At 69.5% G+C, this 115,343-nt stretch carries 98 protein-coding genes and 3 tRNA genes (2 of these 101 running past the window's edge); 31 read left to right on the plus strand and 70 right to left on the minus strand.

Translation table 11 applies throughout. The annotated features are described in order from the left end of the window. Window positions 1-17, plus strand: partial view of a EutP/PduV family microcompartment system protein gene (locus tag PROPJV5_RS02290; protein WP_220474303.1) — the end only. Its footprint begins 394 nt before the window's first position; only the last 17 of its 411 coding nucleotides appear in the window; the start codon falls outside the window, past its left edge; it ends in the stop codon at window positions 15-17. A 109-nt stretch (window positions 18-126) separates the two neighbouring features. Here PROPJV5_RS02290 and PROPJV5_RS02295 read toward each other — a convergent pair whose 3' ends face one another. The 3 genes from PROPJV5_RS02295 to recO form a co-directional block, all read right to left on the minus strand. Next, complete coding sequence (locus PROPJV5_RS02295) at window positions 127-1,254, minus strand: 1-propanol dehydrogenase PduQ (RefSeq protein ID WP_119714729.1); 1,128 nt, start codon at window positions 1,252-1,254, stop codon at window positions 127-129. Continuing rightward, window positions 1,211-2,542: a PocR ligand-binding domain-containing protein gene (locus PROPJV5_RS02300; protein ID WP_119714730.1), complete on the minus strand. Its 1,332-nt coding sequence runs from the start codon at window positions 2,540-2,542 to the stop codon at window positions 1,211-1,213. Before PROPJV5_RS02300 ends, PROPJV5_RS02295 begins: the two co-directional genes overlap by 44 nt. Window positions 2,543-2,643: 101 nt before the next feature. Further along, on the minus strand, window positions 2,644-3,387 hold the full coding sequence (gene recO, locus PROPJV5_RS02305) for a DNA repair protein RecO (RefSeq protein WP_119714731.1): 744 nt from the start codon (window positions 3,385-3,387) through the stop codon (window positions 2,644-2,646). A gap of 96 nt (window positions 3,388-3,483) precedes the next feature. On the opposite strand from recO, the gene PROPJV5_RS02310 reads away from it, so the two are divergent. The 6 genes from PROPJV5_RS02310 to PROPJV5_RS02335 all read left to right on the plus strand — a co-directional run bounded on the left by PROPJV5_RS02310 (window position 3,484) and on the right by PROPJV5_RS02335 (window position 9,652). Beyond that, window positions 3,484-4,266 carry an isoprenyl transferase gene (locus tag PROPJV5_RS02310; RefSeq protein ID WP_119714732.1) on the plus strand — a complete coding sequence of 261 codons (783 nt, stop codon included), beginning with the start codon at window positions 3,484-3,486 and terminating at the stop codon, window positions 4,264-4,266. A 14-nt stretch (window positions 4,267-4,280) separates the two neighbouring features. Beyond that, a complete protein-coding gene (locus PROPJV5_RS02315) occupies window positions 4,281-5,309 on the plus strand; it encodes a LacI family DNA-binding transcriptional regulator (protein ID WP_119714733.1) in 1,029 nt (342 codons plus the stop codon). Between the two features lie 150 nt (window positions 5,310-5,459). Continuing rightward, a complete protein-coding gene (locus PROPJV5_RS02320) occupies window positions 5,460-6,848 on the plus strand; it encodes a class-II fumarase/aspartase family protein (protein WP_182858540.1) in 1,389 nt (462 codons plus the stop codon). 5 nt (window positions 6,849-6,853) lie between these two features. Continuing rightward, a complete protein-coding gene (locus PROPJV5_RS02325) occupies window positions 6,854-8,344 on the plus strand; it encodes an anion permease (RefSeq protein WP_220474304.1) in 1,491 nt (496 codons plus the stop codon). A gap of 10 nt (window positions 8,345-8,354) precedes the next feature. Next, entirely contained in the window at window positions 8,355-9,254 is a 900-nt protein-coding gene (locus PROPJV5_RS02330; protein ID WP_119714734.1) for a dihydrodipicolinate synthase family protein, read from the plus strand. A 47-nt stretch (window positions 9,255-9,301) separates the two neighbouring features. Then, a complete protein-coding gene (locus PROPJV5_RS02335) occupies window positions 9,302-9,652 on the plus strand; it encodes a DUF488 domain-containing protein (RefSeq protein WP_119714735.1) in 351 nt (116 codons plus the stop codon). A 23-nt stretch (window positions 9,653-9,675) separates the two neighbouring features. Here PROPJV5_RS02335 and leuA read toward each other — a convergent pair whose 3' ends face one another. Further along, window positions 9,676-11,421 carry a 2-isopropylmalate synthase gene (leuA, locus tag PROPJV5_RS02340; RefSeq protein WP_119714736.1) on the minus strand — a complete coding sequence of 582 codons (1,746 nt, stop codon included), beginning with the start codon at window positions 11,419-11,421 and terminating at the stop codon, window positions 9,676-9,678. 247 nt (window positions 11,422-11,668) lie between these two features. Between leuA and PROPJV5_RS02345 the strand changes: the two genes are divergently transcribed. Further along, window positions 11,669-13,162: an amidohydrolase gene (locus tag PROPJV5_RS02345; protein WP_182858541.1), complete on the plus strand. Its 1,494-nt coding sequence runs from the start codon at window positions 11,669-11,671 to the stop codon at window positions 13,160-13,162. A gap of 189 nt (window positions 13,163-13,351) precedes the next feature. Here PROPJV5_RS02345 and PROPJV5_RS02350 read toward each other — a convergent pair whose 3' ends face one another. The 9 genes from PROPJV5_RS02350 to tgt form a co-directional block, all read right to left on the minus strand. Next, the gene (locus PROPJV5_RS02350; RefSeq protein WP_119714738.1) at window positions 13,352-13,549 is read right to left on the minus strand and encodes a hypothetical protein; all 198 of its coding nucleotides are present in this window, start codon (window positions 13,547-13,549) and stop codon (window positions 13,352-13,354) included. Window positions 13,550-13,652: 103 nt separating this feature from the next. Then, on the minus strand, window positions 13,653-14,258 hold the full coding sequence (locus PROPJV5_RS02355) for a hypothetical protein (RefSeq protein WP_147385322.1): 606 nt from the start codon (window positions 14,256-14,258) through the stop codon (window positions 13,653-13,655). A 10-nt stretch (window positions 14,259-14,268) separates the two neighbouring features. After that, a complete protein-coding gene (gene era / locus PROPJV5_RS02360; protein ID WP_119714740.1) occupies window positions 14,269-15,213 on the minus strand; it encodes a GTPase Era in 945 nt (314 codons plus the stop codon). Continuing rightward, window positions 15,203-16,507, minus strand: coding sequence for a hemolysin family protein (locus PROPJV5_RS02365; protein ID WP_119714976.1), 1,305 nt, complete (start codon window positions 16,505-16,507; stop codon window positions 15,203-15,205). Before PROPJV5_RS02365 ends, era begins: the two co-directional genes overlap by 11 nt. Next, window positions 16,504-16,953, minus strand: a complete 450-nt coding sequence (gene ybeY / locus PROPJV5_RS02370) for an rRNA maturation RNase YbeY (protein WP_119714741.1) — start codon at window positions 16,951-16,953, stop codon at window positions 16,504-16,506. The genes PROPJV5_RS02365 and ybeY overlap by 4 nt, the downstream gene beginning before the upstream one ends. After that, a complete protein-coding gene (locus tag PROPJV5_RS02375; RefSeq protein ID WP_119714742.1) occupies window positions 16,950-17,975 on the minus strand; it encodes a PhoH family protein in 1,026 nt (341 codons plus the stop codon). The genes ybeY and PROPJV5_RS02375 overlap by 4 nt, the downstream gene beginning before the upstream one ends. Before the next feature lie 147 nt (window positions 17,976-18,122). Continuing rightward, complete coding sequence (locus tag PROPJV5_RS02380) at window positions 18,123-19,544, minus strand: MFS transporter (RefSeq protein ID WP_119714743.1); 1,422 nt, start codon at window positions 19,542-19,544, stop codon at window positions 18,123-18,125. 148 nt (window positions 19,545-19,692) lie between these two features. Further along, the gene (locus PROPJV5_RS02385) at window positions 19,693-20,184 is read right to left on the minus strand and encodes a DUF5709 domain-containing protein (RefSeq protein WP_119714744.1); all 492 of its coding nucleotides are present in this window, start codon (window positions 20,182-20,184) and stop codon (window positions 19,693-19,695) included. Window positions 20,185-20,283: 99 nt separating this feature from the next. Next, entirely contained in the window at window positions 20,284-21,531 is a 1,248-nt protein-coding gene (gene tgt / locus PROPJV5_RS02390) for a tRNA guanosine(34) transglycosylase Tgt (protein WP_119714745.1), read from the minus strand. Window positions 21,532-21,815: 284 nt separating this feature from the next. Between tgt and PROPJV5_RS02395 the strand changes: the two genes are divergently transcribed. After that, window positions 21,816-23,348 (plus strand): hypothetical protein, encoded by a 1,533-nt coding sequence (locus PROPJV5_RS02395; protein WP_220474305.1) that lies wholly within the window; start codon window positions 21,816-21,818, stop codon window positions 23,346-23,348. A 510-nt stretch (window positions 23,349-23,858) separates the two neighbouring features. On the opposite strand, the gene PROPJV5_RS02400 is transcribed toward PROPJV5_RS02395, so the two are convergent. The 4 genes from PROPJV5_RS02400 to PROPJV5_RS02415 form a co-directional block, all read right to left on the minus strand. Then, a complete protein-coding gene (locus tag PROPJV5_RS02400) occupies window positions 23,859-24,368 on the minus strand; it encodes a hypothetical protein (protein ID WP_119714747.1) in 510 nt (169 codons plus the stop codon). A 29-nt stretch (window positions 24,369-24,397) separates the two neighbouring features. After that, window positions 24,398-24,661 carry a hypothetical protein gene (locus PROPJV5_RS02405; RefSeq protein WP_119714748.1) on the minus strand — a complete coding sequence of 88 codons (264 nt, stop codon included), beginning with the start codon at window positions 24,659-24,661 and terminating at the stop codon, window positions 24,398-24,400. Between the two features lie 69 nt (window positions 24,662-24,730). Next, window positions 24,731-25,309, minus strand: coding sequence for a DUF6301 family protein (locus PROPJV5_RS02410; RefSeq protein WP_220474306.1), 579 nt, complete (start codon window positions 25,307-25,309; stop codon window positions 24,731-24,733). A gap of 54 nt (window positions 25,310-25,363) precedes the next feature. Then, complete coding sequence (locus PROPJV5_RS02415; RefSeq protein WP_119714749.1) at window positions 25,364-25,957, minus strand: DUF6301 family protein; 594 nt, start codon at window positions 25,955-25,957, stop codon at window positions 25,364-25,366. A 323-nt stretch (window positions 25,958-26,280) separates the two neighbouring features. On the opposite strand from PROPJV5_RS02415, the gene PROPJV5_RS02420 reads away from it, so the two are divergent. Further along, complete coding sequence (locus PROPJV5_RS02420; RefSeq protein WP_119714750.1) at window positions 26,281-27,588, plus strand: purple acid phosphatase family protein; 1,308 nt, start codon at window positions 26,281-26,283, stop codon at window positions 27,586-27,588. A 56-nt stretch (window positions 27,589-27,644) separates the two neighbouring features. On the opposite strand, the gene PROPJV5_RS02425 is transcribed toward PROPJV5_RS02420, so the two are convergent. The 8 genes from PROPJV5_RS02425 to lepA all read right to left on the minus strand — a co-directional run bounded on the left by PROPJV5_RS02425 (window position 27,645) and on the right by lepA (window position 37,109). After that, window positions 27,645-28,949, minus strand: coding sequence for a haloacid dehalogenase-like hydrolase (locus tag PROPJV5_RS02425; protein WP_119714751.1), 1,305 nt, complete (start codon window positions 28,947-28,949; stop codon window positions 27,645-27,647). A gap of 185 nt (window positions 28,950-29,134) precedes the next feature. After that, complete coding sequence (locus PROPJV5_RS02430; RefSeq protein ID WP_119714752.1) at window positions 29,135-29,869, minus strand: 16S rRNA (uracil(1498)-N(3))-methyltransferase; 735 nt, start codon at window positions 29,867-29,869, stop codon at window positions 29,135-29,137. Continuing rightward, window positions 29,866-31,077, minus strand: a complete 1,212-nt coding sequence (gene dnaJ, locus PROPJV5_RS02435; RefSeq protein WP_119714753.1) for a molecular chaperone DnaJ — start codon at window positions 31,075-31,077, stop codon at window positions 29,866-29,868. Before dnaJ ends, PROPJV5_RS02430 begins: the two co-directional genes overlap by 4 nt. 12 nt (window positions 31,078-31,089) lie before the next feature. Beyond that, window positions 31,090-32,100 (minus strand): heat-inducible transcriptional repressor HrcA, encoded by a 1,011-nt coding sequence (gene hrcA / locus PROPJV5_RS02440; protein ID WP_119714754.1) that lies wholly within the window; start codon window positions 32,098-32,100, stop codon window positions 31,090-31,092. A 202-nt stretch (window positions 32,101-32,302) separates the two neighbouring features. Beyond that, window positions 32,303-33,121: an inositol monophosphatase family protein gene (locus tag PROPJV5_RS02445; protein ID WP_119714755.1), complete on the minus strand. Its 819-nt coding sequence runs from the start codon at window positions 33,119-33,121 to the stop codon at window positions 32,303-32,305. Further along, on the minus strand, window positions 33,108-33,983 hold the full coding sequence (locus tag PROPJV5_RS02450; RefSeq protein WP_119714756.1) for a DUF3097 family protein: 876 nt from the start codon (window positions 33,981-33,983) through the stop codon (window positions 33,108-33,110). The genes PROPJV5_RS02445 and PROPJV5_RS02450 overlap by 14 nt, the downstream gene beginning before the upstream one ends. Window positions 33,984-34,035: 52 nt before the next feature. Then, window positions 34,036-35,190: a radical SAM family heme chaperone HemW gene (gene hemW / locus PROPJV5_RS02455; RefSeq protein ID WP_119714978.1), complete on the minus strand. Its 1,155-nt coding sequence runs from the start codon at window positions 35,188-35,190 to the stop codon at window positions 34,036-34,038. A 41-nt stretch (window positions 35,191-35,231) separates the two neighbouring features. Next, entirely contained in the window at window positions 35,232-37,109 is a 1,878-nt protein-coding gene (gene lepA, locus PROPJV5_RS02460; RefSeq protein ID WP_119714979.1) for a translation elongation factor 4, read from the minus strand. A 208-nt stretch (window positions 37,110-37,317) separates the two neighbouring features. On the opposite strand from lepA, the gene rpsT reads away from it, so the two are divergent. After that, complete coding sequence (gene rpsT, locus PROPJV5_RS02465) at window positions 37,318-37,578, plus strand: 30S ribosomal protein S20 (RefSeq protein ID WP_119714757.1); 261 nt, start codon at window positions 37,318-37,320, stop codon at window positions 37,576-37,578. A 179-nt stretch (window positions 37,579-37,757) separates the two neighbouring features. Here rpsT and holA read toward each other — a convergent pair whose 3' ends face one another. The 7 genes from holA to PROPJV5_RS02500 all read right to left on the minus strand — a co-directional run bounded on the left by holA (window position 37,758) and on the right by PROPJV5_RS02500 (window position 49,176). Further along, the gene (holA, locus tag PROPJV5_RS02470; RefSeq protein WP_182858542.1) at window positions 37,758-38,750 is read right to left on the minus strand and encodes a DNA polymerase III subunit delta; all 993 of its coding nucleotides are present in this window, start codon (window positions 38,748-38,750) and stop codon (window positions 37,758-37,760) included. Between the two features lie 49 nt (window positions 38,751-38,799). Beyond that, entirely contained in the window at window positions 38,800-41,226 is a 2,427-nt protein-coding gene (locus PROPJV5_RS02475) for a ComEC/Rec2 family competence protein (RefSeq protein WP_119714759.1), read from the minus strand. Continuing rightward, window positions 41,213-42,163: a ComEA family DNA-binding protein gene (locus PROPJV5_RS02480; protein WP_119714760.1), complete on the minus strand. Its 951-nt coding sequence runs from the start codon at window positions 42,161-42,163 to the stop codon at window positions 41,213-41,215. Before PROPJV5_RS02480 ends, PROPJV5_RS02475 begins: the two co-directional genes overlap by 14 nt. A gap of 68 nt (window positions 42,164-42,231) precedes the next feature. After that, complete coding sequence (locus PROPJV5_RS02485; RefSeq protein ID WP_119714761.1) at window positions 42,232-43,944, minus strand: NAD-dependent malic enzyme; 1,713 nt, start codon at window positions 43,942-43,944, stop codon at window positions 42,232-42,234. 37 nt (window positions 43,945-43,981) lie between these two features. Continuing rightward, window positions 43,982-45,271: a dihydroorotase gene (locus PROPJV5_RS02490; RefSeq protein ID WP_119714762.1), complete on the minus strand. Its 1,290-nt coding sequence runs from the start codon at window positions 45,269-45,271 to the stop codon at window positions 43,982-43,984. A gap of 126 nt (window positions 45,272-45,397) precedes the next feature. Next, a complete protein-coding gene (leuS, locus tag PROPJV5_RS02495; protein WP_119714980.1) occupies window positions 45,398-47,896 on the minus strand; it encodes a leucine--tRNA ligase in 2,499 nt (832 codons plus the stop codon). Window positions 47,897-48,243: 347 nt separating this feature from the next. Then, on the minus strand, window positions 48,244-49,176 hold the full coding sequence (locus PROPJV5_RS02500; protein WP_119714763.1) for a DUF4192 domain-containing protein: 933 nt from the start codon (window positions 49,174-49,176) through the stop codon (window positions 48,244-48,246). Window positions 49,177-49,324: 148 nt separating this feature from the next. Here PROPJV5_RS02500 and PROPJV5_RS12360 point away from each other — a divergent pair, with 148 nt between their 5' ends. The 3 genes from PROPJV5_RS12360 (at window position 49,325) to PROPJV5_RS02515 (ending at window position 51,318) form a co-directional block, all read left to right on the plus strand. Further along, a complete protein-coding gene (locus PROPJV5_RS12360; protein WP_147385324.1) occupies window positions 49,325-50,125 on the plus strand; it encodes a hypothetical protein in 801 nt (266 codons plus the stop codon). Window positions 50,126-50,224: 99 nt separating this feature from the next. Beyond that, window positions 50,225-50,300, plus strand: a tRNA-Ala gene (locus PROPJV5_RS02510). A 310-nt stretch (window positions 50,301-50,610) separates the two neighbouring features. Continuing rightward, complete coding sequence (locus PROPJV5_RS02515; protein ID WP_119714765.1) at window positions 50,611-51,318, plus strand: AAA family ATPase; 708 nt, start codon at window positions 50,611-50,613, stop codon at window positions 51,316-51,318. Between the two features lie 207 nt (window positions 51,319-51,525). On the opposite strand, the gene PROPJV5_RS02520 is transcribed toward PROPJV5_RS02515, so the two are convergent. After that, on the minus strand, window positions 51,526-52,032 hold the full coding sequence (locus tag PROPJV5_RS02520; protein ID WP_119714766.1) for a hypothetical protein: 507 nt from the start codon (window positions 52,030-52,032) through the stop codon (window positions 51,526-51,528). 408 nt (window positions 52,033-52,440) lie between these two features. Here PROPJV5_RS02520 and PROPJV5_RS02525 point away from each other — a divergent pair, with 408 nt between their 5' ends. From PROPJV5_RS02525 to PROPJV5_RS02535, 3 genes are all read left to right on the plus strand, one after another. Then, on the plus strand, window positions 52,441-53,286 hold the full coding sequence (locus PROPJV5_RS02525) for a DUF817 domain-containing protein (protein ID WP_239018365.1): 846 nt from the start codon (window positions 52,441-52,443) through the stop codon (window positions 53,284-53,286). A gap of 330 nt (window positions 53,287-53,616) precedes the next feature. Continuing rightward, window positions 53,617-54,498 (plus strand): hypothetical protein, encoded by an 882-nt coding sequence (locus PROPJV5_RS02530; protein WP_119714768.1) that lies wholly within the window; start codon window positions 53,617-53,619, stop codon window positions 54,496-54,498. Further along, the gene (locus tag PROPJV5_RS02535) at window positions 54,495-55,178 is read left to right on the plus strand and encodes a class I SAM-dependent methyltransferase (protein WP_119714769.1); all 684 of its coding nucleotides are present in this window, start codon (window positions 54,495-54,497) and stop codon (window positions 55,176-55,178) included. The genes PROPJV5_RS02530 and PROPJV5_RS02535 overlap by 4 nt, the downstream gene beginning before the upstream one ends. A gap of 9 nt (window positions 55,179-55,187) precedes the next feature. Here the strand turns inward: PROPJV5_RS02535 and PROPJV5_RS02540 are convergent, their stop codons facing one another. From PROPJV5_RS02540 to rplU, 8 genes are all read right to left on the minus strand, one after another. Further along, window positions 55,188-55,802: a histidine phosphatase family protein gene (locus PROPJV5_RS02540; RefSeq protein ID WP_182858543.1), complete on the minus strand. Its 615-nt coding sequence runs from the start codon at window positions 55,800-55,802 to the stop codon at window positions 55,188-55,190. Further along, a complete protein-coding gene (rsfS, locus tag PROPJV5_RS02545) occupies window positions 55,799-56,197 on the minus strand; it encodes a ribosome silencing factor (protein ID WP_119714771.1) in 399 nt (132 codons plus the stop codon). The genes PROPJV5_RS02540 and rsfS overlap by 4 nt, the downstream gene beginning before the upstream one ends. Beyond that, complete coding sequence (gene nadD / locus PROPJV5_RS02550; protein ID WP_420812711.1) at window positions 56,194-56,949, minus strand: nicotinate-nucleotide adenylyltransferase; 756 nt, start codon at window positions 56,947-56,949, stop codon at window positions 56,194-56,196. The genes rsfS and nadD overlap by 4 nt, the downstream gene beginning before the upstream one ends. Window positions 56,950-57,018: 69 nt before the next feature. Then, entirely contained in the window at window positions 57,019-58,260 is a 1,242-nt protein-coding gene (locus PROPJV5_RS02555) for a glutamate-5-semialdehyde dehydrogenase (protein ID WP_182858544.1), read from the minus strand. A gap of 48 nt (window positions 58,261-58,308) precedes the next feature. Continuing rightward, entirely contained in the window at window positions 58,309-59,478 is a 1,170-nt protein-coding gene (gene proB, locus PROPJV5_RS02560; protein WP_119714983.1) for a glutamate 5-kinase, read from the minus strand. Further along, on the minus strand, window positions 59,471-61,072 hold the full coding sequence (obgE, locus tag PROPJV5_RS02565) for a GTPase ObgE (RefSeq protein ID WP_119714772.1): 1,602 nt from the start codon (window positions 61,070-61,072) through the stop codon (window positions 59,471-59,473). Before obgE ends, proB begins: the two co-directional genes overlap by 8 nt. 146 nt (window positions 61,073-61,218) lie before the next feature. Next, window positions 61,219-61,482 carry a 50S ribosomal protein L27 gene (rpmA, locus tag PROPJV5_RS02570; RefSeq protein WP_119714773.1) on the minus strand — a complete coding sequence of 88 codons (264 nt, stop codon included), beginning with the start codon at window positions 61,480-61,482 and terminating at the stop codon, window positions 61,219-61,221. Window positions 61,483-61,492: 10 nt separating this feature from the next. After that, on the minus strand, window positions 61,493-61,801 hold the full coding sequence (rplU, locus tag PROPJV5_RS02575) for a 50S ribosomal protein L21 (protein WP_119714774.1): 309 nt from the start codon (window positions 61,799-61,801) through the stop codon (window positions 61,493-61,495). A gap of 737 nt (window positions 61,802-62,538) precedes the next feature. Between rplU and PROPJV5_RS02580 the strand changes: the two genes are divergently transcribed. From PROPJV5_RS02580 to PROPJV5_RS02590, 3 genes are read left to right on the plus strand one after another with little or no spacing between them, the layout of a single operon-like run. Continuing rightward, entirely contained in the window at window positions 62,539-63,255 is a 717-nt protein-coding gene (locus PROPJV5_RS02580) for a phosphoadenylyl-sulfate reductase (RefSeq protein WP_220474307.1), read from the plus strand. After that, complete coding sequence (gene cysD / locus PROPJV5_RS02585; protein ID WP_239018366.1) at window positions 63,252-64,208, plus strand: sulfate adenylyltransferase subunit CysD; 957 nt, start codon at window positions 63,252-63,254, stop codon at window positions 64,206-64,208. Before PROPJV5_RS02580 ends, cysD begins: the two co-directional genes overlap by 4 nt. Then, on the plus strand, window positions 64,208-65,458 hold the full coding sequence (locus PROPJV5_RS02590; RefSeq protein ID WP_119714777.1) for a sulfate adenylyltransferase subunit 1: 1,251 nt from the start codon (window positions 64,208-64,210) through the stop codon (window positions 65,456-65,458). The genes cysD and PROPJV5_RS02590 overlap by 1 nt, the downstream gene beginning before the upstream one ends. Before the next feature lie 85 nt (window positions 65,459-65,543). On the opposite strand, the gene PROPJV5_RS02595 is transcribed toward PROPJV5_RS02590, so the two are convergent. Both PROPJV5_RS02595 and PROPJV5_RS02600 read right to left on the minus strand, forming a co-directional pair. After that, entirely contained in the window at window positions 65,544-68,180 is a 2,637-nt protein-coding gene (locus tag PROPJV5_RS02595) for an Rne/Rng family ribonuclease (protein ID WP_119714778.1), read from the minus strand. 243 nt (window positions 68,181-68,423) lie between these two features. Continuing rightward, window positions 68,424-69,176 (minus strand): TIGR03936 family radical SAM-associated protein, encoded by a 753-nt coding sequence (locus PROPJV5_RS02600; RefSeq protein ID WP_119714779.1) that lies wholly within the window; start codon window positions 69,174-69,176, stop codon window positions 68,424-68,426. Window positions 69,177-69,324: 148 nt separating this feature from the next. On the opposite strand from PROPJV5_RS02600, the gene PROPJV5_RS02605 reads away from it, so the two are divergent. After that, window positions 69,325-70,404, plus strand: a complete 1,080-nt coding sequence (locus PROPJV5_RS02605) for a TerC family protein (RefSeq protein WP_239018367.1) — start codon at window positions 69,325-69,327, stop codon at window positions 70,402-70,404. Between the two features lie 29 nt (window positions 70,405-70,433). Here PROPJV5_RS02605 and PROPJV5_RS02610 read toward each other — a convergent pair whose 3' ends face one another. The 3 genes from PROPJV5_RS02610 to PROPJV5_RS02620 form a co-directional block, all read right to left on the minus strand. Next, window positions 70,434-72,410: a TIGR03960 family B12-binding radical SAM protein gene (locus tag PROPJV5_RS02610; protein WP_119714781.1), complete on the minus strand. Its 1,977-nt coding sequence runs from the start codon at window positions 72,408-72,410 to the stop codon at window positions 70,434-70,436. Further along, window positions 72,411-73,982, minus strand: a complete 1,572-nt coding sequence (locus PROPJV5_RS02615; RefSeq protein ID WP_119714782.1) for a type II CAAX endopeptidase family protein — start codon at window positions 73,980-73,982, stop codon at window positions 72,411-72,413. A 79-nt stretch (window positions 73,983-74,061) separates the two neighbouring features. Beyond that, window positions 74,062-75,477, minus strand: a complete 1,416-nt coding sequence (locus PROPJV5_RS02620) for a bifunctional folylpolyglutamate synthase/dihydrofolate synthase (RefSeq protein WP_119714783.1) — start codon at window positions 75,475-75,477, stop codon at window positions 74,062-74,064. Window positions 75,478-75,611: 134 nt separating this feature from the next. Here PROPJV5_RS02620 and PROPJV5_RS02625 point away from each other — a divergent pair, with 134 nt between their 5' ends. Both PROPJV5_RS02625 and valS read left to right on the plus strand, forming a co-directional pair. After that, window positions 75,612-76,457, plus strand: a complete 846-nt coding sequence (locus tag PROPJV5_RS02625) for a DsbA family protein (RefSeq protein WP_119714784.1) — start codon at window positions 75,612-75,614, stop codon at window positions 76,455-76,457. 122 nt (window positions 76,458-76,579) lie between these two features. Then, window positions 76,580-79,180: a valine--tRNA ligase gene (gene valS, locus PROPJV5_RS02630; RefSeq protein WP_119714785.1), complete on the plus strand. Its 2,601-nt coding sequence runs from the start codon at window positions 76,580-76,582 to the stop codon at window positions 79,178-79,180. Between the two features lie 91 nt (window positions 79,181-79,271). Here valS and PROPJV5_RS02635 read toward each other — a convergent pair whose 3' ends face one another. Next, window positions 79,272-80,702 (minus strand): four-carbon acid sugar kinase family protein, encoded by a 1,431-nt coding sequence (locus PROPJV5_RS02635; protein WP_119714984.1) that lies wholly within the window; start codon window positions 80,700-80,702, stop codon window positions 79,272-79,274. A gap of 120 nt (window positions 80,703-80,822) precedes the next feature. Beyond that, on the minus strand, window positions 80,823-81,557 hold the full coding sequence (locus PROPJV5_RS02640) for an HAD family hydrolase (protein ID WP_119714786.1): 735 nt from the start codon (window positions 81,555-81,557) through the stop codon (window positions 80,823-80,825). A gap of 121 nt (window positions 81,558-81,678) precedes the next feature. On the opposite strand from PROPJV5_RS02640, the gene PROPJV5_RS02645 reads away from it, so the two are divergent. Further along, entirely contained in the window at window positions 81,679-82,767 is a 1,089-nt protein-coding gene (locus PROPJV5_RS02645) for an S-(hydroxymethyl)mycothiol dehydrogenase (protein WP_119714787.1), read from the plus strand. A 37-nt stretch (window positions 82,768-82,804) separates the two neighbouring features. Here PROPJV5_RS02645 and PROPJV5_RS02650 read toward each other — a convergent pair whose 3' ends face one another. The 7 genes from PROPJV5_RS02650 to thrC all read right to left on the minus strand — a co-directional run bounded on the left by PROPJV5_RS02650 (window position 82,805) and on the right by thrC (window position 90,351). Then, window positions 82,805-83,092 carry a biotin/lipoyl-containing protein gene (locus PROPJV5_RS02650; RefSeq protein ID WP_119714788.1) on the minus strand — a complete coding sequence of 96 codons (288 nt, stop codon included), beginning with the start codon at window positions 83,090-83,092 and terminating at the stop codon, window positions 82,805-82,807. Between the two features lie 11 nt (window positions 83,093-83,103). Beyond that, window positions 83,104-84,117 (minus strand): alpha-ketoacid dehydrogenase subunit beta, encoded by a 1,014-nt coding sequence (locus PROPJV5_RS02655; RefSeq protein WP_119714789.1) that lies wholly within the window; start codon window positions 84,115-84,117, stop codon window positions 83,104-83,106. 17 nt (window positions 84,118-84,134) lie between these two features. After that, window positions 84,135-85,115, minus strand: a complete 981-nt coding sequence (locus PROPJV5_RS02660; RefSeq protein ID WP_119714985.1) for a thiamine pyrophosphate-dependent dehydrogenase E1 component subunit alpha — start codon at window positions 85,113-85,115, stop codon at window positions 84,135-84,137. A 33-nt stretch (window positions 85,116-85,148) separates the two neighbouring features. Further along, window positions 85,149-86,141, minus strand: coding sequence for an NAD(+)/NADH kinase (locus tag PROPJV5_RS02665; protein ID WP_119714790.1), 993 nt, complete (start codon window positions 86,139-86,141; stop codon window positions 85,149-85,151). 118 nt (window positions 86,142-86,259) lie between these two features. Continuing rightward, window positions 86,260-87,642 carry a helix-turn-helix domain-containing protein gene (locus PROPJV5_RS02670; protein ID WP_147385325.1) on the minus strand — a complete coding sequence of 461 codons (1,383 nt, stop codon included), beginning with the start codon at window positions 87,640-87,642 and terminating at the stop codon, window positions 86,260-86,262. Between the two features lie 101 nt (window positions 87,643-87,743). Continuing rightward, the gene (locus tag PROPJV5_RS02675; RefSeq protein WP_119714792.1) at window positions 87,744-88,865 is read right to left on the minus strand and encodes a 6-phosphofructokinase; all 1,122 of its coding nucleotides are present in this window, start codon (window positions 88,863-88,865) and stop codon (window positions 87,744-87,746) included. 34 nt (window positions 88,866-88,899) lie between these two features. Next, window positions 88,900-90,351 carry a threonine synthase gene (thrC, locus tag PROPJV5_RS02680; protein ID WP_119714793.1) on the minus strand — a complete coding sequence of 484 codons (1,452 nt, stop codon included), beginning with the start codon at window positions 90,349-90,351 and terminating at the stop codon, window positions 88,900-88,902. Between the two features lie 113 nt (window positions 90,352-90,464). Between thrC and PROPJV5_RS02685 the strand changes: the two genes are divergently transcribed. Continuing rightward, window positions 90,465-90,776 carry a hypothetical protein gene (locus PROPJV5_RS02685; protein ID WP_119714794.1) on the plus strand — a complete coding sequence of 104 codons (312 nt, stop codon included), beginning with the start codon at window positions 90,465-90,467 and terminating at the stop codon, window positions 90,774-90,776. Window positions 90,777-90,790: 14 nt separating this feature from the next. Here PROPJV5_RS02685 and clpX read toward each other — a convergent pair whose 3' ends face one another. From clpX to PROPJV5_RS02725, 8 genes are all read right to left on the minus strand, one after another. Continuing rightward, window positions 90,791-92,059: an ATP-dependent Clp protease ATP-binding subunit ClpX gene (gene clpX / locus PROPJV5_RS02690; RefSeq protein WP_119714795.1), complete on the minus strand. Its 1,269-nt coding sequence runs from the start codon at window positions 92,057-92,059 to the stop codon at window positions 90,791-90,793. A gap of 217 nt (window positions 92,060-92,276) precedes the next feature. Continuing rightward, complete coding sequence (locus PROPJV5_RS02695; protein ID WP_182858545.1) at window positions 92,277-92,939, minus strand: ATP-dependent Clp protease proteolytic subunit; 663 nt, start codon at window positions 92,937-92,939, stop codon at window positions 92,277-92,279. 8 nt (window positions 92,940-92,947) lie between these two features. Next, a complete protein-coding gene (locus tag PROPJV5_RS02700) occupies window positions 92,948-93,553 on the minus strand; it encodes an ATP-dependent Clp protease proteolytic subunit (protein WP_269471263.1) in 606 nt (201 codons plus the stop codon). A gap of 170 nt (window positions 93,554-93,723) precedes the next feature. After that, window positions 93,724-94,821: an AI-2E family transporter gene (locus PROPJV5_RS02705; RefSeq protein WP_119714797.1), complete on the minus strand. Its 1,098-nt coding sequence runs from the start codon at window positions 94,819-94,821 to the stop codon at window positions 93,724-93,726. Between the two features lie 171 nt (window positions 94,822-94,992). After that, window positions 94,993-96,426 carry a trigger factor gene (gene tig, locus PROPJV5_RS02710; protein ID WP_119714798.1) on the minus strand — a complete coding sequence of 478 codons (1,434 nt, stop codon included), beginning with the start codon at window positions 96,424-96,426 and terminating at the stop codon, window positions 94,993-94,995. Between the two features lie 178 nt (window positions 96,427-96,604). After that, window positions 96,605-96,678 (minus strand) — tRNA-Gly (locus PROPJV5_RS02715). 80 nt (window positions 96,679-96,758) lie between these two features. Beyond that, a tRNA-Pro gene (locus PROPJV5_RS02720) sits at window positions 96,759-96,834 on the minus strand. An 83-nt stretch (window positions 96,835-96,917) separates the two neighbouring features. Next, entirely contained in the window at window positions 96,918-97,145 is a 228-nt protein-coding gene (locus PROPJV5_RS02725; protein WP_119714799.1) for a hypothetical protein, read from the minus strand. Between the two features lie 61 nt (window positions 97,146-97,206). Between PROPJV5_RS02725 and PROPJV5_RS02730 the strand changes: the two genes are divergently transcribed. Together PROPJV5_RS02730 and PROPJV5_RS02735 are read left to right on the plus strand one after the other, a co-directional pair. Beyond that, complete coding sequence (locus PROPJV5_RS02730) at window positions 97,207-98,598, plus strand: hypothetical protein (protein ID WP_147385326.1); 1,392 nt, start codon at window positions 97,207-97,209, stop codon at window positions 98,596-98,598. Window positions 98,599-98,647: 49 nt separating this feature from the next. Next, the gene (locus PROPJV5_RS02735; RefSeq protein ID WP_119714801.1) at window positions 98,648-99,922 is read left to right on the plus strand and encodes a GNAT family N-acetyltransferase; all 1,275 of its coding nucleotides are present in this window, start codon (window positions 98,648-98,650) and stop codon (window positions 99,920-99,922) included. A gap of 28 nt (window positions 99,923-99,950) precedes the next feature. On the opposite strand, the gene ligA is transcribed toward PROPJV5_RS02735, so the two are convergent. The 3 genes from ligA to PROPJV5_RS02750 all read right to left on the minus strand — a co-directional run bounded on the left by ligA (window position 99,951) and on the right by PROPJV5_RS02750 (window position 103,790). Next, window positions 99,951-102,128, minus strand: coding sequence for an NAD-dependent DNA ligase LigA (gene ligA / locus PROPJV5_RS02740; RefSeq protein WP_119714802.1), 2,178 nt, complete (start codon window positions 102,126-102,128; stop codon window positions 99,951-99,953). Window positions 102,129-102,164: 36 nt separating this feature from the next. Then, window positions 102,165-102,917, minus strand: a complete 753-nt coding sequence (locus tag PROPJV5_RS02745) for a nuclease-related domain-containing protein (RefSeq protein WP_147385327.1) — start codon at window positions 102,915-102,917, stop codon at window positions 102,165-102,167. 243 nt (window positions 102,918-103,160) lie between these two features. Beyond that, window positions 103,161-103,790, minus strand: coding sequence for a mycothiol-dependent nitroreductase Rv2466c family protein (locus PROPJV5_RS02750; protein ID WP_182858546.1), 630 nt, complete (start codon window positions 103,788-103,790; stop codon window positions 103,161-103,163). Window positions 103,791-103,932: 142 nt separating this feature from the next. Between PROPJV5_RS02750 and pepN the strand changes: the two genes are divergently transcribed. Continuing rightward, window positions 103,933-106,551, plus strand: a complete 2,619-nt coding sequence (pepN, locus tag PROPJV5_RS02755) for an aminopeptidase N (RefSeq protein WP_119714804.1) — start codon at window positions 103,933-103,935, stop codon at window positions 106,549-106,551. Between the two features lie 33 nt (window positions 106,552-106,584). Here the strand turns inward: pepN and uxaC are convergent, their stop codons facing one another. Further along, entirely contained in the window at window positions 106,585-108,012 is a 1,428-nt protein-coding gene (uxaC, locus tag PROPJV5_RS02760) for a glucuronate isomerase (RefSeq protein ID WP_119714805.1), read from the minus strand. Window positions 108,013-108,236: 224 nt separating this feature from the next. On the opposite strand from uxaC, the gene PROPJV5_RS02765 reads away from it, so the two are divergent. After that, window positions 108,237-109,556: a lactate racemase domain-containing protein gene (locus PROPJV5_RS02765; RefSeq protein ID WP_119714806.1), complete on the plus strand. Its 1,320-nt coding sequence runs from the start codon at window positions 108,237-108,239 to the stop codon at window positions 109,554-109,556. A 25-nt stretch (window positions 109,557-109,581) separates the two neighbouring features. Here the strand turns inward: PROPJV5_RS02765 and PROPJV5_RS02770 are convergent, their stop codons facing one another. After that, a complete protein-coding gene (locus PROPJV5_RS02770) occupies window positions 109,582-110,622 on the minus strand; it encodes a LacI family DNA-binding transcriptional regulator (RefSeq protein ID WP_239018368.1) in 1,041 nt (346 codons plus the stop codon). Between the two features lie 146 nt (window positions 110,623-110,768). Here PROPJV5_RS02770 and gndA point away from each other — a divergent pair, with 146 nt between their 5' ends. Both gndA and PROPJV5_RS02780 read left to right on the plus strand, forming a co-directional pair. Then, a complete protein-coding gene (gene gndA / locus PROPJV5_RS02775; protein WP_119714807.1) occupies window positions 110,769-112,214 on the plus strand; it encodes an NADP-dependent phosphogluconate dehydrogenase in 1,446 nt (481 codons plus the stop codon). A gap of 166 nt (window positions 112,215-112,380) precedes the next feature. Then, window positions 112,381-113,184 (plus strand): hydroxymethylpyrimidine/phosphomethylpyrimidine kinase, encoded by an 804-nt coding sequence (locus PROPJV5_RS02780; RefSeq protein ID WP_119714808.1) that lies wholly within the window; start codon window positions 112,381-112,383, stop codon window positions 113,182-113,184. 93 nt (window positions 113,185-113,277) lie between these two features. Here the strand turns inward: PROPJV5_RS02780 and PROPJV5_RS02785 are convergent, their stop codons facing one another. After that, on the minus strand, window positions 113,278-114,150 hold the full coding sequence (locus PROPJV5_RS02785; protein WP_119714809.1) for an acyl-CoA thioesterase: 873 nt from the start codon (window positions 114,148-114,150) through the stop codon (window positions 113,278-113,280). A 4-nt stretch (window positions 114,151-114,154) separates the two neighbouring features. Beyond that, a protein-coding gene (locus PROPJV5_RS02790; protein WP_119714989.1) for an AMP-dependent synthetase/ligase crosses the window boundary here: on the minus strand, window positions 114,155-115,343 show its 3' portion. Its footprint extends 692 nt past the window's final position; the window shows 1,189 of its 1,881 coding nt (coding positions 693-1,881); its start codon lies off the right edge, out of view; the stop codon is at window positions 114,155-114,157.

Genomic DNA, 115,343 nt, shown 5'->3' on the forward strand with positions numbered 1-115,343 from the left:
AGGCACGGCTGGACTGAGGTCCTCTCGACCGGGACCACGACTCCGCCACGGTGCCCGGCCGTGAACGCGTCGGGGCCCGCCCCCGCATCGTGCAGGGCGGGCCCCGACAGTGTCCTTGTCAGGATGTCATACCAGCTTGTGCAGGATCGTCACGATGTCCTCGTGAGTGGGTTCGACGGGGTTCCCGCTGCTGCAGAAGTCGACCAGGGCGGCGCTGGCCAGGTCGGGGATCGCCTCGCAGAACTCGCGCTTGTCCACTCCAGCCTCGGTGATCGTGGCGGGCATCTCGATCGCGTCCCGCAGCCTCTCGACGCGGCGGATCAGTTTGATGACGTAGTTGCGCTCGTTCGTGGCCTGCATGCCGGCGTGGAAGGCCAGCTTGTAGTACCGCTGGGCCACCCCGGACAGCGGCGCACCGATCGACAGGTCACCGGCGTTGAAGGCCATGACGTGCGGCATGATCATCGCATTGAGCCGGCCATGGGCCACGTGGAAACTGCCGCCGATCGAGTGCGAGATGCCGTGGACGATGCCCAGGCCCGCGTTCTCGAAGGCGACACCGGCCATGGTGGCGGCATTCTGCATGTGGTCGCGCGCCTCGAGGTCCTCGCCGTCGCGGTAGCTGCGGGGCAGGTAGCGGAAGATGATGCGCACGGCCTTCTCCGCCAAGGCGTCGGACAGGTCGTTGTGGCCTCTCGCAACGACCGCCTCGATGGCGTGGCTGAGGGCATCCATACCCGAGTCGGCGGTGAGCCTCGGCGGGCAGGTGCGCACCGCCTCGGGATCGAGGATCGCCACGTCGGCGATCATGCCCGGATCGGTGAGGGGGACCTTCGTGTGGGTCACGGGGTCGGTGACGACGGAGAAGGACGTCACCTCCGAGCCCGTGCCACTGGTCGTCGGGATCACGATGAAACCTGCCGGCAGTTCCCTACCCTGTTGGCCGGCCATGTGACGCACGGCCTTGGCCGTGTCAATGGGTGAGCCCCCGCCCAGGCCGATGAGGGCCTCCGGCTCGAACTCGAGGTAGGCCTTGAAACCGGCCGCGACGGCATGGGTGTCGGGGTTCGGCTGCACGTCGGAGAAGACGCTCACCTGAGCATCGCCGAGACGCGCACGCACCTGATCCATGAGCGGCGCGGTGGCCATGAAACCATCGGTGATGATGAGGACACGACGGCCGCTCAGAGCACCCAGTGCGCTGAGCGCATCAGGCCCTGAGACGACCCTTGTTGGAACCTGGAACTGCAGCACCGGTGTGCCTTTCCTCGCGCGACAGACAATGACGCCGGTACTCGCTCGGAGACATTCCGGTACTCGCCCGGAAAACCCTGGAGAAATAATTCACCTGGCTGAAGTCGAGCTCAGCGGAAATCTTCTGAACCGGCATCTGCGTTGATGCTAACATCAGTTTCGCCCGCTCAACCCGGCGGCCGGTGACATACGACACAAAAGTGCACCCGGTGACGGATTTGAACAATTTCGACAGGTGCCCCGGCGACCAGTGCAGCGAATTGGCGGCCTCCGTGAGTGAGATGGCCTGCTCGGGATGCCGGGCGATGTCGTTGAGCAGATCACCGATCTCGCGGTGCCGACGCGGGTGCTGGCGCTGGTACTCGTCGAGAACCATGCAGATGAAACGCTCGGCGGCCAGCTGCGCCTCGTAACGGTCGACGTCTCCGCGCTGACGCTCCTGGACCATGAGCTGGCGCAGGTGGATGACGATGCGCGGTGAGCAGACCTTGGCGGCGGCGAGGATCATCTCGTCCAGGCGGGCTCGTCCCTCGCGGGTCTGGTCGAGGACACCGGGCGCGTACGCCGCGTCGAGGACCGTCACGGCCTCGAGGAAGGCAGACTGCAGGTCCTCGCGGCGGATGGCGGCGGTGATCACCTCGGTGGGGTTGTGCCGCTGCACCTCGGGAGCTCGTTCATCGGCTGCTGCGCTGCGGGCCTGCGGCACGAGGGACAGCGTCCGCTTGGCCGACTCATCGCCACGGTCGCTCTCCTCGATCGGGTCCTTGCGCGCGGCTGCAGTGTTGTGAAGAGCCAGGTCGACGATGTTGTGCAGACCGAGGAGAGTCGCGGCGGCCGCCTCGAGCCGGCGACGGCTCACCACCGGGACCTGCTCGTAGAGCTCCTCGAGATGGGGGTCCCCGTGCCAGTCGGACTGGGCGAGAAGTGGCTCGGGCATCTCGCGCTCGGACATCCTGACCTGCCCGCAGAGGATGGCACCGACGTAGGCGTCGCCATCGGTGAGCGGGATCGAGAAGTCGACCAGGCCCGCGTGACAGCGGTAGATCTGAGGGGTGCCCTCGAGGAGGGCCTGCAGCCCGCCATGGGCGTCGCAGCCGTGACAGGCCTTGGAGCGGAGGGGGTCGGAGCGCATTGCCCGGCAGAACTCCGTGAAGGCGCACAGCTGCGTCACCGGGACACCCTGGGTGTCCACCGCGACCGTTGCCAACCCGGTGGCTCCGGAGAATCCCTCGAGGACTCTCTGCAGCTCTTCAGGATTGGGGCGTCTCGGCATCCGTGGCTGGGACATCTGCGACCTCCGTGCCTCAGAGTAGCCCAAGTGAGAAGGTCAGAAAACACTGAAGGGGCCGTGCGAATGATCCCATCGCCGCCTCACCCGGACCCAAGCTCTCAGCCATGCGGGACCATCTGAAGTGCCCGCAGGCCGTGATCCATGTGCCATGTGGTGAAGGCCGAGACCAGACCGGCGGTCCGGTACTCCACGTGGGCGTCGACCCCCCTGGTCGCCGGCCAGTCGCCGGCGCTGAGCGCGCTCATCAGTTCCCAGCAGGCCCGGTCGGGGCGGGCCGACCCGGGCGGACGGCAGGAGCTGCACACCATGCCGCCCGCCGCAGGGGCGAACCACTCGTGCGGGCCGCCCAACCCGCATCGTGCGCAGGAGTCCAGCACCGGCGCATAACCGGCGGCCGCCAGTGAGCGCAGCAGGTAGGAGCTGAGGACCATGGAGGCGGGCCGGGGCCCGTCGCTCGTCCCCTGGCCCAGGACGCGCAGAGCACCCTGGAGCAGCAGGTACTGGCGCTGTGAGGGCTCGTTCTCGACGGCCATGAGCCGGTCGGCGACCTCGAGCATCGTCTCACCGCTGGTGTACAGGGCGAAGTCCGCGACGAGGGCGTCACCGTAGTGGTGCAGCGACTCGACCTGGGTGACCACGTCGAGGCTGCGCCCGACCGCCAGCTGGACGTCGACGTGGCTGAAGGGTTCGAGTCGCCCGCCGAACTTGCTGGAGGTGCGCCTCACCCCCCTGGCCACGGCACGCACCTTGCCGTGTCGTCTGCACAACAACGTGATGATGCGGTCGGCCTCACCCAGCTTGTGGGTTCTCAGCACGATGGCTTCATCACGATACGTGGGCACTGCCCCATTGTGCCGCTGCCCCCGCCCCGGTTCCGGCAACCGGGCCGGCCCGCATGTTCAGGCAGCAGCGAACGCCCCCGCCGCTAGTGTGGTGCCGTGAACGCATCGTCCCATCGTCCGGCGCGCCGGCCCGATCCGCATCCGAGCGGCGCCGAGCCGCCGCAGATTCCCGCCGAACTGGTCCCACGCCACGTGGCGATCGTCATGGACGGCAACGGACGCTGGGCGAAGGCCCGCGGCATGGCCCGGACGAAGGGCCACGAGGTGGGCGAGAAGGTGCTCATCGAGGTGTTGCAGGGCGCCATCGAGATGGGGATCGGCACGCTGTCGGTGTACGCCTTCAGCACCGAGAACTGGCGGCGCTCCCCCGAGGAGGTCCGCTTCCTCATGGGTTTCAGCCGCCGCATGATCCACACCCACCGCGACTTCATGGACGAGCTGGGCGTGCAGGTGCTCTGGGCGGGGCGCAAACCCAAGTTGTGGACGAGCGTGCTGCACGAGCTGCAGGCCGCCGAGGACCAGACCCGGGGCAACACCGTGATCAACCTCCAGCTGTGCCTCAACTATGGCGGACGCGCCGAGATCGCCGACGCCATGGCGGCCATGGGCCGCGATGTTCGCGACGGCAGGCTCAACCCGGACCGGATCAATGAGCGGACGGTGCAGCGATACCTGTACCGCCCCGAGGTGGGCGACGTGGACCTGTTCATCCGCACCTCAGGGGAGCAGCGGACGAGCAACTTCCTGCTGTGGCAGAGCGCCTACGCCGAGCTGTTTTTCAGCGACAAGCTCTGGCCCGACTGGGACCGCCGTGACCTGTGGGCCGCCGTCGAGCAGTACGCCCGTCGCGACCGCCGATTCGGCGGAGCCCAGGTCTGAGGCGCGGCCCCACGATGGCTGCGAACCTGCGCCAGATCGCCCTCGAGTGCGGTGTGGCGGTATCCACGGTCTCACGTGCCCTCAACGGGCACCCGCACATCAACGAGGAGACGCGCCAGCGGATCAGGGAGACCGCCGATCGCCTTGGATATCGCCCTTCGGTGGCCGCCAGGGCCCTGAGAGGTTCGGGCACTCGGGCCGTCGGCGTCGTACTGCCCGACATGATGAACGTCTTCTACGCCCGGACGATCTCCATGGTGCAGGATCAGCTCGAGGAGCGGGGATACAGCGTCGTCATGGCAGTGACGAATAACGAGGGCAGGCGCGAGCGGACCGGCATCGAACGCCTCGTCGCCGGCGGGGTCGACGGCATCATCATCGTCCCGACCCTGACCCGCACGCCTCCGATGCCCGAGGGAGTGCCGCTCGTCGAGGTGAACCGGCGATCGAGCAGACGTGTTGACTGGGTGGGCTACGACGAGAAAGAAGGCGCCCGCACACTGGTCTCGCACCTGATCGAGGCAGGACACCGAAGCATCGCCTTCATCGGTGGCCAGCCCTCCTTCAGCACGACCCGTCGCCGGGTGGAGGGCTATCGACAGGCCCTCGCAGCAGTCGGCGTGGAGCCCCTGCCCGAATGGTTGCAGTTGTCCACGTACTCGCCGAGCTGGGGCGCCGAGGCACTCGATCGCCTTCTGGCGCTGCCCGAACCGCCCACAGCGGTCTGCGCGTCGTCAAGCGAGCTGGTCCTGGGGCTGCTGACCGAGGCCAGACGGCGGGGACTCCGGCTACCACGGGACATGTCGTTCGTCGCCTTCGGGAACACGGACTGGTTCGCTGTGACGAGCCCCAGCGTGACCGCGTATGAACAGCCGATCGAGCAGGTGACGCACATCGCAGTGCAGCTGCTGGCCGACCGCATGGCGGGCTCGACGGCCGACCCGACCAGGGTACTGGTCGAAGGCCGAGTGATCGGACGCGACAGCGTCATGACCACGCCGACACACTCATCACGCCAGGGCTCGAACCGGTCCAGCGGCTGATCCGGGTTCCTCCCGAGACCGGGACGCCGTCCTTGTGCGCAACACATCTGCAAACGATTCCATATTTTGGTTCCCTATCCCCTTGATTCGAGCAGAAATACGCTGCTTTCATCATGCAAGCGTTTCCAATCAATGAGGAAAGGTACGCAAATGTCCCAGCTTGTTCCCTTCTCCCTCCTCTGGCAGAACGCGGCGGACCGTGTTCAAACCGACATCTTCAGCGAGGACTCCTGCATCGAGTCATGGCTGTGCGTCGAACGGGCACTGGCCACGGCACAGGCCTCGCTGGGCGTCATCGAACAGTCCGACGCCGAGGCCATCGTCCGAGCGGCCCGGATCGAGAACATTGACCGCGATCAGTTGTGGGAGGACGCCAAGAACGTCGGGTATCCCATCCTCGGGCTGGTCCGTCAGATCTCGGCCCACTGCCCCGCGGGCCCCGACGGGCGGGTGCACTACGGCGCGACAACACAGGACATCATGGACACCGGCCTGGCGCTCCAGATGTCCCGCTCTCTGGTGGCCCTGGACGCCCAGCTCCAGCGGCTGGGGGATGCTCTCGCCCGACACGTCGCTGAGCACGCCCGCACCGTCATGCCCGGCCGCACTCATGCCCAGCAGGCCGTACCGACGACCTTCGGTGCGACACTGGCCACCCTGCTCGGTCAGGTCCAGCGGCAGCGTGTCCGGCTGCAGCAGGCTCAGGAACGGATCGCTGTCGTGTCACTCTTCGGTGCGGGCGGAACCAATGCAGCCGAGGGGCCGCGGTCCGTCGAGATCCGCACCCGGATGGCCGCCGAGCTCGGCCTGGCTGACACGGCCGTGCCCTGGCACGTCGATCGCGACGTGCTCAGCGAGTACGGCTGGGTCTGCGCCGCCATCTGCGGTAGCTGCGCCAAGTTCGGACGGAACATCGTTGATCTGTCGCGCACCGAGGTCGGCGAGGTCTTCGAACCCTTCAACAGCCATCGCGGCGCCTCGTCCACCATGCCGCAGAAGGTCAACCCGATCAGCTCGGAACTCATGATCGGCATCGGCGCGGTCGCCGGATCGCTGACCTCGGGCCTGGTCAGGATCCAGGAGGCCGGTCATGAACGGGCAGCCGGTGAGTGGCAGGCCGAGTGGTTCCTCGTCCCCACCCTGGGTTGCCTGGCGGGGGCCGCTCTCGGTGAGGCCATCGTCGTTGCCGAAGGCCTGCGGGTGGACCCGCAGCGGATGTTAGACAATCTGGATCTTGATGGCGGGCTGATCATGGCCGAGGCGATGATGATCCAGCTGGCGCCCGCGATGGGCCGTGAGCACGCCCATGACTTGGTGTACGAGGCGGCCGAGCGGGCACGGGCACAAAAGCGGACGCTGCACGAGATCATGCCGGTCGTTGCGGCCGAGCAGGGCAAGTCCGAACTTCTGCCCGAGCATCTGATCAGACCGGCCGAGTACGTCGGCGAGGCCGAGCACACCGTCGCGACCGCCATCAGTCAGTGGGAGTCCACGCGTCCCCTGCCCGAACCCCCGGCGATCACGGATCTGAGCAGGTGAATGCCATGACCGCATCAGTCTCACCGCAGGCGGACCAACAACAGCAGGCCGTCGAGCAGATGGGCGGTCTGCACCCCGTGTCCCTCCTGCGCATCCTGGTCCCGCTCGTCGTCGGTGCCGTGATCTGGTTCATCCCGCCGCCCGGCGGGGTCACGGCCCAGGCCTGGCACATGCTCGCGATCTTCCTGGCCACCATCGTGGGGATCATCGCAAAACCCCTGCCCATGGGCGCGGTGACCATCATCGGCACCGTCGTGTGCGTCCTCACCGGCGTCGTTCCGCTGACTGCCGAGAACGCCGGGGACCCAACGGCCCTGATGGGCTTCGCCAACTCCACCATCTGGCTCATCGTGATGGCGTTCCTCATCTCGAGGGGCTTCATCAAGACCGGGCTCGGGCGGCGGATCGCGCTCTTCTTCGTCTCGAAGATCGGCGGCCGGATGCTGGGGGTCAGCTACGGTCTGGCCCTGGCCGACCTGGTCCTGGCCCCCGCGATCCCCTCGGCAACGGCCCGCGGTGGCGGCATCATGGCGCCGATCATGCGCTCGGTGGCGCTCACCTACGACTCCACTCCGGGGCCGACAGCCCGCCGCGCTGGAGCCTTCCTCGCGATCAACGTCGGTCAGGTGAATGCGATCACCTGTGCCATGTTCATGACGGCGATGGCCGGCAATCCCCTCATCGCCTCCCTCGCATCGTCACAGGATGTGACGCTCAGCTGGACGTCTTGGGCCCTGGGCGCCATCGTGCCCGGCTTGTGCGCGCTGCTCGTGGTGCCGTTCGTCGTCTACAAGGTCTACCCGCCCGAACTCAAGGAAACCCCTGAGGTCGTCGCCATGGCCAAACGCGAACTGGCCGGGTTGGGCCCGACCAGTGCCGCGGAGAAGGTCATGGGCGGCACCTTCGTCTTGCTCCTGCTGCTGTGGACGGTCGGCGACATCGTGCTCGGCATCAACGCCACCACGACGGGGTTCATCGGCCTGGTCGTTCTGCTGCTGAGCGGCGTCCTGACCTGGGAGGACGTCGCCCGGGAGAAGGCCGCCTGGGACACCATGGTGTGGTTCGCGGTCCTCTATATGATGGCCACGGCGCTTGGCAAGTACGGGCTCATCGGCTGGCTGGCCGACATGATCGCCGGCTCGCTCGGCGGCATGAGCTGGCAGCTCGCATTCATCACCCTGACCCTGGTCTACTTCTTCAGCCATTACCTGTTCGCCTCGGCGACGGCGCACATCTCGGCCATGTACGTCGCCTTCCTCGCGGCCGCCATCGCCGTCGGGACGCCACCACTCATGGCCGCCCTCGTGCTGGGCTACATATCCAATCTGTTCACCTCGATCACCCAGTACGCGGGAGGCGCGAGCCCGGCCCTGTTCGGCACCGGCTACAACAGTGTCGGCGCCTGGTGGCGAGTCAGCTTCATCGCGGCTCTTGCCTCGATCGCCGTCTGGATGATCATAGGCGGCGGCTGGATGAAACTGATCGGATACTGGTGAGGAACGAACGATGAGCACCCGGGACGAGGATTTCCACGGCATCTACCCCTATCTCGTGTCCCCTATGGACGAACGGGGGCGAGTGGACGAACTGGCCCTGCGCCGCCTCGTCCGGCACCTGCTGGACGAGGGGGTGCACGGGCTGTCCCCGCTGGGTTCGACCGGCGAGGTGATGTACCTGACGCCAGGACAGCAAGAAACCATCGTCAGGACAACCATCGAGGAGGCCGCCGGACGGGTGCCTGTCGTGGCCGGGGTGGCCGCCTACGCCAGTGCGGCGGCGGCCACCCAGGCTGCCGCCATGACCTCGTGGGGGGTCGACGGGGTCATCGGCATTCAACTGGTCTACGGCCCGCCCCCGCTTGACGGTGTCGTCGACTACTTCCACGCACTGGCCACGGCAACAGACCTTCCGGTCGTGCTGTACACGAATCCGCGACTGGGAGCGGACATCCCTCTGACGGCCCTGGAACGGATCGTCGCCGACGACAATGTGCGCTACCTGAAGGATGCCTCCGGGGTGACTGGCAAGTTGCTGTCCATCCAGTCCGTGCTGGGCGAGAGGCTGAAATTCTTCGCCGCTTCCGCCCATCTGCCCACCGCCGTCCTCGACCTCGGCGGGGTGGGCTGGATGGCCGGGCCGGCCTGCGTCGTGCCGGCCGCCGCAACCGCCCTGTGGGACGCGCACCTGCGCGGCGACCTTGCCCGCCGGGCAAGACTCCAGGCTGAGATCTGGCCGTTGAACGCGCTGTTCACCCGTCATGGTCTGGCCCCGCTCATCAAGCTCGCGCTGGACGAGATCGGGTACCCCTGCGGTGATCCGGTGCGTCCCCAGCTACCGGCTCCGGACGAGGTGAGGCCAGAACTCCGAAAGGTCTTGGCTGGAATCGCGGAAGCAGTGGCGAGCTGACAGTCTGGGCCCGACGGCACATCACTGTTCCGTGCTACACCGGATGCATGGAAATCGCCATCAAGCGCGTGTACGAACGCCCTGACGCCGGTGACGGCTATCGGGTGCTCGTCGACCGGCTGTGGCCGCGTGGCGTGTCGAGGGCCCGGGCCGAACTCGACGAGTGGTGCAAGGACGTCGCCCCCAGCAGCGAGCTGCGGACCTGGTTCGGGCACCGGCCGGAACTCTTCGAGGAGTTCGGGCAGCGCTACACCACCGAGCTGGAGTCCTCGAGTGCCCCGCAGGCCCTGATCGAGCGCGCCGCCGGCGCAGACCGGCTCACGCTCGTCTACGCGGCGAAGGACCCCCAGGTCAACCATGCGCTCGTCCTCGCGGACTATCTGCGACGGTTGACCTGAGGGTCCTGCGGCGTGCTCTGCGGTCAGACGCGGTTCACGGCGCTGACAGCGGCCTTGAGGGTGGCGGTGGTGATGTCGGGGTCGATGCCGACCCCCCACAGGACGACCGTGTCCGTGCCCCGTTCGATCTCGGCCTCGACGTAGGCGGCGGCATAGGCGTCACCGCCCTCGGTGAGGGCGTGCTCGGTGTAGTCGAGCACCTTGACCGACAGGCCGACCTGACCGAGCGCGTCGATGAAGGCGGACAGCGGGCCGTTGCCCTCACCGCTGATGCGCTGTTCCTTGCCGTTGAACCCGATGGTCGCGTCGATGCTCGTCCGGCCCTTCCTGGCGCCAACGGTGAAGTCGAGGGCCTCGATCGGGCTGGTGCGCTCGAGGTACTCGTCGCTGAAGATCTGCCACAGCTCGTCGGAGCTGACCTCGCGGCCGCTGGAGTCGGCGTGGTCCTGCACGGCCCGGCTGAACTCCATCTGGAGGCGCCGCGGCAGGTCCAGGTGCCGGTCATTCTTCATGAGATAGGCCATGCCGCCCTTGCCGGACTGGCTGTTGACACGGATGACCGCCTCGTAGGTGCGACCGACGTCATGCGGATCGATGGGCAGGTACGGGGCGAGCCAGTCGATCTCGTGGATGGTCTTGCCCTGCTCCTTGCCCCTGGCCTCCAAGTCCTCCAGGCCCTTCTTGATGGCGTCCTGGTGGGAGCCCGAGAAGGCGGTGTAGACGAGATCGCCGGCGTAGGGCTGACGGGCCGGGACGGGCATACCGGTGCAGTACTCGACCGTGCGGCGGATGGTGTCCATGTCGGAGAAGTCGATCATCGGGTCGATGCCCTGGCTGTAGAGGTTCATGCCGAGGGTGACCAGGTCGACGTTGCCGGTGCGCTCGCCGTGACCGAACAGGCAGCCCTCCACGCGCTGACCGCCGGCCATCATGCCCAGTTCCGTGGCCGCGACGGCGGTGCCCCGGTCGTTGTGGCAGTGCATCGAGACGCAGACGTGCTCGCGGTGGGAGATGTTGCGGCTGAAGTACTCGATGCGATCGGCGTAGACGTTGGGCGTGGAGACCTCGACGGTGGCCGGCAGGTTGAGGATGATCTCGCGTTCGGCGTCGGGCTGCCAGACATCCATGACGGCGTCGCAGACCTCGATGGCGAAGTCGATCGGCGACTGGGTGAAGATCTCGGGGCTGTACTCGTAGCCGATGGGCGTGTCCGGCAGGTACTTCTCAATCGAGTTGACCACCCAGCCGGTGCCGCGCTGGGCCAAGTCGACCGTCTCGGCCTCCGTGTTGTGGAAGACGACGCGTCGGAACAGTTCCGAGATGGCGTTGTACATGTGGATGACGCCGTGATGCACGCCGACGAGGGACTGGGCGGTGCGCTCGATGAGGTCCTCGCGGGCCTGCGTGAGCACCGAGACGGTGACGTCCTCGGGGATGGCGTCGTCCTCGATGAGTGAGCGGACGAAATCCCATTCGGTCTGGGAGGCCGAGGGGAAACCGATCTCGATCTCCTTGTACCCCATCTGAACGAGCAGATCGAACATCTTGCGCTTACGGCTGGGAGTCATCGGATCGATGAGGGCCTGGTTGCCGTCACGCAGGTCGGTGGACAACCAGCGCGGGGCCTTGGTGATCTGCTTGTCGGGCCAGGTGCGGTCCGGCAGCGAGAGTGTCTCCGCCGCGCGGTAGCGGCTGACGTTCATTCCGCTGGGCTGCTGGATCGGTGCCGTCAGCGGGCATACGTGAGGTGTGGGGAAATCAGTGGTCATGAAGGATCCTTGTCCTGAGAGGATTCCGAGACTGGGCTCGGCGCCGGCACACGACAACACACCGCAGTGGGACTGGCCGACTACTTCGAGCGGATCCCACTGCGGCACAGAAGTAGCAGCCCATAGCGGGCGACACTGTCATCAGCCACGGCCACATGGTATCCCACGGTGCGCAACGGCGCGACAAGGTGTCCGAGAAGTCCGGACATCGCGGGCCCCGTCCGTCCTGAGGGGTTTGATGGTCATCATGAGACTTCGCAATGCGAGGATGGTCGATCTGGTGACCGGTACGGCCGGCCGGCCCCATGACATCGTGGTCAGCGGCCCCCGCATCTACCGCTCCGATGTGGCCGCGACGGGTGCCGATGACGACGGATCCGAGATCGATCTGCAGGGCAGGTGGGTCATGCCCGGTCTGTGGGACGCGCACGTTCACTTCGACCTGTGGGCCATGGCCTGCCGATGGCCCGATGCGGGCAGGGCGGACAGTGCGGCCGAGCTGTGCGCACGGCTGGGCGGCATCACCGAGCAGAGGACCGACGACGAACCGATCATCGCAATGGGCGCCCAGCCCTGGACCTGGCCCGACACACTGGCCGGTGCGATGCTCGATGCGATCAGTGCCACCCGCCCCATCGTCGTTGTGGCCGCGAACCTGCACACCGCATGGACGAATGGTGCCGCCCGGCGCCACTGGGGCATGGACCGGGAGGACCTTGCCGACGGCGTCCTCCACGAGAAGGACGCCTTCAGGCTGGAGGACAGGTTCAGCGTAGTCGACGAGACCATGCTCGACGAGTGGGTGGCCCGGGCGCAGGAACTGGCGGCCTCGCGGGGCATTGTGGGCGTGACCGACATGCAACACGGTCCCGGGCGGATCCGCACGTGGCGCCGCCGCGCCGCCCGCCCCGACCAGCTGCTGCGGGTCGTCATCGCCTGCTGGGGCGACAACCTCGACGAGGCCATCGCATCGGGGATGCGCACCGATCATCCCCTCGACGAGGCGGGGTGGCTGCGGGGAGGGCCACTCAAGATCATCAGCGATGGTTCGTTCACCGCCCAGACGGCCTGGTGCTCCCGCCCCTACGGCGATCCCGGCGACGGGCTCGATCCGCACGGCGCGCCGAGCATCACCCGCGAGAAGCTCGCCACCTTGATGGGCCGCGCGGAGTTGCACGGTCTGCAGACCGCCGTGCACGCCATCGGTGACAGGGCGATCACCATGGCGCTGGACTGTTTCACCGAGACCGGCGCCACCGGAAGCATCGAACACGCCGCCGTACCGAGCCCATCGGACATCTCCCGCATGGCCGAACTCGGTTTGCGCGCCAGCGTGCAGCCCGTGCACATGCTCGCCGATCGCGGACTCGTCGAGGAGCGCTGGCCGGCGGAGACCGACCGCTTCTTCCCCCTGCGCTCGATGCTCGAGGCAGGGGTGCCGCTCAGCTTCGGCACGGACGCCCCGGTCGCACCGGTCGATCCCTGGCTGACGATTCAGACCGCCGTGCTGCGCGCCCTGCCGGGCCAGGAGGCGTGGCACTCCCGCGAGGCGCTGAGCATCGCTCAGGCGCTGCGCGCCTCGACAGGACGTATCGGTGCGCTGGTGCCGGGCGGGTACGCCGATCTCATCGCCCTCGACGAGAACCCGTTCGCGACCGAGCCCGACCGCCTCGGACGGACCGAGGTCTTCCTGACCATGGCGAACGGAAGGATCACCTGGTGGGCGGACGCCGCTGACTAGACCGCGGCCGGGCACCATCTGGTCAACGCGAGCGGATGCGGCGGCCGGCCAGGAGTCGACGGGGTCGAGTCACCCGCTCGGGTTCGCGGACCACCGGACGAGGTTGAGGGGCCGGCCCAGGTGGGCCGGCCCCTCACCGATTTCGTCGTGTCCACGGTCAGGCGGTCCGGCCGCCCCCGGAACGGGTCCTCAGACGTCTTCGCCGTCGCCCGTGCCGGGGCGTCCGAGATAGGCCAGGGCCCCGACGACACCGCCGACGAGAACGGTGCAGACCAGCAGCTTGCGCAGGCAACGGCCGAGGAATGAACCCTTCTTGGCCTGCTTCTTCGCAGCCTTGGCGGCCTTCTTCTCGGCCTTCTTGGCAGCGCGCTTCTTACAGATCGCCATGATCGCCTCCTAGTGCATTGTGCTTTTCCATCGTCTCATGACCGGCCCGTGTCCCGCTGACTGGCCCGTTGTCCCGCCCGATTGGGGCGTCGAGGAATCGGGATCAGCGCTCGTTGGCGTCCCTCATGAAGTCGGTGACACGGTAGCGGATCCCCTGGTCTATGCCCGACAGCAGGGCATCCTCACCCGGAACGCGAACCGCCGTCAGGGCGCCTTGTTCGCTGGAGGCGATCTGCTCGTCGGCGATCGTGTACCTGCGGCGCAGTACCCCGTCGAGCGTCCAGGTGATGGTCGTGGGCTCCGTCCAGGCGAAAACCGCCTCGTGCTGCTCGCCGGTGATCTCGTCGATCATCGTGCACTCGATCGGGGCGTGCTCGGGCTTGTCTGCCAGGTAGTGCGCAATGCCGTACTCGGCCCAGACGGGCACGCAGGGGCTGGGCATGTCGGTGGTGCGTTGCAGGTCGTGGAGCCTGTCGTCGATCCGGGTCAGGGCGTGCGTCCAGGTGAAGGGGTTGGCGTTCTTGCACTCGATGCGTGAACTCACCTCGACGAGCTTCCCGTCGGCGGGCATCACCGCGAACGTCAGGATGTTCGTGGCGCCGAGGTCGTGCACGACCGCGCCCACTGTCGCCCCCTGCGCATTGGTGAGACGCTCGAAGATCCGCCGGACACCGAATGCGGTACGGCGGTCGCCTCCAGAAAGTGCCATGACGGTCCTCTCAGAATCCCAGTCGGTTCAGCTGTTTCGCGTCGCGCTGCCAGTCCTTGACCACCTTGACCCTGAGGTCAAGGTGCACGGGAGTGCCGAGCAGCGAGGAGATCTGGCGGCGCGCGCGGGTGCCGATGCGTTTGATGCGTTCACCACCCCTGCCCACCATGATGCCCTTCTGCGAGTCGCGTTCGACGATGAGGCTGGCGTAGATGTCGAGCAGCGGGTGACGCTCGTCGCGGCCATCGCGCAGGCCCATCTCGTCGATCGACACCGTGATCGAGTGCGGCAATTCGTCGCGAACCTCCTCGAGCGCTGCTTCGCGGATGAGTTCGGCGGCCAGGGTCTCGTCCGGCTCATCGGTGATCTCGCCGTCGGGGTAGAACGGCGGGCCCGGTTCCATGAGGTCGAACAGCACGTCGGCGACCTCGTTGACCTGGTCGCCGTTGAGCGCCGAGCAGGGCACGATCTGCTCGAAGGAGACACCGACCTCGGCCTGCAGGGCGTCGATGCGACTCAGGTGCTGCGCGAGTCGCTCGGGTCTCACCAGATCGGTCTTGGTGGCGATGGCCATGATCCTGGGGCCGTTGCGCAGACCGGCCAGTTGCCTGGCCAGGAAGACGTCGCCGGGGCCGATGCGTTCATTGCTGGGCAGCACCAGGGCGACGACGTCGACCTCGGACCAGGTGTCGCGGACGAGGTCGTTGAGACGGGTCTGCAGCAGCGAGCGGGGTTTGCTGACGCCGGGCGTGTCGATGATGACCAGCTGACCGTCGGGGCGGTGGACGATGCCGCGCACCGTGTGACGAGTGGTCTGCGGCTTCGAGCTGGTGATGGCGACCTTGCTCCCGACGAGGGCATTCGTCAGTGTCGACTTGCCGGCGTTGGGGCGGCCCACGAAGCACACGAAGCCACTGCGGAAGTCCTCGGGGATGCTCATGATCTCACTGCTCATCGGTGGGCTCCTGTTCGTCGCCGGCCGGTTCAGGCAGCGACGAGACGACGATGGTGTCGATCTGGTGACGTCGGCCGGTGGCTCGTTCCGCGGTGAACTCCAAACCCTGCCACTGCACGTGCGCCCCCGGGATCGGGACACGGTTGAGGAGCTTGGCCATGAGGCCGCCCGCCGTGTCGACGTCCTCGTCCGCGAGGTCGAGGCCGAACAGGTCGCCGACCTCGCCGAGGGACATGCGGGCCGAGACGCGCCAGCGGTCGGGTTCGATCCGCTCGGCCAGGTCGGGTTCGGCGTCGTACTCGTCGGTGATCTCACCGACGATCTCCTCGACGAGGTCCTCGATGGTGGCCAGACCGGCCGAGCCGCCGAACTCGTCGACGACGACGACCATGTGATTGCGGCTGGCCTGCATCTCGGTGAGCAGTTCGTCGACCGGCTTGGAGTCGGGGCAGAAGGCCACCGGGCGCATGTGCTGGTCGACCGTCTCGGCGCGCTCGGCGTCCGGGTCGTCGAAGATGCGTTGGGTGATGTCCTTGATGTACATGACGCCGCGGACGTCGTCGAGGTTCTCCCCGATGACGGGGATCCGGCTGAACCCCGACCGCAGGGCCAGGCTCATGCCCTGGCGCAGCGTCTTGCCGGACTCGATGAAGACCACGTCGGTGCGGGGCACCATGACCTCGCGGACGAGGGTGTCCCCCAGCTCGAAGACGGAGTGGATCATCTCGCGTTCGCCGTGTTCGATCGCATCGGCCTGCTCGGCGATGTCGACGAGCTGGCGCAGTTCCTCCTCGGAGGCGAAGGGCCCGTCGGCGTAACCGCGGCCGGGGGTCACGGCGTTGCCGACGAGGATGAGTGCGCTGGTCAGCCAGCCGAACAGTGCGGTGCACAGGCGCAGCGGACCGGAGGCGCGGACGGCGACGGTCTCGGCCCGCTGCCGGCCGAGGGTGCGGGGCATGACGCCCCAGAGGATGAAGGCGATGACGGTGAGGACGAGCACGGGGACGGCGAACCGCACCCAGGTACCGTCCAGGTGCTCGAAGAGCACCCAGAAGACGACGCAGGCGGTGACCATCTCGCACGCGGTACGCAGGAGCATCGCCGTGTTGATGGCCGGCGCGGGGTCCGCCTCGATCTCGGCGACACGCGCGGCGCCGCGCACGCCGTCATCGACCATGTGCTGGGCACGGGAGGGGGTGATCACCTGCAGCGCGGTCTCCCCGGCGGCGAGCAGACTGGCGAGAATCGTTGCGACGAGCGCGACGGCCAGCGCGATCCATTGGCCGCTGGTCACCTGGCCGCCCGCCACCCGGCGATGATCCGGTCGTTGAGACCGAACATGACGGCCTTCTCCTCGGGTTCGGCGTGGTCGTGGCCGAGCAGGTGGAGCAGCCCGTGAATGAGCAGGTACTCCATCTCCTCCTGGTTGGTGCGGCCATTGCCCGGGGCCTGGGCACCGGTGAAGGCCGGGCAGATGACGATGTCACCGAGCAGGCCCTGCGGCGGCTCCTCGTCGGCGGCGGGCGCACGCAGTTCATCCATGGGGAAGCTCATGACGTCGGTCGGACCCTCCAGGTCCATGAACCGCTTGTGGTAGACGGCCATGGTGTCCTCGTCGACCAGCAGGATCGACAGGTCCGACTGGGGGTGAATGCGCAGCTCCTGGAGGGCGTAGCGCGCCAGACGGACGAGCGCCTGGGTGTCCACCTGTTCACCGGATTCGTTGTTGATGTCGATCACTGCTGCTCCTGACGGCGCCCGGTCCGGGGCGGGTGCGTGATGTCGTAGCGGTCGTAGGCTGCGACGATGCGTCCCACGAGTCTGTGCCGGACGACGTCGTGGCTGGTCAGCCGGCAGAAGGCGATGTCGTCGATGCCGTCGAGGATGTCCCCGACCTGACGCAGGCCGCTGGGGATCCCACCCGGCAGGTCGACCTGGGTGATGTCGCCGGTGACGACGATCTTCGAGTTGAAGCCCAGGCGGGTCAGGAACATCTTCATCTGTTCCGAACTCGTGTTCTGGGCCTCGTCGAGGACGATGAAGGCGTCGTTGAGCGTGCGTCCCCTCATGTACGCCAGCGGAGCCACCTCGATGACGCCACTGGTGATGAGCTTCGGCACGCGGTCCGGGTCGAGCATGTCGTGCAGGGCGTCGTACAGCGGGCGCAGGTACGGGTCGATCTTGTCCGAGAGGGTGCCGGGCAGGAAACCGAGCCTCTCCCCCGCCTCGATGGCGGGACGGGTCAGGATGAGGCGGTTGACCTGCTTGGACTGCAGGGCCTGGACGGCCTTCGCCATGGCCAGGTAGGTCTTGCCGGTGCCCGCCGGGCCCACGCCGAAGGTGAGAGTGTGGCTGTCGATCGCATCGACGTAGCGCTTCTGGTTGAGGGTCTTGGGGCGGATCGTGCGGCCGCGATTCGACAGGATGTCCTGGGTGAGGATCTTCGAGGGCGGAACGTCGGAGTCGTCGGACTCCATGACGACGATGCGTTCGACGGCCTCGCTCGTCAGGCCCTGTCCGGTGCGAGCGATCGTGATCATCTCGGTGAACACCTGCCAGGCCAACTCGACCGCATCGGCCCGGCCCGTCAGGGTGATGCGGTTCCCCCTGACCATGATGCCGGCCTCAAGACGTCTCTCGAGCAGGCGCAGGAACTCATCACGGGGACCGAGCAGGTTCACCATGTCGAGTGAGACCGGCACCGTGATGGTGCGCACGCCCTGGTTGTCCACGTCGTCGGCGCTGTCGCGCCAGATATTCATGCTGCTCAGAACAAGGCCTTTCGCGGGATCGTTTCGTCTTCGACCGATGGTGTTGACTCCGATCCTACGCGCACGCCCCAGAACCCCTCCACGACTGGCACGCCCACGCCCGGACCGGTCCGGCGTGGGCGTGCCGATGATCGGGTCCTAGACCCTCACTGCCTCGACGGCCGGGGCCTCGTGGGCGCTCATGGTGTCCAGGTCGATGCCCTTGGTCTCCTTCATGGTGACCAGGGAGGCGAGCGTGCACAGAGCCATGGCGATCAGGTAGAGGCCGACCGATCCGGGGCCGAAACGGCTGGCGAGCCAGGCCGCGATGAAGGGGGCCACCGAGGCGCCGAGGATCGAGGCCACGTTGTAGCTGATGGCCGAGCCCGTGTAGCGCACGTTGGTCGGGAACAGTTCGGGCAGCAGAGCCGACTGGATCCCGAAGGTCAGCCCCATGAGGGCCATGCCGATGAGCATGAAGACAGTCATGCGCACCAGGTTGGCGTCCGTGCCGGTGCCGATCTTGTCGGGGGCGAGGAAGAAGCCGAAGCTCGCGCCGAAGACCACGATGGCGCAGGTCACGATGGTCAGGAAGCGTTTGCGGCCCCACCGGTCGCCGAGGATGCCCGAGACGGGAATGGTGAGGGCGAAGGCGCAGATCGTGATGAGCTGGACGATCAGGAAGTCGTGGTAGGGGATGCCCAGGAAGCCGGAGCTGACCTTCCCAATCGAGTAGGACAGGATCCAGGTCGTCATGAGGTAGAAGAGCGTGTAGGTGGCGACCATGAGGAAGGTGCCGCGGACCAGGGGGCCCCACGATGTCCTGAAGACCTCGATGACCGGCGCCTTCACCACATCCCCCTGCTTCTGCGCCTTCTTGAAGCTCGGGGTCTCGTCCAGCTTGAAGCGCACCCACAGGCCGAGGACGACGATGACCGCGGAGAACAGGAAGGGCAGACGCCAGCCCCACGTCAGGAAGGTGTGGTTGGTGGTGGCCGTGGTCGAGTCGTAGGCCATCACCGCGGTGAGGAGGAGGAAGAATCCGTTGGCCATGAGGAAGCCGATCGGGGCGCCCAGCTGGGGCCACATCGAGTCGAAGCCGCGTTTGCCAGGGCGGGAGTTCTCACCGGCCAGCAGCGAGGCGCCGGACCATTCGCCGCCCAGGCCCAGGCCCTGGCAGAAACGCATCAGGGCGAGGAAGGCCGGCGCGGCGATGCCGACGGCCTCGTAGGTGGGCAGCAGGCCGATGATCACGGTGGCGACGCCCATGGTGAGCAGTGAGGCGACAAGGGTGGCCTTGCGGCCGGCACGGTCGCCGAAGTGCCCGAAGAGCACGGACCCGATGGGCCGGGCGACGAACGCGACGCCGAAGGTGGCCAGTGAGGCCAGGAGCGCGCCGGTGTCGGTCGCGGTCGTGAAGAACAGCAACGGGAAGACCGAGATGGCGGCCGTCGCGTACGCGTAGAAGTCGTAGAACTCGATGGTCGTCCCGACCAGCGAGGAGACGATGATGCGCCACTTCGGGTTGGCGGCGCTGGTGCCGCCGGTGGCGGTTCGAGTGATATCGGATGAAGTTGTCACGCAGTCAGGCTAGGTTTTTCTCATGAAGCAAGACAGTCGTCTTTGGATTTGAGACGCCATGGTGCGCGAGGCTTGGAGCAGCCGGTCGCGGCCCATCTGCCGCGCGGCACTGCCGCTCCGGCCGGGACACCGGCCTCGGGTCCCGGTGTCAGCCGGGGGCCTGGCCCGCGGTGCCCGCGGGTTCGTTGTCCTCGTCGCCGTGGCGGGCGAGGTCCTCCTCGTTGATGATGTGCATCGCGGCCTCCTCGGCGCTCGCCGCGCCCCCGGAGATGCCCACGTCTGAGGCGACGGCCTGGGACTCGGTGTCGGCGCTCATGGCGTCGCCGGGTGCCACGAGGCGTCCGGCTCGCGTCGACCCGACCTGGCGCTGCTCGCCGTTGGGGTTCCAGTCCGGCTCCGGGTCACTGCTCGGTTCTGGCTCCTCCTGCGTCACGCGCTGGTCGATGGTCTCGCCCTGGGCCATCTCGGCGGGCGTGTTGCCGAAGCGCTGGGCCGCCGACCAGTGGTCGGGGGCGACGAAGCCCTCGTCCAGGGGATCGGCGACACCGCGGTCGATGAGCGAATCCGCCTGGGAGAGCTGGGCCAGGTCGCTGTTCTCCACGCCCTCATCGAGGGGCAGATCCTCGTTGATCTCACTCATGTCTCGATCCTGCCATGACTGGGGCGCCCATGGGAGGATTGCGCGGCGGAACCAGGGGGATCTGTTCTGGGCGCCGGACCGATGGGGGCCCGGGGCGGTTCACCTCGTGCTCGCGGCGGAGCGATAGCGTCCCAGCCACTCGGCGCGGAAGTCCTCGAAGCTGCCGTCCTCCATGGACCGGCGGATCTGGTCGACGAGACGAACGGTGAAGCGTTCGTTGTGGATCGTGGCGAGCACCTTGCCGTCGATCTCGCGGGCCTTGAACAGGTGGTGCAGGTAGGCGCGTGTGCAATGCGTGCAGGTGTAGCAGTCACAGCCTTCCTCCAGGGGGACGAAGGCACGGCGGTTGGCGGCCGTGGTGACGTTGTAGCGGCCGTCGGCCGTGTAGATCGCCGCGTTCCTGGCCACTCGGCTCGGGTTGACGCAGTCGAAGGTGTCGGCCCCCGCGGCGCAGGCCGCGAACAGGTCCTCCGGCTCGCTGATGCCGAGCAGGTGCCGGGGCCGGTCCTCGGGCAGTTCGTCGGCGCACCAGCCGACGATCTCCCCCAGCCTGGCCTTCTCGATGGCGCCGCCGATGCCGTAGCCGTCGAAGGGGCGGTCCCCGTCGGCCGAGCGCATCGCCGACAGGTCGCGGCAGGCCCTGCGGCGCAGGTCCTCGTACTGGGCCCCCTGGATGACGCCGAAGAGAGCCTGGTAGGGCCGGTGCCGGCGCGAGCCGGTCAGGCGCACGTGCTCGTCGAGGCAGCGCTGGGCCCAGCGCCGGGTGCGTTCGAGGGCCTCGACCTGGTACTCCCGGGTGTTGAACAGTGTCGTCAGCTCGTCGAAGGCGAACATGATGTCGGCACCCAGGCCGTGCTGGACCCGCATGCTCACCTCGGGTGTGAAACGGTGCCTCGAGCCGTCCAGGGGGCTCTTGAAGTTCACGCCGTCCTCGTCGACGTGGGCCTGCCGTTCGTGGCCCTCGGCGATGACGTCATCGTTCTGCAGCCCGGTGACGTCCATGGCGAGGGTCTTCTTGAACCCCGAGCCGAGGCTCATCACCTGGAAGCCGCCCGAGTCGGTGAAGGTGGGCCCGGTCCAGCCCATGAAGGAGCCGAGACCGCCTGCCTCGTCGACGATGTCCGCACCCGGCTGGAGATACAGGTGGAAGGCGTTGGCGAGCACGGCCTGACCGCCGACCGCGGCGACCTGGTCGGGCAGCATGGCCTTGACGGCGGCCTTCGTGCCGACGACGACGAACGCCGGGGTCCTGATCGTCCCGTGGGGCGTGGTGATCACGCCCGTCCTGCCCCGCCCGTTGGGCAGTCTCGTGCGCACGGTGAACCCGAAGTCATCGGAAAAGGCCATGGGGACGATTGTGGCAGGGGCCGGCGCCCCCAGTGCGGTCCTCAGCCTTGGGATGGAACACCAACACCGGCTCTCCACCCGGCGCAGGATCAAAGAACTGGGGCGTTCCTCGCACGGAGGGAGAGAAATGGTGGCGAAACTCCCCGTCTCGCACGATGTTTGTCGAGTCATTTGAAACGTAATCTTTCTCGACGTGAACGCAGAACCCGGTTCTCGTCCACCAGCCAATGCACTGCCGTCGTCCCTCTGCGGACGCCGCGAACTCTGAAAGGGAGCCTGCCCGCATGATGAGAACGTCCACCCCAGCACCTTCACTCACGCGCCGTTCCGTCTTGGCGGCCATGATGGGCACGGCTCTTCTGTCCCCGCTGGTCGCTTGCACCCGCGGCGGAGGTGACGGCACGAGCGGCGCCCAGAATCCCGGAGACGGCTCTGCGGGCGGTTTGCAGGATCAGCTCGGCGGGCTGGGCGGGAACGCACCCTCGCTGTCGCCCGAGGAGTACGAGGCCATTGTCGACGGTCTTGCCGAATGGGTGTCCCGCGTCTGGCCTCTCATGGGTTCGGTGTGGCCTGACGCCGACTACAACCAGCACCGGATCGTCGCCATGCAGGTGGGTGATGATTTCAAGGCGACGCGGGCCTGGGTGGTCTCCACCGACGGGCACCGAGAGCTCAGGAACGACGAATACGCCGACATCACCCCGCCCTCCTCCTATGACAAGATCACCTTCGAGGGCTATCCGTCCATCACCTTGAACCTCGGCTCGGCCGTCACCCTCAGCAAGGGGCAGGGGCAGGATGAGCAGAATGCCTCGTCCGGCACGTCCCCCGCCTCGGCCGGGGCAGCCGGCGATGCGGCCGACCTGACCGACCCGGCCACCTTCGCCTTCGCCCTCATGACCCATGAGCTGGTGCACTTCTACTACCAGGGCGAGATCAACGTGACCGCCGAGAGCAGCCGCGACACCCCGTACCCGTTCGAGGTGCGCCCGCGCACCCTGCGCCGGATGCTGCTGCACAGCCTCTACCTGGCGGCGACCGAGCAGAACAAGCAGCAGGATCACCTGGGGCATGCCCGCTACTGGCTCGACACCTGGAAGAAGGAGGCCGAGCAGGAGGCGCAGGACATCCACCACTACGACATCGCCGAGGGCGTGGCGCGGTACGTCGAGTACATGGCGTTGTCGATCGAGTCCGACCAGTCCGCCGAGCAGCTGCGCAGTCGCCAGGCGCCTCTGCTCAAGGAGGGCCTGACCGTCGACCTGTCGGTGGACGCCGAGTCCTACGCCCTGGGTTTCACCACCGGTGTCCTGCTCGACTCCCGCAAGCCGGGCTGGAAGGACGGCTTCTACGCCGGCGGCACGACCTTGACCGAACTGCTCCTGGAGGACGTGGCTCCCATTCCCGAAGACGTCGACGAGCAGGTGCAGGCGGAGGTCGACAAGCAGGCCGCGGAGTCCGAGGAGAACACGGGGCCGCAGATCAAGAAGATCGACTCCGCCGAGGCCGACACCGGCACCGCCTACCTGCGCTTCCTCACATTCGGCGAGATCGCCTACGCCGGCTCGTTCGCGTACAAGGACAAGGTGGTACTCACCACCACCATCCTGAACGTGAACAACGAGGGTCAGAGTCTTCAAATCTTCGGCACCCCGAGCTTCACCGGCACCGACCGCGAGATCCTCAACGTCCCGCTGATCGACGCGACCCACCGCTACGACAACGGGGTGCTGACGGTCACCGGCGACGCCATCAACGGGACCGTCAAGGCCGAACGCACCACCGAGAACGGAAGGGAGGTCTTCATCGTCGAGTAATCGGATGTGATGAGGTGGGCTCACACCCATGGTCCCGCCGATCACGAGTGGTCGGCGGGGCCATGCCGTCCTCGGGAGTGGGAGAACCCGGTTGGCCCGCCCGCGCGTCGACGCGGGCCGCGCATCGCTCCGACGCTGCCTCGTGGCGGCGAGCACTGGGGCATGTCGGCCAGGATGATGATCCCACTGCCAGTCCGGGGACCTGCACGATGGCGTTCGGCGCGTTCACTGCCTCCTTCGAACCCGGAACGATTCAGCCGGGCTGACATCTTCCGGGGCTCGGGGTGTCATGACTCAAGGTGCATGCTGTACGGCTACCCCGCATGCACCCCTTCACGACACGCACATCCCCTCGCCATCTCGCCGATCCCCCGGGCTTTTTCGCCCTCAATCCCCGGGAAAGATTCACTGTGTGCATCGCATTCGGCAACGGATAATTCAGATGCAGATCCACCGTGGAAACGACCCCAGGGGCACCTGCACTGACGCTGAGCCGAGGACCAGCACGGCTCAGTCGCCGTGCTCCTGCTCGCGCTTGCGCCGGTAGTTCTCACAACGACGGGCATTGCGCTCCTGCCGCTTCAACTCCGCCTCATAACCCGTGCGCAGCCAGTCCGGGATGAACTCATCATCACGCGGATAGCGCTTCAACTCATTCCAGCAATCCCCAGGGCCGGGGCGTATGTCGCCGGAAGCCTGAGTGAATACAGGCTCGCGCATCCAGTCGCACTCCTGGCGCAGCACCCCGTCAGCGGCAGCCATCCACAAACGACACCACGTCCACGCACCACGATCAGGCAACGCCTGCGCAGTGCGAAGATCCCCCTGCGGGGAACCCAGCTCCCACGGGATCCTCGACCACTCTTTGACCCCGTCGCGCATGAGCCAAGCGACATTATCCTGTACGCGTCCAATGCCGTTGACCTCTATGTGAGCGCTGTCCGCACCGGTCTCGTCCAACCACACCCGAAACTCACGTTCCACGCGCTCCAGTAGTTCGTCTGGGTCTAACTGCCTCATCGCTCACGCTCCTCACTACGACTATATTGCTACGGATTGATGTTATTGAAGTTTCGAGACCGCCCTACGCCGTTCTCATCCACCCACTTGGCTTCGAGCTGAGTTGGTACTCGATCACTCGGGTTGACGTCACTGAGGCGGTTGACGGAGCCGGCGCTGGCTGGTGGGCCGTCGTACTCGATGCGGATGTCGATGTTCCTGTAGTTGTCAGGGTTAGCGGCGATCTGGTCCTCGAACTTCTCATAGCTATCCGAGTGGGCGTCGTTCGTTCCACGGTTGAGGTCCTTGTGCATGGGGACCTCGTTGGGGTCCTCGGGCCCAGCCGTTGTTGGTGCGGGTTGTGGCGGGGGCTGAGTGGCGAACTACGCCTCCTCCTCTTCTTCCTCGAAGTAGCGGCGTTCGGCCTCGGCCGCACGGTTGGCGGCAGGCGAGTCCACGGTGGCGCTGAGGACTCGCCCGACGGCGCCGAGTTGAAGTGAGGCTCCGCTCGGCAGGGTCCACGTGGTGGACTCCTGGGGGCCGTTGCGCCCCTGGGAGTGCTTGGTGGTGCCGGCGCCGTACAAGTCAGTCAGCACTTGGACGTACTGGGTGTATGCCTGGCGCACCAGATCAGGCGCTTCCGGCGGCGTACTGGCCTTAGGAATACGCGAAGCCAATTCCATGTGAAAGGAATTTGCCTGACCTTTGAGATCTATGAAGTATGCGTCTTTTCCACCCAGATCGTGACCGGTAGTAAACATCATCTCGTCTGTTGGTGACGGCTGCCAGCCGAGACGGTCACGCAACTCCAGACCCTCCTGGACACTCATAGGCCAATCATGCTCCAACCACAGCCGGATCACCGGCACACCCACCTCGGGCGGAACCACCCGAAAGGTAGTGCCGCCCGGAAGTCCAAGCTCGTATGAAATACCGTCATTCTCCTGCTTGTCATCACTCACACGATCACTCCAGACCACTAACATCCTCCTACGAGACCGGATCGCCAGGAGCACCTACTCGTCCCCGTCCTCTTCTGCAGCCTCCCACTCCAGCAACTCCGCCTCAGCCGCAGCCGCATAATTCGCATCAGGAGAATCGATGTCGCAGCTCAGCACACTTCCGATCGTACCGACTTGAACTGATGCGTGATTCGGTAGTGTCCAAGTGGTCGAATCTACATAACCACTCCGGGTTTTACTTCGCGACACCTCACCTTCACCGTACAAGCCGGACAACCTGCTGGTGTAAGCAACGTATGCCGCATGCGTCAGCGGTGTGGTGTATACATCAAGCTCTATTGGCGCATACGACGCCAAGCTGATACGAAATGAGTTCACTCTATTCTTGATGATGGTGATTGACGCGTCCTTGGGCATACCCGAGCCGAGGTTGGTGGTGACCAGTGTTTCCTTCCTCGGCGAAGGCGTCCAGCCGAGTTCGTCGCGCAGCGCAAGCGCCTGCTGGGCGGTCATGGGCCAGTCGTGTTCAAGCCACTTGCGGATGACGGGTACCCCGACCTCTGGTGGGACCACCCGGTAGACGGTGCCATCGGGAAGCTCGCGCTCGTAGGTGGGGTCCGTGTGTTGGCTCCTGGTGCCGTCGGTCATCGCGTGCTCCTGGCCGGTGCCCGGTCGTTGGCCTGTTCACGTACATGGTAGGCGAGGTGTGTGACATCAATCTGCGCGCCGTGGGGAGTCGTCGTTCGCTCTACGGCGTGGGGCTGCGGACTCTGGGCGCGGATCTCACCGACTCTCATCACGTCCCTGAAGCATCGGCCGCGGACCCCAACCGTGGGTCCTGGGGAGTCAACACCGCTGCTCATCCAAGCATGGTCGCTCGGCCTTCGCGCACGAGAACAGCCAGACGGCTCGGCCCGTTCACCCCGGCATGGGACGCGGCATGCTCGCCCGCTCTGAGGTACTCTCGGCCCGTGCCGAAGCGCTTTCTGGCGACCGATCTCGAGGTCCTCACCGTCACCCCCACCAGCGCGGTGATCAGCTGGATCACGCGCCGCATACGCCACGGCCGGCTCGTCCCCGAGCCCTACCCCACCGACGCCCGGGTCTGGCTGGGCGCCGCAGGCAGCCATCTGAGGCTGGTCCACGAGAGCAGCAGGCAGACCGCCTTCCACAAGGTGACGATCACCGGCCTGGAGCCCGGGCGCGAGTACCACTTCCGCGCCATGTCGGGCGATCAGCAACCGACCCCGGGTATGGCGATCACGAATCGGCGCCACAGCCCGGAGCGCACTCACCGCTTCATGACGCTCACCCCTCCGCCGGGACGCTACGTGGAGACGATCGTGCTGGCGAACGACTCGCACCTGGGAGAGAAACGCCAGGGCATCGTCCTCGGCCCGCTGCCCACCTCGGTCAAACCGGGGCCGGGACAGAAGGACTACGCTCAGGCGATGTTCACGACCATGCTCGACGAACTCGCCGTGCGCCATGGGCGCCCGTTCCTGGTGCTCGGCGGCGACGTGACATCCACGGGCACGGCAGAACAGGCCGCCTGCGCACGGGCCCTGCTGGACGGTTACGGCGTCCGGCACGAGTCGTGGCTGGCCGTGCGAGGCAACCATGACAGGCCGCAGCGGGACGGCACCGATCCGTTCGCAGAGCACTTCACGGACTACCAGGCGATGTGTTCGGCCACGACCGCCTCGGGTCTTCGCATCGTCGGCCTGGACACCACGCGCGGCAGCGGCGGAGGCTGGATCACCCCCGAGCAGATGAGTGACTTCCGGGCCCTGCTCGCCGAGAACCACGACCACCCCACCATCGTCACCGCCCACCACCCCGCGACCAACGACGCCGCCATGACCTACCCGTCGGGCCCGCAGTTCATGCTGCGGCTGCGCGACCGCATCGAGTTGCAGCATGCCGAGCGGAAGGCTCACGGGCTGTTCCTGCACCATGCCGGCCACACCCACCGCATGCGCCGCGACCGGGCCGACGTGCAGGGAGCCGGAGCCGAGTACCTCGAGGTGGCTGCCTGCTCGTCCTATCCGGCCGGCTACGCGCTGCTGCACCTGTACGAGGGCGGCTACCTGGTGAACTTCTGGCGCATCGGCGGCGACGACGCCGCCGCCTGGCAGATGCGCAGCCGCTGGCAGGCCATGGGCCTGGGCCCCCTGTTCACCGTCGGCTCCACGAACGACCGCAACCACGTCGTCCTGAAGGACCTGTCCGGCCTGCGCCCCTCCGGCATGCCAGTGCCGCCCGAGCTACGGGTGTGAGCAAACACCCGGCCCGGGCGGCACTGGACTGATTCGTTCGCGGTACCGTCGCCGACTCACTCGCCGTACACGGTGTCCTCCTGGTCCGGCACCACCTGACCGTCATCGTCGGTGAGCGGCCCGCTGCCGCCGTCGGGCAGGATCAAGCCCTCCGTGGAGCACGGGTAAGGCTCGGCCTGCTGACCCTTCGGGTCGATGAACATCGGGTTGACGATCCACTTGCCGTCGGCGTTGAAGTAGGCCTGGCACATCAGCTCGGTCTTGTTCCGGTTGATCGCCAGGCGCAGCCCGGTGGCGTCCGACATGAAGGAGACGTCTGTGTCGGAGTCGCCCGCGGCGAACGCGGCACGCGCCGGCTCATCGGCCACCTCGAAGGCGTCCGACGAGTCGATCCCGAAGACCTCCTCGTTGACCCGGCAGCGTTTGCCCTCGATGTAGGGCATCGACGCCTCGTCCCCTCCGCAGGAGGAGAGCGTGGTGGTCAGCGTCCCGCCGTCACCGGGTGAGGTGACGACGCCCATCACCTTGTCTGCTCCGAAGTCGAGAGCCTCACCCCAGACCTCGGCGACCGGCTCGGCCGAGGCAGAGATGATCCTGACGTCGAAGCCGTTGGCCCGCAGTGTCTCGATGAGGTCGACGACCTGGTCGTAGTAGCGGACCCATCCGGTGACCTCGGTGGTGCCGACCACCTGGGTGGCGCTCTCGGCGGCGTTGAGGTTCTGCTCCCTGGCCGATGCGGCGAACTCCTTGACCTCCTCGGCGGTCCAGCCGGCCAGCAGCTGCGCGGCGAAGGCGTACTGGGGTTCGATGCGGCGTGCGTTGAACCCGGTGAAGGCCTCCTCGCCGGTCGTTGTGGTGCCCTCGGAGTAGACCGACAGGATCTCGTCGGCGCATGCCGCACCGTCCTGGGACGCGGTGTCCATGGGCTCGCCAGGCTCGGCGAGTGCGTCGCAGGTCCCGGACAGGGCGCGGGCGGCCTCGTCGGTGATCCACGGCGACACCGTGCGCCAGTCCCGGCCGGCGGGCTGACGAACCTTGCCGTTCGCGAGCATCCAGAACGTCTGGGCGTCGCCGATGTCGTTCTTGACCACGGTGTTGTCCCAGTCGAAGAGAGCCACCGGGGCGCCCTCGGCGTACTCGCCGGAACCGCCGCACTCCCCCACCTCGGCGATCAACTCGTCGATCGCGGTGAGGTTGTCGCCGAACCAGTCGAGCGAGGAGTCCATCGTCCGGCACGACTGTGTGACGGAGGACTGTTGGGTGGACGATTCCGATGCGGTCGACTGGCCGGCGGAACACGCACTGAGAGTGAGAGCGCCCAGGACGAGGGGCGCCGCCAGAACGAGACTCGACTTCTTCATGGAAACTCCTTCAGGAGACGAGAGACGGTGAAGGCAAGGACACTAGCGGCACCGCTCGTCGAGGTCGCCGGTTCGGGCGCACCACCAGAAGAAAAGATCACTATCCGAAAAAAGGATCAGCGCAGGACTCCTCCGCCGGGCCTCACCGCAACGGCCAACCAGGACGTACCCGCCGGAGCGGTGGTTCAGCGGCCGGCCAGGGCCCGCAGCTGGGCGAGCGCCACGACGCCGGCGGTCGAGGTGCGCAGCACCGCGTCACTGACCAGGACGGTCGCGGCGCCGGCGCGGGTGAACGCCTCGAGTTCGGCCGGGGCGATGCCGCCCTCGGGGCCGATGACCATGACGACCCGCCCCGAGGCGGGGACCGGGAGGGCCCGCAGCGGCTGCGCGGCCTCCTCGTGCAGGACGAGCGCCAGGTCCGCGCCGGCCAGCAGCCCGGCGACCTGTCCGGTGTCGGCCAGTTCGATCCGCGGCACGCGCAGGCGGCGTGACTGCTTGGCGGCGTTGGTGGCGCTCGTCCGCCACTTGGCGAGTCCCCTTGCGGCCTTGGCGTCCCAGCGCACGATGCTCCGCGCCGCCTGCCAGGCGACGATGCGGCCCACACCCATCTCGGTCATGGCCTCGATCGCTATGTCGGAGCGGGCGCCCTTGGCGAGGGCCTGGACGGCGACGATCTCCAGGGGGTCGGCCGGGGCCCGGAGCAGCTCGGCGGTCCGCACCTCGATCGTGGACTTGCCGACCGCGGTCACGGTCCCGCGCACGCCGCAGCCGGCGCCGTCGGCGAGCATGACGGACTCCCCCACGCGCAGGCGCCGGACGGTGGCCGCGTGACGTCCCTCGTCACCACCAACGGTGATGGTGCTTCCCGGGCGTGCCGCGGCGATGTCGCCCGGGTCGGCGAGGAAGAGCGGGTCGGTCATCCGTTGAAGGCGTCGCGCAGCCGGTTGAAGAAGCCCTTGTCGGCGCCCGATCTGACACCGACGTTCTCGCCGTCCTCGCCACGCAGCTGCGCCAGCCGGTTCAGCAGTTCGCGCTGCTCGTCGGTCAGCCTGGTGGGGGTCTCGACGACGACGGTCACGCCCAGGTCACCGCGCCGGCCCTTGTCGCGTCCGCGGAGGGCGGGAACGCCCCTTCCCTTGACGACGAGCCGGGTGGCGGCCTGGGTACCGGGCGGGATCGTGAGTTCGACCCTCGCGTCCTCGTCGGAGGTGCCGTCGAGCTCGGCCTCGAGGGTGGTGATCGGCACGGTGCAGCCCAGGGCGGCGGCCGTCATCGGGATGGTCAGGACCATCTCGAGATTGTCGCCGTCGCGGCGGAAGACCTCGTGCTCGGCGACCAGGACCTCGACGTACAGGTCTCCCGCGGGCCCGCCTCCGGTGCCGACCTCGCCCTGGCCGTGCAGCTGGATGCGGTTCCCGCTGCTGACACCGGCGGGCACCTTCACCGAGATCTCGCGGCGGGTGCGCACCCGGCCCTGCCCGGAGCACTCGGGGCAGGGGTTGGGGATCGTCGAGCCGTAGCCGTCGCAGGTGGGGCAGACGGTCGTGGAGCGGATGTCCCCGAGGAAGGAGCGCTGCACCTGCGTCACCGAACCGGAGCCATGGCACTGGACGCAGGTGACCGGTTCGGAGCCGGCGGCCGTGCCCTTGCCCGAGCAGGTCGGGCAGACGACGTAGGTGTCGAGGTTGAGCTTGGTCGTGGTGCCGAACGCGGCCTCGGCCAGGCTCAGCCGCAGGCGCAGCAGCTGGTCCGAGCCCTGGTGGACGCGCGAGCGCGGTCCCCGGCTGGCGGCGCCGCCACCACCGAACATGGCGCCGAGCAGGTCACCGACGTCGAAGCCGCCGGCGCTGGAGAACCCGCCGAAACCACCCATACCGGCGAAGGGGTCGGCGTAGCCCGCGCCGCCGCCGTTGTGCATTGGGTCGCCGCCGCGGTCGAAGACCGCCTTCTTCTGCGGGTCGGAGAGCACCTCGTAGGCCTCGTTGACGGCCTTGAACTTCTCCTCGGCATCCGGATCGTCGGTGACGTCCGGGTGCACGCGCATGGCCTGCTTGCGGTAGGCGCGTTTGATCTGCTCGGGGGTGGCGTCGCGCGGGACGCCGAGGACCTCGTAATAGTCAGTACTCATCGGTGACGTTGATCAACCTTCTGTCAGGAACTGTCCGACGTAACGGGCGACGGCTCGCACGGTGGCCATCGTGGATGGGTAATCCATGCGAGTGGGACCGACGATACCCAGATGGGCCGGTGAATCGGAGGGGCCGTAGCTGCTTGCCACGACCGATGCCGTCCGGAGCGGTTCGTAGGGGTTCTCCTGGCCGATGCGCACGGCGACGTCACCGGGCGGTTCGGTGGCCGCTGCGCCGAGGAGCTTGAGCAGGACGACCTGTTCCTCGAGCGCCTCGAGCATCGGTTTGACCGTGGTCTCGAACTCGGCGCCGAAACGCGACAGGTTCGGCACGCCGCCGACCGCGATGCGGGGGGCGGCGTCGGCGACGAGCATCTCGCCGATGACGGTGATGATGTCCTCGGTGAGGTCCGGCAGGCCCTGACGGTCCAGATCGCGGAGCGCCTCCGCGGCGGCCGGCGTGGGCTGGGCGTCGACCGCGGCGTTGATGCGCTCCCGGAGCACGGTCAGGTCCTCCGCCGAGTGATCCGGCACCTGCAGGCTGCGCTGGTAGATGGCGCCGACCGAGGTGATGAGGATCACCATGATGGTCTGCGGCGCCAGGGAGACGAGTTCGACGTGCCGGACGCGGGTGGAGCTGACGGCCGGGTACTGCACGAGGGCGACCTGGTGGGTGACCATGGCGAGCAGCCGCACCGTGCGCGAGACGATGTCGTCGAGGTCGACAGCCCCGTCCAGGAACGTCGAGATGGCCCGGCGTTCGGCCGCCGACAGCGGCTTGACCTGCGCGATGCGGTCCACGAAGAGACGGTAGCCCTTGTCAGTGGGGATCCGCCCGGCACTGGTGTGCGGCTGGGTGAGATAGCCCTCCTCCTCCAGGGCCGCCATGTCGTTGCGCACGGTGGCCGGGGAGACCTTCATGTGGTGGCGTTCGACGAGGGCCTTGGAGCCGACGGGTTCGCGGCTCGAGACGTAGTCGGTGACGATGGCCTTGAGCACGTCCAGCTTGCGATCGTCGATCATCGTGACCTCCTGTCCTGCTGGCCGTCCAGGCTGGATCCGAAGCCGGCGGCGACTCGGGCGTGTCCGCCTCACGCCACCGTGGCGACGCGGCGTCGCAGGACCGTTCGGGCACTGCACCGGCCTGGCACTCCCAGGTGCCGAGTGCCAGCATAGCGCGTCGTCGGGAGGCGCCGGCCCGTCCCCGCGGCGGCCATGACGGGGGTCATGGCCGGGCGGGCCACAGGGCGCCGACCCGTCTGGCGGTGTCCAGGTCACGGCTGCTGATGATCGGGGCGTCCTCGTCACCGGGGGCCCAGAGGCTGCCGTCGGGGTGGACGATGCCGCCGCCCAGCTCGGCGAGCATGAGGCCACCGGCCAGGTGATCCCAGGGCTTGGGGTGGCGGTAGGCGATGAAGTCGAACCGGCCTGTCATGACGTGGGGGTAGTCGATGCCGGCGCAGTGCGCGGACTCGCGGACCGGGGAGATGCGCCCGGCTGCGTCGAAGTCCCGCCACGCCCGCTGACCTGCCGCGCCGGTCGGCCGCGGATGGGTCGGGGTCGGTGCGATGGGCTCCCCGTTGCAGGTGACTCCCCCGCCGACGCTGGCCTGGTAGGCGCGGCCGTGGCGGGGCTGCCAGATCCATCCGGCCACGGTCCGGGGGCCGCGCATCTCTGCGACCATCACGGCGAAGTCGTCCTTGCCGCGGACGAAGTTGCCGGTGCCGTCGACCGGGTCGACGACGAAGCAGTGCTCTGCGACACCGATCGCCCCCAGCAGCGACGGGTCGGCGTAGCAGCTCTCCTCGCCGATGACGACGGCATCGGGGAAGGCCTGCCCGAGCCTTGCGATGAACTCGGCCTCGGCCTCGCGGTCTGCGATGGTGACGAGGTCGCCCAGCCCCTTGGAATGCACGTCGGACCGGCCGAGTGCGCGAAAGCGCGGCTCGATGATGCGTGCGCTGACGTCCTTGATCAGACTCATCACGTCGTCGGGATTCATGGCGTCTCCTGTCGGATTCGTGACCTGTTCAGTCCAGCTCATCCAGGTGGTCCTGGGTGACGAAGTCGATGAGCTTCTCCACCTCGCGGACGAAATCGATGTCGAGGTCCTTGTAGGTGCGCACGCGGGCGAGCATGGCCTGCCAGGCCCTGCCCACGTCGTCCTGGTCGATCTGCTCGTAACGCTTGCCCCTGGGGATGCCCAGGCGTGCCAGGGTGCCCTTCTTCCAGTCCTGGTCGAGCGGCACCTCGGGCCAGGTCTCGAATCCGAGCAGGCGCGGGTTGATGGTCTGCCAGATGTCGATGAACCGGTGTCCGGTGATCATGACGTGGTCGCCGTACCCGGCGTGACGCACCTGCGCGGCGATGCGCGACTCCTTGGTGTTGGCGACCATGTGGTCGATGAGCACGCCGAGCCGGCGCCCCCTCTCGGGCCGGAACTCGGCGACGATGCCGAGCAGGTCGTCCATGCCGCCCATGTACTCGACGACGACGCCGACGTGGCGCAGGTCGGCGCCCCAGATCTTCTCGACGAGTTCCGCGTCGTGGCGGCCCTCGACGTAGATACGGCTGCCGAGGGCCTTCTTGGCGTCCTCACGCGGCCCGGCCAGCGAGCCGGACGCGGTGTACCGTGTCGATCCCTGGCGGGGAGGGATGCGCAGCGCGACGGGCCTGCCCTCGACGAGGTAGCCGTTCTCGCCGACGGGAAAGGCCCGTCGACGGCCCGTACGGTCCTCGAGGATGACCAGGCCGTTCTCCCAGCCCATGACCTCGCCGCAGTAGCCGTCGGACCCCACCTCGACGATGAGCCCGAGTTGGAGGGGCATGTCGACCGTCCTCGGCCTGCCTCCGCGCCTCCAGTCCCCTGAGAGCACGTCCGTGCCGTAGCGATCCCGACCAGCCATGTCCCCAGCCTAGTGTCCCGCCATTCGGTGACCGGCCCGGCGCCCCTGCGGTTCAGCCGAGAATCTCGAGCGTGACGGCGTCGCCGAGCAGGCGTCCGGCCAGTGTCAGCCGCACCGCGCCCTCACGCACCTCGACCAGCCCGCGCCCGGCCAGGCCGGGCAGTGCGGAGCGTTCGGCGCGGGTCAGTTCGGTCATCCTCACACCGTCACGCAGCCTCAGCCCCAGCATGACGACCTCCTCATGGCTGGTCGCCTCGTCGAGGATCTCATGACCGGCCCGCGGGCCGGTGCCGGCGGCGAGCATGGCCGCGTAGCGGCGCGGGTGCCTCACGTTCCACCACCGGGCCGCTCCGACATGGCTGTAGGCCCCCGGGCCGATCCCCCACCAGTCGTCGCTTCGCCAGTAGGCCATGTTGTGGGCTGCCTCGCGCCCTGGCCTGGACCAGTTGCTGATCTCGTAGTTGGCCAGGCCGGCCGCCCCCAGACGTTCCTCGGCGAGCAGGTACTTGTCGGCCTCGAGGTCCTCGTCGGGCTCGGGCAGCCGGCCGTGCGCGATGTGCCTGGCCATTGCGGTGCCGTCCTCGACGATGAGGCTGTAGGCGCTGACGTGCTCGGGGTCCGCCTCCAGCGCGGTCTCGAGCGAGACACGCCACTGGTCCATCGTCTCCCCCGGCGCGCCGTAGATGAGGTCGAGCGAGACGTTGTCGAACCCGGCCCGGTGCGCCCAGCGCGCCACCTGGACGGCGCGGCCGGGCGTGTGGTGGCGTTCAAGGGTGGCGAGCACCTGCTCATCGCCGGACTGCATGCCCAGGCTGAGGCGGTTGAACCCGGCGTCGAGCAGCCGGTCCAGGCGCTGCTCGTCGAGGGTCTCCGGGTTCGCCTCAGTGGTGATCTCGGCGCCGGGCGCCAGGCCGAAGGCCTGACGCAGGTGGTCCAGCAGCCCGGCGAGCTCGTCGTCCGCGGCCATCGTCGGGGTGCCGCCGCCGAAGAAGACCGTGGCCAGGGGCCTGCCGTCGTCCAGTTCGTGTCGGGCCCGTTCGATCTCGCGGTGGGCCGCCTGCACGTAGTCGCGGGTCGTCATGCCCGTCAGCTGGCTCGGCGTGTAGGTGTTGAAGTCGCAGTAACCGCAGCGGGTCGCGCAGAAGGGCACGTGCACGTAGCACGACAGCGTCCGGCCGGGCACGGTGACGAGGGCCCCGGGTTCGATGGGCGTGTCGGCCGCGTCGGCGCGGAGCGTCAGCGGCACCGCTACCTCTTCTTCTCGGCCGTGTCGGCACTGGTGAGGGCGGCGACGAAGGCCTCCTGGGGCACCTCGACGTGCCCGACAGTCTTCATGCGTTTCTTGCCCTGCTTCTGCTTCTCGAGCAGCTTGCGTTTGCGGGTGATGTCGCCGCCGTAGCACTTGGCCAGGACGTCCTTGCGGACGGCGCGGATGGTCTCGCGGGCGATGACGCGGGCGCCGATGGCGGCCTGGACGGGCACCTCGAACTGCTGGCGCGGGATGAGCTTGCGCAGCTTGTTCGTCATCTCGACGCCGTAGCTGAAGGCCTTGTCGCGGTGGACGATCGCGCTGAAGGCGTCGACGGGTTCGCCGCTCAGCAGGATGTCGACCTTGACCATGTCGGCGCGCTGCTCACCGCCCGGCTCGTAGTCGAGGCTGGCGTAGCCCCTGGTGCGGGACTTGAGGGCGTCGAAGAAGTCGAAGACGATCTCGCCGAGCGGCAGCTCGTAACGCATCTCGACGCGGTCCTCGGACAGGTAGTCCATGCCGAGCTGGGTACCGCGCCGGCTCTGACACAGCTCCATGACGGGGCCGATGAACTCGGCCGGGCACAGGATCGTGGCGCGCACGACCGGCTCGTAGACCGCCTCGATCCTGCCGTCGGGGAACTCCGACGGGTTCTGCACCCAGTGCTCGGAGCCGTCCTCCATGACGACGCGGTAGTTCACGCTCGGCGCCGTGCTGATCAGGTCGAGGCCGAATTCGCGTTCGAGGCGTTCCTGGATGATCTCCATGTGGAGCAGGCCGAGGAAGCCGGCGCGGAAGCCGAGCCCGAGGGCGCCGGAGGTCTCGGGCTCGAAGGTCAGGGAGGCGTCGTTGAGCTGGAGTTTCTCGAGTGCCTCGCGCAGTTCCGGGAAGTCACCGGCCTCGATCGGGTACAGGCCGGCGAAGACCATCGGCTTGGGGTCCTTGTATCCTGCCAGCGGCTCCCCGGCCGGGCTGGTGGCCAGGGTCACGGTGTCACCGACGCGCGACTGGCGCACGTCCTTCACCCCGGTGATGAGGTAGCCGACCTCGCCCACCGACAGGGCCTGGCAGGTGGCCGGTTCGGGTGAGTGGACACCGATCTCCAGCACCTCGTGGGTGGCGCCCGTGGACATCATGCGAATGCGGTCCCGGTGGCTCAGACGCCCGTCGACGACGCGCACATAGGTGACGACACCGCGGTAGATGTCGTAGACGGAGTCGAAGATGAGGGCGCGGGCCCTGCCGTCGGCGTCCCCGGTTGGCGCGGGCACCTGCTCGACGATCGCGGTGAGCAGTTCGGGGACTCCCTCGCCGGTCTTCGCCGAAACGCGCAGGACGTCCGAGGGATCGCAGCCGATGATGCCGGCGATCTCGTCGGCGAACTTGTCGGGCTGCGCGCCGGGCAGGTCGATCTTGTTGAGCACCGGGATGATCGTCAGGTCGGCCTCGAGCGCCAGGTAGAGGTTCGCCAGGGTCTGGGCCTCGATGCCCTGGGCCGCGTCGACGAGCAGGACCGCCCCCTCGCAGGCCTCCAGGGAACGGCTCACCTCGTAGGTGAAGTCGACGTGGCCAGGGGTGTCGATCATGTTGAGGACGAATTCCTGGTCGCCGACGGTCCAGGGCATCCGCACCGCCTGGGACTTGATGGTGATGCCGCGCTCACGTTCGATGTCCATCTTGTCGAGGTACTGGGCACGCATCTCGCGTTCCTCGACGATGCCGGTCAGCTGCAGCATCCGGTCGGCCAGCGTCGACTTGCCGTGGTCGATGTGTGCGATGATGCTGAAGTTGCGGATGACTGCCGGGTCGGTGGCTCCGGGCTGGACGGTCAAGCTCGTTGACTCCTCGATCGATCGTGCGTCTGCTCGTGGCGCCATGACGCCGGATCGCTGGAGCGCCGGTGCATCGGTGGGGCCGCAGGCGAGTCCCATTGTCGCACGCCGCTGAAACAGGCTGGATCCGGCGCGACGCAGCGGATGGTTTGGGACCGTCGGGCTCGAATGGTAAGATCATTCGCTGTGTTTGCGCGGCACCGCTGGTTCCGCCGGACACGAAATCACCCAGGAACGGACCAGAGGTTTTCACGTGGCAAACATCAAGTCGCAGAAGAAGCGCATCAAGACGAACGAGAAGGCTCGCCGCCGCAACAGGGCCGTGAAGTCGGCGCTGCGCACGCATGTGCGTCACTTCCGCGAGGCCGCTGCCGCCGGTGACAAGGAGAAGGCGCTCGAGCTGGCGAAAGTCGCCAACCGCGCCCTCGACAAGGCCGCCTCCGCAGGGGTCATCCACGCCAACCAGGCCGCCAACCGCAAGTCCGCCATCTCCCTCAAGGCCAACTCGCTCTGACCCCGCGGCCGCCACAGCGGCGGCCGGATCAGATTCGGAGACCTCACGCGCCCCGATCCCCCTGGGTGGTCGGGGCGCTTGTTCGCGTCCTGGCAGGGACGCGGGACGGTTCGCGCCGGTGGTTCACGACAGCCCCGGCACGCGCGCGGCCCGGTCTGCCACGGCACGGTCGCGGCGGGTCACCGGCGGCGGACACCGCGACCGGCCGAGCGGGCCCCGTCGATGGCCAGGAGCATCTGTTCGAGGACGAAGTGCGGGTCGGTGGCGGCGCCCTTGACGGCGGCGTCCGCCGTGGCGACCGAGACCAGGGCCCGGGCGACACCGCCGGGCTGCCAGCCCCGCGCCTGGGCTCGCAGTGTCTTGACCTTCCACGGGCCGACACCGCAGATCCGTGCCATCTCGTTGTCGCGGAGGCGCTCGCCCTGCGCGCCGAGGTAGAGACCCAGGGCGCGCAGGTCGGCGGCGAATGCCGCCGTGATGGCGGCCGGGTGCACCCCGCAGGACAGTGCCCACCGCAGTTTCTCCAGGGCCTGGCCGGGCTGCCCGGCGAGCGCGTCGGCGCTCACCGCGTAGCCGGTGATGTCGACACGGCCGGCGAAGTAGCGGTTGACGACCTCGGCGGTGAGGCGCTCGCCCTGCCAGTCGGAGGAGAGCTGGCTCACGGCACCCGCCAGGGCGCGCAGGTCCTTGCCGACGGCCTCGACGAGACCCTGGGCGGCCCGGCCCTCAATGCTCATACCCTGGTCGCGGGCCTCGTTGATGACGAAGTCGGTGAGTTCCCAGGCCTTGAGCGGCTCGGCGGCGATCTGCGTGACCTTGGCCTTGCGGAGCTTGGTGAGCAGCCCCCGGCCCTTGGTGCCGCCGCCGTGCACCGCGATGACGCTGACCGTCCGGGTGGGAGCCTCGGCGAACTCGAGCAGCCGGGCGGCAAGCCCCTCGTCGGCGCTGCCCACGTCGCGGAGGACGACCACGCTGCAGGTGGCGAAGAGGGACTCGCCGGTGGCTTCGAGGAAGTCGGCGGCCGACGCCGAGGAGGCGTCGAGCTCGTTGATCTGCGCATCGGGCTGCTCCGCACGCGCCTGGTCGAGGATGCGGGCGATGGCCCGCTCGGCCAGCAGCGACTCGGAGCCGTGGACGAGTGTCGTCGTGCCGAAGACGGATTCTGGACTCACCCCGCCATCGTGCCACCGGGCGCCGGCTTTTTCCTCCCACCGGCGCATCTCATCTCCTGCTCACCGCCGTCACCGCACCGCCGGCTGCGGGTGTCACGGCGATCGCACCGTTGAGATCGGTGCGCAGCACCGTCATGCCGAGCCGGTTCAGCTCGGCCACCGTTGCGTCGGCGGGATGCCCATAGGAGTTGGCGGCCCCGACACTGATGAGGGCGAGCCGCGCCCCGGTGGCCGCCAGGAACTCGGGACTCTGGCGCGCCGACCCGTGGTGGGCCACCTTGAGGACGTCGGCGTGCAGGTCGAGGCCGGCCGCGACGGCGTGGTCCTGGCCGGCCGTCTCGAGGTCACCGGTGACCAGGACGCTGATGCCCTGCACGGTGATCCGGCCCAGGATGCTCGCATCGTTCTCGGTCGAACTCTCCAGCGCCTGCGCGCCGGCGGTGGTGGATGGCGCGTGGGCCTGCAGTGTCTGCCAGTCGACCTGCCCGACGCTGATGCGTTCTCCGGCCCGCGCCGTCCGGGTCGGGACGCCCCCGGCGGCCAACAGGGCACGCACCCGGCGGGCCCCACTGGCCGGGGACTCCAGCGGGCTGAGCAGGGCGAGATCGATGCGCGCGTGCCGGGTGATCTCCTCCAGTCCGCCGATGTGGTCATCGTGGAAGTGACTGAGGACGAGCAGGCTCACGTGATCGACGTGCTGTTCGCTCAGGCAGCGAGCCGCGGCGTCGCCGGGCGGTCCGACGTCGATGAGGACGGCTGCGCGGCGGCCGGTGCGCACCAGGGTCGCATCGCCCTGGCCCACGTCGCAGCTGAGGACAGCCCAGTCGGACGGCCACCCCGGGGCGGCGGGCCGCCACAGGCAGCCGGTGACGAGGAGCACGGCCAGGGCGCAACAACCCAGTGGCCGGTGGGCGACCCGACCGGTGACCCGGGCCAGGGCCAGGCACACGCAACTCAGGACGGCGAGCGACCAGCCGGAAGCCGGCCAGGTGAGTGTGGCCGTCGGCAGCCTCCCGCACGCCCGCGCAATGAGGATGATCGGTTCGGCGCACCAGCCCGCGCACCATCCGAGAACCACCCCGAGCGGCGGGCACAGCACCCCGGCCAGGGCCGCCAGGAGACCGAGGACGGTGACCGGCGCGACGAACGGCCCGGCCGCCATGTTGGCGGCGACCCCGGCCAGCGAGATGCTTCCGGACAGGGCGGTGATGATCGGCTGCGTCGCGAGCTGAGCGGCCGCCGGCACGCAGACGGATTCGGCCAGCCATTCCGGCGCCCACGTGCTCATGGCGCGGCGCCAGCTGCCGGACCACCAGAGGATCCCGCCGGTGGCCGCGACGGACAGCGCGAATCCCCAGCTGCGGGCCAGCCACGGGTCGACGAGGATGAGCAGCCACACGGCGCAGGACAGGTGACGCAGTGCGGCCGGGCCAAGGCCCCGGCGTCCCGTGGCCGCCAGCGCCACGACCCCCATGGCCGCCGCGCGCAGGACGCTCGGCTCGGCCCGGCACAGACCGATGAACGCCACCACGACGAGCACGGCCAGCCCCCTCAGCCACCAGCCGCGGACGCCCACCGTCCTGGCGACCACGAGGACGAAGGCGAGCATGAGGGTCAGATTGGTGCCGGAGACAGCCGTCAGGTGGGTGAGGCTGGAGGCCTTGAAGTCCTCCTTGAGCGAGCCGTCGAGGGCGCTGACATCGCCCTCGACGAGCGAGGGCACCAGCCCGGCTTGATCGTCCGGGTTGTGCCGCAGCGACTCGTGCAGGCGTGAGCGCACCGCGTTGACCACCCGGTCGAGGGGGCCGGGAGCCGCCGTGCTGGTGATGTCGCCCTGCGGTTTCAGGGCCGCGGTGAGGCCGTCGCCCCGGCTGCGGGGCGGGGCCGCCCGGGCGACCAGGCGCACCCGCTCCCCCACGTGGAGCCCGGCGAGCCGGTCTCCCGTCTCGCCGGATGCGCTGATCTCGACCCTGCCCCGCACGTGCCAGCTGGCGCCGCGAGCCGTGACGGTCTCGACGACGGCGGCGACGCGGGCCCCGGCCGGGAAGGAGCCCTTCTGCTCGAACCGCACCGGGTCGCCGGCGACGCGCGCGCTGACCTCGACGACGGCCCGGTCCGAGGCCGCGTCGGCCAGCGGACCGTGCTCGCACCCGTGGATGTGTCCCGCGCTGCAGGCAATGGCACTGGCCGTCACGAGCGCGGCACCCGCGACCGCCCACCGGCGGCGGGCTCCGGCGCCGGCCAGCACGACCAGGCAGCCCACGAGGGCCGGCAGGCGGACCTGGGCGGGGGCGCTGAGCGCCAGCAGCGCACCGGCCCAGGCGCACAGTGCGGGCGCGACGAGTCTGAGGTCGGGAACGGGCTCGGCCGGCGCGACCTGCCGGACGCCGTGGGCCGGCCCCGCCCTGCCCGTGGCCGGGCCGTTGCGAACCGGCCCGGACGCCGGTGCGGCCCGTGGACGCTCAGACCCGGACATGGTCCTTGATCCGCGCGTAGAGCTTCTCGCCGATGCCGCTGACCTCCTGCAGCTCCTCCACCCGTGAGAAGCGGCCGTGCTCGGTGCGCCACTCGATGATGCGTTCGGCGAGCACCGGTCCGATCCCGGACAGCTCCTCGAGCTGGGCGGCGGTGGCGGAGTTCAGGTCGATCAGGTCGTCCCCGCCGCCCTCCGGCCCGCTGCCCGCGGGTGCCTCCCCGGCGCCGGGCCCCGGGGAGGCACCCGGCTGGTTCAGTTCACCGCGCGGGGCCCCAGAGGTGCCGATGATGATCTGGCAGCCGTCGCTGACCGGCTGGGCGAGGTTGAGCTCGCCCGGGTCGGCGTCGTCGCTGAAGCCGCCCGCCGCGTCAATGGCGTCCTGGACGCGCGCATCGACCGGCACCTGCACGACGCCCGGGGCGTGCACCGCGCCGGTGACGTGCACGCGGATGATCGCCGGGGACGACTGGGGCTGCGATGGCGGGGTCGATTCCGGGCTCCCGGCCTGGGGAGTGTCAGTTCCCTCGGCACCGATGCTGGGGGCCGGCGCGTCGACCGTCGTCGCCCGGGCGCGCAGCACCTGGGTGACGCTGAACACGAGGACGACGACGCAGACGATGGTGATGACCGCGACGTGGGCCCGGCCGAACTCGTACAGCCGCTGGACTGGGCGACCGGCACCACCGGGAGCCCCGGCCGGCCCCGGCCTGAGAGCTGGGACCGTGCCCGGGTGGTCCGCCTCGGCGTCGGGGTCCTCGGCGGGCTCGTCGATCTGGTCCGGCGGCTGATCCGCGTCACCGTCCCACCGGTCGTCGGATCCCGCCCCTGCCAGGATCCGACGAGGGGCGCCGGGCAGCGGGCCGGCGCTCGCCGCGATCTCGCGCAGGCGAAGGGCCGGCCCGTCAGGTTGTGAACCGTGTCTGAACCCGCGTGTCATGCCCGCAGTGTGCGCGGGTCAGGGCCGGTTCGATCAGGCGGACAACACCTTGTGGGCCGGCCCCGCGGTCACAGCGCGTCGACGATCTCCAGGTCGGGGTACTCGGCGTGCCACATGCGGTCGGCGATCGCCTGCACCGGGTCCTCTGGAACGACACGGGCCAGTCCCTCGTCGATCGCCTGCTGTGCGACGGCCAGGCCGACCCTGGCGCTGATGGCCCGCAGCCGGTGAATGGCGGGCAGCAGTGACGCGCCCTGCTCGTCGCTGGAGCCGGCGTGGGCGAGGCACTTGGCCGCGGCGAGGATCATGCCGTCGCTGACGCGTGCGGCCTCGACGGTGATGACGCCGAGCCCGATGCCGGGGAACACCAGCGCATTGTTGGCCTGGGCGATCTGGTACCGGGTGCCCTTGTAGGTGATCGGTTCGAAGGGCGAACCGGTGGCGATGAGGGCCCGGCCCCCGGTCCACTCCAGCAGGTCTTCGGGCAGGGCCTCGGCCTTGGAGGTCGGATTGGACAGCGGCAGGATGATCGGTGATGCCTGGTACGAGGCCATCTCGCGGATGATCTCCTCGGTGAAGGCGCCGGGCTGGGCCGAGCATCCGATGAGCATCGTGGGACGCACCCTCCGGACGACCTCGGCCAGGTCGTGGCCGTGCGGGGAGGTCGGCCAGCCGGCGACGTCGCTCGTGGACCGTGCGTAGGGTTCCTGGAAGTCGCGCATGTGGCCGCCGTCGACGATGAGGCCACGGCTGCCCAGCGCCCAGAATCGGCGGCGGGCCTCCTGCGCGTCCAGCCCCCGTTCGATCATGAACTGCACGAGCAGGTCCGAGATGCCGACGCCGGCGGTGCCCGCCCCGTGGACGACGATCCGCTGCTCCTCGATCGGCACCCCGGAGCGCCTGGCCCCGGCCAGGGCCGCCGCCGCCACGACGGCCGCCGTGCCCTGGATGTCGTCGTTGAAGGTGCACAGTTCGTTGCGGTAGCGGTTGAGGATCCGGTGGGCGTTGGACGCACCGAAGTCCTCCCAGTGGAGCATCGCATGGGGGAAGAGCTCGGTGACGGTCCTGGTGAACTGGTCGACGAAGTCGTCGTAACGCTCGCCGCGGACGCGCGAGTGACGCACGCCCAGGTACGTCTCGTCGTTGAGCAGGTCGAGGTTGTTGGTGCCGGTGTCGAGGACGACCGGCAGGACGCGGTCGGGGCGGATGCCGGCCGCCGCCGTGTACACGGCGAGCTTGCCGATCGCGATGGAGATGCCGCCGACCCCCTGGTCGCCGATACCGAGGATGCCCTCGGAGTCGGTGACGACGATGAGGTCGACGTCGTCGGCGCCGTAGCCGTAGGCCAGGAGGGCGTCGGTCATGTCCTCGGGATGGTCGATGTCGATGAAGACGCCGCGCGGCCGGTGGAACCAGTGGCTGTATTCCTCGATGGCGCGTCCGATGGTGGGCGTGTAGATGATCGGCAGCATCTGCTCGACGTGCTCGGAGACGAGCCGGTAGAACAGGATCTCGTTGCGTTCCTTGAGCGTGTTGAGGAAGATGTACCGCGCCATGTCGTTGGGCTCGGTCTTGTACTGGGCGTAGATGCGTTTGAGCTGGTCGTTGAGGTCGACGACCCCGGGCGGCAGCAGACCGACGAGGCCGAGCCGCTCGCGCTGCTCCCTCGTGAACGCGGTACCGAAGTTGGTCAGCGGGTGGGTGAGCACCTCGCGCCCTCGTGAGGCGATGCGCACGACGTCGCGGCCGTTCCTGCGGATGTACTCGAAATCCCTGCTCACTGTTCCTCCTCTGCGTGTTGGAGCGGGACGGCCCGGCTCATGCCGGGGCGAAGACGTTGTCCAGGTCGAAGGTCGGGCGGCCGTGCAGGACGGTGGCCACGACCCGGCTGTGGTAGGTGCGTTTCTTGTACGGGGTGTTGCGGGCTATCGACGACAGTGCGGCGGGGTCGACCTGCCAGGGCCGCTGCGGGTCGACCAGGCACAGGGCCGCCGGCCGGCCGGCCGACAGGTCGCCGCCGTACAGGTGGTCGAGGCCGAGCAGGCGGGCCGGCCGGGTGGACATCACCTCGGCGAGCCCGGCCCAGCTCATGCGTCCGGTACGGACGAACAGGTCGGCCACGACGGACAACGCCGTCTCGAGGCCGAGCATGCCGTTGGCCGCCCGGTCCCAGTCGCACTGCTTGGCCGTCTCGGGGTGGGGGGCGTGGTCGGTGCCGACCATGTCGATGGTGCCGTCGAGGAGCGCCTCGCGCACCGCCGCGACGTCGGCGGTGCTGCGCAGCGGCGGGTTGACCTTGAAGTCGGGGTCACCGGATGCGGTGGCGCCCGAGTCGAGGGACAGGTGGTGGGGGGTGGCCTCGGCGGTCACCTGGAAGCCCTGCTGCTTGGCCCAGCGCACGACCTCGACGCCCGAGGCCGTGGAGACGTGGCACACGTGCAGGCGGGCGCCGAGGTAGCCGGCCATGATCGCGTCGCGGGCGATGATCGTCGACTCGGCCATCGCCGGCCAGCCGGTCTTGCCGAGGGCGCGGGACAGCTCGCCCTCGTCGAGCTGGGCGCCGACCGTCAGGGCGGGGTCCTGGCTGTGCTGGGCGAGCACTCCCCCGACGGCGCTGATCCGTTCGAGTGCCTCGCGCATGAGATCGGAGCGCCACACGCACATGCCGTCGTCGCTGAACATGCGCACCGCGGCGCGGCTGGCGGCCATCTCCTCGATGGCGGCGAGTTCCTGTCCGGCCAGGTTCTTCGTGACCGCGCCGATCGGGTACAGGTCGCACAGGCCGAGGCCGTCGGCCGTGTCGCGCTCGTACTCGACGACCGCGGCCGTGTCGGCGACGGGGTCGGTGTTGGCCATGACGAAGACGGCGCCGAAACCACCGGCCGCGGCGGCCGTCAGGCCCGTGGCGATCGTCTCGGCGTCCCCCTTGCCCGGGTCGCGCAGGTGCGTGTGGGGGTCGACGAGAGCCGGCAGCGCGACCAGGCCGGCGCAGTCGATGGACCGCGCCCCGGGCCCCAGGGCATCGGGATCGGCGATGGTGTCGCCGTCGATGCCCAGGTCGCGTGGCCCGCGTCCGAGGACGTCGACGTCGCGCAGAATCAGCTGCATGGGTCTCTCCTGTTCGTCGGCTCGCAGGCGGGAAGGTCCGGCCGTTCCGGGCGATTGTGCGCGCAGGCGCGCCGAACCGGTCCGGTGCGGCGCGCCTGCGGCATGTCGATCACTGCTCCCTCGTCGTCATGTTCCGGGGACGATGCTCACCATGCGCGGCAGTTTGGTGATCGTCTTGCGGATCGGGCGTCCGTTCAGCGCCCGCTGGACGTTGGGATCGGCCAGGGCCATCTCGAGGGCGGCGTCCTCGGTGATGTCGGGGCTGACCTGCAGCTTGGCGCGGACCTTGCCCTGCACCTGGACGACCATCGTCGTCTCGTCGGCGACGAGCAGGGCGTCCTCGGCCGTCGGCCAGGTGGAGTTGGCGATGGACGGGGCGCCGCCGAGCAGTTCCCACATCTCCTCTGCGACGTACGGGGCGAACAGGCTCAGGGCCTGGGCGGTGAACTCGACCGCCTCGCGCACGGCCGGGTCGGCTGCGCCGACGGTGGTGTCGATGGCCTTGCGGGTCGCGTTGACCAGTTCCATGACGCGGGCGACCGCAACGTTGAACCGGCCGCCGGCGACCAGCTCGGTGATCTCGGCGATGGCCCTGTGGGTGACCTTGCGCAGCTGCTTGTCGCCGGCCGACGGGTCGGCACCGTGTGGCGCCCTGACGTCCTGGGCGAGCCGGTGGGCGCGCTGCAGGAAGCGCAGCGAGCTGGCCGGGGAGAGGTCGGCCCAGTCGATGTCGTCGGCGGGCGGGCCGGCGAAGACGACGGTGAGGCGCACCGCGTCGACGCCGTACTCGTCGAGCTGGGCGCCGAGGTCGACGCCGTTGCCGAGCGACTTGCTCATGGCCTTGCCCTTGTTGATGACCTGCCCCTGGTTGAGCAGGCGGGTGAAGGGCTCGTCGAAGTCGAGCAGGCCCAGGTCGCGCAGCACCTTGGTGAAGAAGCGGGCGTACAGCAGGTGCATCGTGGCGTGCTCGACACCCCCGACGTACTGGTCGACCGGCGACCAGAGCCTCACCTGCTCGGGACGGAAGGCGCCCTCGGCGTACTGGGGCGAGCAGTAGCGGAAGAAGTACCAGGACGAGTCGACGAAGGTGTCCATGGTGTCGGTGTCGCGTTCGGCGTCACCGCCGCACCGGGGGCAGGGCACCTGCTTCCACTCGGTGGCGGCGGCCAGGGGCGAGACGCCCTTGGGGGCCAGGGCCTCACCGCGCAGATCGGGCAGGCGGACCGGCAGCTGGTCCTCGGGGACGGGGACCTCGCCGCAGTCGGGGCAGTGGATGATGGGGATCGGGCAGCCCCAGAAGCGCTGGCGGCTGAGCAGCCAGTCGCGCAGGCGGTAGGTGACGGCGGACTCGCCCGTGCCGTCGGCCTCGAGCTTGGCGATGATGCGCTCCTTGGCCGAGGCCACGTCGGACAGGCCGTCGAGCAGTGCGGAGTTCACGTAGTCGCCGTCGCCGGTGGTGGCGATGCCGGAGGAGGCCGGGTCGGGTTCGCCGGTGTCGATGACCATGCGAACCGGCAGCCCGTAGGTGCGGGCGAAGTCGAGGTCGCGCTGGTCGTGGGCAGGCACGGCCATGATGGCGCCCGAGCCGTACTCGGACAGCACGTAGTCGCCGGACCAGACCGGGATCCGTTCACCGTTGACGGGGTTGATGGCGCTGACCCCGAGCGGGACGCCGGTCTTGACGTGCTCGGTGGACTGGCGCTCGATGTCGTTGGTCTTCTTGACCTTCTCGAGGTACGCCTCGAAGGCGGGGCGGCACTCGTCGGAGACGATCTCGTCGGCCAGCGGGGCGTCCGGCGCGACGACCATGAAGCTGGCGCCGTAGAGGGTGTCGGGGCGGGTGGTGAAGACGGTGACCGGTTCGTCTCGGCCCTCGATCGCGAACTGCACCCAGGCCCCCTCGGAGCGGCCGATCCAGTTGCGCTGCATCGCGAGCACCCGGTCGGGCCACTTGCCCTCGAGCTGGCTCATGTCGTCGAGCAGTTCCTGGGCGTAGTCGGTGATGCGGAAGTACCACTGGTTGAGTTCGCGCTTGGTGACGACCGAGCCGCAGCGGTCGCACAGTCCCTCCTTCACCTGCTCGTTGGCGAGCACGGTCTGATCGGTCGGGCACCAGTTGACGTAGCCGTCCTTGCGGTAGGCCAGCCCCTTGTCGAAGAACTGCAGGAACAGCCACTGGGTCCAGCGGTAGTACTCCTCGTCGCAGGTGTGGAGCTCTCGGCTCCAGTCCAGGCTCAGCCCGTAACGTTTGAAGGACTTCTTCTGCGTCTCGATGTTCGCATAGGTCCACCGCGCAGGATGCTCGTCATTGCGGATGGCCGCGTTCTCCGCGGGCAGCCCGAAGGCGTCCCAGCCGATCGGGTGCATGACGTTGTAGCCCTGCATGCGCCAGATGCGGGCGAGCACGTCACCCATCGCGTAGGCCTCGGCGTGCCCCATGTGGAGGTCGCCGGAGGGGTACGGGAACATGTCGAGCACGTAACGACGCTCGCGGGGGTCGTCGTCGTGGGCGACGAAGGTCTCGTCCTCGGCCCAGAACCGTTGCCACTTCGCCTCGGCAGCGGCGGCGTCGTAGCCGCTGTAGTCGGCGCGCGGCCGGCCCGCGTCCTGGCTCGTGTCCTCCACCTGACTCACTTCGAGCGCCTCCTGTGCCTCGTGTCCGGACTTCGTCGGGTACCGGTCATGGTGACGCCGACAGACAAAAACCCCTGTACCCGATGGGGCATCAGGGGCGCTACGACAACCGACCGGTCAGGTGTCGCCGTGGCGCCCCCGGGCCGGCGGCCGCAGCTGGCCGAGCAGCGCAGCACAACCGTGCATGGGCACAGCATATCGCTCGCCCCTTACGGGGGGGCAGTGCGCGTCCGGCGGCTGATGGCTCGCCGGATCCCACCGGCCGAACCCGGCCGACACGGCGGCCCGGGACGGCAGGACCAGAGTCGGAACCGGCACGCCCGAGGACGGCGCACCCGTCACGCCGCGTCGGACGCGGCCGGGGGGCGGCGGGTCCGCAGACCGCCGAGGATGAGGAGCAGCCCCGAGGCGGGGTCGATCGCCTCGAGACGAGCGATGACCTCGCTGAGCAGCGCTCCCCCGCCACGGCGCCACGCCGCGACTCCGAGCAGGCCGAGCACGGCAGGGGCCCAGGGGTCCGGGGCGACGGCCACGGCATCGGCCCACAGCTGCTCGTACGCGGCCGGGTCTCCCCGACCGAGACTCGTCCTGACCATGACGTGGTGGTTCGCCCGGCCGGACACGAGCACGCACAACCGTCGCAGCCGCTCGGTGTCCAGGCGTCGGCCCTTTTCGATGGCCTCGTCGAGGCACTGCTCGACGAACACCTGCTGGCGGCCGGGCTCCCAGCCCAGGCACTCGCAGGCCCTGTCCCAGGCGTCCGCCTCCTCGGCCCCGAGCGCGCCCGGCCCCGCGACCATGGCGACGATCTCGTCACGGCTGGCATGGGCCGACAGCCCCGAGGCGATCGCCTGGGCGACGACCGGTGAGGTGTCCGGGGCGAAGGCGTGCCCCGGACTGAGGGCCGGCACGTCGCCCGCACCGATGTCCCAGAACTGGTCACCGGCCACCACGAGGCAGCTGAGCATCTCACCGGGACGCAGCTGTTCGCGGGCCGCCATGACGACCGCATCGGCCCACTCGGGCGGGCCGTAGCCGACGACGATGAACTCGGCGCCGGGGTTGGCGGCACGCATGGACTCGATGATGGGCGCCAGGGAGCCGGGTTCTTCGCACAGGGCGCGGCTGATGCACGAGGACTGCGTGATGACCCCGCCGCAGCAGGCCATGACGAGCAGTGCCTCGTCGGGCCGGTAGCCGATCAGGTAGGGGATGAGTGCGAGCAGGTCGGCCCGCGATCCAACGGTGAAGCGCTGAGGAATGGTCGTCATGGCCCGACTGTGCGCATCCTCGGCGGGTTTTCTCGCCTCGCCCCGTCTCTGTGGACAACCAGCGCCCGGACAGCCATGTCCGGTCCGTGTCCGGGCCCGGTGAGCATCTGCGGGCCCGGTCGACCGGCTGACCTAGGCTTGGGTCATCATGAGCGAGCAGAACAGCGGAGGCACCCGTCCCGGCGCGAACCCGGATTCGCCGGGTTCTGACATCGGGGCCGGGGGCTCGACACCTCCCCCGCCGGCCCCACCCCCTGGACAGGTTGGCTGGGCTCCGGGAGCCGAACTGCCCGGTTTCGACGAGGTCGCGGGCGAGAACACCCCACGGCCCGGACCCCAGGCGCATCCCTATGGTGACCGGGGCAGCGGTGCGACGAGCAACCCCGCGCCGCCGAGGTCCCCGCAGGACCGGGCCGAGCGCCCCTCCGCATGCCTCGCGCCGAGCGACGAGATCGCACAGTACGCGGTGCGACGCAGCCGTGGTCCGGTCATCGCCATCGTTGGCCTGGTCATCGTGATCCTCGTGACCATGGCCGCCTTCGCCCTGCGCAGGCCGGCCCGGAGCCAGGATGAGCAGAGCGCCTCACCGACTCCCTCCAGCGCAACGAGCAGCCCGGGTTCCTCGGTGAGTGTCGTGGGCGCCATCCCCGTCGAGACCGAGTCCTTCTCAGGCAGCTGGCAGATCAACAGCGCGGACTGGGACGCGACCGGGCTGACGATCGACATGACGATCACGAGCACCAGCGGATCGCTGTCGTTCACCATGTTCACCATCGACAACGTCAACACCGGCCAGGTCGAGGGCACCGGGGAGATGGCCTCCGGCACCGTCGACGACGGTCAGACGATGCAGGGCACGGTGCACTTCGACAAGGACCGCAACGACACGACCATCGTCCTGGCGAACGCCGGCGGGCGACAGATCACGGCCCTGACCGTGCCCGCCTGAGCCCGGTGCGCCCGGCCGGGAGCCTCGATTTTGCTTCCCCGGTGCGGTGCGCTAATGTGTGTCGAGCCGCCGCGGCCAGCCGGCCCGGTGGTCCCACTCGGGGCTATGGCGCAGTTGGTAGCGCGCTTCCATGGCATGGAAGAGGTCAGGGGTTCGAATCCCCTTAGCTCCACCACAGATTCCTGTTCGGTCTCGCCGCTCTTGAGCAGAGTGCGTGCTTTCCGACCGGACGTACCGGGGTGACACCAGCAGATACCGGGATGATCTGCCTCGCCGTGTACCCGTGGACGCCGATCATCAGCCGCAGGCGGCCCTCGACGGGGCTCACATCTGCACGGAAGGGGCTGCGGATCGAGCCGCCGGAAGCCGGGGACGCCCACCTGAGAGGTATCATGAGTGGCCATGCGGACGTCGTCCCGGCATGGATCTGGGACACGTCCAGTTCTCCGAAGACCGGATCGCAATCATGAGGCAGCGAAAGCATTATGTTCGTCGATGACGTTTTCATTGATTGGGACAGGATCGACGACGGCAGTTATCTGCGCGAAATAGCCGCCATCCGCGATGTGGGGCAGATATCCTTCGGCAGTCCGGTCACCTTCTTCGTGGGTGAAAACGGCAGCGGCAAGTCGACCCTGCTGGAGGCAATGGCGATCGTCGCTGGATTCAACCCGGAAGGCGGCACCAGGAATTATTCATTCGCCACATACGATTCGCACTCGGAGTTGTGCAATGCCATGCGCTTGTCGCACCGGCAGAGGGCGAAATGGGGTTATTTCCTCAGGGCGGAGAGCTTCTACAACGTTGCGACGAAGGAGGAGGAATACGGAAGAGAACCGGGGGGATATTCCCTGCGTCTCCACGAGAAATCCCACGGAGAAGGTTTCTTGACGATAGTCCAGAACAACTTCACGGGCAACGGACTGTATTTCCTGGACGAACCCGAGTCGGCATTGTCCCCGCAACGACAGCTCACTCTGCTGTGCGAAATCGATCGATGCCGAAGAGCGGGAGCCCAGTTCTTCATCGTGACGCATTCCCCCATCCTGCTCGGCCTGCCGGAGGCCGAGCTCCTGACATTCGATGACGGCGCGATTCATCCGTGCGCGTACGAGGATACCGACAGCTATCAGATCACCTCCATGTTTGTCAATGCTCGCGAGCAGGTCCTGAGGCGGTTACTGGAGGAATAGCCGGAGGACTCGGTGCCACCCGTCGTCTGACCTCGGCCGCCCCAGCCCTGACTGGTACGGATGCCATACTCATGGCGAATGCTCCGGCGCTCTTGGGCCCGACGTCGACCCCGGCTCCTGACATCCTCGGGAGCACCCCCAGCGGCATGCATCCGGGGTTGCCCGACCAGAATGGACGGCCTGCGAGTTCGTCCGGGGCTTCACGGCTCAGTCGCCGCGCTCCTGCTCGCGTTTGCGGCGGTAGTTCTCGCGGCGGCGTGCGTTGCGCTGTTGGCGTTTGAGTTCGGCCTCGTAGCCCTTGCGCAGCCAGTCCGGGATGAACTCATCATCACGCGGATACAGATCCAGCTCAATCCAGCAATCCCGCGGCCCTGGCGGGCCACCATCAGGCTCAGCGAAGATCGGCTCACGCAGCCAGTCACACTCCTGATGCAGCACCCGGTCGGCGGCAGCCATCCACAACCGACACCACGTCCACGCACCCCGATCAGGCAACGCCTGCGCCCTGCGAAGATCCCCCTGAGGGGAACCCAGCTCCCACGGGATCCTCGCCCATTCCTTGACGCCGTCACGCATGAGCCAGGCGATGTTGTCCTGTACGCGTCCAATGCCGTTGACTTCTATGTGAGCACTGTCCGCACCGGTCGCGTCCAACCAAACCCGGAACTCACGTTCCACACGCTCCCACAGCTCATCCGGGTCGAACCGTCTCATTCCTCACGCTCCTCACCGCGAATGTATTCAAGGCTTCATGCCATGGAAATCACGAAACTGCGGCACTCCATTCCACCACCCACGCAACCGCGAGCCGAGTTGGCACCCGACCCATTAGGTTCACGTCGCTGAGGCGGGTGACCGGGTCGGCGTTTGAGGACGTCTTCATCGAACTCTGATGCGGCAACAATGAAGCGCTCCTCGGTGATGGTATCGCCGAGGCCATGGCCGCCACACGCTCCGGCAGATCCGGGGCAATGTACTGCGGCCGGCCAACCCTCATGGGTGCCCCTGGCCGGGACGATCAGCTCCTCCTCCCCACCACGAACGTGCTTGCACAAGTGAACTTGCCAACCAGGACGGCACAGCCGGCCACGGCTGCCGCGAGGACCTTGCCATACTTGGCTGGTGAGTGAACGCCCTCCCCTGAGCCGGCTTCGGCTGGCACCGCTGAGACTCGTCCAGTTCGCCGCCATCCAGCTCGCCTGCTGCGTCTTCCCGATCGCGGTCTTCGTCGGGCTGGCCGCGTCGGTGCTCGTCTGGCAGCGCTTCCAGGTTCCCATGGCTCGTTACGACGCCCTCCTCGTCTACGTGGTCGTCGTGCAGCTGGTTCTCGTGGCCGTCGGATTCGAGAGCTGGCGCGAGCTGCTGGTGATCTGCGCCTTCCACCTCGTCGGGCTGGCACTGGAGGTCTTCAAGGTGCACGTGGGCTCGTGGGTCTACCCGGACGCCGGGATCGTGCGGCTGGGCGGGGTGCCGATCTTCTCCGGCTTCATGTACGCCTCGGTCGGCTCCTACATCTGCCAGGCCTTCCGGCGTTTCGACCTGTCCGTGGACGGCTTCCGCTGGTGGCCGGTGACCGGGCTGGCGGTCGCCGCCTACGCGAACTTCTACACCCATCATGCGATTGCCGATCTGCGTTGGGTGATCGCCGCCGGTTTTGTCGTGGTGCTGTGGGGCAGCACGATCCGTTTCACCGTCGGCGGCGACCGCTACCGGATGCCCACGGCCGTGGCCTTCGTGCTCATCGGGGTCTTCCTGTGGCTGGCCGAGAACGCCGGCACGCTGCTGAACGCCTGGCGCTACCCGGACCAGCGCGACGGCTGGCACATGGTGCACGTCGGCAAGCTCGGCAGCTGGGCCCTGCTCATCTCGCTCAGCTTCGTGCTGGTCGCCGCCGTGAAGGCGAAGGAGGGCGTGGTCTACGGGGACGGCGAGGCGAGGGTCACCCGCGAGAGACTCACGAAGGGTTGAACAGCGCGGCCCATGATCGGACCGCAGGTGGTCACGCCCGTGGGCGGTCCGGCGCCCGATGTCGACTCGAAGACCGTCATGAGATTCGACGAACTTCTAACGAACTGTACCGAATCGGTCTCAGCGTCAGACGACACGCAACTGAACGCCAGTTGCCGCCACATCGGAACCGGTTTCACCGCCTCAGCGGAGTGGTGGTTCGTGCCGTCCAGGAGATGTCCAACTCCTCAGCCGCTGAGGCGCGTCATGGCGCTATCCTGTGTGCACTGCCCCGCAGCGACCGGAGTCCACGGCTCAGGCCTGCGTTCCCCCCAGAAAAAGACCGAACCAGTGAGCAACAAGCACCACAGACACGGTGTCCGGCCCTACGCGGGCTGGCTCGTCTTCGCCTCTGCCCTCGGCTGCGCGTGGTTCCTCGTCCTGACCGCCATCGACATGCCGTTCTGGACCGGTGATCTCTCGCCCTTGGAGGTCACCCGGACGATCAGCACCGACGCAGACCCCGCCGGGGCCGACCCGCGTTCGACTCCGGACGATGTGGAGTCCGATCCGGCTGACACAGGCGGTTCAGCCACCGAGCCGGCCCCGCCGGCCCCTTCGACTGTCGGCCGGGACGGCGACCTCCTGGCCCGGACAGCGGAGTCACGGCGAGCGGATGCCCCGCTCGCGTCCCGGACGACACCGCAACAGGCCACCATCCAGGAGGCGAACCCGCCATCATCACGGCGCGCTGCGGTGACGGTTCGAGCCGGCCACGGGGACCCGGCCGGTTCCCCGACTGGACGCAGCATGGGTCCGGGACGCACAGCGACGCACCTGGCGGACCCTGACTTGCGACACGAGGTCGAGCCGTTGCAGACCCCAGCAGACCAGTTCCAGGCGCTGATGCTGGAAGCCATCCAGGTCTCACTCGGCCTAGACCTGGAGGCCTGGGACCTGGACGAGGACGATGCCGTCCCCTCCCCGGCCTGGCATGCGGCCCCGGGTGAGCAGCCGCCAGGGGACGACCGCTTCCCCATCGGCCGGGGCCCCGGCGCACCGGTCGAGGAACCTCCCTCAGACGTCGACGATCAGTGGGCGGACAGCCTGCCGGACGAGACCGGGGCAGCTGTCGCGGAGCCCCGGGACGTCCAACCGGTCCACTCCCCCGGTCCCCTTGGCGCGGCGGGGATGACGACACCGGATGGGCTCTGCTCCCCGGAGGAACCATGATCCCGCGGACAGCGGGGAATCCTGCCGTCGCGGTCTTCGACGAACGGGCCGAGGACTACGACCAGTGGTTCGACGAACACCCGAACCTGCACCGCGCCGAGCTCACCGCGGTCGGTGAGCTGCTGGCGCAGGTCCGCGCGGTGCACGGCGCGGACGCGAGGTGCCTGGAGATCGGCGTCGGCACCGGCCGCTTCGCGGCGCCCCTGGGCATCGGGCACGGAGTCGAGCCGGCACCCCGGATGGCCCGGGTCGCCCGTGCCCGTGGCGTCGACACGGTCATCGCCGTCGCCGAGGCCCTGCCCTACCGGTCCGGGGCCTTCGCCTGCACCCTCTTCGTCACCTCGCTGTGCTTCGTCGCCGATCCGCTGCGGGCGCTGCGCGAGGCGCGGCGGGTGACCTATGACGACGGCGCCGTCATCGTGGCCTTCCTCGACCTGGCCAGTGACGCCGGCCTGGCGCTGGCTGCCACGCCCCAGCGCGCCGGCTCCTACTACGCGGCAGCCCACCTGCGCACCGGCGCCGAGATCACCGAGCTCCTGCGCGGCACCGGTTTCCGCCCCTCGGACTCCCGGCAGGTCCGCACGGACCTCGGCGACGAGGCCCCGGTCGTCCGGCCGGGCACCGGTGACGGCCTGTTCTGCTGCCTGCTGGCGCACGCCGACGGGGCCGCCGCGGGGTAGCCGGCCGCGTCATCGACCGGGGCGGGCGCCCCAGATCCTCACCTGCCAGTCGTCCCCGGCGGGCTCCAGCACCGTCCAGGAGCAGTTGCCCGGCGCCGGGTGCTCGCCGGTGCGAAATCCCGGGCCGCACAACGCCTGGACGCCCTCGCGGATGGCCACCCAGTGGCTGACGACGACGGTGGTGAGGCCCTGGTGCCTCCAGGCGATCTCGCGGAGGGCGCGTCCGACGCGCTCGCGCACCTCGGCATTCGTCTCGCCGGTGGGCGAGAAGCGGAAGTCCTCGTCCTCGCTCCAGGGGTCCGGGCCGTGACCCCGGGTGATGCCGACCTGGTCGAGGGTGAGGCCCGCCCAGTCGCCGACGTCGACCTCGGTGAGCCGGTCGTCCTTCTCGACGGGCAGGCCGGTGAGCACCGACAGGGCCGCCGCCGTGTTGCGCGCCCGGCTCAGCGGCGAGCTGACGATCCGGTCGGGGTTCATCCCCGCCAGGTACGGTGCCGCGGCCCTCGCCTGGGCGACACCGACCTCGTCGAGCGGCACGTCCTGCTGGCCCTGGAAGAGATGGCGCACGTTGAAACCGGTCCGCCCGTGACGCCACAGGATCAGCCGGGTTCCCGGGTCGATCACTGACCGTCCACCGTCGAGGCTGCGGCCGCATCGGCCCGGTTCGCCTCGAGCTCGATGGTCGGGCAGTCGCTCCACAGACGCTCCAGCCCGTACATGGCGCGGTCGTCGACGTGCATGACGTGCACGACGAGATCGCCGTAGTCGAGCAGCACCCAGCGGTTCGTTCCGTGGCCCTCGCGCCGCAGTGGCCGCTCCCCCAGCTCGACGAGACGGTCCTCGACGGCATCGACGATGGCGCCGACCTGACGCTCGGTGCGTCCGGACAGGACGAGGAAGACATCGGCGATGGCCAGCTGCTCGCTGACGTCGAAGGCCTCGATGTTCTCGGCGAGTTTGCCCGACGCCGCTGCTGCCGCGGCCCGGGTGATCTGGAGTGCGTGATCGGTGGCGCTCATGGGGCTCCTTCGCCGGGCAGGGCCCCGGCAAGCTGGGCGGTGTCCTGCGGGACCGGGTCGGGTACGAGCACGTCGGACTCGTTCGCCCCCGTGTACAGGCCCCGTTTGGCGACGTATTGGACGACGCCGTCGGGCACCAGGTACCACAGCGGCAGCCCCGAGGCGACGCGGTTGCGGCACTCGGTCGACGAGATGGCCAGGGCGGGCACCTCGAGCAGGGTGACCTTGTCGGCCGGCAGATGGCTGATGTCGCTCATGGAGATGTCGACGCCGGGCCGGGTCACACCGACGAAGCTGGCGAGTCCGAAGAGCTCGTCGGCCCCCCGCCAGGTGAGGATGGAGCGCAGCGCGTCGGCGCCGGTGATGAAGAACAGGTCGAGGTTGCCGCCGCGCTCGGCGCGAATGTCCTTGATCGTGTCGACCGTGTAGGTGTTGCCCGGCCGGTCGATGTCGACGCGGCTGACGGTGAACTGCGGGTTGGAGGCGGTCGCGACCACGGTCATCAGGTAGCGGTCCTCGCTCTTGGACACCCGCCTGCCGGCCTTCTGCCAGGGCACACCGGTGGGGACGAAGACGACCTCGTCGAGTTCGAACCGGGCCGCCACCTCACTGGCCGCCACGAGGTGGCCGTGGTGGATGGGGTCGAAGGTGCCGCCCATGATGCCCAGCCGGTAGGGCCGGACCATGCTCGCACGGGGCAGCCCCAGGCTGCTCTGCTGTTCGTCGCCCGCGGCCGTCGGCTCATCGGTCATCTGCGACCCCGACCCCTTTCGTGGCATGGCGGCCAGTCTAACGCGCGCCGGCCCGGGCCGGCCGCGGGCTCATGCACGGGTCTGCCCATCACCGGACAGGAGGTACTTGGTGGTGGTCATCTCGGTCAGGCCCATGGGGCCGCGGGCGTGCAGCTTCTGGGTGGAGATGCCGATCTCGGCCCCGAAACCGAACTGGCCGCCGTCGGTGAAACGGCTCGACGCGTTGACCAGGACGACCGCCGCGTCGACCTCGGCGGTGAAGCGCCGCTGGTTGGCGGCGTCGGCGGTGACGATGGTCTCCGAATGGCCGGTGCTGTAGCGGCGGATGTGCGTCAGAGCGGCGTCGATGTCGTCGACGACGGCGCAGGCCAGGTCGAGGCTGAGGTACTCGGCCTCGTACTCGTGCTCCGTGGCCGGCACGATCCTGTCATCGATGGCGCGGCTCGCCTCGTCACCGTGGACGGTGACGCCTGCCGCGGTGAGCGCGTCCAGCGCCGCCGGCAGGAACTCTGCGGCGATCGCTCGGTGCACGAGCAGCGTCTCGAGCGCGTTGCACACGCTGGGCCGCTGGGTCTTGGCGTTGAGCATGATCGACATGGCCATCGCCCGGTCGGCGGAGGCGTCGACGAACAGGTGGCAGTTGCCGGTGCCCGTCTCGATGACCGGCACGGTGGCGCCCTCGACGACGGCGCGGATCAGGCCGGCCCCGCCCCGGGGGATGAGCAGATCGACGAGCCCGCGGGCGCGCATGAGTTCATCGGTCACCTCGTGGCCGCCTTCGACGAGGTTGATGCAGTCGGCCGGCAGCCCGCTGGACTCGAGCCCCTGCCGCAGGGCCTCCACGACGACCCTGTTCGTGCGCAGGCAGCTCGAGGAGCCGCGCAGCAGGCTGGCGTTGCCCGACTTCAGGCAGATGCCCGCGGCGTCGGCGGTGACGTTGGGGCGGGCCTCGTAGATCATGCCGATGACTCCGAAGGGCACCCGCACCTGGTCGACGTGCACGCCGTTGGGCAGGTTCCAGCCGTGAATCGTCTCGCCGACCGGATCGGGCAGCAACGCCAGGTCGCGCAGGCCCTGCGCCATCTCGGCCAGGCGGTCCGGGGTCAGGGTCAGACGGTCGACGAGGGCCTCGCCGGTGCCGGCGGCACGGGCCGCCTCGACGTCCGAGGCGTTGGCCGCCAGCACGTCGTCGCCGGCCGCCAGGAGCGCGTCGGCCATGGCCCGCAGTGCCGCGTCCTTGCGGTCACGGGTCGCTGTGGACAATACGCGTGAGGCTGTCTTGGCGCGTTCCGCCAGGTCACTGATCTGCATTCCCCCACAGTAGCGGTCCGCGGGCCCGGTGCCTCCGCAGGATGGGGCTCAGTCACCGTGCTGCATGAGCACCAGCATGTCTCGGTGCACCACCTCGCGCTCGTACTCGGCGCCCATCGCCGAGGCCAGCTCGGTGGAGCTGTGGCCGAGCATGGCGGGCAGGTCCCCGCTGGAGAAGTTGACGATGCCGCGGGCCACGACCACGCCATCGGGGCCGGCCAGTTCCACCGGGTCGCCGGCCAGGAAGTCACCGCTGACACCGGTGACGCCCGCGGCGAGCAAGGAGGCCTTGCGCACCGTCAGCGCGTGGACGGCCCCCTCGTCGAGGGTGAGGCGGCCACGGCTCTGGGAGGCGTAGGCAAGCCACATGAGGCGGCGAGGGCGCATGTGGTCGACGGGCGCGAAGACCGTGCCGGTCGCCCCGGCCAGCGCCCGCTCGGCCTCTTGGGCGCTGGTGAGGAGCACGGGGATGCCGGAGCCGGCGGCGATCTGGACGGCCTGGACCTTGGTCGTCATCCCCCCGGAGCCGATTCCGGCGCTGCCCGCCCGATGGGTGTCGACCGTCAGGGAGTCGACATCGGCGACGAAACCGATGCGCTCGGAGTCCGGCTCGTCGGGATGGCTCGTGTAGAGGGCGCTGACGTCCGAGAGCAGGATGAGGGCGTCGGCGCGCACGACCTGGGCGACGAGCGCGGCAAGCCGGTCGTTGTCGCCGAAGCGGATCTCGTGGGTGGCGACGGTGTCGTTCTCGTTGACGATCGGCACGGCGCCCATGCGCAGCAGGGTTCCCAGGGTGCGCGAGGCGTTGCGGTAGCTGGCCTGGCGGGTCATGTCGTCGACGGTGAGCAGCAGCTGACCGGCGAGTAGGCCGCGCGCGGCGAAGAGTTCGGTGTATCGCTCCATGAGCAGCCCCTGCCCGACGGCGGCGGCGGCCTGCTGGTGGGCCAGGTCCCGCGGGCGTCTGGCCAGACCGAGCGGGCTCATGCCGGCCGAGATGGCGCCGGAGCTGACCAGGACGACGTCCCGGCCGGCGTCGTGGGCGTCGGCCAGCGCCTTGACCAGCCCGGCCAGGCGCATCGTGTCCATGCCGCTCGTCGCGCTGGAGATCGAGGAGGACCCGACCTTGACGACGACGCGCCGGGCACCGGCTATGGACTCGCGCACCCCGGCCTCGTCCTCGCCCCGACGGTGCGAGCCGGTGACCCGCCGCTCAGTCATGGTCCCGCCCCGTGCCGTCGTCACCACTGCCGTAGGGGTCTCCCCCGACCCATTCGACCTCGACGTCGTCGACCTCGGACGCGAACCCGGCCGGAGTCTGCTCGGAGCGGGTGTCGCGGAGCCGACGCCAGTCGGCCTCGTCGCCCTCCGCCACGGGGGCCTCGTGTTCGGCCCGGTGGGCGGCCTCGCGCTCCCTGCGGCGCCGGACGGCCCCACGCGGCTGATTCAATCGCTGGTCCTCACCGCGTGGGGCCAGGATCTCGGCTCCCACCTCGACCTGCGGGGCGAAGTCGAAGACGACGGGATGTTCCCCCGAACCGATCGCGACGGTGTCGTGGGGCTGGGCGCCGGCGGCGAGGAGCTCGTCCTCGACGCCGAGGCGGTTGAGCCGGTCGGCCAGGTAGCCGACGGCCTCGTCGTTGCCGAAGTCGGTCTGGCGCACCCAGCGTTCCGGTTTGGCGCCCCGCACCCGCCAGACGAAACCGCCCTCGCCGTCGCCTTGGCGTTTGATGGTGAACCCTGCGGTGTCGTCGACGGCCCGCGGGCGGATGACGACGCGTGGCGGCGGGGCCGCGGCCTGCTCGATTCGGCGTTGCCTGACGAGCTCGCTCATCGCGAAGACGAGTTCCTGGAGGCCCTCGCCCGTCATGACGGAGGTCGCGATGACGCGCAGGCCGCGGGCCTCGAGATCGGGCCTGGCCATCTCGGCGATGGCCCTGCCGTCGGGCACGTCGATCTTGTTGATGACGACGATGCGGGGCCGGTCCTCGAGCCCGCCGTGGGCGCCGAGCTCGGTCTCGATGGCGTCCAGGTCACTCAGCGGGTCGCGTCCGGGCTCGTAGGTTGCTGCGTCGATGACGTGGACGATGGCCTGGCACCGTTCGATGTGGCGCAGGAATTCGTGTCCCAGTCCCTTGCCCCGGCTGGCGCCCGGGATGAGACCGGGTACGTCCGCCACCGTGTAGGTGTGGTCGCCGGCCTTGACGACCCCGAGATTCGGGACGAGCGTGGTGAAGGGGTAGTCGGCGACTCGTGGTTTGGCAGAGCTGATGGCGCCGATGATGCTGGACTTGCCGGCGGAGGGGAAACCCACCAGGCCGACGTCGGCGATGACCTTGAGCTCGAGGCAGATGGTGCGCTGCTCCCCCTCCTCACCCAGCAGGGCGAAGCCGGGCGCCTTGCGGGTCCTGGAGGCGAGCGCCTCGTTGCCCAGGCCACCGCGCCCGCCCTGGGCCACCACGCATTCGGACAGCCCGCCGGTCAGGTCGGCCAGCACCTGGCCGGTGTCGGCGTCGAAGACGACCGTGCCCTCGGGAACGGGCAGGACGACGTCCTCGCCGTTGGCGCCGGCCCGGTGCTCACCCATGCCGGGTTGACCGTTGGTGGCCTTGCGCTGGGACTGGCGGTGGTAGTCGACCAGGGAGTTCATCTGAGGATCGACCCGGACGATGACCGAGCCACCGCGCCCGCCATTGCCGCCGTCGGGCCCGCCGAGCGGCTTGAACTTCTCGCGGTGCACCGAGACACACCCGTTGCCGCCGTTGCCTGCACGGACGACCAGCTGGACTCGGTCGACGAACGAGGGAATTGCCATGGGTAGAACTCCTGTGATGGCCGGTGCGGCCAGTCTATTCGGCGCGGGCCGCGCGGACCTGCCCGATGGGGCGGGGCGGCTGCGTCCTCATATGGGCAGGGGCCAACCCCGAAGGGTTGGCCCCTGCCCATATGAGTGGGAAGAACTCAGGCGGTCGTCTCCACCGGCTCGACGTTGACGACGCGGCGCCCCCGGCGGGTGCCGAACTGGACGGTGCCGGGGACCAGGGCGAACAACGTGTCGTCGCCACCACGACCGACGCCCTCGCCGGGGTGGAAGTGGGTGCCGCGCTGGCGCACGAGGATCTCGCCGGCGTTGACGAGCTGACCGCCGAAGCGCTTCACGCCAAGACGCTGCGCGTTCGAGTCACGACCGTTGCGGGAACTGGAACCAGCCTTCTTGTGTGCCATGTCTGTCTCCTCAGGCGTTGATCCCGGTGACCTTGACCCGGGTGTAGTGCTGCCTATGACCCTGGTGGCGCTTGTAACCGGTCTTGTTCTTGTAGTGAAGGATGTGGAGCTTGGGGCCCTTGGACTCGCCGAGGACCTCGGCGGTGACGCTCACCTTGCCGAGCGACTTCGCGTCAGAGGTGACGTTCTCGCCGTCCACCACGAGCAGGGGCTGGAGCTCGACGCTCGCACCCACCTCTTCGGCGATCTTGTCGATCTCGACGATGTCGCCCACTGCCACCTTGTGCTGGCGGCCGCCACTGCGCACGATCGCGTACACGCCTGACCCACTTCCTGTATCGCGCCGTCCTGCGGGCGGCGTAGCTTGTGCCCATCGGCAGTCCGATGGTTCTCGGTTCGATCGGCGGTTGCCCAGGCGTGGACGACCGCTCCCGCCCGGCTCGAGATGGACGAGCCAGAGCACCGTCGAACGAGAATACCCGCAGCAGGGGGCACGGTCAAACGCGCCGGCCGGCCGGCGGCACGTCGAGGGCGGTGTTTGACCAGCCGCGGAACCCGCGCATACCATCGAGACACCCTGTGTCGCGGGGTTTGTCTACTCAAAGGACGTTCAGATGAGCATTTTCGACGACAGCACCGTCATCGATGCCATGCTCTCCATCCGCCAGCACATCGATCTGATGCTGGTCACCACCGCGACCTGTTGATCCGGGTCTGTTCCCCGCCTCCCCGCCAGAACTCCCGCACATGCTGAGGGCCTGACGCCCACATCTCCTTCCGGACCGCGGTCCCGTGTCACCCTCATCGACGGCACCCGGCCGGCCCTGCGGCAGTCATGCGCACCAATCGAACCAGGACCACCACGATCCCCCGACCAGCAACCGTCGGCGCCCCGCTCCGCGGGCTTCCCTGCCGGCCCCCACCGGCCCGGCTGGTGCGAACGGCTGCGGGCCAACATGCCGGGAAGAGGGCCTCACGAGGCGTCCTCGGCACGGCGGGGTCCACCACGACGCCGGGCGGGCAGCCCGATCGATGACGAGTGACGAAGGAATACTGATGACACGAACACGGACACGAACGCGAACCAGGGACGAGCTGCGCACCATCGCGGAGCAGGCCGCGTCAGAACATGCCCACGACACGGCGGAGGAGCTGATGGCCTGGGCGGCCCAGACCTTCGGGGACTCCATGGCGGTCGCCTGCTCGATGGCGGCGGACACCGTGGTGTCCGACCTGGCGGCCAAGGCACTGCCCGGCGTCGACGTGCTCTTCCTGCAGACCGGCTACCACTTCCCCGAGACGAACGACCTGCGCATCGACCTGCCGATCTTCCAGGAGATCAACCTGGTCGACGTGCAGCCCGACCAGAGCGTCGCCGAGCAGGACGAGCAGTACGGCCCCCGCCTGTACGAGCGTGACCCGAACCTGTGCTGCGAGCTGCGCAAGGTCGCCCCACTCAACCGGGCGCTGACCGGCTACGAGGCGTGGGTCACCGGGATCCGCCGCGAGGACAATGCCCTGCGCGCGCACGCCGGGCTCGTCGAGTGGGACGAGCGGCATGGAATGGTCAAGCTCAACCCCATCGCGGCATGGAGCACCGATGAACTCTTCGCGTACATCGAGGAGCACGGCGTCCCGGTCAACCCCCTGCTCGGACAGGGCTACCCATCCATCGGCTGCGCCGTCTGCACCCGCAGGGTCGCACCCGGAGAAGACCCCCGGTCCGGCCGCTGGGCCGGCCTGACGAAGACTGAATGCGGGATTCACCTATGAGCACCACCACGACAACCACCGTGACATCCGTCGACGAGGCGGGCACCTCCCGGGCGCGTGCCGGCGGCGACCACCTGGACGCGCTCGAGAACGAAACGATTCACATCTTCCGCGAGGTCACGGCCGAGGCCGAACGGCCGGTCCTGCTGTTCTCGGGCGGCAAGGACTCGGTCGTCATGCTGCACATCGCGCGCAAGGCCTTCTGGCCCGCTCCCCTGCCGTTCGGCCTGCTGCACGTCGACACCGGGCACAACTTCCCCGAGGTGCTCGACTACCGCGACCGGATCGTGGCCGAACACGGGCTGCGGCTGACCGTCGAGAAGGTCCAGGACTGGATCGATGACGGTCGGCTGATCGAGCGCCCCGACGGGACGCGCAATCCGCTGCAGACCCAGCCGCTGCTCCACGCCATCGCCGAGGGCGGCTTCGACGCCGTCTACGGCGGTGGGCGCCGTGACGAGGAGAAGGCCCGCGCCAAGGAACGGATCGTCTCGCTGCGCGACGCGTTCGGCCAGTGGAATCCGCGCAATCAGCGGCCCGAGCTGTGGGGGCTGTACAACACCCGCCACCTGCCCGGCGAACACGTGCGGGTCTTCCCGCTGTCGAACTGGACCGAATTGGACGTGTGGCGCTACATCGTGCGCGAGGGCATCGAGTTGCCCAGCCTCTACTTCGCCCACGAGCGCCGGGTCTTCAGGCGGGGCGGCATGTGGATGGCGCTGAGCCCCGTCACCGCGCCCCGGGCCGATGACCGGGTCGTGACGAAGACGGTGCGCTACCGGACCGTGGGTGACATGTCCTGCACCGGCGCGGTCGAGTCGACCGCCGCCGATGCCGCGGCGGTCCTCGCCGAGGTGGCGGCGACGACGGTGACCGAACGCGGGGCGACCCGCGCCGACGACAGGCTCTCCGAGGCCGCGATGGAGGACCGCAAGAAGGAAGGGTACTTCTGATGGGCGAACTACTCCGCCTGGCAACGGCAGGCAGCGTCGACGACGGCAAGTCGACCCTCGTGGGGCGTCTCCTGGTCGACACGAAGAACATCATGATCGACCAGTACACCGCCGTGGAGCAGGCCTCAGCGGCCCGCGGGCTGGACCAGGCAGACCTGGCGCTGCTCACCGACGGGCTGCGCGCCGAACGGGAGCAGGGCATCACGATCGACGTGGCCTACCGCTACTTCGCGACACCCACCCGCTCGTTCATCCTCGCCGACTGCCCCGGTCACGTGCAGTACACCCGCAACACGGTCACCGGGGCCTCCACGGCGCAGGTCATCGTCACGCTCGTGGACGTGCGTCACGGGGTCGTCGAGCAGACCCGCCGCCACCTGGCGGTGGCGGCCCTGCTGCGCGTGCCGCACGTCGTGGTGGCGGTCAACAAGATCGACCTGGTCGACTTCGACCATGGCGTCATCACCGAGGTCTGCGACCAGGTCCGCGCCGTCGGGGCAGACCTGGGCATCGACGATCTGACGGTCATCCCGGTGAGTGCCCTGCTGGGCGACAACGTCGCCGAACCGTCCGACCGCACCCCGTGGTACGACGGGCCGAGCCTCATGGCCTACCTGGAGACGGTTCCCGTCGCCGTCGATGACGTGGACGAGCCCGGCAGATTCCCCGTGCAGTACGTCCTGCGCCCCCAGTCGGGGGCGGGTGAGGAGTTCCGCGACTACCGGGGCTACGCGGGACGGGTCGAACGGGGCTCCTTCAGCGTCGGTGACCGGGTGTGCGTCCTGCCCGGCGGCCGGCGCAGCACGGTGGTCGGCATCGACCTGCCGGGCGGGGGCGCCGGACGCAGCGCCGGCGCCTCGGAATCGGTGACGCTGCGGCTGGCCGACGAGATCGACATCGCCCGCGGGGAACTCATCGCCGCCGAACCGGTTCCCGAACCGGTCCGCCAGCTGGACGCCACGGTCTGCTGGCTGGACGAGCGCCCCCTGCGCACCGGGGACCGGCTGCTCGTCAAGCACACGACGAGGACTGTCACCGGCATCGTCACCGGCATCGGCGGCCGCCTGAACCTGTCCACGTTCGAGGAGGAACCGGCCGGCGAGCTGGCCCTCAACGACATCGGACGGATCGGCCTGACACTGGCCGACCCGATCAGCCCCGACCCCTACGCCGAGTCCCGGACGACCGGATCGTTCGTCCTCGTCCATCCCCAGACCGGCAACACGCTGGCGGCCGGCATGGTGTCCTGAGCCGGGTGCCGTCACGGACGGGCGGGCGCGGGCCGTACGGCCCGCGCCCGCCCGTCCGTCTCGGATCGTCCCGCCGAGGCGGCGGTCAGGCGCTCTTCTTCCTGCCACCGCCCCGCCGGCCGCGACGGTGACGCTCGCCGCCGTCCGCCGGGGCCTGGCTGGCGACGGGCTCGTCATGACGGATGTAGCCACGGCCGCCGCACGCGTCGCACTCGACGGTGAAGGCCTCGGCCAGCCCGGTGCCGATGCGTTTGCGCGTCAGCTGCACCAGCCCCAGGCTGGTGACCTCGCTCACCTGGTGGCGGGTGCGGTCGCGCCCCAGGCACTCGACCAGCCGACGCAGCAGCAGCTCGCGGTTCGCGGGCAGCACCATGTCGATGAAGTCGATCACGACGATGCCGCCCAGGTCACGCAGACGCAGCTGGCGGACGATCTCCTCGGCGGCCTCCAGGTTGTTCTTGGTGACGGTCTCCTCCAGGTTGCCGCCCGAACCGGTGAACTTCCCGGTGTTGACGTCGATGACGGTCATGGCCTCGGTGCGGTCGATGACCAGTGAGCCGCCGGAGGGCAGGAAGACCTTGCGTTCGAGCGCCTTGGAGATCTGCTCGTCGATGCGGTACTCGGCGAACGGGTCCCCCTGGGCGCTGTCCCAGCGCTTCAGCCGGTCGCGCAGATTCGGTGCGACGTGCTCGACGTAGGCCTCGATCGTGTCGAAGGCATCGTTCGGGCCGCCGTCCCCGGCGACGACGAGTTCGGAGAAGTCCTCGGTGAACACGTCGCGCACGATGCGCAGGGTCAGGTCGGGTTCGGCGTAGAGCTGCTGCGGGGCGTTGCCGGTGGCGGCCTTCTTGTCGATGACCTCCCACTGGGCCTTGAGCCGTTCGACGTCACGACGCAGGTCGTCGGCCGAGACGCCCTCGGCCGCGGTACGGACGATGACGGAGCTGGACTCGTCGACCGCCTCGTTGATGATCTCCCGCAGCCGTCGTCGCTCGGTGTCGGGCAGTTTGCGGCTGATGCCGGACAGGTGGCCGTCCGGGGAGTAGACGACGTAGCGGCCGGGCAGCGAGATGTGCGCCGTCAGGCGAGCGCCCTTGGCACCGATCGGGTCCTTGCTGACCTGGACGAGCACGGTCTGGCCCGGCTTGAGGGCGGTCTCGATGGTGTGCGGGGCGCTCTTGTCGACCAGGGCGTCCCAGTTGACCTCGCCCGCGTAGAGCACGGCGTTGCGGCCCCGGCCGATGTCGATGAAGGCGGCCTCCATGCTGGGCAGGACGTTCTGCACCTTGCCGAGGTAGATGTTGCCGATCAGCGAGGTCGACGCCTTGCGATCGACGTAGTGCTCGACCAGGACGTCGTCCTCGAGCACGGCCAGCTGGGTGTACTCCTCGCGCTGGCGGATGATCATCGTGCGGCTGACCGACTCGCGACGGGCGAGGAACTCCGCCTCGGTGAGGATCGGGGCACGGCGGCGTCCGGCGGCACGACCCTCCTTGCGGCGCTGGCGTTTGGCCTCCAGCCGGGTGGAGCCCTCAATACCCGTGACCTCGTCGACGGCGCTGTGGCGGGGCTCGCGGACGCGCACGACGACATCGCTCGGGTCGTCATCGGAACCGCTGGTGTCCTCGCCGCGGCGGCGACGACGGCGACGACGACGGTGCTGCCCCTGGCCGGCCTCGGCCTCGGCCTCCTCCTTGGAGTCGTCCTTGTCGGTCTCGGTCTTCTCGGCCGATTCGGCCTCGGCGCCGTCCTCGTCGCCTCCGGCACCGGAGCCGCGGTGACGGCGACGCCCGCCGCGGCGGCGACGACGGCGGCGCGTGGTCTGCTCCTCCTCACCGGCGTGGTCCTCGCCCTCGGCGGAGCCGTCCTCGGCCGGTTCGGCCTGCCCCGGCTCCTCGGCGGAGTCCTCCGGGGCGTCGGTCGAGTCCTTGGGTCCGTTCGCGTCCCGGGGCTGTTCCTCACCGGCGATCGCCGCGGTGAGGGAGTCGAGGACGGCCTGCCTGTCGACCCCCTCATCGCCGGTTCCGGACCGGGCGGTCCTGCCGGCGGCCTCACGCTCCGCCTCGGCCAGCAGCGCATCGACCTGGTCGACCGCGGACTCATGGGTGGGCGCGGCGGACCGCCGACGGCGGCCGCGGGCGCGGGCCGGTTCTCTCGCGCCCTCATCAGCGCGTTCCGGGTGCTCGGCCGTGGCGGGCTCTGCGGCGGGTTCGGCCTCCTCGGCGTGGGAGGGGTGCGGGTGAACCGGTTCGGACTGTTCGTCGCCCCGCTGGCCCGCCGCGGCTGGCTCGGGAGCCTCCGGGTTCGGCGCGCTGGGGAGAATCGGCTGCGTGTCGGGCTCGGGCAGGCCTTCGAGTTCGGCCTGTTCCGCCCGGCGTTCGGCGGCAACCTCGTCCATGACCTCGGCGATGGCGGCGGCGACCGGATCGAGTCGACGCGCCTTGGGCGCCTCCGCGGCGTCGGTGCCGGGGTGCGGGGTCTGCTCATCGGTTTCGGCGGTGTCCTCGCCGTCCGTTTCCTGGCCGGTCGGGTCGTGCGGGGCCGGTTCGGTCTCGGCCGGTTCCTGTTCGTCCGCGGCGGCCACCGGCTCCTCGGCGTTCTTCTCCGGGGTCTCGAGCGCCTGGGGCGGGCCGGCCGGCCGGGTCTTGGCGCGCCGCCCGCGCGGGGGGCGCGGCAGGTCGTCGGAGACTTCTGAGGCGTTGGACGTCATGTCATCGAGCATGGGGGCTCCTCTTGCACCTGTGCAGGTGCGGGTCAGTCACATCCGCGTCGCGTGCGACACGCGTGCGACAAAAGCTGGCGGCTCCCGCTGCGCCGGAATCCCCCGCGGTCTGCTCTCGCGTCGCGGTGAGGATGCGCCTGGCGTGCGGGTACGGGCGCTTGGCGGCCCTTACCTGTGGACGATTATGACACATGCCCCGAATCCCGAGCGGGACCGACGCGCCCCGGCCCGGACGGCCGGCCCTCACTCGGCTCTCGTCGTCCGCGTCCCGCCGTCGGCAGTGGCATCGGGGACGTCCAGCGGATCGCCGATCGAGCCGTCGGACCGCAGCGGCCCCTGGCGCAGCCGGGTGAAGAGCCCGGGATGCTCCCCTCCCAGGCCGGGGCGCAGCCGGCGCAGCGCCGCCAGCACGTCATCGGGACGCACGAGCGGGGTGCCGTGAGTGACACGAACCCGGACATGGCCCTCCTCGTCCACCTGCGCGGAGCGGACCGCCGGGCGAGCGTCGAACACCCGCTCGCCCTTGCGCGTGGCACGGCTGACCTCGACCGATTCGGCGGCGATCAGCGCCCGGATCGCCGACTCGAGGTCCTGCCGGTCCACGGCACCGAGGTCGATCACCCAGTCCGAGGCCTGCAGCACGTCCGCCAGCGCCGGCCGGTGCCCCTCGACGACGCGCAGCACCCGGAAACCAGTGGGCAGGGCGGCATTGAGGTCGTCACGCACCTGATCGGGGTCGAGTACCTCGAGGACGGCGATGTCGGCGTACTCGGCGTATGAGGCGGCCGATGTCGGCGCCGAGTTGGCGTAGCTGATCCGCGGGTGCGGCGAGAAGCCCGACGAGTAGGCCATCGGGATACCGGCGCGGCGCAACGCCCGCTCGAAGGCCCGGGAGAAGTCGCGGTGCGAGGCGAACCTTGCCACGCCGAGCTTGGAGTAGCTCAGGCGCAGGCGCTGCACCGGGGGCGGCTGACGCGGTGGTTCTCGACGAGGCACCCACGTATGGTAGACGCCCGGTGGCACTGGTACGAACCGGCTCTCCCCTCGCTCCGCCCGCGCGGGGAGCTCCGCCGCCGGCCCCCTGCCTCCCGGGTCGGACCCCACCCTGGACGTGCCGGGATCCGGCGAACCACATGTGGTTGAAATGGCTACTACCCGTTATCGTGTCGGCACCGACTCGATGAAAGGAAACCCATTGGTCCCGGCCACCGCCTGGGTCGCCACGATCATCCTGATCGTCGCCCTGCTGGCGTTCGACTACTTCTTCCACGTCCGTAAGGCCCATGTGCCCTCGCTGCGGGAGGCCGGCATCTGGTCGGCCGTCTACATCGGCATCGCCCTGCTCTTCGGCGTGCTCGTGACCGTCCTCGGCGGCACCGAGATGGGTGAGGAGTACTTCGCCGGGTACATCACGGAGAAGGCGCTCAGCGTCGACAACCTGTTCGTCTTCCTCATCATCATGTCCAGCTTCGCCGTGCCCAGGGCGACCCAGCAGAAGGTGCTGCTGTTCGGCATCATCGTCTCGCTGGTGGCCCGTACCGCCTTCATCCTCATCGGCACGGCGCTCATCACCCACGTCACCTGGGTCTTCTACGTCTTCGGCCTGATCCTGTTCGTCACCGCGGGCCACACCCTGCGCTCCCACGGCGCCCGGGAGCGCGGCGACCAGGGTGAGAACATCATGATCCGGCTGGCCCGCAGGACGCTGCGCACGAGCGCGCACTACGACGGCGACCGGCTCGTCACCACGGTGGGCGGCCGGCGGATGCTCACGCCCCTCGTCGTCGTCATGGCGGCCATCGGCGGCACCGACATCCTGTTCGCCCTCGACTCGATCCCCGCCATCTTCGGCCTGACGCAGTCGACCTTCGTCGCCTTCACCGCGACGGTCCTGTCGCTCCTGGGACTGCGCCAGCTCTACTTCCTCATCGACGGGCTGCTCGACCGGCTGGTCTATCTCTCGTACGGGTTGTCCGGCATCCTCGCCTTCATCGGCGTCAAACTGGTCCTGCACGCACTGCACGAGAACAACGTGCCGTTCATCAACGACGGTCGGCCGCTGCCCGTCGTCGAGATCCCCACCCCGGTCTCGCTCGTGGTGATCATCGCGATCCTGACGGTCACGGTCACCGCCTCCCTGGTGGCCGGGCACCGCACCGGTGAGCGGGTGCCCTCGGGCACTGCCGTGACGCCCGGGCGTGGGCGTGAGGCGTCCATCCGGTGATCCCGTGACGGCGGGTGGGCCCGCCGTGCTCAGGCGGCGCTCGCGCCGGTCTTCTTCCGTCGCGGCGGCAGGGGCGCCAGGGGCAGCAGCGTCGTCCCGGAGGGGCCCATCTCGATGTCGACGCCGAAGCGCGGGCAGACGCCGCAGTCCTTGCAGTCGTCCCAGCGGCAGTCGGCGATCTGCTGGGCGGCGCACCCGGCGAGGTACTCCTGCCACAGCCAGGTGCGATCGAGCCCCGAGTCGAGGTGGTCCCAGGGCAGGACCTCGTGCTCGGCGCGCGGACGTGTGGTGTACCAGGCCATGTCGACGCCCAGGGGTTCCAGCTCGATGATGGCGCAGTCGACCCATCGCTGGTAGTCGAAGTGCTCCCGCCAGCCGTCGAACCGGCCCCCGTCGAGCCAGACGGCCTCGATGACGCGGCCCACGCGCCGGTCGCCGCGGGCCAGCAGCCCCTCGACCTGGCCCGGTTCGCCGTCGGACCAGCGGATCGTGATGGCGCGACTGAACCCCTTGTCGGCGCGTACGGCCTCCCGGAGCACACCGATGCGATGGTCGATGAGTTCGGGATCGGCCTGTTCGGCCCACTGGAAGGGGGTGTGGGCCTTGGGCACGAAACCGCCGATCGAGATCGTGCACGAGATGTCGCGCCGCCCGGTGATCTCGCGGCCGGTCTCGACGACGCGGTGGGCCAGGCGCGCGATGGCGAGCATGTCCTCGTCCGTCTCGGTGGGCAGACCGCACATGAAGTACATCTTCACCGAACGCCAGCCCTGGCTGAAGGCTGCGGTGACCGTCGACATGAGGTCGTCCTCGCTGACGTTCTTGTTGATGACGGCCCGCATGCGCTCCGAACCGGCCTCGGGCGCGATCGTCAGACCGGAACGACGTCCGCCCCGGGACAGCTCGCGGGCCAGGTCGACGTTGAAGGCGTCGACCCGGGTGCTCGGGATGGACAGTGAGACGTTGCCGCCCTCGTACCGGTCGGCCAGCTGGTGGGTGATCTCGTTGATCTCGGTGTGGTCGGCGCTCGACAGGCTGAGCAGGCCGACCTCCTCGAGGCCCGTCGCGCGCAGACCGGCGTCGACCATGGCACCGATGGTGGCGAGTGAGCGCTCGCGCACCGGGCGGGTGATCATGCCCGCCTGGCAGAACCGGCAGCCGCGGGTGCAGCCGCGGAAGATCTCTGCCGAGTAGCGCTCGTGGATGGTCTCGGCGAGGGGGACGATGGGCGCCTTGGGATAGGGCCACTCGTCCAGGTCGGTGAGCACCCAGCGGCCGACCGTGGTCGGCACGCCACGCCTGGTGGGGCTGATGCGGGCGATGGCGCCGTCGGGGCCGTACTCGACGGCGTAGAAGCGCGGCACGTAGAACATGCCGGTGGCGGCCAGGGTCTCCAGGACCTGGTCGCGCCCGCCGGGGCAGCCGGCCAGCCGCCACTCGCGGACGATGCGCGACAGCTCGATGACGGCCTCCTCGCCGTCGCCGAGGACGACGACGTCGACGAAGTCGGCGATCGGCTCCGGGTTGAACGCGCAGTGCCCGCCGATGAGGACGATCGGGTCGTCCATGGTGCGTTCAGCGCTGTGGATGGGGATGCCGGCCAGGTCGAGGGCGTTGAGCAGGTTCGTGTAGCCGAGCTCGGTGCTCAGACTGATGCCGAGCACGTCATAGGCCCTGACCGGGCGGTGGCTCTCGAGCGTGAACTGCGGCAGGCCGTGGGCCCGCATGAGCTCCTCGAGGTCCGGCCAGACGCTGAAGCTGCGTTCAGCACTGGCCCAGCCGAGCTCGTTGATGACCTCGTAGAGGATGGCCAGGCCCTGGTTGGGCTGGCCGACGCCGTAGGTGTCGGGGTACATGAGCACCCAGTGCACCTGCGCGTCCTCCCACGCACGCGTCTGCGCGTTGATCTCGCCGCCCACGTACTGCACCGGTGTCGAGACCCTGGCCAGCAGCGGGCTCAACTCGTCGAGGAGCCCGGCCGGCGCGGGACGCAGCTGCTCAGTCATTCATTCCTCCTGCCGTGGAGCGGCCCCTTCATCGAACGGCGGCTCCCCCTCCATGATCCGCGGCCGGTCAACGGGCGGCCCCCACGAAGCCAGCACGTCGTCGCTCGGCTCGGCGCCCCAGGGCGCCGCCGTGCCGGGTCGGTCCACCGGCGGCATGCCGACCGGCTGCTGCGCCGCAGGGGCAGGCGGGTCCCCGAGCCATCCGGCGCCCTGGGCCCCGCCAGGCCGGTTCATGCCCTCGGCGGGAGGACTCGCGGGCCAGGTCCGAGCGGTCGTCGTGGTCGGCACGTCGGCCTCCACCGGTGGCCGGGCCGCGGTCGTGGTCGGTACATCGGCCTCCACCGGCGGCCGGGACACCGGTTCTGCCGGGACGGGAGATGGATCGCCCCACTGGGGCGCCGGGAGCTGGCCGCCCCACTGGGGCGGGGCCGCCTGCTGCGGTGCGTACCAGCCGCCCCACTGGGAGGCGGGATGGCCGGTCGGCTGCTGGTAGGACGGCACCGGGACGGGGGCCCCGTAGGGCGCTGCCGGGACGGGGACGGCCTGCGGCCAGGGCCCGGCAGGTGCGGGCGGCGCGGCCGGGGCCGGCGTGCTGGTCGTGGCCAGTCCCCTGGCCCGGGCGCGCCAGCAGACGAGCACGGTGGCGACGGCGATGAAGACGAGCTGCAGCAGGCTCAGGGGGCTGCCGGCCCCCTCGGAGCGGTCCATCAGGTGGCTGATGTCGCTGAACGGCAGGAGGGCCATGGCCGTCATGTTGTTGATGATGTGCATGGCCGTCGAGGCCTCCAGCCCGCCGGTGTGGTAGCACATGAGGCAGCATCCGATGCCGAACCCGACGTAGAAGATGTTGAGCCACGGGTCCTGTGCGCCGTGGGCCAGCATGAAGAAGAGGGAGCTGACGGCGCAGCCGGTGACCGCCGAGACGATGCGCAGCGTCCTCGTGCGCTGGGGGAAGCAGCTGGCCACGAGACGGTTGATACCGCCGCGGAAGAACCATTCCTCGCCTGCGCACTGGATGGGCGTGGTGAGCAGCAGGCCCAGGAGGAGGACGACGGTGTCGTCGTTGACGGACAGCCCACCCAGCCCGGTGCCCGTGAGGATCATGCTGAGCGCGATGAAGACGACCCAGAGCGGCAGGAACATGAGCAGGCAGCCGCCGAACCAGCGCCAGCGGAACCGTCCCGTCACCGAGTGGACGAAACCGATGGGCTGGGAGTGGATGCGCGCGACGAGCCAGACGATCGGGATCGAGCAGGCCAGCGCCAGGTTGTTCATGATGAACAGTTCGGGCGTGAGACCGCCGCCCGTCGTGAGCTGTTCCACGTAGTCGTCGGCGGAGACGTCCCCGCCGGACAGGGTCATGACGATGGCGGCCAGGCCGAAGCCGATGGTGGCGGCGAACCACAGCACCCCGGCGACCAGGGCGCCGACGACCGGCCGCCACACCCGCCAGCGCGCGGAACGCCACAGCCCGTGGTACCTGACCGGCGTCGTGGGCAACTCCGGCTCGTAGGGCTGCTGCCAGACCACGGGCATCGGCGGGTACGCGGTCGGGGGGTACGCGGTGCTCATGGTCAAAACCCTAACGACTCGCCCCCGGGCCCGGGGAACCGTCCACAACCGGGTTTGGGGGAAGCCGAACGCCGGGACGTCAGGAGGAGCCGTCCGGCTCCTCGACGACCGACATGGTGAGCGGGTCCACGGCCACGCCGGAGGCGTCGTCGGCCAGGATGTCGCGGGCCTCACCGGCGAGGTGCACCGAGCCGATGACGAGCACACCGGCCTCCTCCCCCGCGCCACCGGCGAGCGTCATGGCCCTGCTGAGCGCCTCGGCGGTGTCCTCGGCGGTGTGCACACGTGCTCGCCCGAACGCCCCGACGGCCAACGAGGCGATGTCCTCGACGCTCATGGCGCGCGGGCTGCTCCGAACAGTGGTGACGACGACCTGGTCGAGTTCGGCGGCGAGCAGGTCCAGCACCGCATCCACCTGCTTGTCGGCCATCATGGCGAGCACGCCGATGGCCGGTCGCATGGTGAAGGCCTCCCGCAGGCCGGCCAGGGTGGCGCGGACGCCGTGCGGGTTGTGAGCCGTGTCGAGCACGACGAGCGGGTCGTGGTGGATGGCCTCCAACCGCCCGGGGGCCCGCACGCCGGCCAGTCCCTCGGCGAGGACCGCGGGATCGATGGGGCGCCCGCCGCAGAACGCCTCGACCGCTGCGACGGCCACGGCGGCGTTGTGGGCCATGTGGGCGCCGTGCAGGGGCAGGAAGAGATCCCCGACCGGTCCACCGGCGCCCTCGAGCCGCAGCAGCTGGCCGCCGACGGCCACCTGCCGGTCCAGCAGGGCGAAGTCGAGGCCTTCTCGCACCATCGTCGCGCCGACCTCGGCGCAGTGCCTGGACAGGACGGCTGCGGCCTCGGGCCGCTGGCCGGCGAGCACCGCGGTCGCGCCCGGCTTGATGATGCCGGCCTTCTCGGCGGCGATCTGTCCGATCGTGGTGCCGAGGTACTGCATGTGGTCCATGTCGACCGGGCCGACGACGCCGACCCGGGCGTCGGCCACGTTGGTGGCGTCCCAGCGCCCGCCCATGCCGACCTCCATGATCGCCACGTCGACGGGGGCGTCGGCGAAGGCCGCGTAGGCCAGGGCGACCATGACCTCGAAGAAGGTCAGGGCGATGCCATCGATCCGCCGGGCGTCGACGATGTCGACCATGGGGCTGATCTGCTCCCAGAGTTCATCGAACCGGGCCGCCTCGATCGGGGCGCCGTCGATGCAGATGCGTTCGGTGATCTCCTGCAGGTGCGGGGAGGTGAAACGTCCGGTGCGCAGGCCCATCGAGCGCAGGAGGGCGTCGATCATGGCTGCCGTGCTGCCCTTGCCGTTGGTGCCGGTGACGGCGATCACCGGGCATGCGTCCTGCGGCGAGCCGAGCAGTTCGCACAGCGCCTGGATGCGCACCAGGGTGGGGCCGATGCGATGCTCCGGCCATCGTGAGGTGAGTGACTCCACGATGGCGGCGTGGCTGGACGCCGGTCCGCGGTTCTTCTCTCGTGTGCTGGTCATCGGGCTCAAGACTAGTTGCGGTTCTCGCCCCCGGAGCCCAGCAGTCCCGCGGGCGGGCGGGGCGGGTTCAGGGCTCGGGTAGACTCGCCTAGCGGTACGGACACGGATCAGGACGCTCGAGCCGGAAGGTTGACATGGCCTCGAAGAACTCAGGCAGGAAGCAGACACCCCCTGGCGGTGCGGGCATGAGTCGCCGCGAGGCGCTGCGCCAGGCCCAGGCCGCGCAGGCGGCCCACCAGAAGCGGGTGCGTCTGGCCCTCATCGTGGTGTGCGCCGTCGCCATCATCGCGGTGATCGTCGTCGTGGCGCTCGGCGCCACCGGGCGAATCGGCCGTGGAACCGATGAGCCGACCGCGACGAACCTGGGCGAGCAGATCACCCCGCCGCACGCGAACGCCGACGGCAGTGGCATCCTCTCGCCGCTCAACTCCAACGACTCGGCCCCGACCCTGGTCATCTACGAGGACTACCAGTGCCCGATCTGCCAGACCTACGAGGAGCAGCTCGGCCCCGTCTTCAGTTCGCTGGCCTCCAGCGGGCAGATCAGGATCGAGTACCGCACCCGCACCTTCCTCGACCAGAACCTCGAGCAGCTCAACGCGGCCAAGGGCACCGCGGAGTCCTCCAAGCGGGCCGCGATGGCCGCGGTCTGCGCCGATCAGGTCGGCAAGTTCCAGGAGTACCATGACGCCGCCTACGCCGCCGCGCCCGCGCAGGAGGGCGACGGGTACACCGAGGAGCAGCTGCGCTCCGAGATCGCCGAGGCGGCCGGCATCACCGGCGATGACCTGACGACCTTCCAGAGCTGCGTCGACGAGAACCAGGCGCAGACCTTCGTGGAGAACGTCGAACAGGCCGGCATGGACGCCGGTGTCACCGCGACCCCGACCTTCCAGGTCAACGGGAACCCGGTCTCGTTCCAGGGCGTCGACATCACGAGCGAGGAGTCGGTCCTGGAGGCCATCAGGGCCGCCGCCTGAGCCGACCGCGTCGCACCTTCTCAACCACGGGTGGGCCCCGCCTGAACGGGCGGGGGCCCACCCGTGTCCGCGGCGCTGCGGGACCGGCTGGAGGGCACTGCCCGGTGAGTAGGATGTCCCCCATGACTGCCACACCTGCACCGACGACACCCGCATCGACCCCCCAGGGCTGGCGGGTACCGGATCGTCCGGTGCTCGAGGGGCTCGAGGACAAGTGGGCCGCGGCCTGGGAGGCCGACCAGCTGTACGCGTTCACGCGCCCCGAGGATCGTCGCCAGGTGTTCAGCATCGACACGCCCCCGCCCACCGTCTCCGGCTCCCTGCACGTCGGTCACGTGTTCAGCTACACCCACACCGACGTCGTGGCCCGCTACCAGCGCATGATGGGCAAGCACGTCTTCTACCCGATGGGCTGGGACGACAACGGGCTGCCCACCGAGCGGCGTGTCCAGAACTACTTCGGGGTGCGCTGCGACCCGTCGATCCCCTACGACCCCGATTTCGAGCCCCCGGCCAGGCCCGATCCGAAGAAGCAGGTGCCGATCAGCCGCCGCAACTTCGTCGAACTGTGCCACCGCCTCACCGTGGTGGACGAGGAGGCGTTCGCCGAGCTGTGGCGCAAGGTCGGGCTGTCGGTCGACTGGAACCAGCTGTACACGACGATCGGCACCGAGACCCAGCGCATCTCGCAGCTGGCCTTCCTGCGCAACTACGAACGCGGTGAGGCCTACATGAGCGAGGCCCCCACCATGTGGGACGTCACCTTCCAGACCGCCGTCGCCCAGGCCGAGCTCGAGGCCCGCGACTACCCCGGCGCCTACCACCGCCTGGCCTTCCACGCCGAGGACGGCGCCGACGTCTTCATCGAGACGACCCGCCCCGAGCTGCTCGTCTCCTGCTGCGCCCTCATCGCCCACCCGGATGACGAGCGCTACAAGAACCTGTTCGGCCAGACGGTCACGACGCCGGTCTTCGGCGTCGAGGTGCCGGTCCTGGCCCACCCGGCCGCCGAGATGGACAAGGGCGCCGGCATCGCCATGTGCTGCACCTTCGGCGACCTCACCGACGTCCAGTGGTGGCGCGAACTGAGCCTGCCCACGCGCACGGTGATCGGCCGCGACGGCCGTCTGCAGCGCGAGCTGCCCGACTGGCTGCCCGACCCCTCGTTCTACGAGGCCGAGCTGGCCGGCAAGACCGTCTTCAGCGCCCGCGCCGCCATGGTCACCAAACTGCAGGCCACCGGTGAGATGGTCGGCGAACCGAAACCGACCCAGCGCATGGCCAATTTCTACGAGAAGGGCGACAAGCCCCTCGAGATCGTCTCGACCCGCCAGTGGTACATCTCCAACGGCGGCCGTGACGAGGAGCTCAAGGCCCGCCTGCTGTCCCGCGGCGACCAGATCGACTTCGTGCCCGAGCACATGAGGTTCCGCTACTCGAACTGGGTCGAGGGCCTCAACGGTGACTGGCTCATCAGCCGCCAGCGCTTCTTCGGCATCCCCTTCCCCGTCTGGTACCGGCTCGACGCGAACGGCGACCCCGACTACGCCGACCCGATCATGGCGGCACCGGAGACCCTGCCGGTCGACCCGAGCTCGGACTGCCCGCCCGGCTTCGAACCCGGGCAGCGCGGTGTCCCCGGCGGTTTCATGGCCGACCCCGACGTCATGGACACGTGGGCGACCAGTTCGCTGACGCCCGAGATCGTCTGCGGCTGGGAGCGCGACCCCGAGCTGTTCGGGCTGACCTTCCCGATGGACCTGGCACCACAGGCCCACGACATCATCCGCACCTGGCTGTTCAGCCGGGTCGTCCGCGCCGACTTCGAGTTCGGCACCGTCCCGTGGCGACGCGCCACCGTCTCGGGCTTCGTCGTGGACCCCGACCGCAAGAAGATGAGCAAGTCGAAGGGCAATGTGATCGTGCCCACCGACATCATCGACAAGTACGGCGCGGACGCCGTGCGCTGGCGTGCCGCGATGGCCCGCCCGGGCATGGACTCCCCCTTCGACGAACGGCAGATGAAGGTCGGGCGCCGGCTCGCCATGAAGGTGCTCAACGCCAGCAGGTTCGTACTCGGCATGGGCGCCCCGACCGGCCCCGAGGCCATCACCGAGCCCATCGACCTCGCCGAGCTGGCCGTGCTGCGCGAGGTCGTCGACAAGGCCGGCAGGGCACTGGCAGAGTTCGACTACACGACGGCGCTGGAGGCCACCGAGACCTTCTTCTGGAGCTTCTGCGACGACTACCTGGAGCTCGTCAAGGAACGCGCCTACGGCGCCCGCGGCGAGCAGACCGCGGCCTCGGCGAACGCGAGTCTGCAGCTGGCCCTCTCGGTCGTCCTGAGGCTGCTGGCCCCGTTCATGCCGTTCGTCACCGAGGAGGTCTGGAGCTGGTGGCAGGACGGTTCGGTGCACACCGCCGCCTGGCCCACTGTCGACGAGCTGCCGGTCGGTGGAGACACCGCGCTCGTGGCCGACATGGCCGCCGCCCTGATCCTGGTGCGCGGCGCCAAGTCCGACGCCAAGGTCTCCATGCGGACCCCGGTCGAGGCCATCACCGTGACGGGCCCGGCGTCCTCGGTCGCCAACCTCGCCCTGATCGCCGACGACCTGTCGGCCGTCGGTCGCATCACGTGCCCGATCGCCTTCGTCGAGGCGGGCGAGAACCTCGCCGCCGAGATCACCCTGGGCGAGCCCCCGGCGAAGAAACCGCGTAGCTGAGACGGCCGGCTCGGGGCGGGCCCGTGCCCGTGCTGCAGAGGCCGGGCGCGGGGCTCCCGCTACCTGGAACGCCGGTTCGGACTCTTCCTGGTCATCGCAGGGATTCCTGCAGCGTGTCGATGACGTCGGCCAGTGACCCCTCGTCGCCGACGTTGCCGGGGAAGACGACGTAGGGGATGCCGCGGGCCGGCCCGTCGACGGGCTCCCACAGCGAGATGATGCCCGGCAGCATCGGGCCGCGGGCGATGGCGCGGCGGATCCCCAACCCGCGCGAGGCGACGTCCGAGGACGTGATGCCGCCCTTGGCGACGACGAAGCGCGGGGCCCGGGCCCCCAGGGTGCGGCGGACGACCTCGACGACGGCGTCGGAGACGGCACGCGCGATGCGCAGTGAGTCGTCCGCGTCGGCCCCGGTGACGAGGGTCTCACTGCAGCGCACGAGGGCGGTACCCCGCCCCAGCTGCGCGACGGCGGCCGCGACGACCTCGTCCAGGTGGGCGGCGCGGGTGGATTCGTCGAGCGTCCTGGGCACGTCGAGGACGAGCTGCGCGATCTCGTCGCGCCCGGCCAGGGCGCCGACCTGGCGCCTGGTGAGACCGACATGGGAGCCGACCACCACCAGACCACCGGCCGCGTCCGAGGCCGCGGCGCCGGGGGCGGGCCGGCACGCGTCGGGACCGAGCGGGACCCGGGGCGGCTGCCCGATACGCGCCCGGACGAAGGGCGGACCGACGCGGTAGATGAAGTTGTGGCCGAGCGCCTCGGCACGGGCCAGGCCGAGGGCGAGCAGGCGCAGGTCGTTCTCCTCCAGGCAGTCGACGACGATCGGCTGGGCGTCGCGCGCCCCGGCCAGCGCGGCCACGACCGCCTCGGGATCGGTGCGCAGCGCACCCAGGCCGATGCGGATGACCTCGTCCGCCGCCAACCGCCCGCCGGACTTCTCCTGCACCCAGTCGGCGAGGTCGGAGGACCGGTACCCGAAGGTGGCGTCGGAGGCGAACTCGCTGTCCCCCACCGGCACGAAGCCGTCGGCAACGCTGCCCGCGTAGTGCACCGCGTCGAGGGTGATGCGACCCGCCTCGGGGAAGGCCGGCACGAGGACGACGCCGTCGACCCGGCGACCGTGCTGGGCGAGTACGGCGGCGATGGCATCCGGCTCGAGCGGGTAGTGGCCGCGCAGCGTCGAGTCCGAGCGCGAGACGAACGCCACCCGCCGGCAGGTCCTGCGGGCCGCCTCCAGGCCGTTGCGTACGGCCTCCCGGTTGACGCGCTCGGCATCGGCGGGCCCGAGGCTGCGCGAGTTCGTCATGACGTAGACGGCGGCCGCGCCCGTCGACAGGCCCCATTCGAGGTCCTCGACCTGCCAGGTGGTCACGACCGGCAGCTCGGACACCGACTGGGTGCCGGTGGGGTCGTCGTCGAGGACGATGAGCGCCGGGCAGCCCGCCCCCGCGACGTCCTCGGCGCGGACGGCGGGCGCGCCGGGCCGTCCGGCGGTCAGGTCCTCCCAGCTGATTCTCATGACGGACACCCCCGTGCGCTGACCTGTGATGAGTCGACGCTAGCCGCCGTCACCGGCGCATGACAAGGCGGCTTGGGGCCGCTTCAGCGGCACCGTCCCGGCCCCGGCCGGGCGGCTCTCTCAGGGCCCGACGTGCTCGAGCAGCAGCTGGTCGAGCGAGGCGACGGCCGGCTGGTCCGCCGGCCCCTCGCCGCGGCCGCCGCGGTCGAGCCAGACCGACTGCATGCCGACCCGGCTCGCCCCCACGGCGTCGCGCAGGTGGTCGTCGACGTAGCCGACCGCTGCCGGAACGGCGTCCAGCCTCGCGCACGCCGCCCGGTAGGCGCCGGGGTCGGGTTTGCCGGCACCGAGCTGGTCGGACGAGAAGACCTGGGCGAACCGGCCCTCCAGTCCGAGCCTGCGGACCTTCATCACGGTCATCTGCTGGGCGGAGTTCGACAGCACCGCCACGGGGACGCCCGCCGCGTCGGCGCGGTCGATGAGCGCCAGCGCGTCGGGCCATGGGGTGCACGCCTCGGCGAAGGCGGACCGGTAGGTCGACTCGAAACGCCGCAGGTGCTCGTCGTCGACCCGGACCCCGAGACCGTTGGCCATGTCCACCAGGCGTCCGCGCCGCATCTCCTCGAAGTCGATCTCGCCCCTGGCGAACCGGTCGAACCAGCCGGTCCGGTCCGCCACGTACTCCTGGATGCTGCGCTCCCGATCCGGCTCGCCCAGCTGCGGCCACAGTGCCCTGGTCGCACACCGCAGACCGGCCCGCATGGCCCGGTCGGTCTGGTTGATGGTGTCGTCCATGTCGAGGACGAGCGCGGCGACACGCAGCACCAGCAGGCGGCGGTCGGGAACGGCGGGCACACGCCCAGCATAGGGGCAGTCCCGGGGTCGCGCGGCGCGGGTCGCACAGCCCGTTGCCAGCCAGCGACCCTAGTCTCGGCCCTGTCAGCCCTTATCAGGGTCCCTATGTGGAGTTCACCCCATGTCCACCACCGTCCAAGGAGTCGTCTCGCGCGCCAAGGGCGCACCAGTCGAACTGCTCGATGTCGTCGTCCCCGATCCCGGTCCCGGCGAGGTCGTCGTGGACGTCGCCGCGTGCGGGATCTGCCAGACGGATCTGCACTACGTCACCGGCGCCGTCGGCGACGGCTACCCGTTCCTCATCGGCCACGAGGCGGCCGGCACCGTGACCGCCATCGGCGCCGGCGTCACCCATGTGCAGGTGGGCGACCGTGTCGTCCTGAACTGGCGAGCCGTCTGCGGTCAGTGCCGCGCCTGCCGGCGCGGTGAACCCTGGTACTGCTTCGACACCGCGAATGCGACCCAGCCGATGCGACTCGCCGACGGCACCGCGCTGACGGCCGCGCTCGGCATCGGCGCACTGGCGCCCCGGACGCTCGTCGCCGAGGGGCAGTGCACGAGGTTCGACCCGTCCGTGCGGCCCGAGGTCGCCGGGCTGCTCGGCTGCGGCATCATGGCCGGTCTCGGCGCCGCGCTCAACACCGCCGCCGTGCGTCGCGGCGAACAGGTGGCGGTCATCGGCCTGGGCGGCGTCGGCATGGCCGCCCTGCTCGGCGCCCGGCTGGCCGGTGCGACCGGCGTCATCGCCGTCGACACCGACACCAGCAAGCTGTCCCTGGCCTCGGACCTGGGCGCCACCGCGACCATCGACGCCGGCAGCTGCGATGTCGTCGCACGGATCCACGAGCTGACCGGCGGGGTCGGCGCCGACGTCGTCATCGACGCGGTCGGTACGCCCGGCACCTGGAAGCAGGCCTTCTACGCCCGTGACCTGGCCGGGCGCGTGGTCCTCGTGGGGGTGCCGGCCCCCGACGCGCGGCTCGACCTCCCGCTGGCCGACGTCTTCGACTACGGCGGCTCCCTGAAGTCGAGCTGGTACGGCGACTGCCTGCCCGAACGCGACATCCCGATGCTGCTCGACCTGTACCGGCAGGGCCGGCTCGACCTGGACGTCTTCGTCTCGGAGACGATCGGCATCGATCAGGTGAACGAGGCCTTCGAGAGGATGCGCGCCGGGAAGGTGCTGCGTTCCGTCGTGCTCATGCAGTGACGGCAGTGGGCGCCGGTGCCGGCGCCCCACAGGTGACTCAGCCGTGCTGGGCGATGAACGCGTCGATCTCGGCATCGGGGGTGTCCGCATCGGCGATGACGCCGAGCAGCGCACCGACCTCGTAGCTCTGGCCCGACTCGGCGATGAGCCTGCGGATCACCCCTGCGGCCGGCGAGGGCAGCTCGCCCTCGATCTTGTCGCTGGAGATACCGGCGAGGTTGTCCTCGGCCGCGACGGTGTCGCCCTCGGCGACGTTCCACTCGGTGAACTCGCCCTCCTGCATGGTCATGCCCCACTTGGGCATGGTGATCGCTGTGATGGCCATGTCTCTGCTCCTTATGCGTCGACCGGTTCCAGGGTGGTGCGGACCGCTGCGGCGATCTCGTCGGGGCCGGGCAGGTAGGCCTCCTCCAGCACGTGCGCGAACGGCACGGGCGTGTGGGGCGGGGTGACCAGCCCGATCGGTGCCCGCAACCGCGGCCCGCGGGTTGCGACCAGGCTCACCAGGTCGGTCCCCATGCCGCACCGCGGGTAGCCCTCGTCGACGACCACGCACCGCCCGGTCCTGGTGACGGAGGCGAGGATCGTCGCCTCGTCCAGCGGCGACGTGGTGCGCGGGTCGACGACCTCGACGCCGACGCCCTCTCCCTGGAGCGCCTCGGCGGCCCGCTGGGCCCTCGGCACCATCTGCCCCAGTGCGACGACGGTCACGTCGGTGCCCTCGCGCACGACATTGGCCTGGCCGAGCGGCACCTCGTAGAGCTCGGTCGGAACCTCGCCGCGTACGCCATACAACGCCTTGTGCTCGCAGAAGATGACCGGGTCGTCGTCACGGATCGCCGCGGTCAGCAGGCCCTTGGCGTCGTAGGGGCTGCTCGGCACGACGACCTTGAGGCCGGGGATGTTGGTGAAGATGTTGTACAGCGTCTGGGAGTGCTGGGCGGCGGCACCGGCACCGGCGCCGTAGCAGGTGCGGACCACCATCGGGGTCCGCGTCTTGCCGCCGAACATGTAGCGGAACTTCGCGGCCTGGTTGAAGATCTGGTCGAAACAGACCCCCAGGAAGTCGATGAACATCAACTCGGCCACCGGACGCAGCCCGCTGACCGCCGCGCCCGCCGCGGCACCCATGATCGCCGACTCGCTGATCGGGGTGTCCAGGACGCGGTCGGGGAACTTCTCCCACAGTCCCTTGGTCAGGCCGAAGACACCGCCCCAGGCGTCCATCGGCTGACTGGTTCCGGCGCCGCCGGCGACGTCCTCCCCGAACACGACGACCGAGGGGTCCCGGTCCATCTCCTGGGCGAGGGCCTCGTTGATGGCTTTCATGTAGCTCAGTGTGCGTGCCATTGTCTGCGTCCTTCCACCTAGTAGGAGACGTACACGTCTTCGGTGAGGGTCTCCAGGGCCGGTTCGGGGGCGGCCTTGGCCTGCTCCACCGAGCGGTCGATCAGCTCGCCGACCTCACGGTCGATCTCCCGGAGCTGCCCCGCGTCGAGCAGACCGGATGCCGTGACGCGCTGCTCGAACAGGGTCAGCGGGTCGTGCTCCGCCCTCGCGGTGGGCACCTCGTCGGCCGGGCGATAGGTCTGCTGGTCGCCCTCGAAGTGCCCGTAGTAGCGCACCGTCTTGCACTCCAGCAGCGACGGGCCGCCGCCGGCACGTGCCCGCCCGATGGCGGCCTGGGCCGCCTCGCGGACCTCGAAGTAGTCCTGCCCGTCCACCGTCATCGCCGGGATGCCGAAGGCGTCTCCGCGCTTGGCCACGTCGATGCCCTTCTGGTGGTACCGGCTCGAGGTCGCCTCCGCATAACCGTTGTTCTCCACCACGAAGATGACCGGAAGGTCCCACACCGAGGCCAGGTTGAGCGACTCCAGGAAGGTGCCCTGGTTCGAGCCGCCATCGCCGGTGAACGAGACGGCCACCTGGTCGGTGCCGGTGATCTTGGCCTTCAGGCCGGCGCCGCACACCAGGGGCGGGCCGCCACCGACGATGCCGTTGGCGCCGAGCATGCCGACGTCCACGTCGGCGATGTGCATCGAGCCGCCCCTGCCCTTGCACAACCCGGTCGCCTTGCCGTAGATCTCGGCCATCATGGCCATGACGTCACAGCCCTTCGCGATGGCGTGACCATGGCCGCGGTGGGTGCTTGCGATGTAGTCGTCCGCGGTGAGCAGACCGCACACCCCGGCCGCCACGGCCTCCTCCCCCGCGTAGAGATGGACGAAGCCGGGGATCGCGCCAGTGGAGAACTCCCTGTGCAACCGCTCCTCGAACTCCCGGATCGTCCGCATGGTGCGATAGGCGCCCAGCAGCTCGTCCGGGCCGATCCCAGTCGTCTGGCTCATCATGACTCCCTCCATTGGGTTGATGTCTTGAGGCTAGGGGCCCCACCGTTGCACCCGCGTTGCACTCATGGCGCGGGCCACGTCGATGCGCCACAGCGCCTCCACCAGCTCCATCGAGGCGCCCAGCCCGCCGGGGCGTTCGATGAGCCGCTCCCCGTCGAGGCTGATCGCGCCATGCCCGTCCGGGATCTCGGCCACGTCGCCCAGACGCAGGTACTGCGGCTGCGAGACGGCCACCTCCTCGACCACCCCCGGCGCCAGGGGCGCCCGCACCCGCGTGCCCTCGCCGAGCCGGACGCGGGCGGCAACCGGGGCGTGGCGAGGCGCGTCGGCCCGGGCCGCGACGATCGCGCTGAGCCCGATCACCGTGGGGTCGGTGAACACGGCCGTCACCTCCTCGACGTGCTCGGCCCGCCACGAGGCGCGCACCCCGGTGAACAGGGAACGGGTCACGGCGACGTCCACGAGCGCGGCCTCGGTTCGGCCATCGTGGTGCACGAGGAGGGCGTGTTCCTGCACGCAGGCGTCCTCGCGGCTCACCTGCCCGGTGGCGACACAGCCGGTGGCCAGACCGGCCACGGTGGCCTCCGACCACCCTGGGAAGGCATTGTTGGTGCCGGTCGACAGCGGGGTCAGGGGGATGTCTCCGATCCGCCCGACGGCCAGTCGCTGGGTGCCGTCCCCGCCGAGTACGCAGATGGCAGCGACACCTGCCTGGCGCATGAGGTCCAGGGCGAGGCAGGTGTCGACGGCCCGGCCCACGACCGGCATGTCGAGCCAGCGTATGGGCGGCAGCGGCGCACCGGTCTCCAGCTCGATGCCCCTCCTGACCCTGGCCATCGGGCCGGCCACCGTGTCGTCGAGGGGCATGGCGAGCACCTCGTCGACGCCTGCGGCACCGAGACCGGCCATGAGCCGGACGGCCATCGCCCCCTTCTCCGAGTTGTCGACGACGGTCGCTGCACTGACCAGCCGCCGCACGTCGTGCCCCGATGCGCTGTTGACAATGACTCCGACACTCACCATGGCGACCTCCCTGCCGGTTGGTCACCCAGTGTGCGGCCTCAGACGTTGCAGCCCCGTTGCACTGCCGCGGCATCCGTCCCATGATGTCCCGGTTCTCGGTGAACCTGGACGGGCGGGCTCAGCAGGCCGCTCGGCACAGGCCGTTCAGGTGCGCGTCGGCAACGGCCCGTTCGGCCGACCCGGGGGCGCACTGCTCGACGTAGCGCGCCCAGGCGTGATAGTCGGCCCCACCCGGTTCGCCGAGACAGTACTCACGCAGTGCCTGGCCGCCGGCGGCGATGGCGGCCGCGCGAACCGACTCGTGCAGCTCCTGGCGCAACAGTTCAATCGTCAGCGCGTCGGAGCGGGGCAGCAGCCAGCCGGTGTAGGAGCGGACGGCGCCGCGGACGTCCCCGCGGCGCAGCAGCCCCTCGACGTCGCCGACGTCGCTGCTGAGCGGAACGGTGAACCGGTACGGGTCCCCGGCGAGGGCCGCGCCGAGCGACTGCCGGGCGCGGTGCACCTCGGTGCGGACCGTGCCCGGGCGGCCCCGGTCGCCGTACAACGCCTCGGCCAGCGCATCGGCGCTCAGCCCGTCGGGGGCCCGCGCGATGAGGGCGAGCAGGTCGGCGCGGCGCTGCGTGAGCCTGGTGACGCGACCGTTCATGCTCAGCTCGGGTTCTCCCGGGCCCAGCAGACGCAGCCGGACCGGTCCGGGTGCGGCGGATGGGCCCGGCCCGGTGGTGACGACCGTGTACCCCTCGTAGTGCTCGCACTCGCCGGCGGGCTGCCCGTCATCGCTGCCCCAGACCAGGCGCCCGGTCGGTGACAGGACGGCGGCGACCCGCCCGGCCGCTCCCGGCCGGGCGAACAGGTCGGCGAGGATCCGCGCATCGGCGGCCCTGCGCTCGACGGCGATCTGGCGCTCGATCAGTTGCCCCACGGCACCGACCAGGGCGGCCGTGTCGGGGCCGAACTCGCGCACCGGGCCGGACAGGTCGATGACACCAAGCAGCTCACCGCTGTCCGGGTCGGTGATGGGCGCCGCAACGCAGGTCCACTCGTGGTGGGTCATGACGAAGTGCTCGGGTCCGTCGATGCGCACCAGGGCGCGCTGACTGATCGAGGTGCCGATGGCGTTGGTCCCGACGCTGCTCTCGGTCCACAGGACGCCCGGCGCCATGCCGATCCTGTCACCGCGGCGCCGCGCCGCCGCGCCGCCGCGCATCATCACGATCTCGCCATCGGCGGCGGTGATGACCAGCAGACGCCCGCCGCCACCGCGGGTGGCCTCGATCAGTGGGGCGACCAGATCCAGGTGGCGGGCCAGCAGCAGCGACTCGAACCGGGCCCCGGCCTCTCGGTCGTCGTGCACCATCACCGGGGTCGCCCGGCCGGGGTCGACTCCGGCGCGGAACGCACGCCGCCAGGAACCGGCGACCAGCGGTCTCAACCGCATCATCCCACCGCGTCCGGCCCGCTCACGAGCCAGCGCCAACACATCACCGATCTCAGCGTCCACAGCACTCACCCCGTTGTGGGTTCGGTGGAAGATGTTTTCACCGTAACCCGGCGCCGCGGTGGCGCGCAACAGGATTACCGGGGCGGCTGGGCGCCGACCGGTCAGTCCCCGAAACCGGTGTTGACCTCCCTGGCGGCCCTGATCCAGGGATGATCGGTGGGGACGTAGCGGATCTTGCCGGCGACCTTCTCGAGCGGGACGGGAACGGCCTCCTCGCCCCTGGAGGCAACCATGACGCCGAACTGCCCCTGACTGACCAGATCGGCGCCCGCGGTACCGAGCAGGGTGGCCAGCTGGCGGTCGCGGCTGCACGGGATGCCGCCGCGCTGGACGTAGCCGAGGATGGACACCCGTGACTCCAGGCCGGTGGCGGCCTCGAGCTGCTCGGCGAGGGTGAAGGTGTGGGCACGGTGCGAGGCCTCGACCACCCTGCGGTGCTTCTTGGCGGCCTCGCGGCTCTCGGGGGAGCCGGCCTCCCGCACGAGCGCGTCGGCGGCGGCGAGCTCTGCCGCGTCATCCACCGAGCGGGCGCCCTCTGCGACGGCGACGACGGAGAAATTGCTGCCCTGTTCCCGGCGGCGGCGGATCGTCTCGGCGATCGACTCGACGCGGTACGGCATCTCGGGCAGCAGGATGATGTCGGCGCCGCCGGCGATCCCGGCGCCGAGCGCGAGCCAGCCGGCGCGGTGCCCCATGATCTCGGTGAGGATGATGCGGTGGTGGCTGTGGGCCGTCGAGTGCAGACGGTCGATGGCATCCGTGGCGATCTCGAGTGCCGTCGCGAAACCGAAGGTCTCGTCGGTGCCCACCAGGTCGTTGTCGATCGTCTTGGGCAGGGTGATGACGTTCAGGCCGGCGTCGACCAGCCGCTTGGCGTTCTTGGCCGTGCCCCCGCCGCCGAGGCAGACGAGCGCGTCCAGCTTGTCCTTCTCGTAGTTCTTCTTGATCGTGTCGATCATGTTGCGCGGCGCGCCGTCCACCATCATCTTGTGGACCTTGTCGCGGCTGGTGCCCAGGATCGTGCCGCCGACGGTGAGGATGCCGGACAGCGCGGCGGAGTCGAGCTCGACGAAGCGGTTCTCGGCCAGGCCGCGCATCCCGTCCCGGAAACCGATCAGCTCCATGCCGTGGGTGCCGATGGCCGCCTTGCCGAAACCCCGGATGGCGGCATTCAGGCCGGGGCTGTCGCCGCCGGCGGTGAGGATGCCAACACGCATCGTCATGATCGTCTCCTTTCGTTTGTGCGGGCGGCCCGCTTCAGCGGACCAGGCTGGGCAGTGATTCGACGGTGCCCACGATGAGCTGCTTGAGGGCGTCCACGTCGTTCGGCAGATCCACGACACGGCGTGGCCCCTCCTCGATGTGGGCGAACCGTTCGGGCGTGGGCGGCGGTTCCCCGATGGCCTCGGTGATCGTCTCGGCGAACTTCACCGGCAGGGCCGTCTCGAGGACGACGACGGGTTCGTCCGCCACGTACTGCTCGGCGACCTTGACGCCATCGGCGGTGTGCGGGTCGATGAGGATGCCGTGCTCGCGCCACAGACGGCCGATGGTGGCGACCCGGTCCGCGTGCGTCGAAGAACCGGAGACGAAACCATAGCCGGTGCGCACCGCCTCGAACTCGGGGGTGCCGGAGATGTCGAAGAAGCCGCCACCTGCGACCGCGCCGAACAGTTCCCGGACCCTGGCACCGTCGCGCCCGTACAGGTCCGCGATGAAGCGCTCGAAGTTGGAGGCCTTGGAGATGTCCATGCTCGGCGAACTGGTCGCCCAGGTCTGCTCGGGGCCGCGGGGACGGTAGACGCCGGTGCGGAAGAACTCGTCGAGCACGTCGTTCTCGTTGGTGGCCAGGATGAGGCGACGGATCGGCAGACCCATGGCGCGAGCGATGTGGCCCGCGCAGATGTCGCCGAAGTTTCCGGTGGGCACGGCGAAGCTGATCTCCTGGCCGGGACCGTCGGTGACGCGCAGCCAGCAGCAGAAGTAGTAGACGACCTGGGCCACCAGGCGCGCCCAGTTGATCGAGTTGACGGCCCCCAGGTGGTAGGTGGCCTTGAACGCCGCGTCGGTGTGAACGGCCTTGACGAGGTCCTGGCAGTCGTCGAAGACGCCCTCGACGGCGACGTTGACGATGTTGGGGTCGGACAGCGAGAACATCTGGGCCTGCTGGAACGGTGTCATCCGGCCCGCCGGGGTCAGCATGACGACGGCGATGCCGTCGCGGCCGCGCAGGGCGTACTCGGCGGAGCTACCGGTGTCACCGCTGGTGGCGCCGACGATCGTCATCCAGGAGCCGCGCCGGGACAGCTCGTACTCCATGAGTTCGCCGAGCAGTTGCATGGCCATGTCCTTGAAGGCCGCCGTCGGGCCGTTGGACAGGTGACCGAGCCACAGCGGCCCCGCACCGATGCGCGAGACCGGGACGATCTGCGGATCGGAGAACTTCGGACCGGTGTAGGCCGCGGCGGTGAGCCGCGCCAGGTCGTCGGCCGGGATGTCGTCGATGAACAGCCCGATGACACGGGCTGCCAGGGCCGCGTAGCCCTCCGTGGCGAGCAGCTCACGCCACTGCTCAAGGGTCTCGGCGCTCACCTGCGGGTATGTCTCGGGCAGGTAGAGTCCGCCGTCGGCGGCGAGCCCTTCGAGCAGGATGTCGCAGAACGGTTTGGCGTCGTCGGCGTTCAGGGCACGAGTCGAGAGATAGCGCACAGCTGAAGGCTACCGGTCGCGGCTGTGGCGTCCGCACCGGCGGCGGGAATCGGCGCCGCTTCCCGCCCAGGTGGCACACTACGAACTGTCGACCACGGTCAGGAGGGTCCGCCATGCCGTCGTTCCGCGTCCAGGTGTCCGTGCAGGGCATGCGGCCGGGGCACCGCCCGCCGGAAGTTCCCGACACCGCCAGGCAGGCGGTCCCGGAGGCGGCGCACTGCGACGACGTGCGCGTGGACGTGCCCCGCGGGGCGCCCGTGGTGACGGTGCGGTTCTCGATCCCCCCTGCCAATCGGGACGACGAGGACGCCAGGGCCTGGGCATGTGCCGAGACGATCCGCAGTGCGCTCGACGAGGTCGCCGTCGTCTCAGCGCCACGGGTGCTCAGGCGGCGCGGAGGCGAGTGGCTGGCGCTGCTCCGCTGAGGGCCGAGCAGCTCTCAGGCAGCCGGCTCGCCGGCCCGTGCGATGAGCCGGGGCTGGGCGGTCCCCCGCACCGCGTCACCGGTGATGACGACCCGGGTGACGTCGTCCCGGCTGGGCACCTCGAACATGACGTCGGCGAGGGTCTCCTCGAGGATGGCACGCAGCCCGCGCGCGCCGGTGCCGCGTTCGATGGCCTTCTCGGCGACGGCGGCGACGGCATCGGGCGTGAACTCGAGGTCGACGCCGTCGAGCTCGAAGAGTTTCGTGAACTGCTTGACGAGGGCGTTGCGCGGCTCGGTGAGGATACGGCGCAGGGCCGTCTCGTCAAGCCTGGGCACCGTGGCGATGACGGGAAGCCGCCCGATGAACTCGGGAATCAGCCCGTAGGAGTGCAGGTCCTCGGGGCGCACGCCGGCGAGCGGGTCGGTGCCGGCCGGGCGGCGTTTCGCGTCGTCGTTGGTGAACCCCACCGTGCGCTTGCCGACGCGCTCGGCGATGATCTCCTCGAGACCGGCGAAGGCGCCGCCCACGATGAACAGCACATTGGTGGTGTCGATCTGGATGAACTCCTGGTGCGGATGCTTGCGACCGCCCTGAGGGGGTACCGAGGCGACGGTGCCCTCGAGGATCTTCAGCAGCGCCTGCTGCACGCCCTCCCCCGAGACGTCCCGGGTGATCGAGGGGTTCTCGGACTTGCGTGCCACCTTGTCGATCTCGTCGATGTAGATGATGCCGGTCTCGGCCTTCTTCACGTCGAAGTCCGCGGCCTGGATGAGTTTGAGCAGGATGTTCTCGACATCCTCACCGACGTAGCCGGCCTCGGTCAGCGCGGTGGCGTCGGCCATGGCGAAGGGCACGTTGAGCATACGGGCCAGGGTCTGGGCCAGGTAGGTCTTGCCGCAGCCGGTGGGGCCGATCAGCAGGATGTTGGACTTGCCCAGCTCGACGTCGTCGGCGACGCGCCTGGCCCCCTCCGCCTCGGTCTGGGCGTTGAGACGTTTGTAGTGGTTGTAGACGGCCACCGCCAACGCCTTCTTGGCGTCGTCCTGGCCGATGATGTATTGATCGAGGAATTCGCGGATCTCGGCCGGCTTGAGCAGCTGCGAGGGGGTCTCCGTCTCCCCGAGCTGGGAGAACTCCTCCTCGATGATCTCGTTGCACAGGTCAATGCACTCGTCACAGATGTAGACCCCGGGGCCCGCGATGAGTTTCTTGACCTGCTTCTGGCTCTTGCCGCAGAACGAGCACTTGAACAGGTCGCTGCTCTCTCCGATGCGCGGCATGGCCACCTCCTTGATGCATGCTGATCCGGCACACTCGGCGCCGGCCGGGCCACACTGAATCCATTCAAGCATGCCCCTGCCGGGCATGCCACGTGTGTCCGTACGCCACGCTCACCGCTTCAGGCGTGCCCACAAGACTAGCCCCGTCCGCGCAGCATCCGTACCACGTACTGCTGCGCGGACGGGACGTCGTCCGCGGGACCGGCCGGGCCGGCGATCAGTCCTTCAACGAGGTGAGGATGTCATCGATGATGCCGTACTCGACGGCCTCCTCGGCGGTCAGGAACTTGTCCCGCTCGACATCGGCGTTGATCTTCTCCTGGGGCTGCCCGGTGGCGTCGGCGAGCATGGACTCCATGAGCTCGCGGATGCGCAGGATCTCGTTGGCCTGGATCTCCAGGTCGCTGGACTGCCCGTAGCTGCCCTCACCGCCCATGGAGGGCTGGTGGATCAGGATGCGGCTGTTCGGCAGGGCCAGGCGCTGGCCCTTGGTGCCTGCCGCCAGCAGCACGGCCGCGGCCGAGGCCGCCTGGCCGAGGCAGATGGTCTGCACGGCGGGCTTGATGTAACGCATCGTGTCATAGATGGCCGTCAACGCGGTGAACGAGCCGCCGGGCGAGTTGATGTAGATCGAGATCGACCGGTCGGCGTCCATCGACTGCAGGCACAGCAGCTGGGCCATGACCGCATTGGCGATGTCGTCGGTGATCGGCGTGCCGAGGAAGATGATGCGGTCCTCGAACAGCTTGGTGTAGGGGTCGACGCGGCGCACACCGTAGCTGGTGCGCTCCTCCCACTGGGGGATGTAGTACTCGGCCGTGGGCGAGAGGGCCAGGCCGCCGGGGACCGGTGGCATCGCCGGGCTGAAGGTGTCGGTCATGGAAGTCCTCACTGGTTCGGCGCGTCGTTCATGGAGATCTTCGACGCGCGATCGTAGACGTGATCGATGAAGCCGTACTCGAGCGCCTCACTCGCCGTGAACCAGCGGTCGCGATCAGAGTCCTTCGTGATCTGTTCGACGGTCTGGCCGGTGTGCTTGGCGATGAGTTCGGCCATCTCGCGCTTGAGGTGGATGCTCTGCTCGGCCTGGATCTTGATGTCGGAGGCGGTACCGCCGATGCCGCCCGAGGGCTGGTGCATGAGGATGCGGGCGTGGGGCAGCGCGTAACGCTTGCCCGGGGTGCCGCCGGACAGCAGGAACTGGCCCATCGAGGCGGCCAGCCCGATGGCGACCGTGGCCACGTCGTTGCTGATCCACTGCATGGTGTCGTAGATGGCCATGCCGGAGTCGATCGAGCCGCCGGGCGAGTTGATGTAGAGGTAGATGTCCTTGTGGGGGTCCTCGGCATTGAGCAGCAGCATCTGCGCGCAGATCGCGTTGGAGTTCTCGTCCTTCACCTCGGAGCCGAGGAAGACGATGCGATTGGCCAGCAGGGACTGGTACACGTTGTCGCTCAGGCCGACGCCACCGTTGCTGACTGCCATCGCGGGCAGCGCGGGGTTCTTGACCATGTCATTCACACCGTCGAACCTACCTGGAGGCACCGGCAAACCGGAGTGAGGGCCCTCATGTTTTCACTGCCGGCATGAAAGTTGAGCCGATCCGACTCATGTCTGGCAATGTTCGGACGGGTGCGGTGCAGGGCCTGGGCCGGGACCGCCGGTCAGTCGCGCTGCTGAGCGGCCCCGTCCGCATCGTGCGGATCCGAGGCGATGAGGGCATTGACCCAGGCGGCACGCGGATCGGTGTCGATGATGAGCGCCTTGATGAGCAGGGTCATCGGCAGGGCCAGCAGGGTGCCCAGGGCGCCGAGCACACCGCCCCACACGAGCAGGGAGACGAACGAGACGGTGGGGGTCACACCGACCGCGTCGCCGGTGAAGCGCGGCTGGATGATCGTCTGGACGACGAAGTTGAGCACGCTGTAGACGATGATGACGACCAGGGCCTGTTTCCAGCCCAGGGAGACGAGGGCGACCAGGGTCGGGGGGATCAGGCCGACGACGAACCCGATGTTCGGGATGTAGTTGGTCAGGAAACTCAGCAGGCCCCAGATGATGACGCCGGGCACGCCCATGACCCGCAGGGCGACGACGTCGAGCACGGCGACGATGAGCCCGAAGACGGTGGTGACGATCCAGTAGGAGCGAACACCCTGGCTGAAGGAGCGGAAGCCCGCGACGATCCGCGGGTGGGTGGAGGCAGCGATCGACAGCCGCCGGGCGAACCCGGCGGTGTCCATGGCCATGAAGACCAGGGTGCAGATCAGAACCGACAGGCCCCCGATGAAACCGGTCGACGCGGTGAGCAGTGAGGTGGCCGCGCTGACCAGGGAGTTTGGGTCGATCCTGCCCAGCACACTGGTCAGGGAGGAGGAGTCCAGGCCGAGCCTTGAGGCGAAGGAGATCACCTGGTCGTACAGGGACGAGAACTGGCCGGCGTAGTGCGGGAGCATCCGGATCATCTCGTTGAGGGCCCAGACCAGCCCGGCGACCATCGCCAGGAGCAGGACGAAGACCATCAGGGCGACGACGACCGCGGACAGCGCCGACGGGCAGCCCTTGCGTACGAGCCAGGTGTGGAGCGGGTAGGCCGTCACCATGAGGTTCAACGCCAGGAAGATCGGGCCGAAGGTGCCCGAGTAGGTCTTCAGCATCGTCAGGGCCACCAGGACCAGGACGATGCCCAACCCGATCTGCAGGAACCTCGGCAGTCCGCTCGCCGTGGCCGGGCCCGCGACGGCACCGCCCGCGTCACTCATGTGCTGATCCTTCCCTTGGCCTGACGAGCGCTCAGCCTAGCAAGACCGGCTCCTGGCCAGCAGGTGATCGTGCGCCGCGTCGCGGCGTTGCCCGCACGTGACGTGCCGGCCGCGCCATCTCGGTGCGGCCGGCACGTCATCACGCGTCAGTGTCCGGGTGACAGGCCCCGGTCAGGCCTCGCCGTCGGCCCCCTGTTCGGTCTGCTCAGCCTCAGCCTCGTCCTCCCGGGACTGCTCGGCGTCGGCCTCGCCCGCGGTCTCCGGGGCGAGGGAGCCGTCGTTCTGCAGGCGTGAGATCTCAACCGTGTCACCGTTGGTGTCGGTGATGACGGCCTCGTCGACGATCATGCCGAGGGCCTTGCCGCGGCGGACCTCGGCCATCCACTCCGGCATGTGGTTGTGCTCGGTCATGTGCTGGATCTCCTGCTCAGGAGATGTGCCGTTCTGCTGGGCCTTCTGGAAGAGCAGCTGGGTGAACTCCTCCTGGGAGACGCCGATCTGCCTGTCCTCGGCGAGCTTGTCGAGAACGATCTGCGCGCGCAGCCCCTGCTCGGCCCGCTCGTCGATCTGCTTCCAGAACTCCTCGGCGGTCTCGGCGTCCTCGTCCTCGGCGTCCGCGAGGTACTGCTCGACGGTCAGACCGGCGGCATTGAGCTGGGCCTCGATCTGCTCGTGGTAGGCCTTGATGTCGTTGTCGAGGACGGCCTGCGGCAGCTCGAAGCCGAGCTGGTCGGTGACGGCCTCGAGAACCCTGTCACGAGCCGTGTTTGCCTGGTCGAGCCGGCCGATGCGCAGGAGGTTCTCGCGAACGTCGGCGATCATCTCGTCGACGGTGTCGAACTCGGAGACGAGCTGGGCGAAGTCGTCGTCGAGCTCGGGCAGCTCCTGCTCGTTGACCTTGGTGACGGTCACCGTGATGTCGGCCTCCTCGTCACGGTGGGGGCCGCCGACGAGCTTGGACGTGAAGGCCTTGCTCTCGCCCGCGGCGAGACCGATGAGGGCCTCGTCGAGGCCCTCGACCATGCCCCCGGCGCCGATGCGGTACTGCATGCCGCTGGTCTCGGCGTCCTCGATGGCCTCACCGTTCTGGGTGGCGGACAGGTCGATGAGGACGACGTCCCCGTCGGCTGCGGCGCGGTCGACGACGGTGAGGGTGCCGAAACGCTGACGCAGCAGTTCGACGCGCTCGTCGACGTCGGCGTCGGTGACCTCGACGGGGTCGACCTCGACGCTGATCTGGGAGAAGTCGGGCATGTCGAACTCGGGGCGGACATCGACCTCGGCGGTGATCTCGGCGACATCGCCGTCCTCGAGCCGGGTCAACTCGATCTCCGGGTTGCCCAGCGGAGCGATCTTGTGCTCTGTCACCGCGTCGGAGTAGGCGTCGGGGATGGCGTTGTTCACGGCCTCCTGAAGCACGGTACCGCGGCCGAATCGCTGGTCGATCAGGCGCGGCGGCACCTTGCCGCGGCGGAAACCGGGCAGGTTGATCTGCTGGGCGATCTGCTTGTAGGCCTCGTCGATCCTCGGCTGCAGGTCGGTGAAGGGCAGTTCGATGGTGAGCTTCACCCGGGTCGGATTCAACTGCTCGACGGTGCTCGGCACTAGGGACTCCTGTCCGTGGAACTATGTGCGCGTCTTGACGCAACAAACATGCTGGGAGTGCGCGGGAACGCACACAACGCCAGCCAATCTTAGCCAGTTGCGTGGGTGAGCACCAAGAAACGGCTGCGCCGCCGACGTGGGATCCGATGTGATCACCGCCGACCGGGCTGCGGCGCGTTGGAGCGAACGACGGGAATCGAACCCGCGTAGCCAGTTTGGAAGACTGGGGCTCTACCATTGAGCTACGTTCGCGCGGCCCGAGGGCCATGATCAATGGTAGCCGACCCCGTGGATCCTTTCATCCCGCTCCAGGCGTCGCGGGGCGCGTCCAGTGGTCGGGGTGACCGGACTCGAACCGGCGACTTCCTGCTCCCAAAGCAGGCGCGCTACCAACTGCGCCACACCCCGCATGCCCTCGCCGGGCACGCAGAGAAGGGTATCGCACTCAGGGCCTCAGCCCCTCCGCGATGCCGATCGCCCCGGGTGAGCCGTCACCGCCCCGACCCGCGACGCCCCGTGGCCCGGGCCAGCAGGGCGGGCAGCTCGCCGGCAGCCCGAGTGCGGATGGTCTCGCCGGGGCGGCTGATCTCGCGGGCGCGCAGGGCCCGGTCGTGGTTCACCATGACGGTGATGCCGTCCCGGCCCAGGCCCCTGCGGCGGCCCCCTCCGGGACGGTCGCCCCGGTGGGAATCGTGCCCGGTACGACGGATCTCTGCCATGGCAGCACCCTACCGGCCGCGCTGCCCGCAGGCACCGGCTGCGGCGCCTAGGGTTGAGGGGGTGAGCGCGAGGATGGCCGGCGCACTGGGCTGGGAGCACCTGCACGTGGAGTGCACCCCGCATGGGGTGCGTGTCACGGATCGTGAGCAGGACAGGTTCGTCGGGTCGGCGACCGTCTCCATGGGTCCGTCGTGGCATCTCGAGTGCCTCGAGGTCGAGGCCGACGAGGCGACCTGGCGGTGGGCATCGCCCCTGGGACGGGCACGGCTCCGCCTGACGGCGGACCGGACCATCAGCGCACGGCTGCAGATCACCTCCGACCGGCCCGTCCGCCTCACCGAGACCCCGGTCGTCACCTGGCGCGGCGCCTTCTCGTGCCCGGCCTGGCCCGGCGGCAGCAGCGCTCTGGTCCTGCTGGACGAACGTCCCGCCGACGGGCTGGTGGTGGCGGCCGGCCAGACCCGCGGCCACACCCGCGATGACGGCCTGGGGCTGGCAGTGGCCCCCGACGGCCTGGAGCTGACCGCCAAGGGCACCTGGGTCAGCGCCTGGACGATCGACCTGTACCCGCACCGCGCGGCCGCCCTCGCGAGCCTGCCCGCCTGGCTGCCCCACCGGCTCGAGGTCCCGGCCGGGGAGCAGGTGTCGATTCCCCTGCCCGATGCCGCGGTGAGCGGGCCGGGGCAGGTCCTGACCGATGAGCGAGGCAGCCTCGTCGAGGCCGAACCGGGGATTCACCGTTTCACGGTCGCAGGGCCCGGGGTGGACGCCCAGCTGCAGCTGGCCTGGGCCGAATCCCTCACCGACCTGGCGGCCCGGCGGGCGCGCACCATCGCCGGCATGGACCCGCGCGGGGCGGACCCGGCACAGGCCTCGGTCGTCGCCTGGGCCGGAACCAGTCACGCGCTCCCCCACGACCAGGCCGCACGGTTCGTCACCGTCTGGTCCGACGAGCTGCTCGACCGCCCGGGCCGAACCGCCGACCCGCTGGGCATCGCCCCGCTGCTCGCATCGGCCGGTGACGATCCGGCGCGTCTCTCCGCCGCCGCCGACCAGCTGGGTGCGCTCCGGGCGTCCCCCGGCGCTCTGCTGGCCTGGCTGGCCGCCGCACCCGCGCTGAGCGGCGCCGGGCTCGAACCGCCGGCCCCACCGGTGGACCGGGACGACCCCCTCTGCCGGGTGCTCTCGGCCACCGCCCGGCACGCACCGCGGATCCCCGACGAGGTGTGGGGTCTGCTCCCCCGCCTGCACAGCGGCCTGCCCTGGCCGATGCCCGCCGAGCGGTGGGCCGACGCCGCCATGTGCTGCGCGGCCCTGGACCTGGCGCCCGCCGGCTGGGACATCAGCACGCGCATGCCCTGGTCGCTGCCCGACCTGGTTGCGGCAACCCGCGCATGGCTCTGCGCGGCGGGACCCGACGACCGGACCCTGGCCTGGCTCCTGTGGGGCTGAACCGGCGCGGAGTCCCTCGCCGCCGCGGCGGGCCCGATAGCCTGTCCCGGTGATCGAGCACACGATCGAGACCGTACCGGCCCGCGGCGAACTCACCGGCATGGCCCGGCGTTGGGAGTACGCCATGAACTGGTGCTTCGGCAACCCGCCGGCCGACGAGGAGGGGGTGCAGCGCTGGTGGCGGGCCGCCTGCGCAGACGGTGTCCGGCTGCGCGGCGCCTGGCCCGTCGAACCCGAGCCGGGCATGACGCAGCGCACCCCGTACGCCACCTTCGCGAGCCTGGATGGAACGATCAACACCGGCCACGGACATCTGGAGCCGGCCGACTTCATCACCGACGTGACGGTGCGCACGAGCGCGCGCCGCAATGGCCTCCTCACCGAACTCATGCGCACCGACCTGGGTGAGGCGGCCGGCCGAGGACTGTGTCTCGCGGCGCTCACCGCCAGCGAGGCGACCATCTACCGCAGGTTCGGTTTCGGACCGGCCACCGAGACGATCAGCGCCACCTTGTACACGGGCGCGGGCTTCGGCCTCCGTCAGACCCCGCGGACCGGCCTCATGCGCGAGATCGATCTCGACGCGGCCCCTGCCGTCATGGACGAGGTCTTCGCGGCCTTCCACGCCGTCTCACGGGGCTCTCACGCGCGCTCGGCGTGGCACAACGACCACGCGACCGGCATCTGGTCGGCGCTGACGAACAGCCGAACCGAGAACGTGCGTGCCGCGGCGCACTGGGACGAGCACGGCGCCGCCGACGGCGTCGTCACGTTCAGCTACCGCCCGGCCCCGGCGGACGGCCACGGCCTCCTCGTCGAGGTGATCGAGATGATCGCCGCGCATGGCCGGGCCGAGCTGGCCCTGTGGCACTACCTGGCGTCGATCGACCTGGTGGGCTCCGTGAGCGTCCCGCACCTGAACCCGGGCTCTCCCCTGCCCTGGGCGCTGGCCGACCCGCGTCATCTGCGCCAGACCGGCCGCGAGGACCTCACCTGGTTGCGGGTCCTCGACGTTCCCGGGGCCCTCCGGGCGCGGGGCTGGGACGGTACCGGCCGCCTGACCATGGAGGTGAGCGATCGGCTGGGCCTGAGCGGGGGCGTCTTCGCGCTGGACGTCCGGCCAGGCGGCGCGGAGGTGTCCGGCGCCACCGGCCCGGCGGACGTGCGCATGGACGTCTCGACGCTGGGGAGCCTCTACTTCGGGGTGGGCGACCCGGTGGCCATGGCCGCGGCCGGTCTCGTCGACGGACCGGCATGGGCGCTCACGACGCTGCGCGAGATGTTCGCCACCGCCGAGCCCGCCTACGGCATCACCTACTTCTGACCGGCCGGCTCTCACGCTGCCGCAGGTCTCAGGACAGGCCCTGCGGCCCCTTCTCGAGCAGGACACGGAAACCCGCCTCGTCGAGCACCGGGCGGCCGAGTTCGACGGCCTTGTCGGCCTTCGAGCCGGCGCCCGCGCCGACCACGACGAAGTCCGTCTTCCTGCTCACCGAGCCGGCGGCCTTGCCACCGCGCGAGACGATCGCCTCCTTGGCGCTGTCGCGGGTGAAGTCCTCGAGCGTGCCGGTGACGACGATGGTCAACCCGGTGAGGGTCTGGTCGAGGGCCGGCCCGGTGGTGGTCTCGTCGGCCATGCGCACCCCGGCGGCGGCCCAGGCGTCGATGATCTGCCGGTGCCAGTCGACCTCGAACCACGCCTGCAACGAGGCGGCGATGACCGCGCCGACGCCGTCGGTGTCGGCGAGCTCCTCGGCACTCGCGGCGCGGATCGCCTCGAGCGAGCCGAACCGGGCGGCCAGGGCCCGGGCCGCGGTGGGGCCGACGTGCCGGATGGACAGTGCCACGAGCACCCGCCACAGCGGCTGGCTCCTGGCCTTGTCGAGGTTGGTGAGGAGCTTGGTGCCGACGGCGGACAGCACCCGTCCGTCGACGACGCCGGGGGCGGGCACCTGTTTCTCCCCGGCGATCTCCTTCTTCGTGGCCGCGCGGGTGTAGAACTCGACCCTGACCAGGTCGTCCGCGGTCAGGTCGAACAGGCGGGCCTCGTTGTCGAGCACTCCGGCACGCAGCAGCGCCGCGGCGCCCTCCTCCCCGAGCGCCTCGATGTCGAAGGCCGAGCGGGAGGCCGCCGCGAAGAGCCGCTCGCGCAGCTGGGCCGGGCAGTGCTGCTGGTTGGGGCAGCGGATGTCCTTGTCGGATTCCTGCTCGGGGCGCAGCTCGGCACCGCACTCGGGACAGTGTGTCGGCATGACGAACTCGGTCTCGGCGCCGGTGCGCATCTCGACGACCGGCCCAACGATCTCGGGGATGACGTCACCGGCCTTGCGCAGGATCACCATGTCGCCGACGAGCACGCCCTTGCGTCTGACCTCGGAGGCGTTGTGCAGGGTCGCCATCGACACCGTCGACCCGGCCACCCGCACCGGGTCCATGACGCCGAAGGGGGTGACCCGGCCGGTGCGCCCGACGTTGACCTCGATGGCGCGCAGCCTCGTGTTGACCTCCTCGGGGGGGTACTTGTAGGCGATCGCCCAGCGTGGTGCACGGCTGGTGGCGCCGAGCACGTCCTGACTGGCCAGGTCATCGACCTTGACGACGACGCCATCGATCTCGTGCAGCAGGTCGTGGCGGCGCTCGCCGAAACGGGCGATGAAGTCGAGCACCGCCTCGGCCCCCTCGAGGCATTCGTAGTAGGGGCTGACCGGCAGACCCCAGGCCCTGAACACCTCATAGACCTCGCTGAGGCGGGTGGCGTCGAGGCCGGCGTGGACGCCGATGCCGTGGCAGACCATGGAGAGGGGCCGGCGGGCCGTCACCGAGGGATCCTTCTGGCGCAGCGATCCGGCCGCGGCATTGCGCGGGTTGGCGAAGACCTGCTTGCCGGCCCGCTCCAGTTCCGCATTGAACGCGTTGAAGTCCTCGACGGGGAAGAAGACCTCGCCGCGCGCTTCGACGAGGGCGGGGACCGGGAGGGCCTCGGTGGCGGTCAGCCGCTGGGGGATGGCCCCGATGGTGCGGGCGTTCGACGTGATGTCCTCGCCGACGTAGCTGTCGCCCCGGGTCGCGGCGGTCGTCAGCGAACCGTCGGCGTACTGGAGGTCGACGGCCAGCCCGTCGATCTTCACCTCGCACAACCAGGTGGGTTCGTGGCCGAGGGCCGCGGTGGTGCGGGACATCCACTCGCCCAGCTCGTCCAGGCTGAAGACGTCATCGAGACTGAGCATCTGCTGCGGGTGCTCGACGGGGGCGAAATCGCTGATCGCCTGGCCGGCGCCGACGCGCTGGGTGGGGCTGTCGGGGGTGCGCAGCTCCGGGAAGTCGTTCTCGAGGCGCTCCAGTTCGACCATCATCGCGTCATAGGCGGCGTCGGTGAGCACCGGGGCGTCATGACCGTAGTAGGCCTGCTGGGCGTCCTCGACGAGACCGACGAGTTCGGCGTGGCGACGTTTGTGCTCGGGACCGGCCTGCGCGGGTTCGGGGACGGCGCCCTCGGCCGGAACGATATCGGGAACTGCGTCAGTGCTCATGGCACCCAATCATGCCCAATGGGTACGACGTGGGGGTCAGGCGGCAGCCCTGTCGCCCCAGCCCGTGGCCTCGCTCGCGATGCTGTAGCTGATGATGACCTTGTGCTCGGACAGCTCCTCGGGCCTGTCGAGAAGCCACTCGGCGAGCCCGTCACGTTCGATGACGGCGACGTCATCGGGGGCCTGCTGGACCACCAGCCGGCGGTCCTTGACCGGCACGATGACGCCGGTGACGCCCAGGTCGAAACCCGAGTCGCGGTTCATCAGGTCCATCGCACGCGAGGCGTTCTGCCTGCTCGTCGAGATGTAGGGGCGGTCCTTGCCGTTGACCCGGAAGATGTCGCCCTCGACGAAGAGCCTGGCGCCCGGGTGGTTCTTGGCGTTGAGGAGGAAGACCCCGCCCGGTCCGACGACCATGTGCTGGGGGACGACGATGCCGTTCTCGGTACGGGCCATCTGCATGAAACCCCAGCGTGGGTCCAGTGCGGCGAGGCGGACGAGTTCGGAGGCGAGCAGCTGATCGGCGTCCACCTCGAGGCGCTGGGCGCGTGAGCCGCTGCCGAAGCCGAGGAGACGGTCGAAGAAGGCCCGGAGCCCGCGGGTGTTGCGGCGGGCCTCGTAGTCGCCGTCCCCCGCCCGCAGCTGCGCCAGGAAGGCGTCCCATTCCTCCCGGGTCTCGGGGTTGGGCATGGCCCGGCGCGCCGTGTAGCTGCTGGTGGCCTCGATGAACGATTGGTCAAGAGGCTCGAGAACCCGCCGGGCCGGCGCATAGGTCAATGTGGCGCTCACTCAAGTCACCTTGTCAGTTCTGTTCGGTTTTCGATTCGGTGCGGCGGGGGTGGTACCAGCGGGCCTCGCATGCGCTCGTCCGCCCGGCTTGTCTCGATGACATCACAACTTCTTCACTGCGCAACGCAGACTCGCCCGGCGTGCGCGCAATGCGCGACGATTGAGAGCGCTTTCACGGCTGACCCACAGCCGCGTCACGGTTTCGGGCCCCGCCGGGGCATCGCCGGGATCCGTTCGGGGGTGTCACTCGAAGACTGGGCCGATGGTGCGGGTGCGTTTGAGCTCGAAGAAACCGTCGTAGGCGGTCATGAGCGAGACCCCGTCGAAGAGGCGGCCGGCCTCCTCGCCCCTTGGCGCTGGGCTGATGACCGGGCCGAACATGGCCTTGCCGTTGATGTGGATGACCGGTGTGCCGACGTCGGTGCCGACCGGGTCCATGCCGGCGTGGTGGCTGGCGCGCAGGGCCTCGTCCCAGATGTCGGTGGTGGCCTTCTCCGCGATCGAGGTGTCCAGGTCGAGGGCCGCGAGCGCGTCGCGGACGACACGGATGTCCCCCTTGGTCTCGCCCCTGGGATGGTAGCGGGTGCCGAGTTCGGTGTAGAAGGCCCGCAGCGCGTCCTGGCCGTACGCCTGCTCGACGCCGATGGCCGCGCGCACGCCGATCCAGCCGCGATCCATCTCGGCCTGGTAGTCCGGATCGAGGTCACGTCCCTCGTTGAGGACGGACAGGCTCATCACGTGGAACTCCGTGTGCACGGGCCGCACCCTCTCGACCTCGAGCATCCAGCGGCTCGCCATCCACGCCCACGGGCACAGGGGGTCGAACCAGAAGCCGACGGTCTGCGGCCGGGCGGGTGTCGCGGTGTCAGTCATGGCCTCCACTGAACCCGCTCGCAGGCCCCCGCACAAGTGCCCGCGCCGGGCCGGCCGGCGCATCGCGGTGGCCACGGGGCGGCGCACCGCGTTAGCCTCGGAGTCGAGCCGATGTTCTCTTCGACACTTGGGAGACCGCCTGATGAACCCAGCAAACATCACCAGGGACGAGGCCCGTGGCCGGGCCGAGGCGTTGTCCACGACGTCCTACGAGGTCACCCTCGACCTCACCGGCCATGGCGTCGCCGCGTCCCGTCTCGCCGAACCCGACGAGACCTTCCTGTCGACGAGCACCGTGACGTTCACGAGCGCCGAGACGCGTACCTGGATCGACCTCATCGCCGATGAGATCGTGACGGCGACCCTGGACGGCAGCCCCCTCGACCCGGCGGACTTCGCCGATTCGCGCCTGCCCCTGGAGCTGTCCGCCGGCGAACACGAGCTGACCGTCACGGCGATCTGCCGGTACTCGCACACCGGGGAGGGCCTGCACCGGTTCGTCGACCCGGCCGACGGCAACGTGTACCTGTACACGCAGTTCGAGACGGCCGACGCCCGTCGCGTGTACGCCTGCTTCGAGCAGCCGGACCTGAAGGCCACCTTCCAGCTCACCGTACGGACCCCCGCCGGGTGGACGGTGCGCTCGAACGCCCCGACGCCCGGGCCCATCGGCCCGGACCCGGCCGGCGCCGAGATCTGGGACTTCGCGCCCACCCCGCGCATCTCCACGTACATCACCGCGCTCATCGCCGGCCAGTACCACGTCGACCACGGCACCGTCGAGTCTGCCAAGGGCACCCTGGACGCCGACATCGTCTGCCGCGCATCGATGCAGCCGTACCTTGATGCCGAGCGCATCCGCGAGACGACCCAGCGCGGGTTCGAGGTCTACGAGGAGGACTTCGGGCGCCCCTACCCCTTCGACAAGTACGACCAGTTGTTCGTCCCCGAATACAACGCCGGGGCCATGGAGAACGCCGGCGCCGTCACGATCCGCGACGAGTACCTGTTCCGCTCGAAGGTGACCAGCGCCTCGTACCAGACCCGCGACAACACGATCCTGCACGAACTGGCGCACATGTGGTTCGGCGATCTGGTGACGATGCGCTGGTGGGACGACCTGTGGCTCAACGAGAGTTTCGCCGAGTGGAGCGCCTACCACTGCCAGTCGCGGATCGTGGCCCGGTACGGCGGCACCGATCCGTGGGTGAGCTTCGCCAACGCCCGCAAGGCCTGGGCCTACACCGCCGACCAGTTGCCCACGACCCATCCGATCGCCGCCGACATGGTCGATCTGGAGGCCGTCGAGCAGAACTTCGACGGCATCACCTACGCCAAGGGCGCCTCGGTACTCAAACAGCTCGTCGCCTACGTCGGGCAGGACGCCTTCCTGGCCGGGGTGCGTCAGTACCTGGACGACCACGCCTTCGCGAACGCCCAGTTCTCGGACCTGCTGGAAGCGCTGGGCCGGGCCGGCGGCAAGGACCTGAGCGAGTTCTCCGAGCAGTGGCTGTCCACCAGCGGCGTGAACACGCTGTCGAGCGAGGTCGCCACGGATGACAGCGGCGTCATCACCGACTTCTCGGTCACCCAGAGCGCCCCGGACGCCCACCCGACGCTGCGCACCCACCACATCGCCATCGGCCTGTACGACGCCCGGGACGATGAGCTGGTGGCCACCGAGTCGCTCGAAGTGGACGTGCACGGCCCCGCCACGCCGATCGCCGCGCTCACCGGGCGCCGCCGCCCGGCCCTGGTGCTGCTCAACGACCGCGACCTGGGTTACGCCAAGGTGCGGCTGGACGACGATTCGCTCGCGACGGCCGTCAACGACGTCGCGCGGATCACCGATCCGCTGGCCCGCGCGATGGTGTGGAACACCGCCTGGGACATGACCCGTGACGCGCAGCTGACCGCGGCCGACTACATCACGATGGCCACCCGGGGCGCCGGCGCCGAGACCGACATGACGGCCGTCACCACCCAGCTGGCGCGTGCGCTGACCGCGGCGACCGCCTACACCGCGCCCGCCCAGCGCGAGGACAACGGAGCCGCCCTGGTGGCGGGCATCGCCGCCGTGCTGAAGGACACGGTCCCCGGCAGCGAGCACCAGCTGGCCTTCGCCGACGCCCTCGTGGCCTCCGTGCGCAGCCCCGAGGGCGCCAGCCTCATCGCGGGCTGGCTCACCAACGAGGAGGTCCCGCTGGGGCTGAGCATCGATCAGGACCGCCGCTGGGCGATCCTGACGAGCTTGGCCCGCATGGGGGCCGTCGACGACGCGCGCATCGAGACCGAGACCCTCACCGACAAGACGATCTCGGGCGCGGAGCGTGCGGCGGGCGCCCGCTCGGCGCTGGCCGACGCCGACGCCAAGGCCACGGCCTGGGAGCTCGCCACGCAGCGGCTCAGCCTCCCGAACGCCACCCATCTGCACGTCTGCCGCCAGTTCATGCAGTACGGCCAGGAGGACCTGCTCGCCCCCTACGCCGAGAAGTACCTGCAGGTCGCCGAGCGGATCAGCGCCAAGTCGGGCCCGTGGGCCACCCAGGGGCACGCCGTCTCGAACGCGGTGCTCACCTGGCTGTGGCCGGCCCCGCTGGCAGACCGCGAGTTCATCGCCCGCCTCGACCAGTGGATGGCCTCGACGCAGTTGTCCGACCCGGTGCGGCACACGATCTCGGAGCGCCGCGACGCGGCCCTGCGCGCGCTGGCCGCCCAGGAGTTCGGGGCCGACGTCGCCGGGCAGGCGACCGGCGACTGAGACGAGCCCGGGACGGCTGCGGGGGCCTGCGGGTCACCGGCCCAGTTTGAAGATCCTCGTCGGGTTGTCCACCACGAGTGCCCTCGCCTGGTCGAGGGCCTCGTCCTCGTCCAGACGATGGGCGGTGACCAGTCCTGCCAGATGCGCCGCGTCCAGGCGACGGCTCATGTCGTGGCGGGCGGGGATCGAGCAGAAGGCGCGGGTGTCGTCGACCATCCCGCTGATCCGGCTGAAGCCGGCCATCTCGGTGACGTCCTGCTTGAACCGCATGATCGACTCGGGTGCGTCGACGAACCACCACGGCACGCCGATGTAGACGCTGCGGTACCAGGCGGCCAGCGGCGCGAGCTCGCGGCTGTACACGTCCTCGTCGAGGGTGAACAGGACGAGGTTGAGATTCGGGTCGTTGCCGTAGGCGTTCAGCAGCTGCTGCAGGCCACGGGTCGCCTCGAGCTTGGCGGGGATGTCGCCGCCCACGTCGGCGCCGTAGCGGGCGAAGGCTCCGGCGTCGTGGTTGCGGACGACGGCCGGGTGCACGGTCATGGTCAGGCCGTCCTCGCAGGCCAGGCGGGCCTGGTCGGTGAACAGATGACGGCGCAGGGCCAGGGCCTCGTCGGCGGTGGCCCGGCCCCGGCGGGCCCGGTCGTAGAGTCTGGCGGCCTCGTCGTGGTCGAGGATCAGGGTGACCAGGTCGGCATGGGAGTGATCGGAGCTGACGGCGCCGTGGGCCTTGAAGTACCGGCGGCGCTCGGCCATGGCCTGCGTGTAGCCGTCGAGCGTGCCGACGTCGACGCCCGCAGCGGCCCCGAGGGCATCGACGAGCTCGTTCCAGTCGGGGCGCGCCGGCTCCAGGTAGCGGTCGGGGCGGAAGGTCGGCACGACGCGGTGCCGGGCGCTGAACTCGCCGTCGGCGGCCAGCTCGGCGTGCAGCCCGAGGTCGTCACAGGGGTCGTCGGTGGTGGCGAGGAACTCGATCCGGAAGGCGTCCATGAGCTGGCGGGGGCGGAAGTCGGGCTCGTCGATCCTGGCGGCGATGGTGTCGTAGATCGTGTCGGCGGTGGCGGCGCTCGGACGCACGTCGACACCGAAGATGCCGACCAGCTGGTCGACCAGCCAGTAACGCATCGCGGTGCCGTTGAAGTCGGCCCAGTGCTCGCACAGCAGGCGGAAGGCCCTCCGGTTGTCCGCCTCGGTCATCTCGTCGCCCCGGCCGACGCCGAGCTCGGACAGCTCGACGCCGTTCGCGTGCAGGACGCGGTTGATGTAGTGGTCGGGCGTGAGCAGGAGCTTGGTCGGGTTCCCGAAGTGCTCGTTGCGGGCGATCCAGCGCGGCGGTACGTGCCCGTGGGGGGAGATGATCGGCAGCTCTCGGGTGGTGGCGTAGATCCGGCGCGCGACCTCGCGCGTTCCGGGATCGGCCGGGAACAGGCGGTCGTCATGGAGGGTCAACGGTGAAGCCATGGCGCTATGGTGCCGCCGGCGCATCACCGCCGCCTCGTGTTGCCCAGGATTGCGCCGAAGTGTTGCCATCGGTTGCGCGATGGGCCGCCGGATCCGGCTGAAACTCGTCCCCGCCCGCCTCACGGACTCGCGCGGAACCCCCGCCTGGGCTAGCGTGAGGGCGGGTTCCGTGGGGAACCGGGCGGGGCGGTCTCGTTGCCCCGCGACGCGGGAGGGATGACGCGATGGAGTGTCAGACGATTGGCGGAGCCGGTTGCACGGTCGGTACCGAGGCGCTCGACTCCTTCTTGTCCGAACAGCTGGCCGGGCTCGACGTGGACGGCAGGTCCGTGGCGCTGGTCATCCCGGACGACACGCGCTCGTGCCCGCTCCCCCGGCTGCTGCGCATCGTCCACCGCAACCTGGTCGGCCGCGCCCGTGAGCTGGTCTGCGTCATCGCCCTGGGAACCCACGAGTACATGAGCCGGGCCAAGATCGCCGAGTGGACGACCGGTGAGCCCGGCGCCGACCCGGCCGAGGTCTATCCGGGCATGGAGATCATCAACCACGAGTGGAAGGACCCCGGCATGCTCGTCGGGGTCGGGCGCATCAGCGGCGAGCGCATGGCCGAGCTGAGCGACGGCCGGCTCCGCGAGGGTTCGGACGTCCTCATCAACCGCCGTGTCGTCGAGGCCGACGTGAAGCTCGTCATCGGCCCGGTCCTGCCGCACGAGGTCGTCGGCATGTCGGGCGGCAACAAGTACTTCATCCCGGGCGTGGCCCAGGAGGAGTTCATCTCCCGCACCCACTGGGTCGGCGCGCTGATCACCAGCTCGCACATCATCGGCACCCCGACGGTCACGCCGGTGCGCGCCATGATCAACGAGGGCGCCGCCATGATCCCCGGCGAGCGCTACTGCATCGCCTTCGTCGTCCGCTCGCACACGACCGAACTGGAATCGGTCTCGATCGGCTCCCCCGAGGACGCCTGGTACGCCCAGGCGAGGATCGGTGCGCAGACCCATGTCGAGTACGTCGACGAGCCGATGCGGACGGTGCTGAGCGTCATACCGGACCGCTACCACGACATCTGGACCGCCGCGAAGGGCTTCTACAAGCTGGAGCCCGCGGTCGCCGCCGGCGGGGAGGTCATCATCTACGCCCCCCACATCACCGAGGTGAGCCAGGTGCACGACGAGATCTACGAGATCGGCTACCACTGCCGCGACTACTTCGTGAAGCAGTGGGACCGTTTCCGGCAGCTGCCGTGGGGCGTGCTGGCGCACTCGACTCATCTGCGCGGCCTGGGGTCCTACGACCCGCTCACCGGCGTGGAGGCCGACCGGGTGCACGTCACGCTGGCCACCGGCATCCCCCGGGAGGTCTGCGAGGCGGTCAACCTCGGCTACCGCGACCCCGCGGCGATCGACCCCGACGAGTGGGCCGGGCGGCCCGGTGTCACCGTGATCCCCGACGCCGGCGAGGTGCTCTACCGGCTGCGTTCGGGCGGGATCGACGGCGCCGACGGCCCCTTCACCGTCACCGGCGTCCAACCGGCCGGCTGACGGGCCGGACGCAGGCCGGTGGCGTTCAGGCCCCGGTGCGGGCCGGGCCGGTGGAGGAGCGTTCGATGAGGCGCATCGGCATGACCAGCGGCTCCATGAAGTCGGCCGGTTCGTCGTGGTGCTCGACGAGCGAGATGACGCTGCGGGCCGCCTTCTCGCCCACCAGGCCCAGGGGCGAGGCGATCGAGGTGAGGCGCGGGGTGACCAGGTCGGAGGCGAAGATGTTGTCGAAGCCGATGACGCTGAGCCGGTCGGGGATCCGCACGCCGGCGGCCGCCATGCCGCGCAGGACGCCGATGGCGATCAGGTCGTTGTAGGCGACGACCGCGGTGACCTTGTGCTCGTGGATCTGGGGCAGGGCCTGCTCCCCGCCCCGAACGGTCGGCATGACGGGCCCGAGTCGGCTGTCGACCATGCCCAGGGCGGAGGAGGCCTCGTGGAAGGCCCGCCAGCGGGCGCCGTCGGCCCAGGACGCCGGGGGTCCGGCGATGTAGGCGACGCGGCGGTGCCCCAGCCCCGCCAGGTGCTCCAGGGCCCTGCGCACACCGCGTTCGTAGTCGCTGACCACGCAGGGCAGGCCTGCGACGACGCGGTTGAGGACGACGGTGGGCACCTTCTTGGCGAAGCCGCGCAGCGCCGTGTCGGACAGCCGCGAACTCGCGATGATGACGCCGTCGAGGACGGGCAGGGCGCGTTCGAAGATCTCGCGTTCGTGGGAGCCCGACTCCTGGGCGTCGAAGAGCATCACGGAGTAGCCGTGCTTGGTGCAGACCTGCTCGGCGCCGCGCAGCAGCGAGAAGAAGAAGGGGTTGGTGACGTCGGACACGGCCAGGCCGATCATGTGCGTGTGCGCGGGTACGGCCTGCTGCTGGACGCGGTCGGTGCGGTAGCCGAGCTCGGCGGCGACCTTGCGGATGTGCTCGGCGGTGCGGTTCGAGACGCGACCGGGCCGACTGAACGTGCGGGAGACGGTGGAGGGGCTGACGCCGGCCGCCTTCGCGACGTCATAGATGGTCGTCTGCTTGGGCAGCCCGAAGGATCCCTCGTCTCTTGGCGTGTCGCTCACGGCAGCACCTTATCGTCATTCGTCGCCTCCGGCACGCGGGCAAGACAGTGGCAACCCGGGCGCGGCGGACGCGTGCGATGGCAGGATGAGCGCGGGTATGCGCTGCCCCCGGGGCGGCGGCTCTCGCAACCACGAGGAGATCTTCAATGACGGAACAGCCCGCCAAGGCGAACATCGGTGTCGTCGGCATGGCCGTGATGGGGTCGAACCTGGCCCGCAACCTCGCCCATCACGGGTACACGGTCGCCGTGTACAACCGCAGCTACAGCAAGACCCAGGCCCTCATCGAGGACCACGGGTCGGAGGGCCACTTCATCCCGGCGAAGACCGCCGAGGAGTTCGTGCAGTCGATCCAGACCCCGCGCTCGATCATCCTGATGGTCAAGGCGGGCGGCCCGACCGACGCCACCATCGAGACCCTGCTGCCCCTGCTGTCCCCCGGTGACATCATCATGGACGGCGGCAACGCCTACTTCCGCGACACCATCCGCCGCGAGCAGGAGATCTCGGCGAAGGGCTTCCACTTCGTCGGCGCCGGCATCTCCGGCGGCGAGTACGGCGCCCTGACGGGCCCGGCCATCATGCCCGGCGGCACCCCGGAGTCCTATCGGATCATCGGGCCGATGCTCGAGGACATCTCGGCCCACTACGAGGGCGAGCCGTGCTGCGCCTGGATGGGGCCGAACGGGGCGGGCCACTTCGTCAAGATGATCCACAACGGCATCGAGTACTCCGACATGCAGGTCATCGGCGAGGCCTACCAGCTGCTGCGCGGCGCCGGCCTGACGAACGACGAGTGCGCCGACGTCTTCGCCCAGTGGAACACCGGCGACCTGTCCAGCTACCTCATCGAGATCACCGCCGAGGTGCTGCGCGCCAAGGACCCGCGCACCGGCAAGGACCTGGTCGAGATCATCAAGGACCGCGCCCAAATGAAGGGCACCGGCACCTGGACCGTCCAGACCGCCCTCGAGCTCGGTGTCCCCGCCAACGGCATCGCCGAGGCGGTGTTCGCCCGCGCCGAGTCCAGCCACGACGAGTTGCGCGCCGCGGGCCGGGCCGCGCTCCAGGGCCCCGACGGCACCGTCCACGTGGACGACCGCGAGGCCTTCGTCGAGGACGTCCGCAAGGCGCTGTGGTGCTCCAAGGTCGTCTCCTACTCGCAGGGCTTCGACGAGATCCGCACCGGCGGCCGCGAGTTCGGCTGGGACATCGACGTGGCCCAGGCCGCGAGCATCTGGCGCGACGGCTGCATCATCCGCGCCGCGCTGCTCGAACGGATCCGCAAGGAGTACACGGCCGACCCCGGCCTGGTCTCGCTCATGTGCTCCACCTCGGTCGCCCCCGAGATGGCCGCCAACCAGGACGCCTGGCGCCGCGTCGTGGCCCTGGCCGCCGCCTCCGGCGTGCCCGCCCCGGTGTTCAGCGCCACCCTCGCCTACTACGACATGGCCCGCGCCCCGCGGGTGAGCGCGGCCCTCACCCAGGCCCAGCGCGACTTCTTCGGCTCGCACACCTACGAGCGCGTCGACGAGCCCGGCCACTACCACATCGAGTGGACCGCGGACCGCTCCGAGACGAAGATCGACTGATCCGCGTCCCGGGACACACCGGGCAGGGATGCTGAATCCAGCAGGATCTGGCCGTTTCCGGGCTTTTCAGGCCTGAAACGGCCAGATCCTGTTCGGAAAAGCATGCCCTCGGCGTCTGTCGCGGACCTCACCGAGCCACTGGCCCGATGTGGACGACAATGGGACCATGACCAAGATCGCTCTCGCCATCGCAGGCTCCGAGGCGTCCGGCGGGGCCGGCGCCCAGACCGACCTCAAGACCTTCGCCCAGCTGGGCGTCTTCGGCGCCACGAGCCTGACGTGCATCGTCTCGTTCGACCCGGGCAACGACTGGGCCCATCGCTTCGTGCCCATCGACCCGCAGGTCATCCACGACCAGATCGAGGCCGCCGTCGCCGTTCACGGCCGCATCGACGCCGTGAAGATCGGCATGCTCGGCACGCCGACCACCATCGACGTCGTGGCGCAGGCCCTCGAGCAGTACGACTTCGAGCAGATCGTCCTCGACCCCGTCCTCATCTGCAAGGGCCAGGAGCCGGGTGCCGCGCTCGACACCGACAACGCCCTGCGCGCCAAGATCCTGCCCCACGCCACGGTGGTCACCCCGAACCTCTTCGAGACCCAGGTGCTCTCCGGCATGGACGAGATCACGACCGTCGAGCAGCTCAAGGAGGGCGCCCGCCGCATCCACGACCAGGGCGTTCCCTTCGTACTGGCGAAGGCCGGCACCCTGTTCGACACCGGCACGGCACTCGACGTCTTCTACGACGGCACCACGATGGAGGTGCTCGAGGTGCCGGCCATCGGCAGCGAGCGGGTCTCCGGCGCCGGCTGCACCCTGGCGGCCGCCGTCACAGCCGAGATCGCCAAGGGCGCCGCCCCGCTCGAGGCGGCCCGCACCGCCAAGCAGGTCGTCGTCTCGGCGATCGAGCACCGCATGCACGGCAACGCCCCCTTCGACTGCGTCTACCAGGGCTGCTACGGCCGCTGACCCGGCAACGAGTTCGTCCTGCGGTTCTCGTGAAATGACGCACGAGAACCGCAGGACGAACAGGGTTCGGAGCGGGACGCGCCCTGATCTTACTCAGTCGGTGACGAGACGGGCGCGCATGGCAGCCACGGTGCTGTCGGACAGCGGTGACGGACGGCCGTCGTCGCCGGTGTGGACGAGCACGGTGCGCGAGCGGGTGAGCACCGGGGCGTCCGGGGCCTGCTGGTCGCAGATCTCGCAGCCGAGCGTCACCGACGTGGTCCCCACGTGCAGCGGGGCCGTGTAGCCGATGTACGGCTCGGGGCGCCACTGCATCTGCTCGACGTAGTCGATCTCCTGGCGGGCCACCACCCAGTTGCCCGCCGAGGCGCCCCGGCCCATGCCGGCACGGGCCATCGACGGGTCGATCGCGGTGGTCGCCTCGATGCGGGCCTGCTGGATCCAGTCGATGGTGCGCACATTGTTGACGTGGCCGTACCGGTCCTGATCGCTCCAGCGCGCGAAGAGCCTGGTCGGCTCGCCGCGCCCGCGCAGCCGGGCCTTGGGCAGCGGGCGCCAGCGCGCCTCGCCCTCGATGGCGATGTCGGTGAGGGCCCTGCGCTCGTCGGCGGTGAGCGGGCGCAACCGCTGGGCCTCGAAGTCGAAGGGGCACATCGCGGTGCGGACCCGGCCACGCAACTGCCCCTCGTGCCAGATGCGATAGCCCATGATGAAGCGGGCCGCTCGCACCTCGACGGTGCCGAACTCCACGGTGAGCGGCTCATCGGAGTAGAGCATCGACCTGAGGTACTCGACCTGCTGGCTGACCATGACGCAGCCGTCGACGAGCAGCTGGGGGGCCCTCGAGTCCATCATGAAACGGGCCCGGGCCTCCTGGGTGAAGTCGATCGTCATCACGTTGTTGATGTGGCCCTGCGGGTCGAGGTCGGACCAGCGCAACGGAATGTCGACGGTGAAGAAGGCCATGGTTTCAGGCCCCGTGGCTGTCAGTGGTGAGGTCGGAGCGGGAGTCCTGCTCGTACAGGGCGTCGATCGTGTCGGCGTAGCGCTCCAGCACGACGTTGCGCTTGACCTTGAGACTGGGTGTCAGCTCGCCGCTGTCCTGGCTGAACTCGTGGTCGAGGATCTCGTAGCGCTTGATGGTCTCCCAACGCTCCAACCGGGCGTTGGCCCGGCGCACGAAGCGGTCGATCGAGGCCCGGATCTCGGGCAGCTGGGACAACGTGGCGTAGTCATCGCCGCCGTGGCCGTGATTCTTGCCCCATCTGAGCAGGTCGGCGCGGTCCATGGTGAGCAGCGCAACGGCGTACGGCCGCCCCTCGGCGCTCACGACGGCCTGGTTGATGTACGGCACATTGGCCAGCAGCGTCGACTCGACCTTCTGCGGGGCGACGTACTTGCCGTTCGAGGTCTTCATGAGGTCCTTCTTGCGGTCGGTGATCCGCAGGTAGCCGTCCTCGTCGAACTGGCCGATGTCGCCGGTGTGGAACCAGCCGTCGGTGAAGGCCTTGGCGGTCTCCTCGGGCATGTTGTGGTAGCCGGTGGCGATCGTCGGGCCGCGCAGCAGCAGTTCGCCGTCCTCGGCCAGCTTGTGCTCGATGCCGAGGGTGACCGGGCCGACGGAGCCGAACCTGGGCTTGTTGGGGACGTTCACGGCCGCGATGGCAGCGGTCTCGGTGGCGCCGTAGCCCTCGATGACGGTGATGCCCGCCGAGTAGAACCACTCCTGCACCTGAGCCGACAGCTTGGCAGAACCCGAGATCATGAAGCGGATCCGGCCGCCGAGAGTCTGCTTGAGCCTGCCGAACACCAGCCGGTCGGCGAGCGCGTAGCGGGTGCGGACCGGCCAGGGCAGCTTCTGACCGGACAGACGGTAGCTCCGCGACTCTCGTCCGACGGCGAAGGCCCAGCGCGCGACACGGCCCTTGAGGCCCTTGGACGGGTTCATCGTCATGACGGTGGCGCGGATCTTCTCGTAGATGCGCGGAACACCCACCTGGATGGTCGGGCCGGTCTCGCCCATGCCCTCGACGATCCGGTCGATGCGCCCGTCGACCACCATGCGGAAGCCGATGGCGAGCTGGGCGGCGACGAGGTCACGGCCGAAGACGTGCGACAGCGGCAGCCACAGGTACAGCGAGTCGTTCTCGTCGACGACA

The organism is Propionibacterium ruminifibrarum (assembly GCF_900289195.1).
Taxonomy (GTDB): domain Bacteria; phylum Actinomycetota; class Actinomycetes; order Propionibacteriales; family Propionibacteriaceae; genus Propionibacterium; species Propionibacterium ruminifibrarum.

What these genes read in the sequence shown, in the direction of transcription:
- PROPJV5_RS02300 (WP_119714730.1), bottom strand. Translation starts at nt 2,542, where the DNA reads ATGTCCCAGCCACGGATGCCGAGACGCCCCAATCCTGAAGAGCTGCAG.
- PROPJV5_RS02315 (WP_119714733.1), top strand. Translation starts at nt 4,281, where the DNA reads ATGGCTGCGAACCTGCGCCAGATCGCCCTCGAGTGCGGTGTGGCGGTA.
- PROPJV5_RS02320 (WP_182858540.1), top strand. Translation starts at nt 5,460, where the DNA reads ATGTCCCAGCTTGTTCCCTTCTCCCTCCTCTGGCAGAACGCGGCGGAC.
- PROPJV5_RS02325 (WP_220474304.1), top strand. Translation starts at nt 6,854, where the DNA reads ATGACCGCATCAGTCTCACCGCAGGCGGACCAACAACAGCAGGCCGTC.
- PROPJV5_RS02330 (WP_119714734.1), top strand. Translation starts at nt 8,355, where the DNA reads ATGAGCACCCGGGACGAGGATTTCCACGGCATCTACCCCTATCTCGTG.
- PROPJV5_RS02335 (WP_119714735.1), top strand. Translation starts at nt 9,302, where the DNA reads ATGGAAATCGCCATCAAGCGCGTGTACGAACGCCCTGACGCCGGTGAC.
- leuA (WP_119714736.1), bottom strand. Translation starts at nt 11,421, where the DNA reads ATGACCACTGATTTCCCCACACCTCACGTATGCCCGCTGACGGCACCG.
- PROPJV5_RS02345 (WP_182858541.1), top strand. Translation starts at nt 11,669, where the DNA reads ATGAGACTTCGCAATGCGAGGATGGTCGATCTGGTGACCGGTACGGCC.
- PROPJV5_RS02350 (WP_119714738.1), bottom strand. Translation starts at nt 13,549, where the DNA reads ATGGCGATCTGTAAGAAGCGCGCTGCCAAGAAGGCCGAGAAGAAGGCC.
- PROPJV5_RS02355 (WP_147385322.1), bottom strand. Translation starts at nt 14,258, where the DNA reads ATGGCACTTTCTGGAGGCGACCGCCGTACCGCATTCGGTGTCCGGCGG.
- era (WP_119714740.1), bottom strand. Translation starts at nt 15,213, where the DNA reads ATGAGCAGTGAGATCATGAGCATCCCCGAGGACTTCCGCAGTGGCTTC.
- PROPJV5_RS02375 (WP_119714742.1), bottom strand. Translation starts at nt 17,975, where the DNA reads ATGAATATCTGGCGCGACAGCGCCGACGACGTGGACAACCAGGGCGTG.
- PROPJV5_RS02385 (WP_119714744.1), bottom strand. Translation starts at nt 20,184, where the DNA reads ATGAGTGAGATCAACGAGGATCTGCCCCTCGATGAGGGCGTGGAGAAC.
- tgt (WP_119714745.1), bottom strand. Translation starts at nt 21,531, where the DNA reads ATGGCCTTTTCCGATGACTTCGGGTTCACCGTGCGCACGAGACTGCCC.
- PROPJV5_RS02395 (WP_220474305.1), top strand. Translation starts at nt 21,816, where the DNA reads ATGATGAGAACGTCCACCCCAGCACCTTCACTCACGCGCCGTTCCGTC.
- PROPJV5_RS02400 (WP_119714747.1), bottom strand. Translation starts at nt 24,368, where the DNA reads ATGAGGCAGTTAGACCCAGACGAACTACTGGAGCGCGTGGAACGTGAG.
- PROPJV5_RS02405 (WP_119714748.1), bottom strand. Translation starts at nt 24,661, where the DNA reads ATGCACAAGGACCTCAACCGTGGAACGAACGACGCCCACTCGGATAGC.
- PROPJV5_RS02415 (WP_119714749.1), bottom strand. Translation starts at nt 25,957, where the DNA reads ATGACCGACGGCACCAGGAGCCAACACACGGACCCCACCTACGAGCGC.
- PROPJV5_RS02425 (WP_119714751.1), bottom strand. Translation starts at nt 28,949, where the DNA reads ATGAAGAAGTCGAGTCTCGTTCTGGCGGCGCCCCTCGTCCTGGGCGCT.
- PROPJV5_RS02430 (WP_119714752.1), bottom strand. Translation starts at nt 29,869, where the DNA reads ATGACCGACCCGCTCTTCCTCGCCGACCCGGGCGACATCGCCGCGGCA.
- dnaJ (WP_119714753.1), bottom strand. Translation starts at nt 31,077, where the DNA reads ATGAGTACTGACTATTACGAGGTCCTCGGCGTCCCGCGCGACGCCACC.
- hrcA (WP_119714754.1), bottom strand. Translation starts at nt 32,100, where the DNA reads ATGATCGACGATCGCAAGCTGGACGTGCTCAAGGCCATCGTCACCGAC.
- PROPJV5_RS02445 (WP_119714755.1), bottom strand. Translation starts at nt 33,121, where the DNA reads ATGAGCTGGACTGAACAGGTCACGAATCCGACAGGAGACGCCATGAAT.
- PROPJV5_RS02450 (WP_119714756.1), bottom strand. Translation starts at nt 33,983, where the DNA reads ATGGCTGGTCGGGATCGCTACGGCACGGACGTGCTCTCAGGGGACTGG.
- lepA (WP_119714979.1), bottom strand. Translation starts at nt 37,109, where the DNA reads ATGGCGCCACGAGCAGACGCACGATCGATCGAGGAGTCAACGAGCTTG.
- PROPJV5_RS02475 (WP_119714759.1), bottom strand. Translation starts at nt 41,226, where the DNA reads ATGTCCGGGTCTGAGCGTCCACGGGCCGCACCGGCGTCCGGGCCGGTT.
- PROPJV5_RS02480 (WP_119714760.1), bottom strand. Translation starts at nt 42,163, where the DNA reads ATGACACGCGGGTTCAGACACGGTTCACAACCTGACGGGCCGGCCCTT.
- PROPJV5_RS02490 (WP_119714762.1), bottom strand. Translation starts at nt 45,271, where the DNA reads ATGCAGCTGATTCTGCGCGACGTCGACGTCCTCGGACGCGGGCCACGC.
- PROPJV5_RS02500 (WP_119714763.1), bottom strand. Translation starts at nt 49,176, where the DNA reads ATGACGACCATTCCTCAGCGCTTCACCGTTGGATCGCGGGCCGACCTG.
- PROPJV5_RS12360 (WP_147385324.1), top strand. Translation starts at nt 49,325, where the DNA reads ATGAGCGAGCAGAACAGCGGAGGCACCCGTCCCGGCGCGAACCCGGAT.
- PROPJV5_RS02515 (WP_119714765.1), top strand. Translation starts at nt 50,611, where the DNA reads ATGTTCGTCGATGACGTTTTCATTGATTGGGACAGGATCGACGACGGC.
- PROPJV5_RS02520 (WP_119714766.1), bottom strand. Translation starts at nt 52,032, where the DNA reads ATGAGACGGTTCGACCCGGATGAGCTGTGGGAGCGTGTGGAACGTGAG.
- PROPJV5_RS02535 (WP_119714769.1), top strand. Translation starts at nt 54,495, where the DNA reads ATGATCCCGCGGACAGCGGGGAATCCTGCCGTCGCGGTCTTCGACGAA.
- rsfS (WP_119714771.1), bottom strand. Translation starts at nt 56,197, where the DNA reads ATGAGCGCCACCGATCACGCACTCCAGATCACCCGGGCCGCGGCAGCA.
- nadD (WP_420812711.1), bottom strand. Translation starts at nt 56,949, where the DNA reads ATGACCGATGAGCCGACGGCCGCGGGCGACGAACAGCAGAGCAGCCTG.
- PROPJV5_RS02555 (WP_182858544.1), bottom strand. Translation starts at nt 58,260, where the DNA reads ATGCAGATCAGTGACCTGGCGGAACGCGCCAAGACAGCCTCACGCGTA.
- proB (WP_119714983.1), bottom strand. Translation starts at nt 59,478, where the DNA reads ATGACTGAGCGGCGGGTCACCGGCTCGCACCGTCGGGGCGAGGACGAG.
- obgE (WP_119714772.1), bottom strand. Translation starts at nt 61,072, where the DNA reads ATGGCAATTCCCTCGTTCGTCGACCGAGTCCAGCTGGTCGTCCGTGCA.
- rpmA (WP_119714773.1), bottom strand. Translation starts at nt 61,482, where the DNA reads ATGGCACACAAGAAGGCTGGTTCCAGTTCCCGCAACGGTCGTGACTCG.
- PROPJV5_RS02580 (WP_220474307.1), top strand. Translation starts at nt 62,539, where the DNA reads ATGACACGAACACGGACACGAACGCGAACCAGGGACGAGCTGCGCACC.
- cysD (WP_239018366.1), top strand. Translation starts at nt 63,252, where the DNA reads ATGAGCACCACCACGACAACCACCGTGACATCCGTCGACGAGGCGGGC.
- PROPJV5_RS02590 (WP_119714777.1), top strand. Translation starts at nt 64,208, where the DNA reads ATGGGCGAACTACTCCGCCTGGCAACGGCAGGCAGCGTCGACGACGGC.
- PROPJV5_RS02595 (WP_119714778.1), bottom strand. Translation starts at nt 68,180, where the DNA reads ATGCTCGATGACATGACGTCCAACGCCTCAGAAGTCTCCGACGACCTG.
- PROPJV5_RS02605 (WP_239018367.1), top strand. Translation starts at nt 69,325, where the DNA reads ATGGCTACTACCCGTTATCGTGTCGGCACCGACTCGATGAAAGGAAAC.
- PROPJV5_RS02610 (WP_119714781.1), bottom strand. Translation starts at nt 72,410, where the DNA reads ATGACTGAGCAGCTGCGTCCCGCGCCGGCCGGGCTCCTCGACGAGTTG.
- PROPJV5_RS02615 (WP_119714782.1), bottom strand. Translation starts at nt 73,982, where the DNA reads ATGAGCACCGCGTACCCCCCGACCGCGTACCCGCCGATGCCCGTGGTC.
- PROPJV5_RS02620 (WP_119714783.1), bottom strand. Translation starts at nt 75,477, where the DNA reads ATGACCAGCACACGAGAGAAGAACCGCGGACCGGCGTCCAGCCACGCC.
- PROPJV5_RS02625 (WP_119714784.1), top strand. Translation starts at nt 75,612, where the DNA reads ATGGCCTCGAAGAACTCAGGCAGGAAGCAGACACCCCCTGGCGGTGCG.
- valS (WP_119714785.1), top strand. Translation starts at nt 76,580, where the DNA reads ATGACTGCCACACCTGCACCGACGACACCCGCATCGACCCCCCAGGGC.
- PROPJV5_RS02635 (WP_119714984.1), bottom strand. Translation starts at nt 80,702, where the DNA reads ATGAGAATCAGCTGGGAGGACCTGACCGCCGGACGGCCCGGCGCGCCC.
- PROPJV5_RS02645 (WP_119714787.1), top strand. Translation starts at nt 81,679, where the DNA reads ATGTCCACCACCGTCCAAGGAGTCGTCTCGCGCGCCAAGGGCGCACCA.
- PROPJV5_RS02650 (WP_119714788.1), bottom strand. Translation starts at nt 83,092, where the DNA reads ATGGCCATCACAGCGATCACCATGCCCAAGTGGGGCATGACCATGCAG.
- PROPJV5_RS02655 (WP_119714789.1), bottom strand. Translation starts at nt 84,117, where the DNA reads ATGGCACGCACACTGAGCTACATGAAAGCCATCAACGAGGCCCTCGCC.
- PROPJV5_RS02660 (WP_119714985.1), bottom strand. Translation starts at nt 85,115, where the DNA reads ATGAGCCAGACGACTGGGATCGGCCCGGACGAGCTGCTGGGCGCCTAT.
- PROPJV5_RS02665 (WP_119714790.1), bottom strand. Translation starts at nt 86,141, where the DNA reads ATGGTGAGTGTCGGAGTCATTGTCAACAGCGCATCGGGGCACGACGTG.
- PROPJV5_RS02675 (WP_119714792.1), bottom strand. Translation starts at nt 88,865, where the DNA reads ATGACGATGCGTGTTGGCATCCTCACCGCCGGCGGCGACAGCCCCGGC.
- PROPJV5_RS02685 (WP_119714794.1), top strand. Translation starts at nt 90,465, where the DNA reads ATGCCGTCGTTCCGCGTCCAGGTGTCCGTGCAGGGCATGCGGCCGGGG.
- clpX (WP_119714795.1), bottom strand. Translation starts at nt 92,059, where the DNA reads ATGCCGCGCATCGGAGAGAGCAGCGACCTGTTCAAGTGCTCGTTCTGC.
- PROPJV5_RS02695 (WP_182858545.1), bottom strand. Translation starts at nt 92,939, where the DNA reads ATGACCGACACCTTCAGCCCGGCGATGCCACCGGTCCCCGGCGGCCTG.
- PROPJV5_RS02705 (WP_119714797.1), bottom strand. Translation starts at nt 94,821, where the DNA reads ATGAGTGACGCGGGCGGTGCCGTCGCGGGCCCGGCCACGGCGAGCGGA.
- PROPJV5_RS02725 (WP_119714799.1), bottom strand. Translation starts at nt 97,145, where the DNA reads ATGGCAGAGATCCGTCGTACCGGGCACGATTCCCACCGGGGCGACCGT.
- ligA (WP_119714802.1), bottom strand. Translation starts at nt 102,128, where the DNA reads ATGAGCACTGACGCAGTTCCCGATATCGTTCCGGCCGAGGGCGCCGTC.
- PROPJV5_RS02750 (WP_182858546.1), bottom strand. Translation starts at nt 103,790, where the DNA reads ATGACTGACACCGCGACACCCGCCCGGCCGCAGACCGTCGGCTTCTGG.
- pepN (WP_119714804.1), top strand. Translation starts at nt 103,933, where the DNA reads ATGAACCCAGCAAACATCACCAGGGACGAGGCCCGTGGCCGGGCCGAG.
- uxaC (WP_119714805.1), bottom strand. Translation starts at nt 108,012, where the DNA reads ATGGCTTCACCGTTGACCCTCCATGACGACCGCCTGTTCCCGGCCGAT.
- PROPJV5_RS02765 (WP_119714806.1), top strand. Translation starts at nt 108,237, where the DNA reads ATGGAGTGTCAGACGATTGGCGGAGCCGGTTGCACGGTCGGTACCGAG.
- gndA (WP_119714807.1), top strand. Translation starts at nt 110,769, where the DNA reads ATGACGGAACAGCCCGCCAAGGCGAACATCGGTGTCGTCGGCATGGCC.
- PROPJV5_RS02780 (WP_119714808.1), top strand. Translation starts at nt 112,381, where the DNA reads ATGACCAAGATCGCTCTCGCCATCGCAGGCTCCGAGGCGTCCGGCGGG.
- PROPJV5_RS02785 (WP_119714809.1), bottom strand. Translation starts at nt 114,150, where the DNA reads ATGGCCTTCTTCACCGTCGACATTCCGTTGCGCTGGTCCGACCTCGAC.